Source organism: Nocardiopsis sp. NRRL B-16309 (genome assembly GCF_001279585.1).
In the GTDB taxonomy this organism is placed as follows: Bacteria; Actinomycetota; Actinomycetes; order Streptosporangiales; family Streptosporangiaceae; genus Nocardiopsis.
This window is the reverse complement of the sequence record NZ_LGEC01000070.1, coordinates 1-86,629: the sequence shown is the minus strand read 5'-3', so window position 1 is coordinate 86,629 and position 86,629 is coordinate 1. Positions and strand designations below refer to the sequence as shown.

79 protein-coding genes, 2 tRNA genes and 1 pseudogene are annotated in these 86,629 nt (G+C 72.5%); 36 read left to right on the top strand and 46 right to left on the bottom strand.

What is annotated here, in order from left to right; all coding sequences use genetic code 11:
- Positions 1-196, top strand: a pseudogene (locus ADL05_RS13565) (succinate--CoA ligase subunit alpha); the annotation flags it as partial.
- Entirely contained in the window at positions 193-1,740 is a 1,548-nt protein-coding gene (locus ADL05_RS13560; protein ID WP_053617299.1) for an aldehyde dehydrogenase family protein, read from the top strand. The pseudogene ADL05_RS13565 and the gene ADL05_RS13560, both read left to right, overlap by 4 nt.
- A 168-nt stretch (positions 1,741-1,908) precedes the next feature.
- On the opposite strand, the gene ADL05_RS13555 is transcribed toward ADL05_RS13560, so the two are convergent.
- The 6 genes from ADL05_RS13555 to ADL05_RS13530 form a co-directional block, all read right to left on the bottom strand.
- On the bottom strand, positions 1,909-2,343 hold the full coding sequence (locus tag ADL05_RS13555; protein ID WP_053617298.1) for a gamma-glutamylcyclotransferase family protein: 435 nt from the start codon (positions 2,341-2,343) through the stop codon (positions 1,909-1,911).
- 71 nt (positions 2,344-2,414) lie between these two features.
- Positions 2,415-3,296, bottom strand: coding sequence for a formate dehydrogenase accessory sulfurtransferase FdhD (gene fdhD, locus ADL05_RS13550; RefSeq protein ID WP_053617309.1), 882 nt, complete (start codon positions 3,294-3,296; stop codon positions 2,415-2,417).
- A gap of 125 nt (positions 3,297-3,421) precedes the next feature.
- On the bottom strand, positions 3,422-4,393 hold the full coding sequence (locus ADL05_RS13545) for a 2Fe-2S iron-sulfur cluster-binding protein (protein ID WP_053617297.1): 972 nt from the start codon (positions 4,391-4,393) through the stop codon (positions 3,422-3,424).
- A 61-nt stretch (positions 4,394-4,454) separates the two neighbouring features.
- Positions 4,455-6,446 (bottom strand): NAD(P)H-dependent oxidoreductase subunit E, encoded by a 1,992-nt coding sequence (locus tag ADL05_RS13540; RefSeq protein WP_053617296.1) that lies wholly within the window; start codon positions 6,444-6,446, stop codon positions 4,455-4,457.
- Positions 6,447-6,836: 390 nt separating this feature from the next.
- Entirely contained in the window at positions 6,837-8,771 is a 1,935-nt protein-coding gene (locus ADL05_RS13535; protein ID WP_053617295.1) for a molybdopterin oxidoreductase family protein, read from the bottom strand.
- Between the two features lie 85 nt (positions 8,772-8,856).
- Positions 8,857-9,834 (bottom strand): 2-dehydropantoate 2-reductase, encoded by a 978-nt coding sequence (locus ADL05_RS13530; RefSeq protein WP_053617294.1) that lies wholly within the window; start codon positions 9,832-9,834, stop codon positions 8,857-8,859.
- Positions 9,835-9,914: 80 nt separating this feature from the next.
- Between ADL05_RS13530 and ADL05_RS13525 the strand changes: the two genes are divergently transcribed.
- Together ADL05_RS13525 and ADL05_RS13520 are read left to right on the top strand one after the other, a co-directional pair.
- Positions 9,915-11,144 (top strand): molybdopterin-binding protein, encoded by a 1,230-nt coding sequence (locus ADL05_RS13525; RefSeq protein WP_082376366.1) that lies wholly within the window; start codon positions 9,915-9,917, stop codon positions 11,142-11,144.
- 65 nt (positions 11,145-11,209) lie between these two features.
- Positions 11,210-11,887 carry a GntR family transcriptional regulator gene (locus ADL05_RS13520; RefSeq protein ID WP_197285791.1) on the top strand — a complete coding sequence of 226 codons (678 nt, stop codon included), beginning with the start codon at positions 11,210-11,212 and terminating at the stop codon, positions 11,885-11,887.
- A gap of 94 nt (positions 11,888-11,981) precedes the next feature.
- Here the strand turns inward: ADL05_RS13520 and ADL05_RS13515 are convergent, their stop codons facing one another.
- A complete protein-coding gene (locus tag ADL05_RS13515) occupies positions 11,982-12,788 on the bottom strand; it encodes an HAD family hydrolase (protein ID WP_053617292.1) in 807 nt (268 codons plus the stop codon).
- Positions 12,789-12,847: 59 nt separating this feature from the next.
- On the opposite strand from ADL05_RS13515, the gene ADL05_RS13510 reads away from it, so the two are divergent.
- On the top strand, positions 12,848-13,753 hold the full coding sequence (locus ADL05_RS13510) for a phosphorothioated DNA-binding restriction endonuclease (RefSeq protein WP_053617291.1): 906 nt from the start codon (positions 12,848-12,850) through the stop codon (positions 13,751-13,753).
- A 105-nt stretch (positions 13,754-13,858) separates the two neighbouring features.
- Complete coding sequence (locus tag ADL05_RS13505; RefSeq protein ID WP_053617290.1) at positions 13,859-15,577, top strand: hypothetical protein; 1,719 nt, start codon at positions 13,859-13,861, stop codon at positions 15,575-15,577.
- A gap of 39 nt (positions 15,578-15,616) precedes the next feature.
- Here the strand turns inward: ADL05_RS13505 and ADL05_RS13500 are convergent, their stop codons facing one another.
- The 7 genes from ADL05_RS13500 to ADL05_RS13470 form a co-directional block, all read right to left on the bottom strand.
- Positions 15,617-16,558, bottom strand: coding sequence for an STM4011 family radical SAM protein (locus tag ADL05_RS13500; RefSeq protein ID WP_053617289.1), 942 nt, complete (start codon positions 16,556-16,558; stop codon positions 15,617-15,619).
- Between the two features lie 149 nt (positions 16,559-16,707).
- On the bottom strand, positions 16,708-18,108 hold the full coding sequence (locus tag ADL05_RS13495) for an STM4012 family radical SAM protein (protein ID WP_053617288.1): 1,401 nt from the start codon (positions 18,106-18,108) through the stop codon (positions 16,708-16,710).
- On the bottom strand, positions 18,105-18,932 hold the full coding sequence (locus ADL05_RS13490; protein ID WP_082376370.1) for an STM4013/SEN3800 family hydrolase: 828 nt from the start codon (positions 18,930-18,932) through the stop codon (positions 18,105-18,107). The genes ADL05_RS13495 and ADL05_RS13490 overlap by 4 nt, the downstream gene beginning before the upstream one ends.
- A 47-nt stretch (positions 18,933-18,979) precedes the next feature.
- A complete protein-coding gene (locus ADL05_RS13485; protein WP_053617286.1) occupies positions 18,980-20,101 on the bottom strand; it encodes an STM4014 family protein in 1,122 nt (373 codons plus the stop codon).
- Complete coding sequence (locus tag ADL05_RS13480) at positions 20,098-21,111, bottom strand: STM4015 family protein (RefSeq protein WP_053617285.1); 1,014 nt, start codon at positions 21,109-21,111, stop codon at positions 20,098-20,100. Before ADL05_RS13480 ends, ADL05_RS13485 begins: the two co-directional genes overlap by 4 nt.
- Before the next feature lie 122 nt (positions 21,112-21,233).
- Entirely contained in the window at positions 21,234-21,590 is a 357-nt protein-coding gene (locus ADL05_RS13475) for a hypothetical protein (RefSeq protein WP_053617284.1), read from the bottom strand.
- Positions 21,591-21,625: 35 nt separating this feature from the next.
- Positions 21,626-22,099: a MerR family transcriptional regulator gene (locus tag ADL05_RS13470; RefSeq protein ID WP_082376364.1), complete on the bottom strand. Its 474-nt coding sequence runs from the start codon at positions 22,097-22,099 to the stop codon at positions 21,626-21,628.
- A 66-nt stretch (positions 22,100-22,165) separates the two neighbouring features.
- On the opposite strand from ADL05_RS13470, the gene ADL05_RS13465 reads away from it, so the two are divergent.
- From ADL05_RS13465 to ADL05_RS13455, 3 genes are all read left to right on the top strand, one after another.
- Complete coding sequence (locus ADL05_RS13465) at positions 22,166-22,756, top strand: class I SAM-dependent methyltransferase (RefSeq protein ID WP_053617283.1); 591 nt, start codon at positions 22,166-22,168, stop codon at positions 22,754-22,756.
- A 71-nt stretch (positions 22,757-22,827) separates the two neighbouring features.
- Positions 22,828-23,613, top strand: a complete 786-nt coding sequence (locus ADL05_RS13460; RefSeq protein WP_053617282.1) for a bifunctional 2-polyprenyl-6-hydroxyphenol methylase/3-demethylubiquinol 3-O-methyltransferase UbiG — start codon at positions 22,828-22,830, stop codon at positions 23,611-23,613.
- Positions 23,614-23,848: 235 nt separating this feature from the next.
- Positions 23,849-25,087, top strand: a complete 1,239-nt coding sequence (locus ADL05_RS13455) for a phosphatidylserine/phosphatidylglycerophosphate/cardiolipin synthase family protein (protein WP_053617307.1) — start codon at positions 23,849-23,851, stop codon at positions 25,085-25,087.
- Between the two features lie 278 nt (positions 25,088-25,365).
- Here ADL05_RS13455 and ADL05_RS29695 read toward each other — a convergent pair whose 3' ends face one another.
- The 3 genes from ADL05_RS29695 to ADL05_RS13445 all read right to left on the bottom strand — a co-directional run bounded on the left by ADL05_RS29695 (position 25,366) and on the right by ADL05_RS13445 (position 26,734).
- Positions 25,366-25,578: a calcium-binding protein gene (locus ADL05_RS29695; RefSeq protein ID WP_082376362.1), complete on the bottom strand. Its 213-nt coding sequence runs from the start codon at positions 25,576-25,578 to the stop codon at positions 25,366-25,368.
- A 125-nt stretch (positions 25,579-25,703) separates the two neighbouring features.
- Positions 25,704-26,141, bottom strand: coding sequence for a hypothetical protein (locus ADL05_RS13450; RefSeq protein ID WP_156365836.1), 438 nt, complete (start codon positions 26,139-26,141; stop codon positions 25,704-25,706).
- 520 nt (positions 26,142-26,661) lie between these two features.
- Positions 26,662-26,734, bottom strand: a tRNA-Arg gene (locus ADL05_RS13445).
- A gap of 416 nt (positions 26,735-27,150) precedes the next feature.
- Here ADL05_RS13445 and ADL05_RS13440 point away from each other — a divergent pair.
- The gene (locus ADL05_RS13440; protein WP_053617280.1) at positions 27,151-28,266 is read left to right on the top strand and encodes a D-alanyl-D-alanine carboxypeptidase family protein; all 1,116 of its coding nucleotides are present in this window, start codon (positions 27,151-27,153) and stop codon (positions 28,264-28,266) included.
- A gap of 69 nt (positions 28,267-28,335) precedes the next feature.
- Here the strand turns inward: ADL05_RS13440 and ADL05_RS13435 are convergent, their stop codons facing one another.
- The 4 genes from ADL05_RS13435 to ADL05_RS13420 all read right to left on the bottom strand — a co-directional run bounded on the left by ADL05_RS13435 (position 28,336) and on the right by ADL05_RS13420 (position 30,984).
- A complete protein-coding gene (locus ADL05_RS13435; RefSeq protein WP_053617279.1) occupies positions 28,336-28,740 on the bottom strand; it encodes an MscL family protein in 405 nt (134 codons plus the stop codon).
- Positions 28,741-28,876: 136 nt separating this feature from the next.
- Entirely contained in the window at positions 28,877-29,524 is a 648-nt protein-coding gene (locus ADL05_RS13430; RefSeq protein WP_053617278.1) for an SAF domain-containing protein, read from the bottom strand.
- A gap of 200 nt (positions 29,525-29,724) precedes the next feature.
- Complete coding sequence (locus tag ADL05_RS13425; protein ID WP_053617277.1) at positions 29,725-30,111, bottom strand: FmdB family zinc ribbon protein; 387 nt, start codon at positions 30,109-30,111, stop codon at positions 29,725-29,727.
- A gap of 231 nt (positions 30,112-30,342) precedes the next feature.
- On the bottom strand, positions 30,343-30,984 hold the full coding sequence (locus ADL05_RS13420) for a 5-formyltetrahydrofolate cyclo-ligase (protein ID WP_053617276.1): 642 nt from the start codon (positions 30,982-30,984) through the stop codon (positions 30,343-30,345).
- 159 nt (positions 30,985-31,143) lie between these two features.
- Between ADL05_RS13420 and galU the strand changes: the two genes are divergently transcribed.
- The 9 genes from galU (at position 31,144) to ADL05_RS13375 (ending at position 39,459) form a co-directional block, all read left to right on the top strand.
- Positions 31,144-32,085, top strand: a complete 942-nt coding sequence (gene galU, locus ADL05_RS13415) for a UTP--glucose-1-phosphate uridylyltransferase GalU (RefSeq protein ID WP_053617275.1) — start codon at positions 31,144-31,146, stop codon at positions 32,083-32,085.
- A 125-nt stretch (positions 32,086-32,210) separates the two neighbouring features.
- Positions 32,211-33,443, top strand: coding sequence for a gephyrin-like molybdotransferase Glp (gene glp, locus ADL05_RS13410; RefSeq protein WP_053617274.1), 1,233 nt, complete (start codon positions 32,211-32,213; stop codon positions 33,441-33,443).
- Positions 33,444-33,768: 325 nt separating this feature from the next.
- Positions 33,769-34,278: a cyclic pyranopterin monophosphate synthase MoaC gene (moaC, locus tag ADL05_RS13405; RefSeq protein WP_053617273.1), complete on the top strand. Its 510-nt coding sequence runs from the start codon at positions 33,769-33,771 to the stop codon at positions 34,276-34,278.
- Positions 34,271-34,804, top strand: a complete 534-nt coding sequence (locus tag ADL05_RS13400; RefSeq protein WP_231640735.1) for a molybdenum cofactor biosynthesis protein B — start codon at positions 34,271-34,273, stop codon at positions 34,802-34,804. The genes moaC and ADL05_RS13400 overlap by 8 nt, the downstream gene beginning before the upstream one ends.
- A 237-nt stretch (positions 34,805-35,041) precedes the next feature.
- A complete protein-coding gene (locus ADL05_RS13395; protein WP_053617272.1) occupies positions 35,042-35,782 on the top strand; it encodes a GNAT family N-acetyltransferase in 741 nt (246 codons plus the stop codon).
- 395 nt (positions 35,783-36,177) lie between these two features.
- On the top strand, positions 36,178-36,879 hold the full coding sequence (locus tag ADL05_RS13390; protein ID WP_053617271.1) for a hypothetical protein: 702 nt from the start codon (positions 36,178-36,180) through the stop codon (positions 36,877-36,879).
- A gap of 145 nt (positions 36,880-37,024) precedes the next feature.
- Positions 37,025-37,098: transfer RNA gene (locus tag ADL05_RS13385), tRNA-Ala, on the top strand.
- Positions 37,099-37,438: 340 nt separating this feature from the next.
- On the top strand, positions 37,439-38,050 hold the full coding sequence (locus ADL05_RS13380) for a TetR/AcrR family transcriptional regulator (RefSeq protein WP_053617270.1): 612 nt from the start codon (positions 37,439-37,441) through the stop codon (positions 38,048-38,050).
- An 875-nt stretch (positions 38,051-38,925) separates the two neighbouring features.
- Positions 38,926-39,459, top strand: a complete 534-nt coding sequence (locus ADL05_RS13375) for a hypothetical protein (RefSeq protein WP_053617269.1) — start codon at positions 38,926-38,928, stop codon at positions 39,457-39,459.
- Positions 39,460-39,472: 13 nt separating this feature from the next.
- On the opposite strand, the gene ADL05_RS13370 is transcribed toward ADL05_RS13375, so the two are convergent.
- From ADL05_RS13370 to ADL05_RS13360, 3 genes are all read right to left on the bottom strand, one after another.
- Positions 39,473-39,781: a sec-independent translocase gene (locus tag ADL05_RS13370; RefSeq protein ID WP_053617268.1), complete on the bottom strand. Its 309-nt coding sequence runs from the start codon at positions 39,779-39,781 to the stop codon at positions 39,473-39,475.
- Between the two features lie 167 nt (positions 39,782-39,948).
- Positions 39,949-40,152 (bottom strand): cold-shock protein, encoded by a 204-nt coding sequence (locus tag ADL05_RS13365; protein ID WP_053617267.1) that lies wholly within the window; start codon positions 40,150-40,152, stop codon positions 39,949-39,951.
- Positions 40,153-40,547: 395 nt separating this feature from the next.
- Positions 40,548-42,182: a dolichyl-phosphate-mannose--protein mannosyltransferase gene (locus tag ADL05_RS13360; RefSeq protein WP_053617266.1), complete on the bottom strand. Its 1,635-nt coding sequence runs from the start codon at positions 42,180-42,182 to the stop codon at positions 40,548-40,550.
- Positions 42,183-42,331: 149 nt separating this feature from the next.
- Here ADL05_RS13360 and rsmI point away from each other — a divergent pair, with 149 nt between their 5' ends.
- Positions 42,332-43,165, top strand: coding sequence for a 16S rRNA (cytidine(1402)-2'-O)-methyltransferase (rsmI, locus tag ADL05_RS13355; RefSeq protein ID WP_197285790.1), 834 nt, complete (start codon positions 42,332-42,334; stop codon positions 43,163-43,165).
- A gap of 285 nt (positions 43,166-43,450) precedes the next feature.
- Here the strand turns inward: rsmI and secD are convergent, their stop codons facing one another.
- The gene (gene secD / locus ADL05_RS13350; protein WP_053617264.1) at positions 43,451-46,111 is read right to left on the bottom strand and encodes a protein translocase subunit SecD; all 2,661 of its coding nucleotides are present in this window, start codon (positions 46,109-46,111) and stop codon (positions 43,451-43,453) included.
- Between the two features lie 79 nt (positions 46,112-46,190).
- Entirely contained in the window at positions 46,191-46,592 is a 402-nt protein-coding gene (locus tag ADL05_RS13345; protein ID WP_082376369.1) for a hypothetical protein, read from the bottom strand.
- Between the two features lie 270 nt (positions 46,593-46,862).
- Here ADL05_RS13345 and metG point away from each other — a divergent pair, with 270 nt between their 5' ends.
- Together metG and ADL05_RS13335 are read left to right on the top strand one after the other, a co-directional pair.
- A complete protein-coding gene (gene metG, locus ADL05_RS13340; protein WP_053617262.1) occupies positions 46,863-48,680 on the top strand; it encodes a methionine--tRNA ligase in 1,818 nt (605 codons plus the stop codon).
- A 142-nt stretch (positions 48,681-48,822) separates the two neighbouring features.
- Complete coding sequence (locus ADL05_RS13335) at positions 48,823-49,746, top strand: TatD family hydrolase (RefSeq protein ID WP_053617261.1); 924 nt, start codon at positions 48,823-48,825, stop codon at positions 49,744-49,746.
- Between the two features lie 78 nt (positions 49,747-49,824).
- Here the strand turns inward: ADL05_RS13335 and rsgA are convergent, their stop codons facing one another.
- From rsgA to ADL05_RS13315, 4 genes are all read right to left on the bottom strand, one after another.
- On the bottom strand, positions 49,825-50,940 hold the full coding sequence (rsgA, locus tag ADL05_RS13330; protein ID WP_053617260.1) for a ribosome small subunit-dependent GTPase A: 1,116 nt from the start codon (positions 50,938-50,940) through the stop codon (positions 49,825-49,827).
- A 266-nt stretch (positions 50,941-51,206) separates the two neighbouring features.
- A complete protein-coding gene (locus ADL05_RS13325) occupies positions 51,207-52,631 on the bottom strand; it encodes a sugar porter family MFS transporter (RefSeq protein WP_053617259.1) in 1,425 nt (474 codons plus the stop codon).
- 302 nt (positions 52,632-52,933) lie between these two features.
- The gene (locus ADL05_RS13320) at positions 52,934-53,800 is read right to left on the bottom strand and encodes an MHYT domain-containing protein (protein WP_053617258.1); all 867 of its coding nucleotides are present in this window, start codon (positions 53,798-53,800) and stop codon (positions 52,934-52,936) included.
- Between the two features lie 144 nt (positions 53,801-53,944).
- Positions 53,945-54,478, bottom strand: coding sequence for a TetR/AcrR family transcriptional regulator (locus tag ADL05_RS13315; protein ID WP_053617305.1), 534 nt, complete (start codon positions 54,476-54,478; stop codon positions 53,945-53,947).
- Positions 54,479-54,834: 356 nt separating this feature from the next.
- Here ADL05_RS13315 and ADL05_RS13310 point away from each other — a divergent pair, with 356 nt between their 5' ends.
- The 4 genes from ADL05_RS13310 (at position 54,835) to ADL05_RS13295 (ending at position 57,215) form a co-directional block, all read left to right on the top strand.
- Positions 54,835-55,572 carry a carbonic anhydrase gene (locus ADL05_RS13310; RefSeq protein ID WP_053617257.1) on the top strand — a complete coding sequence of 246 codons (738 nt, stop codon included), beginning with the start codon at positions 54,835-54,837 and terminating at the stop codon, positions 55,570-55,572.
- Between the two features lie 301 nt (positions 55,573-55,873).
- Complete coding sequence (locus ADL05_RS13305; RefSeq protein WP_053617256.1) at positions 55,874-56,371, top strand: hypothetical protein; 498 nt, start codon at positions 55,874-55,876, stop codon at positions 56,369-56,371.
- Between the two features lie 92 nt (positions 56,372-56,463).
- The gene (locus ADL05_RS13300) at positions 56,464-56,835 is read left to right on the top strand and encodes a hypothetical protein (RefSeq protein WP_053617255.1); all 372 of its coding nucleotides are present in this window, start codon (positions 56,464-56,466) and stop codon (positions 56,833-56,835) included.
- Between the two features lie 134 nt (positions 56,836-56,969).
- Entirely contained in the window at positions 56,970-57,215 is a 246-nt protein-coding gene (locus ADL05_RS13295) for a hypothetical protein (RefSeq protein WP_053617254.1), read from the top strand.
- A 224-nt stretch (positions 57,216-57,439) separates the two neighbouring features.
- Here the strand turns inward: ADL05_RS13295 and ADL05_RS13290 are convergent, their stop codons facing one another.
- From ADL05_RS13290 to ADL05_RS13260, 7 genes are read right to left on the bottom strand one after another with little or no spacing between them, the layout of a single operon-like run.
- The gene (locus ADL05_RS13290) at positions 57,440-58,447 is read right to left on the bottom strand and encodes a sugar phosphate isomerase/epimerase (protein ID WP_053617253.1); all 1,008 of its coding nucleotides are present in this window, start codon (positions 58,445-58,447) and stop codon (positions 57,440-57,442) included.
- A gap of 5 nt (positions 58,448-58,452) precedes the next feature.
- Positions 58,453-59,346, bottom strand: coding sequence for a sugar phosphate isomerase/epimerase (locus ADL05_RS13285; protein WP_053617252.1), 894 nt, complete (start codon positions 59,344-59,346; stop codon positions 58,453-58,455).
- A complete protein-coding gene (locus tag ADL05_RS13280) occupies positions 59,347-60,543 on the bottom strand; it encodes a substrate-binding domain-containing protein (protein WP_053617251.1) in 1,197 nt (398 codons plus the stop codon).
- A 6-nt stretch (positions 60,544-60,549) separates the two neighbouring features.
- Positions 60,550-61,647, bottom strand: a complete 1,098-nt coding sequence (locus tag ADL05_RS13275) for an ABC transporter permease (protein ID WP_053617250.1) — start codon at positions 61,645-61,647, stop codon at positions 60,550-60,552.
- Entirely contained in the window at positions 61,644-62,714 is a 1,071-nt protein-coding gene (locus ADL05_RS13270) for an ABC transporter permease (RefSeq protein WP_053617249.1), read from the bottom strand. Before ADL05_RS13270 ends, ADL05_RS13275 begins: the two co-directional genes overlap by 4 nt.
- Positions 62,711-64,222 (bottom strand): sugar ABC transporter ATP-binding protein, encoded by a 1,512-nt coding sequence (locus ADL05_RS13265; protein WP_053617248.1) that lies wholly within the window; start codon positions 64,220-64,222, stop codon positions 62,711-62,713. Before ADL05_RS13265 ends, ADL05_RS13270 begins: the two co-directional genes overlap by 4 nt.
- On the bottom strand, positions 64,219-65,367 hold the full coding sequence (locus ADL05_RS13260) for a Gfo/Idh/MocA family protein (RefSeq protein WP_053617304.1): 1,149 nt from the start codon (positions 65,365-65,367) through the stop codon (positions 64,219-64,221). Before ADL05_RS13260 ends, ADL05_RS13265 begins: the two co-directional genes overlap by 4 nt.
- 114 nt (positions 65,368-65,481) lie before the next feature.
- Here ADL05_RS13260 and ADL05_RS13255 point away from each other — a divergent pair, with 114 nt between their 5' ends.
- On the top strand, positions 65,482-66,699 hold the full coding sequence (locus ADL05_RS13255; RefSeq protein WP_053617247.1) for an ROK family transcriptional regulator: 1,218 nt from the start codon (positions 65,482-65,484) through the stop codon (positions 66,697-66,699).
- 152 nt (positions 66,700-66,851) lie between these two features.
- Here ADL05_RS13255 and ADL05_RS13250 read toward each other — a convergent pair whose 3' ends face one another.
- The 6 genes from ADL05_RS13250 to ADL05_RS13225 all read right to left on the bottom strand — a co-directional run bounded on the left by ADL05_RS13250 (position 66,852) and on the right by ADL05_RS13225 (position 73,924).
- Positions 66,852-68,270 (bottom strand): DUF6177 family protein, encoded by a 1,419-nt coding sequence (locus tag ADL05_RS13250; protein WP_053617246.1) that lies wholly within the window; start codon positions 68,268-68,270, stop codon positions 66,852-66,854.
- Positions 68,271-68,335: 65 nt separating this feature from the next.
- Positions 68,336-68,995: a hypothetical protein gene (locus ADL05_RS13245; protein ID WP_156365835.1), complete on the bottom strand. Its 660-nt coding sequence runs from the start codon at positions 68,993-68,995 to the stop codon at positions 68,336-68,338.
- 37 nt (positions 68,996-69,032) lie between these two features.
- Entirely contained in the window at positions 69,033-69,785 is a 753-nt protein-coding gene (locus ADL05_RS13240; RefSeq protein ID WP_082376361.1) for an immunity 49 family protein, read from the bottom strand.
- Positions 69,786-69,934: 149 nt separating this feature from the next.
- Positions 69,935-73,030 (bottom strand): hypothetical protein, encoded by a 3,096-nt coding sequence (locus ADL05_RS13235; protein ID WP_156365834.1) that lies wholly within the window; start codon positions 73,028-73,030, stop codon positions 69,935-69,937.
- A gap of 169 nt (positions 73,031-73,199) precedes the next feature.
- Complete coding sequence (locus ADL05_RS13230) at positions 73,200-73,571, bottom strand: DUF6507 family protein (RefSeq protein WP_053617243.1); 372 nt, start codon at positions 73,569-73,571, stop codon at positions 73,200-73,202.
- Positions 73,572-73,606: 35 nt separating this feature from the next.
- Positions 73,607-73,924 carry a hypothetical protein gene (locus ADL05_RS13225; RefSeq protein ID WP_053617242.1) on the bottom strand — a complete coding sequence of 106 codons (318 nt, stop codon included), beginning with the start codon at positions 73,922-73,924 and terminating at the stop codon, positions 73,607-73,609.
- 234 nt (positions 73,925-74,158) lie between these two features.
- Between ADL05_RS13225 and ADL05_RS13220 the strand changes: the two genes are divergently transcribed.
- Complete coding sequence (locus tag ADL05_RS13220; protein ID WP_053617241.1) at positions 74,159-74,380, top strand: hypothetical protein; 222 nt, start codon at positions 74,159-74,161, stop codon at positions 74,378-74,380.
- 119 nt (positions 74,381-74,499) lie between these two features.
- On the opposite strand, the gene ADL05_RS13215 is transcribed toward ADL05_RS13220, so the two are convergent.
- Positions 74,500-75,036 carry a DUF6069 family protein gene (locus tag ADL05_RS13215; RefSeq protein ID WP_053617240.1) on the bottom strand — a complete coding sequence of 179 codons (537 nt, stop codon included), beginning with the start codon at positions 75,034-75,036 and terminating at the stop codon, positions 74,500-74,502.
- A gap of 89 nt (positions 75,037-75,125) precedes the next feature.
- Here ADL05_RS13215 and alr point away from each other — a divergent pair, with 89 nt between their 5' ends.
- From alr to ADL05_RS13175, 8 genes are all read left to right on the top strand, one after another.
- A complete protein-coding gene (gene alr, locus ADL05_RS13210) occupies positions 75,126-76,253 on the top strand; it encodes an alanine racemase (protein ID WP_053617239.1) in 1,128 nt (375 codons plus the stop codon).
- A 192-nt stretch (positions 76,254-76,445) separates the two neighbouring features.
- Positions 76,446-76,997, top strand: coding sequence for a tRNA (adenosine(37)-N6)-threonylcarbamoyltransferase complex ATPase subunit type 1 TsaE (gene tsaE / locus ADL05_RS13205; RefSeq protein ID WP_053617238.1), 552 nt, complete (start codon positions 76,446-76,448; stop codon positions 76,995-76,997).
- A 9-nt stretch (positions 76,998-77,006) separates the two neighbouring features.
- Positions 77,007-77,684 (top strand): tRNA (adenosine(37)-N6)-threonylcarbamoyltransferase complex dimerization subunit type 1 TsaB, encoded by a 678-nt coding sequence (tsaB, locus tag ADL05_RS13200; RefSeq protein ID WP_053617237.1) that lies wholly within the window; start codon positions 77,007-77,009, stop codon positions 77,682-77,684.
- Positions 77,685-77,740: 56 nt separating this feature from the next.
- Complete coding sequence (gene rimI / locus ADL05_RS13195; protein WP_053617302.1) at positions 77,741-78,196, top strand: ribosomal protein S18-alanine N-acetyltransferase; 456 nt, start codon at positions 77,741-77,743, stop codon at positions 78,194-78,196.
- On the top strand, positions 78,193-79,227 hold the full coding sequence (gene tsaD / locus ADL05_RS13190) for a tRNA (adenosine(37)-N6)-threonylcarbamoyltransferase complex transferase subunit TsaD (protein WP_053617236.1): 1,035 nt from the start codon (positions 78,193-78,195) through the stop codon (positions 79,225-79,227). The genes rimI and tsaD overlap by 4 nt, the downstream gene beginning before the upstream one ends.
- A 272-nt stretch (positions 79,228-79,499) precedes the next feature.
- Positions 79,500-81,206, top strand: coding sequence for a glycosyltransferase family 4 protein (locus ADL05_RS13185; RefSeq protein ID WP_053617235.1), 1,707 nt, complete (start codon positions 79,500-79,502; stop codon positions 81,204-81,206).
- Between the two features lie 166 nt (positions 81,207-81,372).
- The gene (locus ADL05_RS13180) at positions 81,373-81,732 is read left to right on the top strand and encodes a hypothetical protein (RefSeq protein WP_053617234.1); all 360 of its coding nucleotides are present in this window, start codon (positions 81,373-81,375) and stop codon (positions 81,730-81,732) included.
- A 171-nt stretch (positions 81,733-81,903) separates the two neighbouring features.
- On the top strand, positions 81,904-82,872 hold the full coding sequence (locus ADL05_RS13175; protein ID WP_053617233.1) for a zinc-binding dehydrogenase: 969 nt from the start codon (positions 81,904-81,906) through the stop codon (positions 82,870-82,872).
- Between the two features lie 258 nt (positions 82,873-83,130).
- On the opposite strand, the gene ADL05_RS13170 is transcribed toward ADL05_RS13175, so the two are convergent.
- Together ADL05_RS13170 and ADL05_RS13165 are read right to left on the bottom strand one after the other, a co-directional pair.
- Entirely contained in the window at positions 83,131-83,700 is a 570-nt protein-coding gene (locus ADL05_RS13170; protein ID WP_231640733.1) for an HAD family phosphatase, read from the bottom strand.
- 323 nt (positions 83,701-84,023) lie between these two features.
- Complete coding sequence (locus ADL05_RS13165; protein ID WP_053617232.1) at positions 84,024-86,087, bottom strand: hypothetical protein; 2,064 nt, start codon at positions 86,085-86,087, stop codon at positions 84,024-84,026.
- Positions 86,088-86,629 lie beyond the last annotated feature (542 nt).

Sequence of the window (86,629 nt, the reverse complement as noted above, 5' to 3'; positions counted from 1 at the left end):
GATGGGGCACGCGGGCGCGATCGTGTCGGGTTCCTCGGGCACGGCCGCGGCGAAGAAGGAGGCCCTGGAGGCCGCCGGAGTCAAGGTCGGCAAGACCCCCACCGAGACCGCGCGGCTCGCCCGCGCCGTCCTGAACGGCTCCGGCCACCGAGAGGAGGCGGGCGCCGGATCCACCATGGCGCCCACGGCCCCATGACAGCGATCCTCAAGCCCGGCACCGACTGGGCCACGCTCTACGAGCGCTGCCGCGCCATCGCCCCCGAGGCCTTCGCGGCCGACCGCGTCCTCAACCGCTGGGGCGGTGAGTGGCGCGCCGACGGCGAGCCACGGACCGCCCACTCGCCGGTGGACGGCTCGGAGATCGCGGGCCCGCCCATGCTCGACGGCCCCACGGCCGCGCGCGCCGTCGCGGCGGCCGCCACCGAGCACCGGGCCTGGACCACGGTCCCCCTCGACGAGCGCCGGGAACGGGTGCGCGCGACCGTCCGTGCCTGGGGCGAGCACCGCGACACCCTCGCGCTGGCACTCGTGTGGGAGATCGGCAAGCCCTGGCGCCTGGCCCGCCAGGACGTGGACCGGGCGATCTCCGGCGTGGAGTGGTACCTGGAGGAGATCGACCGGATGCTGGACGGCCGGGTCGCCCTCGACGGGCCGGTCAGCAACATCGCCAGCTGGAACTACCCCATGAGCGTCCTGGCGCACGCGATGTGCGTGCAGGCGCTGGCCGGGAACGGCGTCATCGCCAAGACGCCCACGGACGGCGGCCTGGTCTGCCTGACCCTGGCCGTGGCCCTGGGCGTGCGCGAGGGGCTGCCGTTCACGCTGGTCGGCGGCGGCGGGCGCGACCTGTCCCCGTCCCTGGTGCGCGGTCCGGAGGTCGGGTGCGTGTCCTTCGTGGGCGGGCGCGACGCCGGCGGGCGCGTGGCGGCGGACCTGGCCGACCTGGACCGGCCGCACGTGCTGGAGCAGGAGGGCCTCAACTGCTGGGGCGTGTGGGAGTTCGACGACTGGGACACGCTGTCGGCGCAGATCCGCAAGACCTTCGACTACGCCAAGCAGCGCTGCACGGCCTACCCCCGGTTCGTCGTGCAGCGGTCCCGGTTCGACGCCTTTCTCCAGGCCTACCTCGCGGCCGTGGGCACGGTCCGCTTCGGCCACCCCCTCGCCGTCGCCGACCCCGGCGACGACCTGCCCGAACTCGACTTCGGTCCGGTGATCAACGCGGCCAAGGCCAAGGAGCTCCACGACGCCGTCGCCGAGGCGGTGGCGGGCGGCGCGGTGCCGCTGTACCGGGGCTCACTGGACGACGCCCTCCTGCTGCCGGGCCAGAACACCGACGCCTACGTGGCGCCGGTGGCCCTGCTGGAGCCGCCGCGGCCCTCGCCGCTGTTCCATGCCGAGCCCTTCGGGCCGGTGGACTCCATCGTCCTGGTGGACACCGAGGCCGAACTGCTGGCCGCCATGAACGCCAGCAACGGCGCTCTGGTGGCCACGATCTCCTGCGACGACGCCGACACCGCCGCGCAGCTGGCGTCGGGCGTGCGGGCCTTCAAGGTCGGCGTCAACCGCCCCCGCTCCCGCGGGGACCGCGACGAGCTGTTCGGCGGCCTGGGCGACTCCTGGCGGGGCGCCTTCGTCGGCGGTGAACTCCTGGTGCACGCGGTCACCCGGGGTCCGGCGGCCGAGCGCCTGCCCGGCAACTTCCCGCACTACACACTGCGCCCGGAGGCACGCGCCTGACGAGCACGTCGGGAAGGGCCTGAGAAACCATCCAGGAAGGACGGCCGTCCGGGGGACCACGGGAGGGTCCTCCGGACGGCCTCGTCCGTGCCCCGCCGACCCGCCGGGCCGCCGCTGATCTGGGACGTCAAATGGGGACCGGCCGCACGGCCGGTCCCCGGCGCGTTCTCAGGCGGGCGGGGACGGCAGGAGGCGGGCGCGCAGGGCCGTACAGGCCTCGACGTAGGCGTCCAGGTGCTCGGCGGCGAAGGCGTCGGGGTCCCAGTCGCCCGGGGCCGCGTCGACGGGTCCGTCCGCCACGAACCCCCACCCCTCCTCACCGCCGACGAGGGACAGTCGGCGCACGTCGTAGCCGTCGCCCTCGTAGGTGTCGATGACGCGGCACTCGGCCTCCGTCAGTTCCGACAACAGCCGGCCGGAGGCGGTTCCCGAGGCCGGGACCAGGGCCGGGTACGGGTGTGCCGCCAGGGGCGCGGCCCGCCAACCGGGTGCCGCGGCGGGCGCGGAATCCGGCACCCGGCCGAGCAGCGCGCGCAGGATCTGGGGGAAGAGGAGCGTGCCGTAGACGAAAAGCGGCTGCCGCCGCTCTGACAGTCGGTCCATAGCCGAACACACTACGCCGGGGGGTCGGGTCCGGTCGGCGCAGGGGGCTAGCGCGCCGGCCGGACCCGCGTCTACCGACCCGGAACGCGGATTCCCTCGGTGGCCGCAGGGGGCGCGCTGGGCGCCCCCTCCAAAAGGATCCGTTGCCGTCCGGCGTAGACGTTCATGGAGCTGCCGCGCAGGAAGCCGACGAGGGTCATCCCCGCCTCCGCGGCCAGCTCGACGGCGAGGGACGAAGGAGCCGAGACCGCCGCCATCATGGGGATCCCGGCCATCCAGGCCTTCTGCACCAGCTCGAACGAGGCGCGCCCGGACACCATCAGCACCGTGTCGGCCAGCGGTACCCGGTCCGAGCGCAGCGCCCATCCGACCAGCTTGTCCACCGCGTTGTGGCGGCCCACGTCCTCCCGCAGCGCCAGCAGTTCGCCCTCGGAGGTGAAGAGCCCGGCCGCGTGCAGCCCGCCCGTGCGGTCGAACACCCGCTGGGCGGCGCGCAGGCGGTCCGGCAGCGCCGTGAGCGTGTCGACCCCGACGCGCAGCCCGTCCCGGCCCACGTCCCACGGCGCCTGCGTGCGCACGGCGTCCAGGCTGGCCTTGCCGCACAGCCCGCACGAGGAGGAGGTGTAGAAGTTGCGCTCCAGCGAGGTGTCGGGCGGCGGGACGCCCGCGGCCAGGGTCACGTCGAGCACGTTGTAGGTGTTCGAGCCGTCCTCGGTGGCTCCGGCGCAGTAGCGGATGGCGACCAGGTCGCTCTCGCGGGCGATGACGCCCTCGCCCACCAGGAAGCCCGCCGCCAGGTCGAAGTCGTGACCGGGGGTGCGCATGGTGATGGTGAGCGGCGAGCCGTCCAGCCGGATCTCCAGCGGCTCCTCCACGACCATCGTGTCCACGCGCTCGGACGCCGATCCGTCCCTGATCCTGAGCACCTTGTCGCGAACCGTGACCCGACCCATGACCGCCACCGCCTTCCGGTGCATCCGCCTCTACTGTGACCGAACCAGTGCCCTGCGCGGAACCCTTCGCCAGGACCCTTCGCGGAGCCCGGCGGGCTCCCGCGCGTCCGTCCCCTCCAGGGGCCCTACAGGGGGCCCCTCTCCGCTCCCCGCTCGCCACCCCCGCCCCGGCGCTGCACGTGCTGGAAACCGAACCGGCCCTTGATGCACAGGTTTCCATGGGTGACCGGGTTGTCGTGCGGGGAGGTGACCTTGACGATCTCGTTCTCCTGGACGTGCAGCGTCAGGTTGCAGCCCACGCCACAGTAGGTGCAGATCGTGGTCGTCTCGGTCTGGGCCTCCTCGTCCCAGGTACCGGCCTGGCGCATGTCGAACTCGGTCGCGAACGAGAGCGCCCCGGTCGGGCACACCTCGATGCAGTTGCCGCAGTACACACAGGCCGAGTCGGTGAGCGGGGCGTCGTGCTCGGTCGAGATACGGGCGTCGAAACCGCGTCCCGCCACCCCGATGGCGAACGAGTTCTGCCACTGGTCGCCGCAGGCGTCGACGCACTTGTAGCACATGATGCACTTGGAGTAGTCGCGCACGTACAGGTCGTTGTCGATCTTGGGCGGCTGCTCGACCGTGGCCGCCACCGACCCGTCCCCGGCCTCGTGCTCGCCCGCCCGGCGGGCGTCGCGCTCACCGAGCGGCGCGGGCTCCGAACGCGGGCCGAACCGGTCCGGCTCGGCCTCGTAGCGCTCCATCCACTCCGGGACCTTCGGCGTCGTGGACAGGTCGACCGAGGAGCCGAGCAGCTCCAGGACGAGCTTGCGGCTGTGCCGCACGCGCTCGGAGTCGGTGTTCACGGACATGCCGGGCTCCAGCTTGCGCGAGCAGGCGGGGGCGAGCGTGCGCGCGCCCTCCACCTCCACCACGCACACCCGGCAGGCGTTGCGCGGGGTGAGGGTGTCGCCGTAGCACAGGGTGGGGATCTCCGTCCCGGAGGCCGCGCAGGCGTCCAGGACCGTGGTGCCCTCGGGGACGCGCACCTCCTCGCCGTCGATCGTCGCGTCGATCAGGCGCTTGGGCGGTGCGAGGTGAACGAGGACGGTCATGTGTACTCCTTCGTCGCCGCCCGCGTGCCCGGGGCGGTGTGTGCTCTGGTGGTCGTCGGCATCAGGGCGTCCGCTCCCGTGCGGGCGCGCCCGGCGCGTCGAACAGCCCGAGCCGGTCCACGGCCGACTCCACGGCGTTCCACGCGGTCTGGCCCAGGCCGCAGATCGAGGCGTCGCGCATCGCCTGGCCGACCTCGCGCAGCAGCGCGACCTCGCTCGCGGGGTCGCCGCCCCGGCTGATCCGCAGCAGCGACTCCTCCTGGCGGACGGTGCCGACCCGGCAGGGGACGCATTGCCCGCAGGACTCGTCGCGGAAGAAGGCGGCCACGCGCACGAGCGTGGCGACCAGGTCGGCGGTGTCGTCCAGGACCAGGACCACGCCCGACCCCAGGGTGGTGCCCGCCGCGCGGGCCCCCTCGAAGGTGAGGGGGATGTCCAGCTCGTCGCCGCGGACGAAAGCCCCGGCCGCCCCGCCCAGCAGGACCGCCTGGATGCTGCGGCCCTCCGGCATGCCGCCCGCCGCCTCGATGAGGTCGCGCAGCGTGGCGCCGAACGGCAGCTCGTACAGGCCGGGGCGGCGGACGCCGCCCGACAGGCAGAACAGCTTCGGCCCGGTGGAGCCCTCGGTGCCGACCGCGGCGTAGGCGGGCCCGCCCATGAGGAGGATCGGCAGGACGTTGACCAGCGTCTCGACGTTGTTGACCGCGGTCGGCTTGCCGAAGAGCCCCTTCTCGACGGGGAAGGGCGGCTTGGTGCGCGGCTCGCCGCGCTCGCCCTCGATCGACCCGAAGATCGCGGTCTCCTCGCCGCAGATGTAGGCGCCCGCGCCCCGCCGGATCTCGATGTCGAACGAGAACCCCGAGCCCAGGACGTCGTCGCCGAGCAGGTCGCGCTCGCGGGCCACGGTGATCGCGTTCTCCAGGTGGCGCAGGGCCCGCGGGTACTCGCCGCGGATGTAGAGGTAGCCGGTGTGGGCGCCGATCGCGTACCCGGCGATGGTCATCGCCTCGATGAGGGAGAAGGGGTCGCCCTCCATGATGACGCGGTCCTTGAAGGTGCCCGGTTCGCTCTCGTCGGCGTTGCACACCAGGTAGTGCGGTCCGTCGGGCTGGCTCGCGGTCGCCTGCCACTTGCGCCCGGTGGGGAAGGCCGCGCCGCCCCGCCCCACCAGGCCGGAGTCGGAGACCTCGCGGATCACCCCGGCCGGGCCCAGGCGCAGGGCCTCGCGCAGCGCCAGGTAGCCGCCCTCGGCCCGGTAGTCGTCCAGGCTGAGCGGGTCCACCCGGCCGATCCTGCGGAGCAGCACGTGGTCGGGGGACCCGGCGTCGGGGACGGCGTCGGCGGGAGCGGGCTCGGGGTCGGTCCCGGGCAGCGGAACGTCGTCGAAGGTGGTCGGGGCGGCCGGGAGGTCCCGGTCGGCGGTGCCGGGGCCGTGGGCCGGGACGCCGTTGGCCCGGCCGTTGGAGTGTCCGTTCGCGGCCGGTTCGGGGGAGGCCGCGGCCAGGGTGTCGATCGCCCCGGGGGTGGCGGGCGCGGCGACGGCGGACCGGGGGCGGGGCCCGGCCTCGATGGCCAGGGCGGCGGGTGCGCGCTCGCACATCCCCAGGCAGGGGCTCTCGTGCCAGGTCACGTCGCCGTCGTGACCGCCGGGCGGGCCGTGGCGCTCGGCGAGCCGGTCGCGCAGCGGCCCCGACCCCTTGGCCGCGCAGGCGATGTCGGTGCACAGGTGCACGACCCGCCGGGGCCGCTCCTGGAGCGCGAACATCGCGTAGAAGGAGGCGACGGCGTAGGCCTCGGCCGGGGGGACGGTGAGCCGGCGGCAGACGTGGTCGAGTGCGCCGGGGCTGATCCAGCCGACACGGTCGTTGACCGCGTGCAGCGCGGGCAGGAGCAGGTCGCGCCGGTCGCGCGCCGTGTGGCCGCCCCGGGCGTAGCGCAGGTCGGTGTCCAGCCGGGTGCCGCCGTCCCAACCGGACTCGGGCGGTCCCAGGACGGAGTCGACGGCCTCGCGTTCGGTGTCAGTGGGCGTCTCGTCCAGGAATCTCAGGTCCACGCCTGGGTCACCTCTTCATCGCGTGTAAGCCAGATCACAGGATTCTGTATGCAGTGGACAGTATGATGAGTGCGGCCGGATGACAACCCCCCAGTGTGAAGTGGGTGGGATCCGGTGCGGGGTGGGTGGCCTCGTGGCCGCGGCCGCCCACCCCGAGGGGCCGGTCGGCGAGGTCGCGTCCGGCGGGTGTCGCCCGTCGTGGCCGCCCACGGCCCGCCGCCGGGCAGCCCGGAGGCGGCCCGACACCGGCTCGCGCGAGCCGGTGTCGGACGCGCGCGGGGCGGGGTCCGGCCCCCGCGGCCCGTCGTTCGACCGGCCGCGGGCGGCCTTCCGCCGCCGGGGCCCTGAGCGGGACCCGGCGGGCGGCGGCCCCGACCGCTGAGTGGCGCCTCAACGGACGGAGACCGGCTCCTCGGCGCCCTCGGTGACCCGTTCGATGCTCACCGCGGCGGCCTTGTACTCGGCCGTCCCGGCGATGGGGTCGGTGGCGTCGATGGTCAGCAGCTGGGTGTCCACCTGGTGCGGGAAGTGGAACGTCATGAACACCAGCCCCGGGCGCATGGCGTCGCTGATCGAGACCGGGACCAGCACCGAGCCCCGGCGCGAGGAGACCCGGACGACCTCCCCGTCCGCCACGCCGAGCTTGTCCGCGTCCTCCGGGGACAGGTCCAGCAGCTCGCCGCGGCGCAGGGGGGACGAGAACCCGCCGGTCTGGACGCCCGTGTTGTAGTCGTCCAGCCGCCGGCCGGTCGTCAGCCGGAAGGGGAAGTCCTCGTCCAGCAGGTCCACCGGGGGCGAGTGGCCGACGATGCCGAACGGCGCGGGCTCGCCGCGCTCGGCCGGATCCTGGGCCCACAGCCGCCGGTGCAGGAAGCTGGGCTCCAGCTCGTCCTCGGAGAAGCACGGCCACTGGATGCCCTGGTGCTCCTCCAGGCGCGCGTAGCTCATGCCCCGGTGCATGGGCGAGAGCGAGCGGACCTCGTTCCAGATGTCCTCGGCCGCCGGGCGCTCCCAGTCGTGGCCGAGCCGGGTGGCCAGGTCGCACATGATCTCGATGTCGTCGCGGGCGCCCTCGGGCGGGTCCAGGGCCTTGCGGACGAGCTGCACCCGGCGCTCGCTGTTGGTGAAGGTCCCGTCCGACTCGCACCAGGAGGCGCTGGCGGGGAGCACCACGTCGGCCAGTTCGGCCGTGCGGGTGAGGAAGATGTCCTGCACGACCAGGTGGTCGAGGCTGCGCAGGCGGCTCGTGGTCTTGTGGGTCTCGGGCTCGGACTGGACCGGGTTCTCCCCGATGACGTAGAGCGTCCTGATCTCGGACTCCTCCATCGCCTCGAACATCTGGGTCAGGGTCTTGCCCTTGGCCCCCTGGATCGGGCGCCCCCACACGTCCTCGAAGCGCGAGCGCACCCGCGCGTCGAGGATGTCCTGGAAGCCGGCGAGGCGGTCGGGGATGGCGCCCATGTCGCCGCCGCCCTGCACGTTGTTCTGGCCGCGCAGCGGGTTGAGCCCCGAGCCGTACCGGCCGACGTGGCCGGTGAGCAGGGCGAGGTTGATGAGGGCGCGGACGTTGTCGGTGGCGTTGTGGTGCTCGGTGATGCCCAGCGTCCAGCACATCTGGGCGCGCTCGGCACGGGCGTAGGCGTGCGCCAGTTCGCGGATGGCCTCCGCGGGCACGCCGGTCTCGGCCTCCGCGGCGCTGAGCGTCCACGGTTCGACCAGGGCGCGGTACTCCTCGAACCCGCTGGTGGCGCGCTGGACGAAGGTCTCGTTGGCCAGCCCCGCGTGCAGGATCTCGCGGGCGATGGCGTGCGCCAGCGGGATGTCGGTGCCCACGTTGAGGCCGAGCCAGCGGTCCGCCCACTCGGCCGTGGACGTGCGGCGCGGATCGACCACGAACAGCCGGGCGCCGTTGCGCACGCCCTTGAGCACGTGCTGGAAGAAGATCGGGTGGGCGAAGCGGGGGTTGCCGCCCCAGATGACGATGAGGTCGGTGTCCTCGACCTCGGCGTAGGAGGAGGTCCCCCCGCCCGAGCCGAAGGCGGCCGAGAGCCCGGCGACGCTGGGGGCGTGGCAGGTGCGGTTGCAGGAGTCGACGTTGTTGGTGCCGATCACGACGCGGGTGAACTTCTGCGCCATGAAGTTCATCTCGTTGGTCGCGCGGGCGCAGGAGAGCATCCCGAAGGAGTCGGGTCCGTGCTCCTGGACGCCGCGGCGGAATCCGGCGGCGGCGCGGTCCAGCGCCTCCTCCCAGGAGGCGGGGCGCAGTTCGCCGCCGTCGCGGACGAGGGGTCGGGTGAGTCGGTCGTAGGGGGCGGAGAAGTCCATGAGGGCCCTCGCTTGGTGGTCGTGGCCTTTGGATACTGGATACAGCATGGATCCGAGGCGGACAAGGGTAGGGGACGGCCGGGCGTCAGGACGCCGCGGCGATCCGCTGGTTCAGCAGCCCCGCGACGGCGTCGACCGCGCGCAGGGTCGGAACGGGGGCGCCGGTGAGGTCGGCCAGTTCGACGACGGCGGACAGGATCACGTCGAGTTCCATCGTGCGCCCGCGTTCGAGGTCGTGCAGGGTGGAGGTGCGGTGGTCGCCGGTGCGCTCGGCGCCGGCCAGCCGCCGGTCGATCGACACGCTCGGGCGCACTCCCACCCGTGCGGCGACCTCCAGGGTCTCGTTCATCATCGTGCGGGCCAGGTCGCGGGTGGAGCGGTTGCGGCAGATCTGGGCCATGGTCGACCGGGTCAGCGCGCTCAGGGGGTTGAAGACGATGTTGCCCATGAGCTTGACCCAGATGTCCTCCCGCAGGTCGCGCTCGACGGGGCACTTGAGTCCGCCGGCCTCCATCGCGGCCTGGAGGTCGCGGCAGCGCGCGGAGTCCGAGCGGTCCGGCTCGCCGATGGAGAACCGGGTGCCCTCGATGTGCCGGATCACCCCCGGGCCCGCGATCTCGGTGGCCGCGTAGACCACGCAGCCGACCGCGCGTTCGACGGGGATGACCCGGCTGACCGCGCCGCCGGGGTCCACGCTCTCGATCCGGTGCCCGGCCAGCGGCCCCTCGACGCCGTGGAAGTACCACCAGGGGACGCCGTTCTGCGCGGCCACGACCGCCGTGTCCGGGCCGAGCAGGGGGCGCAGCAGGGGGCCGCAGTCCGCGTAGTACTGGGCCTTGAGCCCGAGGAAGACGATGTCGACCGGGCCGATCTCCGAGGGGTCGTCGGTCGCGTGCGGGTGCGCGGTGAAGTCGCCGCGCGGGCTGAGGACCCGGACGCCGTTCTCGCGCATGGCCTTCAGGTGTTCGTTGCGGGCGACGAGGTGGACGTCGGCGCCGCCTCGGTGCAGGGCGGCGCCCGCGTAGGCTCCGATGGCTCCGGCGCCCAGGACTGCGATTCGCATGAGCGACTCCTTCCCATTCACATACTGTATACAGTATTCTCCAAGAATCGCCATACCCCTCTGCGGCAGGGAGAGAAGGAATGCTCGACGCGGACGGTCCGGAAACTTCTCCGCTTCTTCACGTCCGAGCCCGTCCTCACGGCTCCCTGTCCTGGGGCGCGGCGCGTGACACCGCGCGGGCGACCGGCGCCGAGGGCGCGTCGCCCACGGCCGAGGTGCCGCTGTCGGCGGCCCTCGGTGCCGTCCTCGGCGCCGACCTGGTGTCGGCGATCGACGTGCCCGCGCTCGACACCGCCGCCATGGACGGGTACGCGGTGGCGGGGGAGGGCCCCTGGTCCGTCCTGGGCCGCTCACTGGCCGGGCGCGGCACGCCGGTCGCCCGCCTGCGCCGGGGCGAGGCCGTGGAGATCGCCACCGGAGCCGTCGTCCCCGACGGCACGCTCGCCGTCCTGCCGCACGAGGAGGCGCGGGCGTCCGGCGACGTCGTCCACGGGACGTGCGCGCCCGGGCGGCACATCCGCCGCCGCGGGGAGACCGTCCCGGCCGGGGCGCTGGCGGCCCGGCGCGGCGCCCCGGTGACCCCGGCCCTGCTCGGACTCGCGGCCGGGCTGGGCCTGGACGGCCTGCCCGTCACCCGTCCCGCCGTCCGGGTGTTCATCACGGGGGACGAGATCGTGCACTCCGGCCGTCCCCGCCCCGGATCCGTGCGCGACGCCATCGGTCCGGTCCTGCCCGGGCTCGTCGCCTGGGCCGGCGGCCGGTGCGAGGGGCGGAAGGCGCTGCCCGACGGCCGCGCCGCCCTCGTCTCGGCGCTGGACGGCCTGCCCGGGGACCGCGTCGCCGCGGTGGGCGGGTCGTCCTCGGCGGGGCCGGCCGACCACCTGCGCGCGGCGCTCGCCGAACTCGGTGCCAGGACCGTGGTCGACGGGGTGGCCTGCCGTCCGGGCCACCCGCAGCTGCTCGCGGTCCTGCCCTCGGGCGCCGTCGTCGCCGGCCTGCCGGGCAATCCCGGTGCCGCTCTGGCCGCAGCGCTCACCCTGCTCGTCCCCGTGCTCTGCGGGCGCACCGGGAGGCGGGACCCCGCGCACGGCGGACGGCGGGCCCGGCTGTCGGCGACGACCGGTTCCCATCCCACCGACACGCGACTCGTGCCCGTCCGCCTCCACGGCGGCCTCGCGGTCGAGATCGAATCCCGCGGCCCGGCCGACCTGCGCGGGGCCGCCTCCGCCGACGCCCTGGCGGTCCTGCCGCCCGAGGCCGAAGGGGGCGCGGCCGACGGCACGGTCGAACTCGTGGTGGTCCCGACGTGACGCGCACGAGCATTGTTCTTCGTACACTGTCTGCAATGACCACGCACGGATCCGGGAGCCGTCCTATGTCCCCGCAGGGATTGAACGCCGCCACGAGTCGGGTGCAGCGCCCGGTACCGCTTCGGGAGGCCGTGTACGAGGCCATCCTCGACCTCATCACCACCCGCACGCTCTCCCCGGGCCAGCACCTGGTCGAGACCGAGCTGGCCCAGACGCTGGGCGTGTCCCGGCAGCCGGTGCGCGAGGCCATGCAGCGCCTCAGCAACGAGGGGTGGGTGGACCTGCGGCCCGGCTACGGGGCGTTCGTGCACACCCCCACCGAGAGCGAGGCCGACCAGCTGCTGGCGGTGCGCTCCCTGCTGGAGACCGACTCCGCCCGCCTGGCGGCCGAGCACGCCACCCCCGAACAGATCGCCCGGCTGCGCGAGCTGGTGGCGGTGGGGCGCGCCGCCGCCGAGCGGGCCGACACCGACGCCGTGGTCGAGGCCAACGCCGACTTCCACCGCGCCGTCACCGAGGCCTCGGGCAACCGGGTGCTCGCCGAGCTGGCCGGCCAGGTCGACCGCCGGGTCCGCTGGTACTACGCGCCCGTCGCCCGGATCCGGGGCTCGGCCTCGTGGGACGAGCACGAGAGCCTCGTGGACGCGATCGAGGCCCGCGACGCCGACACCGCGCTGCGGCTGATGGGCGAGCACACCGAGCGGACCCGCCGGACCTACCACGAAGAGGTCGACCGCGCCTGACGGCGTCCTCGCAGGCTCGGACGCGTGCTCGGGGCGCCGAGAGGCCGGTGTTCCGCGCCACCCCCAGGTGGTCCCGCAGGCTGAACGGCCGGGTTCAGAGGTCGGCGAGGAGGCGTTCGACGATCTGGGCCACGCCGTCGTCCTGGTTGGAGGGCGCCCGGTGGAGGCCGAGCGCGGGGTCGAGCAGGCCGGGGTGGCCGCCGGCCATCGCGTAGCCGCGACCGGCCCAGGTGAGGGCGGGCAGGTCGTTGGGCATGTCGCCGAAGGCCACGACCTCCTCGGCCGCCACACCCCACTCCTCGCAGAGCAGCGCCAGCGTGCTCCCCTTGGTCACCCCGGGGGCGCTCAGCTCCAGCAGGCTGTGCGCGCCGGAGTAGGTGACCTCCACCAGGGGGCCGACCGCCGTGACGGCGGCCTCGTGCATGAGGTGGACGGGTTCGTCGGGGGAGCGGACCACCAGCTTGGCGACCGGTGTGGCCCGGTCGACCAGCTCCTCGGTGGAGTAGACGATCTCGCGGTCCCAGGCCAGGGACATCGGCCCGGGCAGGTAGGCGGGCTCGTGGAAGAACGCCGCGCCCGTCTCCACGCCGAACCCCGGCATGGGCAGCGCCTGGCCGAGCTTCTCGATGACCGTGCGGGCGGTCGTGGCGCCGATCGCGCGGAAGCGGTCGCTTCCGTCGCCGGTGCGGTAGTGGGAACCGTTGCTCCAGACCACGGCGCCGCAGTCGAGCTGGTCGGAGACGATGTCGGTGGCGCGTCGCGGGCGGGCGGTGGCGACCACCACGCGGGCCCCGGCCTGGACGGCGAGGCCGAGGGCGTGGCGGGAACGGGCGGAGAGGGAGCCGTCGGAGCGGAGGAGGGTACCGTCGAGATCGGTCGCGATGACCCGGGGAAAGACCATGTCTCGGATTATGGCCGCCGCCGGGGACAGTGAGGGCGGCGGGTCGTAGGCTCCCGGTCATGGACTGGCTCGACCGGATCGCCTCCGTCAGGCGCTGGGAGCAGAACGGCTACCGTGCGCCCCACAAACCCCTCCTGTTGCTGTACGCGCTCGGCCACCACCAGCGGTACGGGCCGCGGCCGATCGAGTACGGCGAGGCGGAACAGCACCTGTCCCGGCTCCTCAGGGAGTTCGGTCCGCCCCGGCGGACCACGCCCGCCTACCCCTTCCACCACCTGGCCACGGACGGGTTCTGGACGGTCACGACCGCCGAGGGCGAGGGCTCTCCCGCCGCGAGCCCGACGGCGCTGCGCCGGACGCGGGCGCGCGGCGGCCTGAGTCCGGACCTGCTCCGGGCGCTGGACACCGAACCCGGTCTGCTCGACCGCATCGCCCGCCACCTGCTCGACGCCAACTTCGCGCCGTCCCTGCACGCCGACATCCGGCTGCTGGCCGGGCTGACCCTGGACACCGGCGCGGACCGGGGGTTCGACGCCCGTCCGGATGGCGTGCGGCGCGACCCCGGGTTCCGGGACGAGGTGCTGACCGCCTACGAGCACCGCTGCGCCTTCTGCGGTTTCGAGGGGTGGATCGACGGCCTCACGGTCGGACTGGAGGCGGCGCACGTGCGGTGGTGGGCCCTCGGCGGGCCCGACGACACGGGCAACGGGCTGTGCCTGTGCTCGATCCACCACCGGCTCTTCGACCGGGGCGTGCTGGGCCTGACCGAGGACCGCGCCGTCACCGTCTCCACCCGGTTCGTGGGCCGCTCGGCCGGTGCCGAGCAGGTGGTGCACGCCCTGGCGGGCCGCCGCGCGCACGACCCCCAGCCGGGGTTCGCGCCGGTCGGAGCCGACCACATCGCCTGGCACCGGCGCGAGGTCTTCCGGGGACGGCCGCGCCAACGCGCGGCGGCCGGAGCCTGAGCCGGGGCGGGCCCGGCGCGGCCTGCGCGGAACCGGCGCCCGGTTCGCCGCGTCCTACGGGGCGCACCGCCGCGACGCCCCCCTCCACCGGAATGAGAAGCCGACGTGATCCCCGTACCCGCGCCCGTGACCGTCCGAACCGACCGCCAGGAGGTGCTGGGCGGCCTCGTCGGCCCCCGCCTCGTCCTCGCCGCGGGGGACTCCTTCCCTGACACCGGCGGGATCGTCGGAGTCGGGGCCCCTGGAAACGGGTGTGCGGGCCGGGTGGTGTGGCACGGCGCCGACGGTGCCGCGCTCATCACCGTGGACGGCGACCTCCCCCGGCCCGGGCCGACTCGTTGGGGTGTGCTCCCCGAGGGACGGCGCACCCCCTGCACGGTCCTGACCGGGGACGGCGCCGTCCGCACCACCGTCGAGCCCGCGCAGGACGTACCGGACCGGTTCTCCGTGGACGCCCGCGACACCGGCGCTGACATCACGGGCGCCCCCGTGGTCTGCGGTGACATGGTCCTCGGCGTGGTCCTTTCCGGACCGTCGCACCGGGTGCTCCCCCTGACGGCCCTGCCGGCCGTCCCGGCGGCACGAGCCGTGCTCGACCACCACGGGGTGTCCGGCCGGGCGGAGCCGATCGGGACCGCGATCCCAGCGGAGTCCGGCCTCCCCCGCGATCTGGCCGTCCAGCGGCTGCACGGCATCGCGACGAGCCCACCGCCGTCCGGACCTGCTGAGTTCGCCCGGCTCACCGACACGTGCCTGGGTCTGGCGACCGCCCTCACGACGGACGTCGTGGAGGCCGCGGATTCCGTCGCGTCTCCCGGGCCCCTCCACGCGGCGCTCGACCGGTTGGCCGCTGATCCGGAGACCCCGGTGGAGGTCTTCGTTCACCTCTTCACCGCCGAGGTCCGCGGCCTGCGGGCATGGAAGGCCGCCTTCTGCGCGATCGCCGCCCGGCGGTTCGCGGACGAGGCCGGACGGCCGCGCGCCCGCCTGCGCGCGGGGGCCGTCGTGAACGCACATCGCCTCGCCGCCCGCGCCCTGGCAGGCGAGGAGCGCTTCGCGGCCGTGTCCGACACCCTGGCCGAGCTGCGGGTCTTCCTCGAAGGACTGCCGGACGACGAGCACGACGCACACCGCTCGGCGGAGATCGCCGCACTCGGCCATCACGCCCTGACTCTGATGCGGAAGGACAGGTCCCTGGAGGCCGCCGAGACCTATGGCGTCCTGGCCATGGCCTGCAAGGCGGCCGTCGAACGCGGGGTGGGAGACCACCGCTCGGAGTTCGTCGGGGCCCTGTCCGCTCGGGCGGCCATGCTGATGTTGCTCGGACTGCCCGCCGAAGCCCTCAAGTGCGTGTCCTCCGCCGTGCGCGTGGGCGAGAAGCTGCGCGAGATCGACCCGGGCTCCGTCTCCGAGGCTCTCGGGGACGCGCACGGGCAACGGGCGATCCTGCTCCGCTCCCTGGGGCGCACGGCCGAAGCGGAAGCGTCCGAAGCCCTCGCGGCCGAGGTGGCGGGGCCACGGCCGGAAGGCCCTGCCGACCCGACCGAGATGGTCATGCTCCTGGGCTCGCGTGCCAAGGAGCACACCGTCGCCGGGCGGCACGCGGAAGCGGCCGAGACGCTCGCGGAGGCGGTCCGGTACGTCCCCGCCGGAGACCAGGCGGACGAGATCGATCGGAGGACGTTGGGGATCCTGCTCAGCGCCCGGGCCGAGGCCCTGGTCCGGGCCGGACGCCCGCAGGAGGCGCGGGAGGTCGCCGCCCGGGCCGCCGAGGCGGGCCGACGTCCAGGAGCGCCCGGCGCAGGGCCCGCCGCGGGCCGATGACCCTCTGACCCGCTATGACAGCGCCCGCGGTCTTCTGGCCTACCGTTGGGAGGGGGACGGCTCGGTCGACGGATGAGTCCGTGCCCACTCGACGGGCACCCGCTCGACCACGCCGCCCCGGAAGACGTCGTACAGGTCCAGCGACTCCAGGTGCACGTAGCCGATGTGGCAGTCGCAGCTGGTCAGCGGGCACGCGCGCGGTCCGGTCCGGCGCAGGAACGACCCGTCGTACAGGTTCCCGAGCGGCGTGTCCACGAAGTGGCAGCGGCGCACGTTCCCGTCCCCGTCCACCGACAGCACGCTGTCCCCGGTCCGGCAGGGCAGGCCCCGGCTGGCGTGCGGGTGGCGGCTGTAGTGGAAGTGCGGGTCGAGTTCCTGCCAGGCGGCGGCCTCGTCGTCGGTGTAGGTCCGGCCCTCGGCGGCGTTGACCCACAGGTACACCTCCCCGGGCAGTGCGGCGCGCATCCGCCGGGCCGCCGCCAGGTGGTCCGGCTCGCCCACCACGCCGACGCTGAACCGCACGCCCAGCTCGGCCAGGCGCCGGGCCTTGGCCAGAAAGCGCTCGTGGGCCACCTGCCCGGGGTGGTAGGTGGTCCACAGGGCGGCGCTGCCGAGGTCGCAGTCGGCGAGCCACTCCACGCGCCCGCTCAGGTTGGTCTGGACCGCCACCCGCTCCACGTGCGGCAGGCGGCTGAGCCGGACCATCGCCGCGCGGTACCAGGACCGGACCAGTCCCTCGCCCCACGGCGTGAAGAGCACCGAGATCCGGGTGCCGGGGTGCTCCCGTTCCCCGTCCGCGACCCAGTCCGTGAAGCGTTCCAGGGCCGCCCGGTCCGCGCGCAGGGTCTCCGGCCGGTCCCGCCGCTTGGCGAAGGGGCAGTACGGGCAGTCGTAGTCGCAGCTGGCCAGCGGCCCCCGGTACAGCAGGGTGAGGTGCGGCGGGAGCGCGCGAGCGGGCCCCACCGGCCCCGTCGCGCCCACCGCATCCTTCCCGCGACCCGGATCCATCGGTCCCGAGGGCCCCGCCCCCGCCATCGTGCTGACCGGTTCCGCTGATGCAGTGGCGCGCTCGGCGTTCGACGTGCTCACCAGCCCCAATCGCACCACCGGCCCCATCCCCTCCACCGCGCTCACCGGGCCTCGTAGTCGGCCATGAGGGCGACCACGTCGGGGGAGAAGAACATGGGGCCGATCGCGTCGGAGTGCGCGATCCCCTCCTCGGTCAGCCGTACCCGCGCGGCCCCCTCCTCCCGCACCAGCCAGCCGCGTCCGGCCAGCGCGGCGAACTCGTCGGGGAAGTCGGACTCGGGTCGGGCGGCGAACCGTTCGGCGTAGGCGGCGGCGTCGAGCCCCTCCGTCCGCAGCAGCGACTGGAGCACGTGGCGGCGGCGCCGTTCGCCCCCGTCGAGGCGGAATCCCACCTCGGCGCGGGAGAGCCCGGCGCCGTCGCGGCTCACGAAGTCGGCGATGATCGACCGCACCTGGCCCACGCCCACGGCGTAGTCGAACGAGTAGTGCGTGGTCGAGGTGTAGGAGCGCGCCCCGCAGCCCAGGCCGACCATCCCGTCGGTCTGGCAGCAGTAGTCGGGGCCGACCGCCTCCGGAGCGTCGGCGCGGCGGAACATCCGCATGGACACCTGCTCGTAGCCGCGCTCGCGCAGGTGGTCGCGGCCCTGGCGGTACAGGCCCAGGCGGTGGTCGTCCCAGTCGCGGGCCCTGCGCCCCAGACCGGTGAGCGGGCGGACGTAGAGCGGGTACAGGTAGACCTCCTCCGGCTCCCACTCCAGCGCGGTGTCCAGCGAGTACGCCCAGGTGCGCGCGTCCTGCCGGTCGATGCCGTAGATGAGGTCGACGTTCAGGCCGGCCCGGGTGTGCTCGCGGATCGCGGCCAGCGCGCGGTCGACCTCGGCGCGTTTTTGCGGACGGCCCGCCGCGTGCGCCTCGGAGTCGAGGAAGCTCTGCACGCCGATGCTCAGCCGGGTGGCGCCGCGCTCGGCCAGGACCGCCAGCCGTTCGGGGGTGGCGGTGGCGGGCGAGGTCTCCACCGACACCGGGATGGCCGCCAGGTCCACGCCCAGGGCGCGTTCGGTGAGGTCGTAGACCCGCGTCAGCTCGTCGGCGGTGAGGTAGGTGGGCGTACCCCCGCCCAGAGCGGCACGGGCGAACGCCGCCCCCTCAGGCAGGGAGGCGGCCACCGTGTCGGCCTGCCGCTCCAGGGCGTCCAGGTAGGCGCTCACCTGCTCGGCCGGGGGCGTGGACCGGGTGAAGAGGTTGCAGAACCCGCAGCGCATCTCGCAGAAGGGGATGTGCGTGTACAGCGACAGCGCGCCCACGTCCTCGCCCCGCCACAGGTCGGACAGCAGCGGGCCGGAGCGGGGCACCGGAGCCGGAGGCTCTCCGTCGCGGGTGGTGGAGGGCGACGGGTGGGAGAAGGGCCGGTAGGCGCTCTTGTGCGGATACGCGTACACGTACGACCGGTAGGGCGAGTCGGGTCGTACCGGCTCCGGGCGCGGGGTGATCACGGCCGTCACGGGGTCTCCTTTCGGACGGTGTGGCCCTGGGGCAGCACCGTGTGGGTGTAGGGGACCGTCCAGACCGTCTCGTGGCCGATCCGGTGGCCGGTGTAGCCGTCCTCGCCGTAGGCGGTGCCGTGGTCCGAGCAGGCGATCACCAGGCACGGGCGGCGGGCGGCCATCGCCTCCAGCAGCGGTGGCAGGTTGCGGTCGACGTACTCCAGGGCGGCGGCGTGGGTGGCGGGGGTGTCGCCGTCCCCGGGGCGGGCCCCGGGCAGGTGGAACCAGTTGGGCTGGTGCAGGGCCGCCACGTTGAGCAGCAGGAACAGGGGCCGGTCCGCGGGTCGGCCGGTGGCGATCCGGACCGCGCGCTCCACCTGGTTCTCGAACGAGTGCGGGTCGGTGACGCCGAACGCCTCCTCCCAGTGGCTCTCCAGGAACAGGTCCGGCAGCACCGACCCCAGCGCCGACCGGCGGTTGAAGAAGCCCGTGCCCCCGACGCACGCCGTGTGGTATCCGGCCTCGGCCAGCCCGGTGGCGAGGTCCGGGGCGTCGAAGGTCCAGGTGGTCGGCGCCGTGGAGGCGCTGCCGGGGAAGTCGGCCGCGAACAGGCGCGGGCGCGGCCCCGGCGCCGCGGGCGTGGGCAGGAACCCGGCGAGCATCGCCAGGTGGGAGGCGTAGGTGAAGCTGGCCGGGGCGTGCCTGCGCTCCCACCGCCCGCCGGGCAGCAGCCCGGCCAGGTGCGGGGTGCGCCCGGCCGCGGCCAGCGCGTCGGCGGTGTCGAAGCGCAGGGTGTCCAGGGTGAGCAGCAGGATGTCGTGCGTGCCCACCACGGCGTTCATGTCGAGTTCGGCTGCGGTGGCGGTGTCCATCGGTTCTCTCGTCGGAATCAGGCGGGAAGGGCGGGGGAGGGAAGGGGGAAGCGGCCGTCGGCGAGGGCGCGCAGCTGTTCGGCGTAGGTGTCGCGCCCCTCGTGCAGCACGCGGGGGAGCAGGTCGCCGAAGGCGTTGACCTCGCACACGGTGAACGCGGACCAGCCGGGGGAGACGAGCAGGTCCACGCCCGCGTGCAGGGTCCGGGGGAAGCACGCCCCGGCGGCCTCGGCGACCGCCATCGCCGCGCTCCAGGCGTGCGGCCCCATGGCGTCGCGCAGGCCGTCCAGGTCACCGCGGGCGTTGCCCAGGTGCAGGTTGGTCAGCGGCGAGCGCGAGGACCGCACCACGGTGTGGGTGGCGCGGCCCGCGACCACCAGCACCCGCAGGTCCACCACCGCGCCGTCGAACCCGGCCTTGGGCACCCACCGCTCCACGTGCAGGCCGTCGGGGGCCAGCGCGTCCACGACCGCCGCCACGTCCTCCTCGTCGGTGTAGGTGCGCAGCCGCAGGTCGTTGTACAGCGCGACCGAGCCGTCGCCGGAGCGCACGAGGTCGGCCGGGGTGACCGCCCGGATCCGCCCGCCGGGCGCGGTCGCCAGGGCGATCACCCCGGAGGCGGACGAGCCGTGCGCGGGCTTGACGAAGACCCGGGGCCAGCCGTGCCCGGCCATAGCCGCGCGCAGCGACGCGTACCCGGTCACGGGTTCCCGCACGGCGGGGGCGACCGGGACCCCGGCCGCCGCCAGCCGCGCGTGGCAGCGGCGCTTGTCGCACATGTCGATCAGGTCCGCGGGCTCCTGGAGCAGGTGGGCGCCGGGGGTGGCGGCGACCGCGTCGGCCAGTCGCGCCAGGGCCGCCCGGAACCCCGCGTGCTGGGGCCCGCTGCCCTCCGCCCGGTAGAGGTCGGGTGCCCGCGGCAGGCCGCGGAGCAGCCGCGCGGTCTCGGCGTCCTCCCCCGGGGAGTCCACCCGGACCAGGGCGTTCTCCGGCAGGTCCACGGGCCCGGTCGCCAGGGCGCGCCAGGGGACGACGACCGGGTCGGGCAGCCCGGCTCCGCGGGCGGCGGCGGTGAACAGTTCCAGACGGCGGTGCCCGGGGATCCCCACGACGGCCAGCGGTCGTGTCGACGCGCTCACTCGCCGACCGCCGGGAAGCGGCTGACGACGACACCTCCCGACCCCTCGAACACGTGCGGCTCCCGTCGGTCGGAGACGTCGGTCTCCACCCCGGCCTTGGTGAACTCGGTGCGCAGGCGCTCGGCCGTCTCCTCCGACAGGTAGTGGTGGTGCAGGTCGAGCCGCTGGAGTCCGTGCAGGGCCGGGGCCGCGAGCAGGAGTTCGGCGCCCTCGTCGGTCAGGGAGCCCAGGGACAGGTCCAGGACGTCCAGGCGGAAGACCACCGGCGCCTCGGCCACGACCCGGGCCCAGTCGTCGGCGTTCTCGGCGTTGCGCAGCCCCAGGTGGCGCAGGCGGGGGAAGGCGTCGCCGGACAGGACGGCGGCCAGGTCCTCGGGCGTGGTGTCGTTGCCGTACTCCTCCTGGCCCAGCCACAGTTCCAGGCGCTCCAGGGCGGGCAGGTCGGCGGCGGCCACGTCGCGGGCGACCTGGCCGGGGAGCCCGCCGGTCTGGACGGTGAGGCGCCGCAGGTGCTCGTGGCGTCCGACGCCCAGGCCGAGGCCGTCGGTCCCGCGCACGGTGAAGCCGGTCAGCCGGGGGTACGCGGCGAGCAGGGGCGTCAGGTCGCCGTGTTCGATCCAGGAGATCTCGCTCTCCTCCGACACGACCTCGGCGAAGAAGAGCGAGCGCAGGTTCGTCAGCCGGGAGGCGAGTCCGGCCACCTGGTCGCGGGCCTCGTCGGACATGAACTGGTAGTCGTCGGGGACGTGGCCGACGATGAGCGCCCGCACCGTGTGGGGCGGCACCTCCCTGACGAACCGTTCAAGGTACGCGGGCAGGTCCTCCCGCGGTTCCTCGTCCGGCTCCTCCATGCGCAGCCGCCAGGCCACCGAACCGGGATCTTCGAGGGCGGCCGCCAGTACGGCGTGCGGCTGGACCGGGTTCGGCGGGGCGTGGTCCAGGGTGTCGAGACCGGGGAACTCCACGACGGGGAGTCCGGCGAACTCGGAGATGTGCTGGTGGTGGAGCATGCGGCTCTCCTGGCTTGGTGGGGAGGGTCGGGTGTGGGGGACGCGGGTGGGCGGGCGGTGGCCCAGGCGGGCCAGGGGTGTGTGCGGGTCGCGCGGATCTGGCGCGGGGCGGCGGGGGACGGTTACTCGTGGAAGGCGACGTAGGTGTGGCCCTCCTCGATCGCGACGTCGCTCGCGGAATCGGAGAGGTCGACCTCGGCTTCGGGGAAGGCGGCCCGGATCCGGGCGCGCATCCCGGGACTGACGAAGAGGTCGAAATGCTCCTCCCACGACTCACCCTCCTCCCTGTCCTCGCCGCGCTCGCACACGGCGTCCAGCTTCTGGGGGTGGGACAGGTCGATCCGCAGCCGCCAGGCGACCGAGGCGGGGTCGGCCAGCGCCTCGGGGGGTACGGGCGGGGGCCCGTCGGCCGTCCGCCGGGAGGGGAACTCGACGACGTGCAGGCCCGCGAACTCGGTCAGGTGGTCATGGGTCAGCACGCGGGCTCCTCGACAGGGGGCGGATGACCATTGTTCTACCGGTCGGGGGCGACAGGACCGCCGCCGACCGGCTCACGCACACAGACGTGGGCGTCCGCCGCGCCGTTCCCCGGTGTCGCGCACGCGTGCAGGATCTCCCGCATCCGGGAGCAGGCGAGGAAGTCCTCGTGTGGGCAGTCCACGGCGTGCGCCACGAGTTCACGGGCCGACCGCAGCCGTTCGATCCGCTCGTCCAGCTCCGTCAGGAAGGCCGTGAGCCGGTCGCGGCGGGCTGCGCCGTCGGGGGCCTCGACCACCTCGCGGATCTGGTCCAGGCTGAGCCCCGCCGCCTTGGCCTGCAGGATCAGGGCCACCCGGAAGCGGTGTCCGTCGTTGTACCGCCGCCGGTCGCCCACGCGCCGGGCCGGGTGGAGCAGCCCCGCCGACTCCCAGTGCCGCAGGACATGGGTGGCCAGACCGAAGATGCCCGCGAGTTCGCCGATCGTCAGTTCACCATCGTTTGACTTCATGTCGACATTAACTTCCAGACTGGTCGCGAGGTCAAGGAGACCGGCGGAACCACCACGGAGGCGGACATGGACGAACGGACCACGCGTGTGCGGAGCGACTGGGACCGGATGGCGGCCGGCTACGACCGGGGCGCAGGCCCCGACCGCTGGGTGCTGGGCCGCACCCGCGCGGTGCTGTGCGGCGGTGCGCGGGGCCGGGTCCTGGAGGTCGCGGTCGGCACCGGGCACGACCTGGCCTACTACCCGCCCGGCACCGACCTGACGGGTGTGGACCTGAGCCCGGGCATGCTCTCCCGCGCCCGTGCCCGGGCGGAGGCGGTCGGGATCGAGGCCGCGTTCGTGGAGGGGGACGCCCAGGACCTGCCCTTCGGCGACGGTGAGTTCGATTCGGTGGTGTGCGCGCTCGCCCTGTGCACCATCCCCGACCAGCGCGCGGCCGTCTCCGAGATGTGGCGGGTGCTCCGCCCCGGCGGACGGCTGGCGCTGGTCGACCACATCGAGTACACGCGTTGGCCGCTGCGCGGGCGCGAACGGCGCAAGGCGCGCCCCCGGCGCAGGCCGCTGGACATCGTGTCCGAGATCGGGTTCCAGATCGACCGTCACGACCGCCTGGCCCTGGGGTTCTTCGATCGGATCGTCGCCCGCCGGCCCGTCTGACCGGCGCGATGGTCGGCGAAACACCGAGCGGGTGACGGGATTCGCGGCCCCGGTGGTGTGAAAGTGGGCCCATGGCTACGCACAGTGAACTCCGCGACTTCTGGGAGCGCCGCCTCGAACGGGACTGGACCGAGAGCGGCGTCGGCTACCGGGCCCTGGGGCGCCCCTTCAACACGTGGATGTACCGGGTCCGGGAGGAGGTGTTCCTCCGCGAGGTCGGCCGTATGGGCGCGTCCGGATCCAGCGTCCTGGACGTGGGCAGCGGCACCGGTTTCTACGTGCGCCTGTGGGAGCGGCTCGGGGCCGCCGACATCACGGGCTGCGACATGACCGACGCCGCCGTCGCGCGGCTGCGCGAGCGCTACCCCGACCACCGGTTCGTCCGCCAGGACGCGGCCGACCTCGACGCCTTCGACGACGCCTCCTACGACGCCCTGTCCTGCATGGACATGCTCTTCCACATCACCGACGACGACCGCTACGCGAACGCGCTGCGCGAGTTCTCCCGGGTCCTGCGCCCCGGCGGGACGCTGGTCCTGTCCGAGAACTGCCTCCAGCGCCCGGAACAGCGCGGCGAGCACCAGGTGAACCGCACTCTGGAGTGGATCGCGGGCACCGCCAACAAGGCCGGGTTCGACCTGGTCCGCCGCGTCCCCATGCTCGTGCTGATGAACGCCCAGGTGGACGCCTCCCTCCCGTGGCGCAAGACCTGGGGCGGCGTGCTGCGGCTGGCCGCTTTGACCGGGGCCACCGGATGGCTGGCGGGCGCGGCCCTGTACCCGCTGGAGCGCCGGCTGGTGCGGACCCGCCGGGAGAGCCCCACCACGGAGCTCCTCGTGTGCCGGCGCCGCGACTAGTGGCGGAGATCCGGCCCGCTGGGCGCCGCCGTGGCGGCACGCTCGTCTCGTGCCGGCCAGTCGACGGCCACGTGTGTGTCGGCGCCGTGACCAGGGATGACACGGAACACGTCGCGGGTGTGCGGGAGGTCGAGGGGGCCGCCGGGATACGGTGGGAGTCCATCGTGTGCCGGTACGCGGCGGCCCTTCGGCGTCGGGTGTGCCCCGACTCTTCGGGCGCCCACCTCGGGAGGCCATCTTGCGACGTTCCACCCTCGTGTCAGCGATCAAATGGGCCATCGCGGGGTTGGCGGCCGGGCAGGTCGCGGTGGCCGCCGTCATCCTGGCGATCGGCCACTGGCGCAAGCGGGTGCGCCAGCACCGCGTGGACTTCCCGCGCACCCTGCCGGCCGAACTCCCGATCGGCGGCAGCACCGCCACCGTGTACACGTACGGCGAGGACGTGTACACCGACATGCTGGCGGCGATCAGGGGCGCGCGGCGCAGGGTCCTGTTCGAGTCCTTCATCGTCAAGGGCGACCGGGTGGGCCGCGAGTTCAAGCAGGCGCTCGTGGACGCCGCGGCGCGCGGTGTGGACGTCTACGTGGTCTACGACGGCTTCGCCAACCTGGTCGTGCCCCGCCGCTTCTTCGACTTCCCGCCGAGCGTGCACGTCCTGCGCTACCCGGCGTTCCGGCCCGGCGTGCTCCTGCTGAACGTCCGCAAGTCCGGCCGCGACCACCGCAAGATCCTGTGCGTGGACGGCGAGACCGGGTTCGTCGGCGGGTACAACGTGGGCTCGCTCTACGCCACGGAGTGGCGCGACACCCACCTGCGCGTCACCGGCCCGGCCGTGTGGGAGCTGGAGAACGCCTTCTCCGACTTCTGGAACATGCACCGCGCGCCCGGACAGCCCGAGCTGTCCGGATTCGGCCGCACCGAGTGGGACTCCCGCCTGCGCGTGCACCGCAACGTCCCCGAACAGCTCATCTACCCCATCCGGGCGATGTACCTGGAGGCGATCGACCGGGCCCGGGACCGGGTGCTGTTCACCATGGCCTACTTCATCCCCGACCGCGAACTGCTGCGCGCGCTCACCGACGCCGCCGCCCGGGGGGTGGACGTCAACGTCCTCGTTCCGGAGGAGTCCAACCACGTCATGGCCGACTGGATGGCGCGGGGACAGTACACCGCGCTGCTGCGGGGCGGTGTGCGGCTGTGGCTGTACGAGGACGCCATGGTCCACGCCAAGACCGCCACGGTGGACGGCCACTGGAGCACCATCGGCACGGCCAACGTGGACCGGCTGAGCCTGACCGGCAACTACGAGATCAACGTGGAGCTGTTCGACGAGGGCGTGGCCAAGCACCTGGAGGAGGTCTTCCGCAACGACCTCGGCAACGCGCGCGAGCTCACCCTGGAGGAGTGGGGCGCGCGCCCGTTCGCGGCCAAGTTCAGCGAGATCGTGCTGGCCCCGTGGCGCCCGTTCCTGTAACCGGCGGCCCGTGAGGCCTGTGCGGCACCCGCGCCGGGTGCCTCGCGTGCGTCCGGGAAGCGCCTGCGTGTCTTGTGAGAGGTCCGTGCCGGTTGTTTCGCGTGCATCCTGTGCGCCCTATGGGGCGTCCGCGCCGCGTGTGCCCCGGGGAGAGGTGTTCGGCGCGCTGGTGTCCCTCGTGGCCACGGGCGCGTCTCTGATGCCGCGTGAGCCGCGTGGAGGCCCGCCGACGCGCGAGGGGCGGCGGTGGGGTTCACCCACCGCCGCCCCCGGCGTGCTCAGCGGTCACGGCGCGGCGGGGACGGGGGCGGCACCGGTCCGGCGGTGAACAGCGGCTCCGGGGGTTTGCGCCGGGGACGCGGTCCGCCCCAGTGCTGTGGCCCGGGATGCGGCGTACGCCGCAGCGCCCCGGCGATGGCCGAGGTGGAGGCGCCGCGCTGGCGCGGCTGGTCGTGCGACTGACCGTCCCTGGGCTGGTCCGCGTGCGTCATGGATGGAAGGGCCCTCCGATGGTGTTCCGGCCGGTCCCCGGACCGGCGACGAGTCTCCCGGTCACCATGGTCGGGGTCCGGGGGCCGCGCTGTCATGACGACACGGCGGTCGGCACCCGCCGGTGTCACGGCGCGGTGTCGCGGACGAAGGTGAGGTCGAAGTCCTTGCGCCACGTGCGCCCCTGGTCGTCCGAGGCCTCCCATCGGCCCTTGATGGTGTCCTCCCCAACCTCGGAGAGGAAGCGCTGGTGGAAGTCGGGGTCCTCGCGGTTCATCGTCCAGCCCGCTTCGTCGAAGGTCATCGCGAAGCGCCGGGAGACGCCGCGCTCGTCGTGGTAGAGCGCCGTGTACTCCGCGCGGGCGTCGCTGTACCCGATCACGAGCTCGAACCCGGGCTGCCCGCCGAGCTCGCAGGCCATGACGACGAACGCGTCGGCGAGCCACTCGAAGGTCGCCCGGCCGGTCACCTCGGTGCCCGCCGGTTCGAGGAACCAGGCGTCCGACAGGGTGAGCTTCCAGTTACCGATGAGACCGTCCAGCCTGTCCAGGCTCGGGTTGCGCATGGTGACCTCCACAGTCGCGGTTGACTCGAAGTATGGACCGCCGAGCGCCGCGAAACCGATCGGCGCGGCGGCCGACACGGTCGGGTTCGTGCGGCCGCGCGGAGCCGTCGCCGCCGAGGACGGGTCGTCGCGCACCGCTGGTCCGCCGCCTTCGTCACGAACTGTCCGCTCTGTGCAGACGAAGCCCCGGTCCCCTTGCCGCCCGACGGCCTCCGCGCGTGTCGGTTCGCTCGGCAGGCTCGGTCACGGGCGTGTCGCGTCCTGGTCGTGTCGGGTCGAGAGCGCACGGCAGGCTCGGTCACGAGGGCCCCGGGCCGACGCCGCCACCGCCGGAACCCAGGGGCGGCCGGGGCCGTTCTGTCCGAGGGATGAACGGTCGCACGCGGCGCCATTGACCGGATGGGGCGCGCTCCCAGATGAGCAGTAGAGACGAGCAGAGCCCCGCAGACTGCAACCCGAATTGCAACCTACGGGGCTCACCCGCTGCTGACTCTGCGACGTATTCGGAGGTCAACCTATGCGGCCCCAGCAGGATTCGAACCTGCGACACCCGCTTTAGGAGAGCGGTGCTCTATCCCCTGAGCTATGGAGCCTCGTGGACGAGGGCCAGAGGTCGCCCATCGCCAGGCCAAGACTAACCCAGGATGCGGGTGGATGGGGAGCCGTTCCGTGTCCCCCGGGCGCTGCGCGGGGACGCTGGGGGCCGGGCGGAGTACGCTGGCCTACGATTGGTTGTCCTTGCGGCGGTGTGATGTTGTTCATAGTGTGTGTGGCTGTCAGGTCGCGCACGAATCAGGGGCACCCGTGGTGGGAGTCCGGGGATCGCAGTTGAGGCCGCTGTGACCTGGCCTGATATCAGGTGTCAGAGGGTGCGTCCGTCGAAGGGCGCGAAATTATACCGATCAGTGACCCTCTGGCGGTTCGGCTCCGTGTGACCGCATGTGGACATGTAGTACGTTGCGTTGCGGCCACGGTAGGTGTTCGAGGAAAAGCAGCCGGAGGATCATTCGTGCCGTTCACTTCTGATTCGGCGCGGCGGGGGTCCCGCGTACCGGGTACTAGCGGGGTGCCGACCACGTTCGCGGCGTTTTCCCACGGGCGGATGAGGGTCGCGCAGGCGCTGGCACTCGTCGTCGCCATTACCCTGCTCGTCGTCCCCCCGTTTCCGGGGGCGATGCCCTCGGCCTCGGCACAGGACCTGGAGGAGCTGCGCGAGCAGGCGGAAGCCGCCGCGGAGGAGCTGGAACAGGCGACCGAGGAGCAGGAAGAGCGCGCCGAGGCCCTGGAGAACGCTCAGGAGGAGCTGGTGGAGACCATCCACGAGCTCCAGCAGACCGAGGCCGAGCTCAGCGACATGCGCGAGCCGCTCGCCCGGCTGGCCAGCACGCTCTACCAGCAGCCCAGCGGCGGCGTCCTGGCGGTCCTTGCCTCCGGATCGCTCGACGAGGACCTGCAGACGCAGTCGTACGCGGCCAAGATCTCCGAGGACAACCAGGCCTTCATCCAGGACGCCACGGACCTGCGCGAGGAGCAGGTGGAGCTCGCCGGCGAAGCGCAGCGGCTGCAGACCGCCACGCAGCTGGAACAGGCCGAACTGGCCGCCGACGTGGCCGAGCTGCGGGAGGAGTCGGAGGCCCGTACCGAGGAGCTGGTCGGCGAACTCGACGCCCGCGGCCTGGACCTGGAGACCTACATGGCGGCCGGCAACTGCGACGCTGACGCCGCCTCCAACGCCAACGGCTACCCCAACGGCCTGCTGCCGCAGGACGCCCTCTGCGAGCTCTACGACGACAAGTTCCTGCGTGCCGACGCCGCGGTGGACTTCCTCATGCTCAACCAGAAGTACGTGGAGGAGTACGGCGAGAACATCTGCATCACCAGCGCCTACCGCGACCTGCCCAACCAGCAGCGGGTGTACGGCGAGGTCGCGCCCGGCTTCGCCGCCGTCCCCGGTACGAGCAACCACGGCCTCGGCCAGGCGATCGACCTCGGCTGCGGGATCCAGAACTTCCGGTCCGAGCGCTGGAACTGGATGGAGGCCAACGGCGGGGAGTACGGGTGGCACCACCCCGCCTGGGCCAAGTCCAGCCCGTTCGAGCCGTGGCACTGGGAGTACAGCGGCTGACGACCGTGACGAGCTGACGACGGTGACGATGCACGGGGGCGGTCCGTACGGGGCCGCCCCCGCCGTGTCTCAGACGGTCTCCGCCTGGACCTCACTCGTGCAGGAGGAGCACCTGGTGGCCTTCCTGTCGATGCCGGTGAGGCAGAACGGGCAGGACCGCGTACTGGCCTCCTCCGCCTTCTGGAACCTCTCCAGCAGCTTGCCGACCGGCATCACCACGAAGAAGTAGAGGATCGCGGCGGTGAGCAGGAACGAGATGAGCGCGTCGACGAACGCGCCGTACAGGAACCTGCTGCCGTTGATCTCGAAGTAGAGGTCGGTGAAGGTGGGGATGCCGCCGAAGATCCCGATGAGCGGGGTGATGAACCCTTCGGTGAACGCCGTGATGAGGTTGGCGAAGACCGCGCCGATGACGACAGCGACCGCCAGCTGCACCAGGTTGCCCTGGAGCAGGAACTTCTTGAAGCCTTCCATGGGAACTGTCCTACGTTCTCGTGTTGTGTGTGCGGGGTGCCCGGTCCCGCCGACTCGAACCCGGGGGGCCGGGGCGGACATGTCCGGAGTACTCGGGACAAGAGCCTGACCAGCTTTCACCACGATTCGTCGTCGGTCAACCGCGGATGGTGATGGACAGGCGGGAGAGGGCCGCGTGCCCCGCCAGCTCCCGGGCCTCCGCCGGGGTGGCGGCGATGAGGATGAGGGCGTCGCCCTCCCCGCCCTCCGCGGCCGCGGGCAGGGCCAGAACGGGCCGGTCGCGCACCACCTCCGCGGCCGGTCCGGCGCGGGCCGGCGGGAGGTCGCCGACTCCGGTCGCGGCGAGCACGTCCACCCGGCTGCCGGGCGCGAGCAGCGCCACCGCGCCGGGGTCGGCGACGCGTACCGGGACCGCGATCAGGTCCGGGCCGTGGGCCCGCGCGGGCGGGTTCGTCAGGCGTGCGTCGGTGATCACCTCGCCTCGGCGGACCGGGGCGTTGAGCGTACGCCCCTCGGTCTCCGTCGTGGGTCTCAGGGCGCCCTCGGGGACCGCGGCGGCGGGCAGGGCGCGGGCGGCGAGGTCACCGCGGGCCACGGGGGAGGAGGCGTCCAGGTCGCGGGCGGCGACGAGCACCTCGGCGGCAGGGGCGGAGAAGGGGCGAACGGCGAGCACGGCGCCGAGGAGCGCCGCGGCGGCCAGGAGGGTGGCGATGACGCGCCGGTGCCGGTCCACCAGGCGCGTCAGGGCGCCCCGGTGCCGGTAGGGAGGTGAGACGTCGGCCATACGCCAACGTTAGGCCGGGAATCGGCCTCCGGGCGGTTGTCCACAGGCGTGATCGTGTGGAGGGGCACCGAGGGCGCGCGGGGTGGAACGGCCGGGCTCCGGTGCGGGCGCGAGGGGCGGCGGAGAGGCCGGGAGCGGGGAACAGCAGTGCGCCGCCGTGGGCACGGCGGCGCGGTCACGCGGTCAACGGCCCCGGCGGCTCAGCTCGCCGCGGCGGCGCTGCTGGTGCTGCTACTGCTGCTTGTGGTGGTGCCGGAGGACGAGGCGCTCGACGAGGCGGCCGAGTCCGAGGAGGACGGCTTCGCGGAGTCCGTGGAGGCGCTCGCGGCGGCCGGGGCGTCGGTCTTGGTGCTGTCCGCGCCGCCGTCCTTGCCCTCACCGGAGCCGGTCACGACGGAGCTGTTGGAGGACTTGCCGCTGTCGGTGCGGTAGAAGCCCGAACCCTTGAACACGATGCCGACGGCGGAGTACACCTTGCGCAGGCGTCCCTCGCACTCGGGGCAGACGGTCAGGGACTCGTCGCTGAAGCTCTGCACGACCTCCATCTGGGCGCCGCACTCTGTGCACGCGTACTGATACGTAGGCACTGTTCGGGTCCTCCTATGCTGGCACTCTCGCCCGTTGACTGCTAAATAGTACGCGCTCGCCGACCGAGGCGGTGACAGCACCTCACCCGAAGGACGCACGTGGAGGCCGCGGTGCCGGGCCATCGGCGTCGTCGGGCGCGACCGTCAGCGTCAACGCGGGGCACGCGTCGCTTAATCCCCACCCGCGACCGTCGCGCCGAACGGCGGTCCGTTCCCGCGGGGACCCCGGTCTCAGTGGCCGGGTCGCCGGCCGCGGTCGGGCCACACCGGTGAGGCCGGATCGAACACGTGCAGGCCGCCGCCCGGGGTGAGCACCGCGTCCACGGGGCGGTCGTGCGGCTCCGCCGGGACCCGCTCCACCCACTCCTCGTCGTGCACGACCGCGATCGCCGGGGTGTGCGGCCCCTTGGCGGCCAGCGCGCGGTCGTAGCAGCCCGCGCCCCGGCCCAGCCGCATGCCGGACCGGTCCACCGCCAGGGCCGGGCACACGACCGCGTCCGCCCGGGCCAGGGCTCCGGGGCCGTACCGGGGTCCGGTCGGCTCCAGCAGGCCGTGCCCGGCCTCCGCGAGGCTCTCGGGGCCGTCGAAGGACGCCCAGTCCAGGTAGCCCCCCGGTAGGAAGACCGGCAGCAGCACGTACGTTCCGCGCTTCCACAGCGCGGTCACCAGTCCCCGCGTGTCCGGCTCGCCGCCGACGGAGTAGTAGCACGCCACCGTCCCCGCCATCGAGAGCCACGGCACGGCCATGAGCGCGTCCCGGACCGCCGCCCCGGCCCTCGCCCGCTCCGACGCGTCCCTGGCGCGCCGTTCGGACAGGACGCGGCGGCGCAGTTCCCGCTTGGCGGACCGGTCGCGGTCCCCTTGGTCACTCATGGGCTCAGTGTGTCATCCGCGCCTCACGACGCGTTCGTTCGCTCCTGGTGAACATTCGGTAGCGGAATCCGGTCCTTCGCCCGAAACCGCCGGGACTTCTTGTCATCACCGCCGGTGTGGAGGCCACGACGCGATGACCGACTGTCCTAAAGTGCCGACATGAGTGCCGACACCGAGCAGACACGACCCCGTTCCTCGTCCCTTCCCGTCACCAAGGCGGTCGTGCCCGCGGCCGGGCTGGGCACGCGATTCCTCCCCGCGACCAAGGCCACTCCCAAGGAGATGCTGCCCATCGTGGACAAGCCCGCGATCCAGTACGTCGTGGAGGAGGCCGTCGCGGCCACCCTCCGCGACGTCCTGATGATCACGGGCCGCAACAAGCGTTCCATCGAGGACCACTTCGACCGCGCCTACGAGCTGGAGGAGGCGCTGGCGATCAAGGGCGACGATGAGCGCCTGCGCTCCGTACGCGAGTCCGACGGCCTCGCCCAGATGCACTACGTCCGCCAGGGGGACCCGCGCGGCCTGGGGCACGCCGTGCTGTGCGCCGCGGCGCACGTCGGCGACAACCCCTTCGCGGTCCTGCTCGGTGACGACCTCATCGAGTCCGCCGACCTGCTGCGCCGCATGATCGAGGTGCGCGAGGAGTACGGCGGCAGCGTGGTCGCCCTCATGGAGGTCGAACCGGAGCAGGTCTCCCTGTACGGCTGCGCCGGGATCGAGCCCACCGACGAGCCCGACGTCGTCACCGTCACCGACCTCGTGGAGAAGCCCGCCCCCGAGCAGGCGCCGAGCCGGTGGGCGATCATCGGCCGCTACGTGTGCGACCCGGCCGTCTTCCCCGTGCTCCAAGAGACCCCGCCCGGCCGGGGCGGCGAGATCCAGCTCACCGACGCCCTGCGCGAGCTGGCCCGCCGCAAGCCCGAGGACGGCGGGACGGTGCGCGGCGTGCTCTTCCGCGGCCGCCGCTACGACACCGGCAACAAGGCCGACTACATCCGGACCGTCGTGGACTTCGCGTGCCGCCGGCCGGACCTCGCCGCCGAACTGCTGCCGTGGCTGCGGGAGTTCGTCGACCGGCAGGGGGCCCAGCAGGGCTGAACCACCGCGGGCCCGCCTCGACCGGCCGGGCCCGCGTGTCCCGGATACGGGGACAATGGGACGCCGGTCACCTCCAGAGGGCGGGGAGGCGGCCCCACGGATCCACGACCCGGGAGGACCATCCAGTGAAGACCGTCGAACAGCACATCACGGACATCCTGGCGCTGATCGCGGCACCCGAACCCACCGAACTCGACCTGCTGCGGGCGCACGGCACCGTGCTCGCCGCCGACGTCGTGTCCCCCGTGGACCTGCCGGGCTTCGACAACTCCTCCATGGACGGCTACGCGGTGTGCGCCGCCGACCTGGACCAGGCCGCCCCTGACGCCCCCGTCCGGCTGCCCGTGGTCGCCGACATCCCCGCCGGGGACGCCACGCCCACGGCGGTGCGGCCGGGGCTGTGCGCCCGCATCATGACCGGCGCGCCCCTGCCCGAGGGCGCCGACGCCGTCGTCCCCGTCGAGTGGACCGACGGCGGCACCGCGACCGTCGCCGTGGACCGCCCCGTACGCGTCGGCAACGCCATCCGGCGCGCGGGGGACGACGTCCGCGAGGGCACCACCGTGCTGCGTTCCGGCGTGCGCCTGGGACCGGGGGAGATGGGCGTCCTGGCGGCGGTCGGCCGCAGGACCGTGCCGGTCTACCCCCGCCCCCGTGTCGTGGTGCTCTCCACCGGGGAGGAGCTCGTCGAACCCGGGCGCCCCCTCGGGCACGGCCAGATCTGGGAGTCCAACAGCTTCATGATCGCGGCGGCCGCCCGGGAGGCCGGGTGCGACGTCCACCGGCACGGCTTCGTCGGCGACGACCCGGCCACCGTGATGGAGACCCTGGAGGGCCTGCTGGGCCGGGCCGACGTCGTCGTCACCACCGGGGGCGTGAGCATGGGCGCCTACGACGTCGTCAAGGAGGTCCTGGGCCGACTGGGCACCGTCGAGTTCACGCAGGTGGCCGTGCAGCCCGGCAAGCCGCAGGGATTCGGCACCGTGGGGCCGGAGGGGACGCCGATCATCACCCTGCCCGGCAACCCCGTCAGCGCCTACGTGTCCTTCCAGGTGTTCGTGCTGCCCGCGCTGCGCAGGCTGCGGGGCCTGGCGCCCCGGTCGCTGCCCACGACGCGCGCGGTCCTGACCGCACCGGTGGCCTCGCCGCCCGGCCGCCGCTCCTACCTGCGCGCCGTCCTGTCCGAGGACACCGACGGGGCGACCGCGGGCCGCACCGTCGCCCCGGCCTCGCGCCAGGGCTCCCACCAGCTCTCCGCCCTGGCGGGTGCCAACGCCCTGGTCGTGGTGCCCGAGGACACCACCGAACTGCCCGAGGGCGCGGTCGTCGAGGTCGTCCGGCTGCCCGAACTCCCCTGAACGGGGTTCCCCGGAGCGGGTTCCCAGGCGAGGTCGTGCGACTGCCCGGTCTTCCCTGAGCGGCGTTCTTCGGATCGGGGCCGTGCGACCGTCCGAACTCCCCTGAGCGGGGCTCTTCGGAGCCGGTCCCCCTCCAACCGCCCCGCGGCTCCCGTCGCCGCGCCCGCCTCGCGGACTTTCGGCGGCCCTCGAACCCCGTTCCCGGTTCGCCCAGGCCGACACGCGGGCGCCCGGTGCCGTACCTTCGTGGTGGGCGCGGCACGGCGCCCACGCGGCCGACCCCACCGGTGGGCCGTGTTCGGCGTTCGAGCGGAAACTGGCCACGATGAGCGACACCCCACGGCCGGAGGGGGCCGACCACCCCTCCGGATTCACCCACCTGAACGAGTCCGGCGCGGCACGCATGGTCGACGTCTCGGCCAAGACGGTCAGCGCGCGGACCGCGACGGCCACCGGCCGGGTCCTGCTCACCCCCGAGACCGTCGCCGCGCTGCGGGGCGGCGAGGTGCCCAAGGGCGACGCCCTGGCGGTCGCCCGGATCGCCGGGATCCAGGGCGCCAAGCGCACACCCGACCTCGTGCCCCTGTGCCACCCCATCGCGGTGCACGGCGTGGACGTCGAGCTCACCGTGGCGGACGACGGCGTGGACATCAGCGCCACGGTGCGCACGGCCGACCGGACCGGCGTGGAGATGGAGGCCCTGACCTGTGTCATGACCGCGGCCCTGGGCCTGGTGGACATGGTCAAGGCGCTCGACCCCGAGGCCGAGGTCACCCGCGTCCGGGTCGAGGAGAAGACGGGCGGCAAGAAGGGCCACTGGAGGCGCGGTGAGTGAGCGCGAGGAGTCCGACGCGCCGCGTGTCGCCGTGGTCACGGCCTCCAACCGGGCGGCCGCGGGCGTCTACCCCGACCGGTCCGGCCCGGTCCTCGTCGAGCGGCTGCGGGCGCTCGGCTGCTCGGTCCTGGGCCCCTGGGTGGTGCCCGACGGCGCCCCCGTGGCCGAGGCGATCGGCCGGGCCCTGGACACGCGCGCGGACGCCGTGATCACGAGCGGGGGGACCGGCCTGACGCCGCAGGACCACACGCCCGAGGCGACCAGGCCGCTGCTGGCCTACGAGATCCCCGGGATCGCCGAGGCGCTGCGCTCTGCCGGACGGGACAAGGGCGTCCCCACCGCGATCCTGTCGCGGGGCCTGGCCGGTGTGGCCGAGCGCGACGGGCACCGCATGCTGGTGGTCAACCTGCCCGGCTCCACCGGAGGCGTGAAGGACGGCATGACCGTGCTGGAGCCGGTTCTGCTGCACGCCCTCGACCAGATCCGAGGCGGCGACCACGCGCCCGCTAATGACGCCGGACAATGACCGGAATCACACCTCGGGCATTCCGTACGCGGGCAATTCCTTGACCAAGGCTTCAGTTTTGGTGGGCGACTAGTCGAGTTTTGAATCGACCGATTCGCAGTCGGCGGGGGTGACGCGCGCCACGTCACACCCATGGAGTGGAATACTGGAAGGCGTCACCGTCAGCAGAGGTCCCGGGGCGCCGGGGCCGGTGTCGAACCCCGGGACGGCGGCGCCGGAGGCATCGGAGGGACGGTCGTGAATCGCAGGCAAGGGTGGCCCGTCACCCTGAGGGAAGGGCCGGTCGTGCTGCGTCCGCTGCGGCTCCGCGACGCCGTCGCACTGCGCGACACCCGCGCCCGCAACGAGGAATGGCTGCGGCCCTGGGAGCCGACCTATCCCGAGATGCCGCTCCGCACCACCGGCCTGTCCCCCTACATCGGCATGCTGCAGGCGATCCGCCGGGAGGCGCGCCACGGGCTGTCCATGCCCTGGGCCATCACCTACGACGGCCGGTTCGTCGGCCAGCTGACCGTGGGCGCCATCGTGTGGGGGTCGGCCAGGTCGGCTCAGGTCGGCTACTGGGTGGACAGCGGCCACGCGGGCCGCGGGATCACGCCGACGGCGGTCGCGCTCGCCGTCGACCACGCGTTCTTCCACGTCGGACTGCACCGGATCGAGGCCAACATCCGCCCGGAGAACCGGGCGAGCCGGCGTGTGGTGGCCAAACTGGGCTTTCGGGACGAGGGGGTGCGAAGGCGCCAGTTGCACATCGACGGCGCCTGGCGCGACCACATCTGCTACGCCGTCACCGCGGAGGAGGTGCCCCACGGACTGCTGCGCAGATGGCGCGACGGGACTCCCTCCGGTCCGGGCGGCACGCAGGGGGAGCCTCCGGGCACGCCCGGTTCCGACCCTGGTTCCGCTTTGGGGTCCGAGGGCCCGAACGGTGGCGGTGATCCGCGTGATCCGGCGCGTCCACGGCCGGGGTCGAACTGAACATGGCCCGTTCTCCGGTGCATCCGGATCCTAAACCTCTCTTTAGTCACATTGACTCATTACTTTGCGTTGAATTGGTGTCGCGCTCCGAAGTCACAGTCTGACCTGGGTTTTCCCGATCCCAGGACGACCGACCGAAACTAAGGGTCCACAATCTTGCGACACTCCGGTCAGAATGTGGCGCATTTATGGACACGGGGTCGTACCGTGCGGAACATAGACGCATTGACGATGCGGCCAACGCGTGGATATGGCTCACGGGATTCGGGTCCGATCCGAGGGGGATCGGGAACGAAGTCCGGTCGGGGGGCATCCAACCCCGAAGGCGTTCCACGCGACGCGGTGTCGGCGAGGCGTCGACCAATGTTCAGTGGCCGTCATCGTGAGGAGGGGTGATGAGCAGCTCCCCTCTGTACCTCGCCATCGTGGTGGTGTGGCTCATCGTGCTCGTGCCGATGCTCCTGCGCAAGGACTCGGCGGACGCCTATGAGCACCGCCGGGAGGACGAGGACACCGAGGACGCCGGGGCCCGGGCCGACGACGTCGACCGCGAGGCCGCCGACGCCACGGACGGGTCCGACGACCTCGACCGGGACGACGGCGTCCGCGACACCGAGCCGTACGGCGCGCGCGCGGAGGACATGCGGGACGGAGCGGACGAGGGAGTCGAAGGGTCCGTGCCCGACCGGCCGGTCCGGACGGCGGACCCGCGCCGGGGCCGCCACCGTGTGGGACGCGAGTCGCGGGGCCGGGTCATCGCCCGGCGGCGCCGACGCACCAGCGGCCTGCTCCTGGTGAGCCTCGCCACGGTCGTCGCGGTCGCGTTCGGGCTCGGGCCGTGGTGGGTCATCGCTCCGCCGGTGCTCCTGCTCGCGGGTCACCTGGCGCTCCTGCGCGAGGCGGCCAAGGCCGACGCCGAACGCCGCGAGGCGCTCCTTCGGGCTCGCCGCCGTGCGGCCGTCATGGCCCGCCGGGCGGAGGAGGAAGAGGAGCGCCGCGACGCCGAGCGCCTGGCCCAGGTCATCGCGCTCCAGGAACGGCGCAGCCAGGTGTACGACCAGTACGCGGACGCCCGCCTCCGCGCCGCCGGCGACTGACCGGCACGGGGCCGCGGCCGGGGGCCGTCCGCCAAGGGTGGTGGACCGTCCCTCGCCGGGCGCGCTCGGGCGGTGGCGGGCGACGGCTGGTCGGAGCGCGTTCGGACCATCCGAGAATTCCTGCTAGGCTGTGTCTCGTCTTCAAGGGGCTATGGCGCAGTCCGGTAGCGCACCTCGTTCGCATCGAGGGGGTCTGGGGTTCAAATCCCCATAGCTCCACCGCAGACAGTGAGGCCCTGTTCCCTTCGGGGGGCAGGGCCTCACGCGTGCCGTACTCCGGCAGAGTACGGCAACGCCGCACATGGGCGAGGGCCCGTCCCTGCTGGGGCGGGCCCTCGCGCGGTTCCGGTCCGGTGCGTAGTCGCTGTTCCCTGGGCGGGCGGTCTCCGGACCGGAGCCTCGAGTGTCACCGGCGAAGCTGCTATCCCCTGTGGCGGGGCGGCCGGACACGCCTCCCATCCTACATCCCCCGCGCCCGCGTGCCCCAGGGCCGCATCCCCGGGAGGGCAGGGCTCGCCGGGATCTTCGCGGTGGCAACTTTCCGGCGTAGAGTCCACCCATGGCAGCAGACGCGTACCACCACGGAAACCTGCGGGCCGCCGTCCTGGAGAGGGCGGCCGAGGTCATCGAGAGCGAAGGCCCCTACGCGTTCAGCCTGCGTTCCCTCGCCGCCGATCTCGGCGTCAGCCACACGGCCCCCCGGCACCACTTCGGCGGCCGTGAGGGCGTCCTCAACGCCCTGGCGGTCGAGGGCTTCCGGTGCCTGGCCGAGCGCCTGCGCCACGCGCGAGCGGAGGGCGGCGGCCTGCTGGACGCCGGTGTGGCCTACGTGCGCTTCGCCGTGGACCGCCCCGGGCACTTCCAGGTGATGTTCGCGCCCCGGCTGCTGGACGAGGGCGACGCCGAACTCGCCGCGGCCCGCGGCGCGGCCTTCGCCGAGCTCACCGGCGGGGTCGACACCCTCGGGGACCGGGGTGTCGCCGTCGAGGACTCCGCCGCGGCCGTGGTGGCCGGATGGGCGATCGTGCACGGCATCGCCACGCTGGCCCTCAACGGGAACCTCGACACCTCCGGGGTCAGGGCCCTGTTCGCCGACACCGACCTGCTCACCATCACCAGGCGCAGTGCCGGACTGCTCTTCGACGCGTCCGCCGACCGGGAGCCGTCCTGATTCCGCGCGCCGCATCGCCTCCGGCGTGATCCTCTCCGCCGTCGACTCGGCCGGGGTTCCAGGCGCACCTCTGGCTTGGTCATGCGCTAAATGCCTTTACCGCAAGACCGAAACCAGGGGCCGAGGCGCGCACGCCCGCGCCCGCAAGGCTTCGGGGCCCGGATTCCTGTGACAGACGGTGCAGGCCTGGTGAACGCGGTGCGTATGTGAGCATAGTCCGGGAGGTCTGTTTTATCCGCGAGTGTCCGGGTACTCCTGCCTGCCGTGACCCCGTTCGTCCTTTCGATGCGCGCGGGCCGATGCGGGCCGGCATTAGGGGAACTCGGCCGATGTCGCATTGGCGGAACGTTGCTGTGCGTAATCAAAGAATGAATGTTTTTGCCGAACTCAGGAGTTGTCTTTGCAGGTCAGCGGGGAGGACACTTCTCGCGTTCTCGAATCCGAACCCGCCTGAGCTGCACAAATGCCTGTCCGGGCCGTGAATTCGGCCCTCGGATCCTGCCTTTGGTCGTCACTCGGCCATGGTGGGATGAATGTTCGGCCTCGGGTCTTGTGGAACACACGCCCATGGTCCATCTTGGTTCCGGGATGGGCTGGGAGCCACGAGAAAGGTAGATGCCATGACTACGCATGCACCGAACGCCAGAATCGGCGCTGGTTGGAGTTGGCAGTAACCAGTCCACGCGGGTCCGGGCGGATCCGTGCGCTGTGGGCCCGGCCGATCCGCCGATCGGCCGGGCTTCTTCCGCGGCGGCGGCCCTCCGGCGGCCCGGGGAAAGAGCCGGATTTGGGCCGTGAGCGTCGCGGGTAGGTCTCCACTGACGAACACGGTCCCTCCCGGACCGCGCCGACCGTGAAGGGACGGCGGATCACCCGTGTCCGACCCCCGCCAGGAACCCGGCGGCCCCCAGTACCCCGACGAGCCCGAGGCGGTCGGCGGCTACGAGCCGCCCGCTCCGGAGCCGCCCTCGCCCCCGCCCCGCCCCACCGTGGAACCCGTGCCGGAGGAGGACGGGCCGCCGGTGGCCGCGGAGCGCTTCCGTCGGACCACCCCCGCCCGCCGCAAGGTCATCCCCGCGCGCCGCGGCGGCGGGCACTGGCGGCTCCTGGCGGGCACGCTGACCTACGTGATGGTGGTCGGGGGAATGGCCGACTACGTCGATCCCGGCACCCGCGCCGTCGCCCACCTGGTGTTCTGGGTGCTCATCGGCGCGGCGTTCCTCATCTCGACCGAACGCGAGCGCAGGCACGACTGGCCCGCGGCTCCGCGCTGGCCGTGGCCGGCGGCGGCCCTGGGCGGGGCGCTGGCGGTCGAGGTCCTGGTGCTGCTGGTGGGGTCGCCGGCCATCATCGTCGGATCACTGATCCTGATGGGCCTGGGGCTGTTCGTCCTGATGCTCTTCGGCTGAGGCCGGAGCGGGCTCAGGTGGCCTCGTCGTCGAACGGGGGGCGCTTGCCGTTGAGCCGCGCGGCGGGCCTGCGCTCCGACTCCTCGTCCTCCCAGAAGTGCTTCTGCACGAAGCGCTTGGGGTTGAGGTCCTTGACGTCCAGGTCCTTGAACTCCGGGCCCAGCCCCTCCTTGAGGTCGCTGGTGGCGGAGTTGGCCATGGTCCGCAACTGGCGCAGGACGCGGCCGATCTGCTGCGCGGCCTTGGGGAGCTGATCGGGCCCGAAGATCAGCAAGGCGAGGATGAGCAGGACGACGAACTCTCCGCCACCGATGTTGAACATGCCTGACCCCGCCCCTCGCGTACCGACCGGCTACAACGAGGTTACCGGTATCGGTGCCGATGGGTAACCATGTCCAGATCACATGCGCACCACGACCGCGGACCGGCCCCGGACGCGGACCAGCCCCCCGCACGGTGGGCGGAGGGCTGGGAAACGCCTGTGTCAGGTCAGGCCGTCCGAACGTCGGCCGCCTGCGGGCCCTTGGGGCCCTGGATGATGTCGAACTCGACCTTCTGGTCCTCTTCCAGGTTCCGGAAGCCGGTTCCCGCGATCGCCGAGTAGTGGACGAACACGTCGGGCTGACCACCCTCGACGGCGATGAACCCGAAACCCTTCTCAGAGTTGAACCACTTCACGGTGCCCTGAGCCATGTGCTCTCCCTTGGGGACTACTGCGGGGCCGCACCCTGCTGGCCCCGGGTCGCCGGGCGCCGCACTGACGGGACCGGCCCGACCAGCGCCCACGTGCAGTTCCGCGAGGCGCCTCGGGCATCCATGGAAACAACAACAGCAACCAGTTGCAGACAGTACCAGGGAGCACCCCGCCCTGCCGAGCCTTTTCCGCGAGGAATCCACACTTCCCACGTGTCCTGTTTCGGCTACTCGAAAGTGTTGATTTCCGAGCCCCGGGCGACTAATGGAGATCGTCCGGGGCTCGCCGGGAAAGAACCGGTGCCGGAGGGGTCGGGGGCGGAGGCACTCCCTTTCGCGTGGCGTCTCGGGGCGATGGAGGGCGGACGGGTGGGAAAGGTCGCGGCGAAGGGCGCTCAGGAAGAGCCGTTGCCGTAGATCCACACGTCGAACCAGAGCCGCTGCCGCCAGGACTGCTCATCGATCGGATAGGCGGCCAGTACCGGGTAGAGATAGGCGAAATGGGCGATGATCAGGAGCAACAACACGCCGAAGACGACTCCGCCCATCGCGCGCAGGTACGGGCCGAAGCGGGCGTTGTTCTCTCCGGCGTCCATCACCAGCCCGAGCATCAGCACGATGGCCAGGACCAGGAACGGCAGGACGGGCAGGGCGTAGAAGAGGAACATCGGACGGTCCGGGAAGGCGAACCAGGGCAGCCACCCCGCCGCCACCGCGAGCAGGACCGCGCCGGCCCGCCAGTCGCGGAAGGTCGCCCACCAGCCGAGCATCACGCAGACCGCCAGGATGCTGATCCACCACAGGACCGGGGTGCCGATGGAGACCACCGAGGCCACGCAGTCGCCCGACGGGCACCCCACGGCCTCGCCCTCGTAGGCGAACATCACCGGGGTGCGCATGACCAGCCACTCCCACGGCGCCGAGATGTAGGAGTGGTCGCTGGTCAGGCCGCTGTGGAAGTTCATCATCCGGTCGTGGTAGTCCGCCAGTCCGATGAACGCCTCCAGCGGCCCCGCCACCGGCGCGGGCAGCCAGTCCGGCGCCATGCCGTCGGCGAAACCGCGGTTGTAGCCGCCCCGGGTGACCAGCCACCCGGTCCACGACACCACGTAGACGATCCCGGCCACCACCACCGTCTGGAGGAACGCCGGGATCGCGTCGACCAGCAGCCACCGCCCCATCGGCCTCCGCTGTCCCACGCTGCGCCGCGCGCCGTAGTCCCACGCCACCGTCAGCAGGCCGAAGGCCGCCACGAAGAACAGGGCCGACCACTTCGTACCGACCGCGAGCCCGAAGCACAGGCCGGCCGCGAGCCGCCACCAGCGCGCGCCCAGCCACCACCGGGTCGTGACGTCGACCCCCGCCTCGCTCAGCCGCGCCAGCCGCTCCCGGGTGGCGTCGCGGTCGACCACCAGGCACGCGAACCCCGCCACCACCCACAGGGTGAGGAAGACGTCCACCATCGCGATCCGGCTCAGCGTGAAGTGCAGTCCGTCCAGGGCCAGGATCAGACCCGCGGTGCAGCCCAGCAGCACCGAGCGGGTCATGCGGGTCGCCAGCCGCACCAGGATGAACACGGTCGCCACGCCCGCCAGCGCGGAGGCGAACCGCCAGGCCTCGGGGGTCATGGACTCACCGAACGGCAGGAGCGCCCACAGCCAGTCGCCGAGGGCGATCATCCACTTGCCGACCGGCGGGTGGACGACGAAGTCGCCGCTACCGTCGAAGAAGTCGACGGGCCCCTGGCCGAGCAGCTGGTCGGCGTTCTCCAGGGAGTCGTGCTCGTAGCCGTATGCCTGGAGCCCGTAGGCGTCCTTGGCGTAGTAGGTCTCGTCGAAGTAGATCCGGTCGGGCTCGCCGAGGCGGTAGAAGCGCAGCGCGCCGGCGAAGGCGGTGACCAGGAAGGCCCCGAGCCAGCCCACCCACCAGGTCGTGGTGGGTGGGGACAGGCGGGCGCGGAGGGCGGCCGCGCGGGACCGTGCGGGTGGGGTCGGCGGGTCGACCTCGGAGGAAAGTGCGGTGGTGGTCATCTCGGCTCGTAGGTTGGGGTCGGAGATGGTTGTCCATTGCGGACGGACCGCGAAACCAGGTTTCGGGTGGCGTAATGAGCCAACCGTAGCGTGACAGGACGGGGATCACAGTGGTTGAGGGTGCAGGCCGTGGGGAGGGGTTCGGGACGTTGACGCTCGCCGGGCTTCCCATCGGAAACGCGGGCGACGCGCCGCCCAGACTGCTGCGCGCGCTGGAGACCGCTCGCGTCATCGCCGCGGAGGACACCCGCAGGCTACGCCAGTTCGCCTCCCGCGCGGGAGTGCGCCTGGGCGGGGAGGAGGGCGCCCGGGTGGTGTCCTACTACGACGCCAACGAGTCCAGGCGCACGGACGACCTGATGGCCGATCTGCGCGGCGGTACGGACGTCCTGGTGGTGACCGACGCGGGCATGCCCGGCGTCTCCGACCCGGGCTACCGGCTGACCGCGGCCTGCGCCGAGGAGGACATCCCGGTCACGTCGATCCCGGGTCCGTCCGCCGTGACCACCGCGCTGGTCGTCTCCGGCCTGCCCACGGACCGCTTCTGCTTCGAGGGCTTCCCGCCCCGCAAGGGGCTGGCGGGCTACCTGGAGGAGCTGGCCGGCGAGCGCCGCACCATGGTGTTCTTCGAGAGCCCGCACCGGATCGCCGCCACCCTGGAGGCGATGGCCCGGGCCTTCGGCGCCGACCGGCGCGCGGCGGTGTGCCGGGAGCTGACCAAGACCTACGAGCAGGTGCGCCGGGGCGGGCTGGGCGAACTCGCCGCCTGGGCCGCCGAGGGCGTGCGCGGGGAGATCTCCGTGGTGGTGGAGGGCGTGCGCGTCCGCCCGGAGCAGGTCGGCCCGGCGGACCTGGTCGCCGCGGTCGCCGCACTGGAGGACGAGGGCGTGCGCCGCAAGGAGGCCATCGTCCGGGTGGCCAAGGAGTCGGGCGTGCCCAAGCGCCGGGTCTACGACCTCGTGCACGGGGTCACCGCCGACTGACCGGAGCGCGGGCGGTGGCCTGCGCCCGGCAGGGTCGCCACGGTGCGCCCCGGAGACGGGCCGCCACGCGAGGCGAAGTGTGGCGACGGGCAGGGCGTTCCGCCGGAGCGGCCGTCCCGCTGCGGGCCCGGGTCACAGCGGACACGGGACCGCCCCTCTGCGCCGACCGGCGGCCGGGACGGCATTACCGCCGCGGTGCCCGACCGGCGCACCGCGTCAAAGCGGACGGGGCCGCCCGGAACGGCGTACAACCGTTCCGGGCGGCCCCGTGCGGGGTCGGGCAGGTCAGACGACCGCGCCGTCGCCCTCCTCGCGGCTGGCCTTGGCGGCCACCCGCGCCCGGTTCTTGCGCTCCTTGATCACGTGCGGCGCCGCCGTCCGGTCCCACCTCTGCAGCCAGATGGCTAGCGGAACCGCGACGAACACCGTCGAGACCACACCCGTGGACAGACCGACCAGCATGGCGATGGAGAAGTCCTGGAGCGAGGTCCCACCGAAGAAGGTGAGGAAGCCCAGGATGATCAGCGCGCCGACGCTGGTGTTGACCGTACGCGGCAGGGTGTTGAGCACCGCGCGGTTGGCGATCTCGACGAACGAGGACTTGTCGTCCTTCGCCCATTCGTCGCGCACCCGGTCGAGCACCACCACCGTGTCGTTGACGGTGAAACCGATGACGCTCAGCAGGGCGGCGAGGAACACGCCGTCGATCGGCTTGCCCAGCCAGACGAACAGCCCGATCACCAGGACCAGGTTGAACGCCAGCGACAGCATCGTGGCCACACCGAAGGACCAGCGGAACCGCCAGGCCAGGTAGACCAGCTGCAGGGCGAGCGCCGCGGCGAGCGCGATGAACGCCCGGTTGCGCAGCTCGTCGCCCATGCTCGGACCGATCAGCTCGTCGCTGACCATCTCCGCGCCACCGGTCGCCGAGTCCAGCGCCTCGGTGACGCTCGCCGCCTCGGGATCGGAGATGTTGCCGGTACGGACGGAGATGTCGCTGTCCCCGGCCTCCTGCACGACCGCGGTGTCCGCGCCGGAGAAGTCCAGCCCGGCGACGATCTCGCGCGCCTCGTCCACCGACAGGTCCTCGTCGCCGGTGATCTCGTACTCCAGGACGCGTCCGCCCGTGAACTCCACGCCCAGGTTGGGCGACTGCACGAACGGGGCGGCGATGGAGACCAGGACGACCGCCGCGGCGGCGACCAGCGCGTGCTTGCGGTACTTCATCAGGTCCGGGTTCTTCCGGACCAGCCACGCGCGCACGGCGCCGATCCTGCTCAGACCGCTGACCGCCGGGTGCTTGCGGACGACGGCGCGGCGCACCGCCCACTCCACGAGCACGCGGGCCACGACCAGTGCCGAGAACATCGACACCAGGGTGCCGATGCTCAGCGTGACGCCGAAGCCCTGGACCGTGCCGGAGGCGAAGAAGAACAGCAGCGCCGCGGCGATCAGCGTGGTGATGTTGGTGTCGATCACCGCGCTCCACGCCTTGTGCGAGCCCTCGACGAAGGCCTTCTCCAGGCTGGCCGGGATGGCCCGGCGGCGACGGCGGGTCGCGATACCGGACTCGGCCCGCCTGACCTCGGCGTCGGTGGCGTCCTGCATGCCCGCCGACTTGTTCGCGTCGTAGGTCTGCTGTTGCCGCTGGTACTCCTCACGCGCCCGTTCGAAGATGAGCACGTTCGCGTCGATGGCCATACCGATCGCCAGCACGAAGCCCGCCAGGCCCGGCAGGGTGAGGGTGGCCCCCAGCGCTACGAGCACTCCGTAGGCGATGAGCGCGTAGAAGGCCAGGGCGACCGAGGCCAGGAAGCCGACCAGGCGGTACACCAGCGTGATGTACAGCGCGGTGAACGCGATGCCCAGCAGGGCGGCGATGGCGCTGGCCTGGATGGCGGCGGCACCGAGGGTCGGGCCGACCGTCTGTCGCTGCACCTCGGTGACCGGCAGCGGCAGCGAGCCGCCCTCGATCAGTACGGCCAGCTCGTTGGCCGACTCGGAGGTGAAGCTTCCGCTGATGGTCGTGCTGCCCTCGCGCTGGCCGACCTCGCACGCCGCGTCGTTGACGCTGGGCGAGGAGATGACCTGGTTGTCCAGCACGATCGCCACGCGGCGGCGCGGGTCGCCCTCCTGGAAGCAGGCGGCCTGCCCGGTGAGCTCGGCCCACTGGTCACGGCCCTCACCGCGGAAGCTGACGTTGACGACCCACTCGGCGCGGTTGACCGGGTCCAGACCGGCCTCCGCGCTGGCGACGCTGTCACCCGGGACCGCCGTCTCGCCGAGCTGCAGGTAGTTGCCCTGCTCGTCCGGGAGGGTCATCGCGACCTGGCTGGGGTCCTCGGCCTCCTGGCCGGTCTGCCCGGTCCCCGTGCCGCCGTTCCCCATGCCGCCGAGGAGTTCCTGCATCTCCTCCTCGGTCATCTGCGGGGCGTCGCCGGAGCCCTCGGCGGACTCCGCGTCCCCGTCGGCGGGCGCCTCCTCGCCGCCCTCGGCGTCCGAGGGCGCGCGGGCCTCGTCGGCGGGCGCGTTCGCGGAGTCGCCGGGCGCCTGGACGCCCTGGCCGCCCCCGGCCGTGACGCCGAGGACCGGGTGGAAGGACAGCTGTGCGGTCTGGCCGACGATCTGCGCCGCCTCGGTGGGGTCCTGGACCCCGGGCAGCTCGACGATGATCCGGTTCTCACCGGAGCGCGAGAGCGTCGACTCGGCCACGCCGAGCCGGTCGATGCGCTGGCGCAGGACCTCGACGACCTGGTCGGTGTTCTCGGAGTTGGCCTCCGTGCCGTCGGCGCCGTCCTGGGTCTCCAGGACGATCTGTGTGCCGCCGCTGAGGTCGAGCCCCAGACGCGGGGGGATGATCCACGCCGCGCCGAACGCGACGAGGATGACGAGAAGGGAGATGAGGGCGCGTGTCCAGCGCCCCCCTGCTCCCGATTGACTGGGCAAGGTGAACCTCTCACTGCGAATGGTGGGTACCGGTCGGCGCGCCCGGACGGTCCGGGGCGGGGGAGTGACCGGAAGAAGGTCAGATGAGCGTGCTCGCGGTGGGAGGCGGCGCCCGTGTGGGCGGCAGTTCGCCGGTGTCGTCCTGTTCGGGAACGGGATCGGGGTGCGGGAGCGGAAGCGGCCACCAGGGCTGGTCCCACGCGGTCAGCCGCAGGGCGCACGACGGCACGGCGTCGGGCAGGTCGCGCAGGACGCCGCGGTCGCACGTGGTGGTGGGCGGCCCCACCGACACCTTGGCCTGCGCGACCAGGTCCGCGTGCTGCTCGGCACGCTCCTCCGGGGCCTCACCGCCGGTGGCGCCCTCGGCGGGCGCCTCCTCCAGCGGTGCGCTCACCGGACCGGGCACGGGACCGGCTTCGGACTCACCGGGGATGGAGCTGACCGGGAACGACAGGATCACCAGCAGCACCACACTCGTCACGAACGCGGCGGTGTGGTGGGCAGGACGGGGTAGGGCACGGGTAACCGTGGCGACCACCGCCTCAGGTGAAGGACCGGGGTGAGCGTGGTACTTCGGCGCGCGCCCCGGCGGCGCGCGGCCTCGTCCCGCAGAGCATACGTGTACAGCACGCCCGGGGGGAATCCGTCCGCCGCCCCTGTGGACACGGCGGCGGTGTCCCGGCGCCCCGAGCACCGCGTCGAGCCCGCGAGGTCGTGTGAAAGCGCGGGCGCGCACCTTTAGTCTTGTGTCATGTCGTCGAATCGCCACATCCTGACCGCGGTCGCCTGGCCCTACGCCAACGGCCCGCGCCACATCGGCCACGTCTCCGGCTTCGGGGTCCCCTCCGACGTCTTCTCGCGCTACCAGCGAATGTCGGGGAACCACGTGCTGATGGTCAGCGGCACCGACGAGCACGGCACCCCGGTCCAGGTGCTGGCCGACCAGGAGGGCGTGACGCCCCGCGAACTGGCCGACCGCTACAACCGGATCATCGCCGAGGACCTGGTCGCCCTCGGCCTGTCCTACGACCTCTTCACGCGCACCACCACCGGCAACCACTACGCGGTCGCCCAGCAGCTGTTCACCACGCTGTACGAGAACGGCTACGTCTTCACCCGCACCACCCAGGGCGCGGTCTCCCCGTCCAACGGCCGCACGCTGCCCGACCGCTACATCGAGGGTATCTGCCCCATCTGCGGTTACGACGGCGCGCGCGGCGACCAGTGCGACAACTGCGGGAACCAGCTCGACCCGATCGACCTCGTCTCGCCCCGTTCGCGCATCAACGGCGAGACGCCGGAGTTCGTGGACACCGAGCACTTCATGCTGGACCTGCCGGCGTTCGCCGAGGTCCTCACGGGGTGGCTCAAGGGCAAGGAGGGGGAGTGGCGCCCCAACGTCCTCAAGTTCTCCCTGAACCTGGTGGAGGACCTCCAGCCGCGCGCGGTCACCCGCGACCTCAACTGGGGTGTGCCCATCCCCCTGGAGGGCTGGAGCGACAACGGCAACAAGCGCCTGTACGTGTGGTTCGACGCGGTGATCGGCTACCTGTCGTCGTCCATCGAGTGGGCCAAGCGCGTCGGTGAGCCGGAGGCCTGGCGCCGCTGGTGGCAGGACGACGACGCCCGGTCGTACTACTTCATGGGCAAGGACAACATCGTCTTCCACTCGGTGATCTGGCCCGCGATCCTGCTGGGTGCGAGCGGCGAGGGCGACCGGGGCGGCGAGGCGGGTCCGCTGGGCGCCCTCAACGTGCCCACCGAGGTGGTCTCCAGCGAGTTCCTCACCATGGAGGGCCGCAAGTTCTCCTCGTCGCGCCGCGTCGTCATCTACGTGCGCGACTTCCTGGAGCGCTACTCCGCCGACGCGCTGCGCTACTTCATCATGGCCGCCGGGCCCGAGACGCAGGACACCGACTTCACCTGGGCCGAGTTCGTGCGCCGCAACAACGACGAGCTCGTGGCGGCCTGGGGCAACCTGGTCAACCGCTCCATCTCCATGGCGGCGAAGAACCTCGGGGAGATCCCCGCCGCGGGCGAGCTGAACGAGGAGGACCGGCGGGTGCTGGCCGCCTCCCGGGCGGCCTTCGAGACCGTGGGCGCGCGGCTGGAGCGGTCGCAGTTCAAGGCCGGCCTCCAGGAGGCCATGCGCACGGTGGCCGAGGCCAACAAGTACATCTCCGACCAGGCGCCCTGGGCCCTGAAGAAGACCGACCCCGAGCGCATGGCCACCGTGCTGCACGTGGCCCTGCAGCTGGTCAGCGACGCCAACACGCTGCTCACGCCCTACCTGCCCGAGTCCGCGAACAAGGTGTACGCGATGCTCGGCGGCACCGGGACCTGGACCGGCATGCCCCGCATCGAGAGCGGCCACGACACCATCGGCGGCTCCGGCGAGGCGGTCGACTACCCGGTGATCACCGGTGAGTACGCCGACAACGAGGCCCGCTGGGAGTCGGTGCCGATCGTGCCGGGCACCCCGCTCGACCGCCCGCAGCCGCTGTTCACCAAGCTCGACCCGTCCGTGGTGGACGAGGAGCTGGCCCGCCTGGAGGGCGGCACGGAGTAGTTCGACCCCGCGCCACCGCTGTGGGCCCCGGCCGCCGCCGGGGCCCACAGCCGTGTCAGCGGCTCCGCTCCCGGTCGGCCGCCCCACCCGGGCGCCCCTAAGATCGACAGCGTGACCAGACAGGACAGGACGGGAGCCATCCGTGGGTAAACGCAGTGGGAGAGCGGTCCGGGAGCGCAACCAGCAGACGCCCCCGCCGGTCCCCGAGCCCCTGCGCGTGCCGGTGGCCGACAGCCACACGCACATGGACATGCAGACGCCGGAGGTCGAGGAGATCATCGCGGCCGCCCGCGGCGCCGGTGTGACCCCGCTCGTCCAGGTGGGCGTGGACCTGGCGTCCTCGCGCTGGGCCGCCGAGACCGCCGCGGCCCACCCGGGCGACGTCTGGGCCGCCGTGGCCCTGCACCCCAACGAGGCGCCCCGGATCGTGCACGGCGACGGCGCCGAGGGCGTCGAGGTCGACGACACCGACTGGGCGGGCAAGGTGCGCGCCCCGGGCGGCACCGCGGCGCTGGACGAGGCGCTGGAGGGCATCGACGCGCTCGTCGGGCTGCCGCACGTGGTGGCGGTCGGCGAGACCGGCATGGACACCTTCCGGACCGGTCCCGAGGGCGCGCGGGCGCAGGAGGAGTCCTTCCGCCGGCACATCGACATCGCCAAGCGCCACGGCAAGGCCGTGATGATCCACGACCGCGAGGCGCACGACGACGTGTTCCGGATCCTGGCCGACGAGGGCGCGCCGGAGCGGGTGGTCTTCCACTGCTTCTCCGGGGACGCCGACATGGCCAAGGTCTGCGCCGAGCACGGCTACTTCATGAGCTTCGCGGGCAACGTCACCTTCGCCAGCGCCGAACCGCTGCGCGAGGCCGCGGCCGTCGCCCCACCCGAACTGCTGCTGGTGGAGACCGACGCCCCGTTCCTCACGCCCAAGCCCTACCGCGGCCGCCCCAACGCCCCCTACCTCGTGCCGTACACGCTGCGCGCGCTGGCTGGGGCCAAGGGCATGGACGAGGACGAACTCGCCGGGGTGGTCGCGGGCAACGCCCGCCGAGCCTTCGGGTTCTGAGCCCGGCCCCGGGGCCGCCGCGGTGGCTCACGGCAGGGTCGGCGGCGACCCCTGAGGCCACGGGCACGGCGTGCCCGGTCAGTGGTGGTGGCCGCGCTTGCGCCGACCGGCGTCCCTGGCCGCCTTGTCCAGGGCCTTCCACTGGCGAGTGCGCTCCTCCCGGGCCCTGCGGTCGCCCCGGGACCGGTTCCACTCGGACTCGCGGCGCAGCCGGTTCCACCGGGCCAGGCGGCGGGCGTCCAGCTCGCCCTCGTCGATGGCGGCCTGGACCGCGCAGCCGGGCTCGGTCTCGTGCGCGCAGTCCCGGAAGCGGCACCGCTCGGCGTGGTCCAGGACGTCGGCGAAGGTCCGGTCGACGCCCGAGCCGTCGCCGGGGACGTCGATCCGGCGTACCCCGGGGATGTCCAGGACCAGGGCGCCGCCCGGCAGAGCGAGCAGCTGCCGGTGCGTGGTGGTGTGCCGTCCCCGCTTGTCCTGGCGGATCTCCCCGGTGTCCATCAGGGAGCGTCCGGCGACCGCGTTGACCAGGCTCGACTTGCCCGCGCCCGAGGTCCCCAGCAGGACCCAGGTCGCACCGGGCCGCAGGCGGGCGGACAGGGCGTCCAGCCCTTGGCCGGTGTGGGCGCTCACGGTGTACACGTCGGCGCCGGAGCTGACCGACTCGACGAGTTCGACGACCTCGGGGAGGCGGTCCCCGGCCAGTTCGGCCTTGGTGACGGCGACCACCGGGACGGCACCGCCGGACCGGACCAGGCTGAGGAAGCGTTCCAGGCGTCCGACGTTGGGGCCCTGGTCGGCGGCCTCGCAGATGAGGACGTAGTCGACGTTGGCCGCCAGGACCTGGTCGTGGGAGTCCTTGGCCACGCCCTGGCGGACGAGCGTGCCGGCGCGTTCGAGGACGGCCTCGACGAGCCAGTCGTCGCCGGAGCGGCGGACGGCGACCCAGTCACCGCTGCACGGCGCGGCGGCGGGGTCGGTGTGCGCGGCCCTGCGGACCGCGGGGGCGAAGGCGGCGTCGCGGGCGCCCGGCAGCCGGATCTCGGCGCCGCCCCGGCGCGACGCGGAGACGCGGGCGGGGAGCAGGACGTGTTCGCTGGACAGCGCGACGGCGTCGAAGGCGGCTTCGACCCGGGGGTTCCAGCCGAGGGCGTCCAGTGGGTGGGAAGGGGTGGACGAAGTGCTGTGTGTACTCACGACAGGCTCTCTGGAAGGCGAGCCGTGGGACCGCGCGAAGGGGTCCGTCAGGGCTCGCGGACGATCGGGAAGACTGGGGCTGGGCCACTCGTGAAGTCCGTCATGGCGTGTTCCTCTCCGTCGTCGTCGGCCGTCGTGCGGTGCACGGGGCGTCCGGGCGGGTCGATCCTAGGGCCGGCCGCGTCCCGCGCGCCACGGGTTTTCCACGCCGGAGGCGGGCCACCGTGCCACGGCGGCCCGCCTCGTCGGGGATCGGGGGTCGGCGGTCAGCCCATCTCCTCCAGGGCCCGGCCCTTGGTCTCGGGCACCCACTTGAGGATGAACGGGATCGAGAGCAGGGCGAAGGCCGCGTAGATGACGTACGAGCCGGCCAGGTTCCAGTCGGACAGCGACGGGAAGCTGACGGTGATGAGCCAGTTGGCGATCCACTGCGCGGAGGCGGCGACGCCCAGCGCGGCGGCGCGGATCCGGTTGGGGAAGATCTCGCCGAGCATCACCCACACGACCACGCCCCAGGACAGGGCGAAGAACATCACGAAGGCGTGCGCCGCGAACAGGGCGACTGCGCCCTGTGGGTCGGGCAGGCTCATCACCCCGTCGACCTCGGTGGTGAACGAGAACGCCCACGCGGCCAGGCCGAGGGAGACGGCCATGCCGGCCGAGCCGATCAGGGCCAGCGGCTTGCGGCCGATCCGGTCGACCAGCAGCATCGCGATCACGGTGCCGAGGATGTTGATGATCGAGGTGGTGAACGAGTAGAGGAACGAGCTGCTCGGGTCGATGCCGACGGACTGCCACAGCGAGGAGCTGTAGTAGAAGATCACGTTGATGCCGACGAGCTGCTGGAAGACGGACAGGCCGATACCGACCCAGACGATGGGCAGCAGGCCGGCGCGGCCGCCGAAGAGGTCGCGCAGGACGGGCTTGTGCTCACCGCGCATCCGGGCGTCGATCCGGGCGACCTCGGCGTCCAGGTCGCCGCCGTCGCCCTCCACCGCGGCCAGCACCCGCTTGGCCTCGTCGGTCCGGCCGGTGGCGACCAGGTGGCGCGGGGACTCGGGGATGCGCAGCGCGAGCAGTCCGTAGACCACCGCGGGGACGATCTCGACGCCCAGCATGACCTGCCAGGACTCCAGGCCGAACAGGGTGCCGCGCTGGTCGCCGTCGGCCAGGGTCAGCAGGCCCCAGTTGACCAGCTGGGAGACGGCGATGCCCAGCACGATCGCGGCCTGCTGGAAGGACGCGAGCCGGCCGCGGTAGGCGGCGGGGGCGACCTCGGCGATGTAGGCGGGCGCGATGACCGACGCCATACCGATGGCGATGCCGCCGAGGGCGCGCCAGACCGCCAGGTCCCATACGGTGAAGGGGAGCATCGAGCCGATGGCGCTGACCGCGAACAGCACTGCGGCCAGCTGCATGACGCGGGGGCGCCCGACGCGGTCGGCCAGGCGTCCGGCGATCACGGCACCGGCGGCGGCACCGAGCAGGGGGATGGCGATGACCGCGCCCAGGGCCGCCGAGCCGACGCCGAACCGGCCGCGGATCCCTTCGACCGCTCCGTTGATGACCGCGCTGTCGTAGCCGAACAGGAATCCGCCCAGCGCGGCGGCCGCGGCGATGAAGACGACGTAGCGCAGGTTCGGTGGGCGGACCGCGGGCGGGTGCGGTCCGGCGGGTGCGGTGGTGCTCACGGGATCTCCAGACGATGCTCGGTGACGGCAACCGGGGGTACGGGAACGCGGCGCACGCTCAGCTCGTTGAGTTCACCAACGAGAGGTAAAGAGTGCCCCCAGGCGTCGTTGCCTTCAAGAACCATAAACAAGGGAGTGACCCAGGCCGCAACACGGGCTCAACTTTGCACCTTGAGTTCAAGCTGTGAAGTCAAGGTGGGTGTGCTGGGTCTCCCGCGTGGAGGGCGGTCCAGGGTTGGGGGCTCGCGTGAAGTGACATGCGTCACTCTTGTGGCCCTGTGGTGCCGCACGCGGCCGTGCCGTCAGCGGCGGGGGCGCCGCCAGACGTCGTCCGCCGCCGGCGGGGGCGTGGCCCGCACGCCGTGCCGGGGGGTGTAGTCCGCGGCCGCCTGTGGCGCGCTCGTACGCGGTCGCGGGGTGTCGGCGCCGGAGCGCGAGTAGTCCACCCGCTCCTCGTCCTCGCCGAGCATCAGGAAGAGGCTGCACACGAGCAGGAGGACGAACAGCCCGACGATCACCGGCAGGAGCAGGTCGGCTGCGGTGGAGCCCTCCGGCGGGCCCGCCCGCTCCGCATCCGGGTCCATGACGTGGACGCCCATCATCGCGGTGTAGTGCACGCTGGTGACGGCGACCGCCATCACGAGGGAGGCGGCGACGATCGCGGGCGCGCCGCGCAGCCGGGCGGAGAACCACATCGCGACCGTGGACGCGATGAGCGCGATGACACAGGCGGCGGTGATGTAGAACGGCTCGTGGTGCATCGCGCCGTGCATGTTCATCGAGGCCATGCCCGTGTAGTGCATGGAGACGACCCCGGCGGCGGCGAGGGCGCCCGAGGCGAGGATCCAGGGCAGGGTGCGCTTGCGGATCGTCATCGTCAGCGCCGCGCCCATGACCACGACGGCGGTGACCCCGCTGACCAGGGTGAGAAAGGCGTCGTAGCGGATCGAGACGCCGGGGACCCTGAAGCCCATCATCGCGATGAAGTGCATCGACCACACGGCCATGCCGCCGAGGGACAGCGCGGCCAGGATCAGCCACTGCCACCGGGCGACGCCGCGGGCCCGCCGTGCGCGGGCGGCGAAGGCCAGGCCGAGGAGTGATCCGCACACCGAGACGGAGAAGGCGATGGCAGGGGTCAGCCAGTCCTGGGACAGGTGGTCGGTCACGAGCGCCGCTTTCCATGGACCGTTGGGGGAGACGGTGTAGGGATTGTAGGAAGGCGCGGGGGTCGTTGGCCAGGTTTGTCCGGGTGTGCCCGCTGGCCTGATGTGGCCACCTCGTGGGGCGCGCGGCCATGCTCAGGGGACGCGCTACGCGCGTAGTCCCTCGAAGGCCATGCGGGAGAGGGAGTCGGCGAGTTCGTCGGCGTCCAGTCCGCGGTCGGGGCGGTACCACTCCACGATCGAGTTGACCATCCCGAACAGCAGGCGCGCGGCGATCGCGGGGTCCACGTCGTCCCGGACCTCCCCGGCGGCGATGCCCTCGCGCACGAGCCCGGCGACGAGGTGGTCGAACTCGCGGCGGCGGGCCAGGGCGTGCTGTTCGACCTCCGTGTTGCCGCGCACGCGCAGCAGCAGGGTGACGTGGGGCAGCTCCTCGACCAGGACCCGCACGCTGCCCCGCAGGACGTTCTCCAGGCGCTCGATGGCCGGGCCGGTGGTGGAGGCGTCCTCGCGCGTGACCGCGAACAGGGCGTCCAGGGCCAGGTCCAGGGAGCGCCGCAGCAGTTCGGTCTTGCCGGTGACGTGGTGGTAGATCGCGGACTTGGTGACGCCCAGGGCGCGGGCCAGGTCCTCCATGCTCGTGCCGTCGTACCCGCGCTCGTTGAACACGCGTGCGGCCACGCGCAGCACGGAGTCGGCGTCGTGGCCGGGGCGGCCGGAACGGCGCCGGCCCGGCTCCCGGCGGGAGGGCGGTGGTTCGAGAGAGGAAGATCGAGGCACGGTAGGTGAATCTACCTCCTGGTCGTCCCTGGTGAAGGGGTGCGGACCCGATGTCGCCGGGATCACGCGCAATTTCTGAACGAACGGACGGTCAGTATTTCAGCATAAGGGATTCCGCGTTGTTCGGAACCACGTCCCACCTGGCGTTAGAGATGCGTCAAGGAGCTCGGCGCCCCTCGCGGCGAGGAGTAGCTTTGCCTCGTTTTGAGGGACAGGGACCCGCTTTGTCCCATCTAGCGAAGATCCGAGTCGTCTCCATGGCCTTTTCACGCCGAACCGCACTACGTACATCCCTGATCGGTGGAGCCGGCGTCGCGGTAGCCGCCGCGGTACCCGCCTGTGCCTCGGAGGGGAGTTCCGCGGCACCCGCCGCCGCTTCCTCGGCGAGTCCGTCGGCGGCGCCCGCGCCGGAGGACGCCGCGGCCGCCATGCGCCTGCTCGAAGAGGGCAACGCGCGCTGGCGGGACAACAACTCCGTCCACCCCCGCCAGGGGGCCGACCGCCGGGCGGAGCTCCTGGAGGGCCAGAGCCCCTTCGTCACCGTCCTCAGTTGCGCCGACTCCCGGGTTCCGCCGGAGCTGATCTTCGACCAGGGTCTCGGTGACGTGTTCACCATCCGCTCGGCCGGACAGGTCCTGGACGAGTCGGTCCTGGGCAGCCTGAGCTACGCGGGCCTGCACATCGACAGCACCCGCCTCATCGTCGTCCTGGGCCACCAGTCGTGCGGTGCGGTCACCGCGGCCGTCGAGGCGCACGAGAGCGGTGAGGTGCCCGAGGGCCACGTCGGCTACCTGGTGGAGGAGATCCTCCCCGTCGTCGAGGCCACTCCCGAGGAGGGCGACGACTTCCTCGACGACTGCGTGCGGGCCAACGCCGTCGACATCGCCGGAAGGCTGCAGGAGGACGAGGACCTGCGCGGCCTGGTCGAGGCCGGGACCCTGGAGATCGTCCCGGCGCGCTACGACCTGGAGACCGGAGCGGTCACCTGGCTGTGAGCCTCCTCCTCCGGGAGGAAGCACGGCCGACGCCCAGAACATGAGGGAAGCGGCCGCCCGGTGTGCTCCGGGCGGCCACAGTTCTGTAGTGCCCAAAGTTGAACAAAGCTCCTGTGTCGCTTCTTTCGGGATCGTGATGGTTTGCCACTTTTCTGGACGAAAGTCAGGGAATTCGGCGAACGCCTGCGGAGCGCGCCGACGCGTCCTATCGTCAGGGAATCCGTAGGGGCCGCCGAGGGCCTCAACCGCTCCCCCCGGGGCCGACGTGCGTCGTCCCCCTGCTCTCCCCGAAGGAGCCGCCGTGCCCTCCATCGACCAGCAGTTGCGGGAGATGCTCACGACACCCGGAGTCCGCAGCGTCTCGCTGGTCGACTGGCGTGAGGGCGCGACGGTCTCCCTCGCCGGTGTCGACGACCGGCCGACGGAGGCGGTGGAGATCGTCCGGGCCATCGGAGCAAACCCCCCGTACGCCGCCGACGCGGTGGAGGACGTGGTCGTGACCGACGCCGACCACCACCTGCTGATCGCCGTCCTGAAGGGCTCCGACCTGTGTGTACAGGTGCGGATGGAACGGGACCGGGGCCACCTCGGCTTCGCCCTGCGGCGACTGCGGGGCCTGTCGGGCTCGGCGCACCTGCCGCCGTCCCGCCGGGACCAGGGTCCGCCTCCCCGACGTCAGCGCGGACGGCCCGCTCCCCGAGCCGCGTCCACGGTGGACCGCGCGGTGCTCGACCGCGTTCTGACCGGGCTCCGCTCACTGTCGGTCGACCGCCCGTGGAAGGGGTCCGTGATCGCGTGACCGGTCGCCGGTTCGAACCGCGCGTTCGCCTTCGCCGTTGGATGGCCCAACGGCCGTTTCTGCGCCACACGACCACAAGGAGAGAGAAGGACATGCCGAACATCGAAGCCGGGCTGAAGGACATGATGGCGATCGAGGGCGCCCTCGGTGCCGCCGTCGTGGACTACAACAGCGGAATGTCGCTGGGGTCGCTCAATTCGACCAGCGGGCTCGACCTGGACGTCGCCGCCGCGGGCAACACCGAGGTCGTCCGGGCCAAGATGAGGACGATGGACCAGCTCGGACTCAAGCAGGGACTGGAGGACATCCTCATCTCGCTCTCCAGCCAGTACCACCTCATCCGGCCCCTCACGAACCGCAAGGGGCAGGGCCTGTTCCTCTACCTCGCGCTGGACCGGGCACGTGCCAACCTGGCCCTGGCCAGGCACCGCCTCAAGGGCATCGAGGAGGATCTGGAGGTCTGACCGGGTCGCTCGGACCGGATCCGGGTGCGGGCGGAGGGCGCCGCCGTCCACACCCGGCCGGACCGCTCTTCCGCGGCCGTGGGCGATGGGGGAGAATGGCGCTCCAGCCCCCCGACACCGCAGGGAGAACCGGGATGTTCCGGATCGCGATCAGCCGCCTGTCCGATGACGGCTGGAGTGTCACGCCGGAGCGAAGAGCGACCGCGCTGTCCGTCGACGAGGCGATCTCGTCCGTCCGGGAGCACCTGCCCGCCGCCGACACCAGTGCCGTGCGCAGCGACACCGTCCAGCGCTCCGTGAACCGGGTCAACGACTTCCGCACGGACGTGGCCACCGCCGACGGGGGCCGCTACCGGGTGGTCATCGCCCCCATGATGTGACCGGACGGGCCGCGGCGCGGCCCCGGAAGCACGACGGGGTCGACGCCGGGGGTCCGGAGGTGCCGTCGGCGCGTTCCCAGGCGGGGAGCGCGCCGCGGGTGCCCGCCGAGGTCGGCGGACACCGGTCGCCCGGGTCGGCCATGCCAGGGGCGTCCGCCAAGGTCGGCGGGCACCGGTCGGGCACCGGGCGCCGGGCACCCGCATCGGCCAGGGCCGACGGCCCCCTACCCGCGCGTCTGGAAGGCGGAGTCGAAGCCCGCCTCCGGCGGGTCGTAGGCGTGCGCGCGTACGAAGTCCACCGCCTCGGCGGCGCCGACCAGCCGGTCCATCCCGGCGTCCTCCCACTCCACCGACACCGGGCCCTCGTAGCCGATCGCGTTCAGCGTGCGGAAGCAGTCCTCCCACGGCACGTCGCCGTGCCCGGTCGAGACGAAGTCCCAGCCCCGTCGCGGGTCGCCCCACGGCAGGTGCGAACCCAGCCGCCCGTTGCGTCCGTTGCCCGTCCGCCTGCGCGTGTCCTTGCAGTCCACGTGGTAGATCCGGTCCCGGAAGTCCCACAGGAAGCCCGCCGGGTCGATGTCCTGCCACATCATGTGGCTGGGGTCCCAGTTGAGGCCGAAGGCGGGGCGGCGCCCCACCGCCTCCAGCGCCCGCTCGGTGGACCAGTAGTCGTAGGCGATCTCCGAGGGGTGCACCTCGTGGGCGAAGCGCACGCCCACCTCGTCGAACACGTCCAGGATCGGGTTCCAGCGGTCGGCGAAGTCCTGGTAGCCCGCCTCGATCACGTCCTCGCCCACCGGCGGGAACATCGCCACGTACTTCCAGATCGCGCTGCCGGTGAACCCCACCACCGTGGACACGCCCATCCGGGCCGCCGCCCGGGCGGTCGTGCGCATCTCCTCGGCCGCCCTCCGGCGCACGCCCTCGGGGTCGCCGTCGCCCCACACCCGGTCGGGCAGGATGTCGCGGTGGCGGTGGTCGATGGGGTCGTCGCACACCGCCTGGCCGAGCAGGTGGTTGGAGATCGCCCACACGCCCAGGCCGTGGCGTTCCAGGATCTCCCGCCTCTCCCGCACGTAGGCGTCGTCCACGGCGGCGCGGGTGACGTCGAGGTGGTCGCCCCAGCAGGCGATCTCCAGGCCGTCGTACCCCCAGGAGGAGGCGAGGGAGCACAGCTCCTCGAACGGCAGGTCGGCCCACTGGCCGGTGAACAGGGTGACTGGTCGCGGCATTCTCACTACCTCCGTGTGGGGGCGGGTCGGGGGAGGGGCGGCACCGCCGGGTCCGGCAGCGAGCGCAGGAACGCCAGGCCGTCCACGGCGATGGCGTCCTGCGTCTCCGCCAGGGGCCGCCACACGGAGGCGGCCGTGGCGATGCTCGCGTTGTCGGCGGTGAACGACTCGATGACCAGGGGTCCCGTGTACCCGGCCCGGTCCAGCGCGGCCGTGATCCCGGGCCAGTCCAGGTGGTCGGCGCCGGGCGCGCCCCGGTCGTTGGCGCACACCTGCACGTGGTGCAGGCGCGGGGCGGCCCGGTCGACGGCGGCGGCCACGTCCCGCTCCTCGATGTTGAGGTGGTACACGTCCAGGGCCAGCCCGCAGTGGCGCGCGGGCAGGTCGGCCAGGGCCGTCATGGCCTGGTCGACCGTGTTGAGGACACTGGTCTCGTACCGGTTGAGGGGTTCGACGGCCACCCGCACGCCCGCGGCCGCGGCGTGGTCGACCACGGGGGCCAGCGCGTCGGTCAGCTCGGCGTAGACCCCGGCCCGTTCGGACTCGGACATCCGCCAGGTCCGGCCGACCGAGGCGTAGGCGGGACCGGCGATGACGGGCGAGCCGACCCCGGCCGCCGCGTCCACCACCCGGCGCAGGTAGTCCTGGGTGTTCGCGCGGGTCCCGGGCCCGGTCGCCACCAGCTCGCGACCGGGCCCCATGACCAGCACGACGGTGGCCGTCAGGCCCAGCCCGTCCAGCAGGTCGCGGGCGCGCCGGGGGTCCCAGTCGCCGGCGTTCTCCACCGGCAGCTCGATCGCGTCGAACCCCCACTCCGCCACGCGGGGCGCGAGGCGCTCCAGCGCGGCGTCGGTCAGCGGCGACGTCCACACCCAGGTGTTGACCCCCAGCGCGCGCATCTACCGGTCCGTCCAGGCCTCGGGGAAGCCCGGCAGGTCCTCGCCGCCGAACTTCGCGTAGTGCAGGGACGGCATGTCCGCGTTGCGCTCCAGGTAGTCCTGCAGCTCCTCCTCGCGGATCGGCTCCTGCGGCAGGACCCACTCCGAGGGGACCTCCTCGCCCGCCAGGATCATGCTCGCGGCCAGGACCGGGGTCCGCCACTGGAAGTTGGAGTAGACCGGGGCGATCGCCGTGATGTCCTCCTCGTCCCACTTGCGCATGAAGCTCAGCTCGTCCTCGCCGGCGATGACCGGGTACGGCTGTCCGGCGTCCTCGAAGGCCTCCAGGCCCGCGACCGCGCCGTCACCGGCGTCCATCCAGATGCCGTCGACCGACCCGCGCTGGAGGTGCTGGGACACCAGGTCCTTGATCTGGGCGCCGTCGCCGCCGGTGAACTCGAAGCCGAGGACCTCCAGCTCACTGTCGTCGAAGATGGTCTGGGCCGCCGCCCAACGGTGTTCGAGCACGTCGACCCCGGGCAGGATGCGCAGTGCCAGCACGGTGGAACCCGGCTCCAGCTCGTCCACGAGGAACTCGGCGGCGTCGGCGCCGTAGGCGTAGCCGCCGATGGGGTGGATGAAGGTGACCATGCAGTCGGTGTTGACCCCGCGGTCGAAGACGATGACCGGGACACCGCTCTCGCAGGCGGTCTCCACGGCGGGCGTGAGGGTGGCGGTGGTGGACGGCGAGATGATGATGGCCTCGCAGTCGCCGGCGTCCACGAACGCCTGGATGTCGGAGATCTGCTGGTTGTCGTCGTCGGCGGCGTCGGAGACCCGGAACTCGCCGATGCGGCCCTCGTCCTGGAGCGCCTCCACCTGCTGCTCCATGGTGATGAAGCCGGTGACGCGCCACGGGTTGGACACCGAGGCGTTGGAGAAGCACACGGTGGCCTCCCCCGGGTCGTCGGAGGCGAACTCGCCCGTGTCGGTCCACTCGGGCTCGATCGCCTGCAGCCAGGGCTGCTCCGGGTCGCCCTCGGGCGTGATGTCGCGCTGGGCGAGCTGGGTGTCGAACTCCTCCTGGTCGAACCACTCCTCGTCCGGGGACAGGCCGGCGCCCTCGGCCGCCTCGTCGTCGGGAGCGTCGGTCGTACAGGCACTGAGGACCAGGGCCAGGCCGGCGGCGCCGGCCAGCAGCGCAGGGGGAACGCGCATGGTGTGTTACCTCCTCGAAGAGCCGAGCGTGTGCTCGGTCGGGTGGTCCGGTCGCCGCCGTGGGCGCCCGGGCAGTCGGAGCTCGCCGCGGCGCGACGCGTAGGCCACCGCGGCGATGATGATGAGTCCCTGCGCCGCCGGCTGGATCGTCGAGGGCAGGTAGAGCTGGTTGAAGAGGGTGAAGAGCGCCTCCACGGTGAGGGCGCCCAGCGCGGCGGCGAGCACGGTGCCGCGTCCGCCGCCCAGGACCACGCCGCCCAGGACCACCGCGGTGATGGCGGTGAACTCCAGGCCCTGGCCGACCTGGGCGGTGACCCCGGCGTAGCCGCCGATGAGCACCGCCGCGAGCGTGGCCAGCAGGGACGACGCCATGAAGGCCAGCGTGCGCACCGACCACACCCGCACGCCGGAGAAGGCGGCGGCGGTGTCGTTGTCACCGGTCGCCATCAGCGTGCGCCCGTACGGGGAGCGCATCACCAGCACGCCGCCCACCACGACGGCGGCCGCGATCAGCAGGGCCCACGGGATCTGGTGGAGGAACGGCACGTTCTCGATCCCGTCGCGGCCGGGGACGCGGAAGGCCTCGGAGAGCGCGCCCGTGGGCGCGCCGCCGGTCCAGAAGCGCACGGCGCCGAAGAGGACGAGCATGGTGCCGAGCGTGGTGATGATCGACGGCACCCTCAGCAGCGTGGTGACCAGCCCGTTCACCAGGCCCACGACCAGCCCGAAGGCCACCATGAGCGCCAGCACGGGCCAGGTCATCGCCTCGTCGCCGTCGATGAGCCGGGCCGCGATGACGACCTGGGCGCCCACGAGCGAGCCGACCGACAGGTCGAACTCGCCGGAGACGATCACCAGGTACTGGCCGACCGCGAGGATCACCAGCGGGGCGGCCTTCTTGGCGAACCCCATCAGCGGTGGCCCCTCGAAGAACGACGGGTTCTGCGTGGCGATGACGACGAAGATCAGCAGCAGGATCAGCGCGACCGTCGCCGTGCCGCCCCTGGGCATCGAGGACAGCGCGCCCAGGGGCGGGCGGCGCCGTCCGTCCGCCCCGGGTGCGGGCGGCGGGGCGGACGGTGTCGGGGAGGCGGGGGCGGTCATCGGCGGCCTCCCAGGGGAGCGGTCTTCGGGGACGGGGGCTGGGAGGGCGGCGGCGCCGGCGGGCCCGTGGACGGGAACCGCACGCGCGTCGCGGCGCGGGATTGCTGTCCGCGGGCGTAGACGGCCACCGCGGCGACCAGGACCGCGCCGCGCAGGACGTCCTTGACGAACGGGTCGACCGCGAGCACGTTGAACACGGTGTCGAGGGTGGCCAGCACGAACACGCCCGCGATGGTTCCGGCCACGCCGCCGCGTCCGCCGAGCAGGTAGGTCCCGCCCAGCACGACCGCGGCGATCGCCTCCAGCTCGTACCCGTTGGCGTACACCTGCGGGTTGCCGGTCCCGAACCGTGCCGCCAGCAGCAGCCCGGCCACTCCGGCGGTGATCGAGCACAGGACGTGCGCGGTGACCACGGGCACGCCCGCCCGCACGCCCGACAGGCGGGCGACGTCGGCGTCGCCGCCGACGGCGTACATGTGGTAGCCCATGCGGGTGCGGTGCAGGAACACGACGGCCGCCACCGCCAGGCCGAGCATGACCAGGGTGGAGACCGGCAGCGGGCCGATCCGGGTGTAGCCGAAGGCCTGGAAGGCTTCGGGCACCGACCCGGCCGGCCCCTGGAAGGTCGTGTCCAGGTAGCCCTGGACGATCAGGGCCGTGCCCAGGGTCGCGATGAAGGGGTTGACCCGCAGGCCGGTGACGATGAGCCCGTTGGCCAGGCCGATCAGTCCCGCCACGACCAGCGCGGCGGTGGCCCCGAGGACGATCCGCGACGGGTCGCCGTCCATCGTGGTGGCGGCGACCAGCGCGGACAGCGCGGCGACGTGGCCCACCGACAGGTCCAGCGAGCGGCAGAGGATGACCAGTGTCTGGCCGATGGCCAGGAAGCCCAGCAGGCTGCTGCGGGTGAACAGGTCGACGGTGTTGGCCGTGGTGAACAGGGTGGCGCCGCGCGCGGCCAGGAAGGCGGCGCTGACCGCCAGCAGGACGACCAGGGCCGCGTAGACCAGGCCGGTCGTGCCGAGCCGCGAACCCAGGCTCGCCGCGGTGGTCCGCAGGGGTGTCACGAGGCCGCCTCCTCGCGCGGGGCGGAACCGGTGGCCAGGGCCATGACGGCCTCCTCGTCGGCGTCGCCGGGCAGTTCGCCCGCGATGCGCCCGTCTTCGAGCACGACCAGGCGGTCGGCCATACCGATGAGCTCGGGCAGCTCCGACGTGATCAGCACGATGGCCACACCGTCGGCGGCCAGTTCGCGCATCAGCCGGTAGACGGCCTGCTTGGCGCCCACGTCGATGCCGCGGGTGGGCTCGTCCATCACCATGACGCCGGGTTCGGCGGCCAGCCACTTGGCCAGCACCACCTTCTGCTGGTTGCCGCCGGACAGGTACTGGACCTCCTGGCCGTGGCCGCCCCGGGCGACCAGTTCCAGCGACGACAGCACACCGGGCAGCCGCCGGGCGCGCCGCCCGGAGCCGAAGGGGAACACGGCGTCCAGGACCAGGCGCCCGTTGTCCAGCACCGACTGGTGCAGGGCCAGGCCCTGTGACTTGCGGTCCTCGGTGACCAGCACCAGTCCCGCGCGCACGGCCTGGCGCGGTGAGCGCGGGTTCACGACCCGCCCGTCCACGCGCACCTCGCCGCGGGTGAACCGGGCGATCCCGAACAGGGCGTGCGCGACCTCGGTGCGGCCGCTGCCCTGGAGCCCGCCCAGACCGAGGATCTCACCGCCGCGGACCTCGAACCCGATGCCGTCGACCTGGGCGTTGCCGCCCCCGGTGACCGACAACCGGACGCGTCCGACGTGCTCGCCGCGCGGTTCGAGGGGCTCGGGGAAGACCGCCGAGACGGGGCGGCCGACCATCTGGCGCACCAGCTCGGCCGGTTCCAGCTCCTGGGCGGGCCAGGTGCCGACCAGGTCACCGTCCTTGAGCACGGTGATGGTCGCGGCCAGGTCGAAGATCTCCTTGAGCCGGTGCGAGACGTAGAGGACGGCGACGCCCCGCTCGCGCAGTCGGCCGATGATCCGGTAGAGCACCTCCACCTCGTGGTCGGCCAGCGCGGCGGTCGGCTCGTCCATGGAGATGACGCGGGCGTCCTGCGAGAGCGCCTTGACGATCTCCACGATCTGCTGCTCCGCCACCGACAGAGACCGCACCTTCTGCCACGGGGCGATCCCCTCCAGGCCGAGGTCGGCCAGGAGCGCGGCGGTGGCGCGCTCCATCGCGCGGCCGTCCACGAGGCCGCGGCGCAGGGGTTCGCGGCCCAGGAAGACGTTCTCGGCGACGGTGCGCTCGGGAAGGAGGTTGAACTCCTGGAAGACCGTGGCGACCCCGGCGCGCTGGGCCCGCACGGGGTGTTCGAAGGCGACCTCCTCACCGTCGAGTTCGATGGTGCCCCCGTCCGGGCGGTGCACCCCGGCCAGCACCTTCATCAGGGTCGACTTCCCGGCCCCGTTCTCGCCGACCAGGGCGTGCACCTCACCGGCGCGCAGGTCCAGGTCGACGCCGTGCAGGACGCGCACGCCGAGGAAGGACTTGGTGATGGCGCGCATGCTCAGGAGGGGTTCGCCGGTCATGCCTCCTCCACCTCCGGGACGTCGACCCAGCGGCGCTCGCGGGCCGACTCCAGCACGGCCTCGGCCAGGACGGCGGCGCGCAGGCCGTCGGTGAAGCGCGGCAGGCCCTCGGGCTCGTGCCCGGCGATGGCCGCGGCTGTGTCGGCGACCAGGGCGTTGAAGCAGTCCTGGTAGCCCTGCGGGTGGCCGACGGGCACCGTGACCAGCCGCGCGGCGTCGGCGCTGAGGTCGGGGTCGTCGCGCGAGATGAGCGCGGTGCGCCCGCGGGAGGCGGACCACAGGGTCTCGGGGCGCTCCTGGTCGAAGACGAGCGAGCCCTCGCTCCCGGCCACCTCCAGGAGCAGCTGGTTCTTGCGGCCGGGGGAGACCTGGCTGATCACGGCGCTGCCGATCGCGCCGCCGCGGGTGGAGAACTGGAAGGCGACCAGGTCCTCGGTGGTGACCGGCCGGGACGCGCTGCCGCGGGTGTCGTTGACGCGGGAGGTCTGGGCGCTGACCGCGGTGATGCGGTCGCCGGTGACGAACTCCAGCATGTCGCACCAGTGCGAGCCGATGTCGCCGAAGGCCCGGGTGGGCCCGCCCAGCTCGGCGTCCACCCGCCAGTTGTCGTCCTCGGGGGAGAGCAGCCAGTCCTGGAGGTAGCCGCCGTGCGCCAGGCTGACGCGTCCGATGGCGCCCGCCGCCACGCGCGCCCGCGCCTCGCGGGCCATGGGGTGGAACCGGTAGGCGAAGGGCACGACCGCGACGCGGCCGGCCTCCTCGGCGGCCGTCACCAGGCTCCGGGCCGTGGCGGCGTCCGTGGCCAGGGGCTTCTCGCACACGACGTGCTTGCCGGCCGACAGCGCGGCCAGGCTCAGCGGGGCGTGCAGGTGGTTGGGGGTACACACGTGGACGACGTCCACGTCGGGGTCGTGGATGAGATCGAGGGCGTGGCCGACGGCGCGGTCCAGGCCGTGGGTGGTGCGGAAGCGCTCGGCCTTGTCCTGGGAGGAGCCCGCCACGCCCACGACCCGGCCGCCGTGGGCCCGGACGGCGTGGGTGTGGACGCGTCCCATGAAGCCGGTACCGATCACCGCCGCGCGGTAGACCTGGGGGGCGAGGGGGCCGGGGTCGTCCGCTTCACCCAGGCTTGTGACCTTACTCACTGACATGACGGCACCGTACGCCGGACTTATGTCGATAGTCAAGCAGAAGTTGTCGGATGAGAACACTTTAGGCTCGCTCGAACCTCGCCACGGAACCTGTGCTTGACTGGATTCATGACGGAAGAGGTGCTGACGGGGGGCAGGGGTTTGACGGAGTTGCGCGCGACGGCCGCCGTACCAGGGGCGGGGACACTGCTGCGGATACTGCGCGACGGCAGACCGCGCACCCGGTCCGAGCTGGCGTCGGTGACCGGACTGGCCCGATCCACGGTCACCCAGCGCGTGGACGCCCTCCTGGCCAGCGGGCTCATCGGCCCCGCGGGCGAGGCCGCCTCGACCGGCGGGCGACCGCCCACGACGTTCTCGTTCCGCCCCGACGCCCGCGTCGTCGTGGCCGCCGACCTGGGCGCCACCCACGCGCGGCTGGCGCTCACCGACATGACCGGGACGGTGCTGGCCGAGGAGCGCGCCGACCTCGACATCGCGCTGGGGCCCGAACCGGTCCTGGACTGGGTGGTCGACCGCGGGCGGGCGCTGCTCGACGGCGCCGGCCGCGAGGTGACCGACCTGCTCGGGGTGGGCATCGGCCTGCCCGGACCGGTCGAGTACTCCACCGGCCGCGCGGTCAACCCGCCGATCATGCCCGGGTGGGACAACTTCGACGTGCCCGGCTACGTCGGCGCGCGCCTGCCCGTGCCCGTCCTGGTGGACAACGACGTCAACATCATGGCCGTCGGCGAGCACCACGTCGCCTGGCCCACCGCCAGCCACCTGATGTTCGTCAAGGTCGCCACCGGTATCGGCTGCGGCATCGTGAGCGAGGGCCGGGTCTACCGGGGCGCCCAGGGGGCGGCCGGGGACATGGGGCACATCCACGTGCCCAGCGGGGCGGGCCGCCAGTGCCGCTGCGGCAACACCGGGTGCCTGGAGGCCGTGGCCAGCGGCGCGGCCCTCGCCGAGGCGCTGACCGCGGAGGGCGTCCCGGCGCGGGGCGCCCGCGACGTCGTGGAGCTCTCACGCAACGGATCGGTCCCGGCGCTGCGCGCCCTGCGCCAGGCCGGGCGCGACGTCGGCGAGGTGCTGGCCGCCTCGGTCAACATGTTCAACCCGTCGGTCATCGTCATCGGCGGCGCGCTGGCCCTGGCCGGCGACCACCTGCTCGCCGGGGTCCGGGAGATCATCTACCAGCGCTCGTTGCCGCTGGCCACCGAGCACCTGAGCATCGTGTCCTCCACCGCGGGGGAGAGCGCGGGCGTCATCGGCGCCGCCGTGACGGTCATCGAGCACTGCCTGAGCCCCGAGCACGCCGACACCCTGGTCAACCGGGCCTGACGGGACTCAACGGGCGCCGGCGGGGCCTCGGCGAGGCTTGGCGGGGCTCAGCGGGCCGAACAGGGATGGGCGGGCGCGGGCCAGGCTCGATGGGGCTTGGCGGGGGTCAACGGCGCTCGGCGGGTCCTGATGTGGAGGGGCCCGACGAAGCCTCACGAGGCTTCACGGGGCCTGAGGTGCTCCATGAGGGCGCGGAACCGGTCCCAGGAGTCCGGTTCCGTGCCGTCGCCGATCCGGTACCAGACCACCGGGGTCAGGCGCGGTCCGTACGCGACACCCTCCACCGGCGCCTTCAACGCCCTGTCCCGGCCCGTCTCCAGCACCCCTTCGGCGCCCACGGCCAGCCCCACGGGCACGGGCACCCCGGCCCAGCGCGGGGGCGTGGTGAGGTCGGCGCGGCCGAGCGCGCGGAGCACGGTCATGGTGCGCAGACCGCCCTGGGCGGCCAGTTCGCGCAGCAGCGGGATGAGGGCGTCAAGGTCCGGCTCCCCGCCGGGCCGGTGGGCCACCGTGAGCAGGACGTGCTCGCGCACTCCCGCGGACGTGCGTGAGACCCGGAGAGTGCCGGCGAAGGGAAGCGCGTCCTCGTCAGGGCCGCCGGGCTGGCCGGAGAAGGCCAGCCAGGTGCGGCCGGGGGCGCGGCCCCGCGCGGTCCTGGTGATCCGGGCGCGGTCCCAGGGGCGCGTGAGGGGCTCGGCGGTACCCCAGACGGACGGGGGCACGCCGGCCAGGCTCGCGGTCAGCTCCTCCACGGTGCCGCCGAGTTCCAGGTCGCCGCGGACCGCGTGGTCGATCTGGAGGTCGACGTGCAGCAGTACGACCGGTTCGTCGTCGGGCGACACGCGGAAGGCCTCGTTCGGGCCGTCCTCGGGATCGAGCCCGGGGTCGGGGACGAAGCCGGTGCCGTCCGCCCACACGAGCGGCAGGCCGTTGAAGCCGTCGTAGTAGCGGCCGTCGGGCGCGCGCACGACCCAGGTCGCGGCGCGCTTGCCCAGGAAGGAGCGCAGCGCGTGCGTGAGGACGCTCGTGGACGGGGTGACCACCTGCAGGCCGAGCCCGTCGCGCCCGTGCACGGCGAGGGCGTCCACGAGCCAGTTCGACAGGGACACCACCGGGCGGTCCTGCACCACGACGGCGTTCTTCCCGGTCACGGCGGTCACCGCGGGGTGGTCGGTGACTCCCACGAGGTGTGCGTCGTCGCGGGGCAGCCGGGACTCGGGCTCCCAGAGCGTGCCGCCGTGCCGTTCGACCAGGTGTCGGGCGAAGCGGCGGGCCATGCCGGTGGTGTCGGTGTCGTCGAGTTCGGCGCCCCGGGCCTCCACCCAGTAGGGCTGGGCGGGAAGGTCGTCGCTCACCCCGTCCGCCAGCAGCCGGTCGGCCTCGGAGGAGACCGCCAGCCGTTGCGCGGCCTGCACGGCGAGCACGAGGCGGCCGGAGCCGTCACGCAGCTGGACCACGGCCCCCTCTGCCACGAGCCGCACCCGCAGCTTCGGCCCTGCCTGGGCCAGCGCGTCCAGGAGCGAACGCCGGTCGGGACTCTCGGCCAACAGGGCGATCACGTCATGGCTCAACGGGGGTGCTCCTTCACGGGAAGCGGGAGGATTCGTACGCTACTCGGCCTCGTTCGGCCGAGTGGTCAGGGGTGCTGGACCATGGCCCGGTCCGAGCGCGCCCGCTTCCTCGCCACGCCGCGGCGTACCGCCGTGACCACCGCGAGCAGCACGGCCGCACCCAGCCCGGCCAGGGCGGTGATGATGACGATGGTCGGCACGGTGTTGCGCTGAGCGTTCACGGAGTGGATCACGTCCGCGCCGCCCACCACGTAGTCGACCCCTTCACGGACCTCCCCGGAGTGCCCTGCGCCTGAGCAGTGCACCTCGTAGGTCCCCGGTTCGGGTGTGTCCAGCACGCCCAGGAAGATCCACTCGCCGTGGCTCTCACCATCGTGCCGCTGGTCCGGGGACAACAGCCTGTATTCCCCGGCGGGCGAGATGAACTCGCAGTCGGCGGGCCTTCCGCCGGGCGTGGAGTAGACAGCCCAGGCCTCCGCCTCACCCTCGCCGACCTCGAGCTCCACGGTCTCGCGCGGTCGTATCTCGGCGACCACCTCAGGGGTGGCGCGGATCGGGTTGTTGGCGAGGAAGACCGCCAGCCCGATGGCGAGCACGCACGCGAGCGCCAGCGCCGCGGAGATCCCGTACCAGAGGGCCTTGGGACGCACTCCGGACGGGGCGGAGGCAGGCGTGGGAGCACCGGAAGCGGACATCGCGGACGGCTGCGGAGGGAGATCGTTCATGCGCGAAGTGTTGCAGTTTCATGTGTTGTATGGCGAATCAGATGTCGAATTCGCCGTACCAGGAGCGTTCGACGATGTGTTTGGGAAGGTAGTCGGATTCGACTTCGAGTCGGAACCCGGCTTCGTGGAAGCTGCGGTCATAGCCCATGCAGGCCAGGGCGAGGAGGCCCAGCGGCGTGACGTTCTTGACGTCCTGTGCGCGTTCCTCGTTAGCGGTGTTGTAGTCGCGCCAGAGGGTGAGGCCGTTGGCGAGGGCTTCGTTGAATCCGTCGGAGTCGCCCTGGGCGAATGTGAGGAAGGTGTTCATCTGGGGGAAGACGACTTTGTTGAGGTAGTCGGGGTCGCCGAACTCGGCCCGTGCGGGGTCGGAGAGTTCCATGGCGGCAGTGAGTTCCTCGACGAGGTTGGGCCGGTGGAGGATGTAGGCCTGCCGTGCGGCGATCCAGTGGTAGGTGAAGGGGTTGTACTCGCGGCCCTGGCCCTGTTGCGCACGTCGTAGGAGTTCGACGTCGATGTGGCACAGCTTCGTCCACCGGTCCTGGTCGCGGCAGGTGATGGCGAGGTAGAACGCCATGTCCCAGACCCCGGCGTCGGCGAAGTACCGGGGGCCGGTCGCGGTGGTGTGCCGGACCTTGTGGTCGAACATGAACTCGACCGGGGTGCCCGGTTCGGGGATGGTGATGTCGAAGACGGCGTTGTAGATCTGCATGGCGGCTGTCCATGCTTCCCAGGTCTCCAGATTCGCGGCTCGACGATCCACCGCCAATGTGGTGCACGCGTCCGACCACATGGAGTTCAGCCTGAGGTCGATGGAGCTAGGGCGTTCCTCGGCTGTCCTGCCAACCCGAGCCCGCTTGTCGGGCATGCGTGGAAGCAGGTTCACGAGGCCAGGGGAACCGAAGTCAGGGGCCGGGACAGAGAAGGTCATGCTGTGGGTCCTTACTGGTTCGTGTTGTCGCGGATATCGAACAGCTTGAACTGGCCCCCACCGTACTGCGACCCACGTGGATCGCCCTTGGCCTCCACATAGATCACACGGCCGCTCTCCATGGCTTCACGGAGCTCGTCGGCGAGCCTCGCTTCGTTGTTCGGAGTTTCGAAGGTCTCCGAACCCTTCGCAATGGCCTTCTCTCCGCGCTCCTCCATGGCATCGAGGATGTCGTTGAAGTAGGGCCTGGTGCCCTGTGAGACGCGAGTGGGGATTCCATTCGAGCCAGCGGCCGGCTGGATCGTGCGTTCGCCGAGCTCAGTTCCCAGGCTGCTTTTGGCCTCCATCACCACGAACATCGGTTTGCCGTCTGGACCCTCGGCACGGTGGATCTGGTCGAACTGGCTGTTGCCGTGCCCGGGGTAGGTGTTCGGCTTGATCTCCTCGGTGATTCTCGGCAGTTCCAGCGGGGAGCCGTCGTCCAGGGTGATGGTGGTGTTGCCGTCGAACTTCTCCGCGGCGATCTGCCTGGCCACCGCCTCACCGAAGTCCTCGCTCGCGCGCGAGGACACACCGATGAGATCGTTCTTCTCGTCGCTCAGCCGCTGGACCTTCGGGTCCAGGTCTCCCTGCGTGTTGCGCAGGGTCTCGTAGGCCTCCTTGGCCTGCTTCACGTCGGCATGCGACTCGTTGCTATCGTGCCGCGCCAGCGCGTCCTCGTACTCCTGCCGCAACCGCTGTACCTCGGGGTGCCGATCACCGACCTTGTTGCGTTCCTTCACGTACTCGGAGGTGGCGTCCATGACATTGTCGATAGCGGTCTGCCGGGCTGCCGCAACGCCGTTCAGACGAACCACGTCCGGGTGGTTCGGGTCTCCGTTGACCTCGATACGGTTCGGTTCATTGGTGAGATAGGTGGGGTCGTCCGGCTCGGGGAGGCTACTCTTGGGCATCAACACGCCGTCCCCGGAGCGGGTCAGGATCGGCAGCTTGATCCCCAGGATCTTGAAGTCGGCTCTGCGTCGGTAGTCGCGGCTGTCATAGAACTCGTTGAGCAGGTCCGGGCGCTCACTGATGAGATCGACGAAGCGCTGGTTGAAGTCAGGCGGCCTTACGCCGGGGCGAAGTCCCAGCTCGTCGATGACTTCCTGCGTGCGGACAGCACGCGTGTGCGTGTCCCGCCGATTCGGGTCCAAGGGCTCGCTGTCGCCGTCGCCCGGCAGGCCGGAGTCCGGTCCGCCCGTCGGACCGTGTCCGCCGTTCGAGCCGCCGCCGGTGGTGACCGTGGTCGAGCCGTCGCCCTGATCCACGTGGGAGTTGTTCTGCCCGTCGTTGCCGTTGGTGGGTGAGTCGCCCGGGCGGGTGTCGTTGTCGACACTGTTGGTGACGGTCGGGGACCGGTCCATCATCTCCGGGCCGTCGGGGCGGAAGTCGTCCGGGACGTCGAAGTCGGGGTCCGAGCCGGAGAGGTCGGCCCGCTGGTTCCGCGGCGTGTCCGGGGTCGCGGAGCCCTCTAGGTGGTTCGGACCCGGGCGGAGGCCGGCGTACTCCAACTCGCCGTCGCCCGAACCCTCCCAGTCGTCGCGGTCGCCGCCCTGCTCCGCGTCGGCCCGGCGGAAGTCCGCGCCGTACTGGTCCCGGAGCGCGGTGGCCTGTGGGGAGGCCGGGTTGAGCACGTCCTCGACGGTCATGCCGTCCTGGAGGTCCTCGACCGTGTAGTCGGGGTGCGGAGAGGCGCGCCGGTTCTCGTCCGTAGTGGAGTCGTCACCGGTGCGGGGGCGCGTGCCTGAGGGGGAACCCGAGTCGCCGGTGCCGTCCGCGCCCTCGTGCCGTTCCGCGAATCGGGCCAGGGCGTCCTGCATGTCCTGGATGCGCCTGGGGTCGGTGCCGCCGAACCCGGACAGGTCGAACTCGAACAGGGTCCTGTTGCCGCCGGCGAAGTTCGGGAGGTTGAGCTGGATCGAGATGGGGGTGGGGGAGTCGCCGGAGGGCATGTCCATGTCCGGAAGGCGGCTGCCGCTCATCTTGTTGAGGATGGACGCGCCGCGCCAGGCCAGGAGGGGAACGCCGACGACGGCGCCGACACCGGTCGCCGACAGCGCGACACCGGCCGCGGCCACACCGATGTTGAGCAGCGCGGTACCGATGACGTAGCCGGGCCGTTCGCCCCACTCCTCCCACGGCACCACCGCGTGGGCGGCCTCCTTCCAGGCATCGCCGACGGTGTCCCAGCCGGCCCAGCCGTAACTGTCGGACTCGGCGTCGTACATGCCCACCAGGGACGACACCGACTGGAGGGTGCCCTCCCAGTTCTCCAGCATCGCGTCGTCCCACGACATGGAGAACCAGCCCTCGGAGCTGTGGGCACCGACCATGGCACCGAGGCCCTCGACCGCGCCGACCCCGAAGTCCCACGCGGCCGCTCCGGCGTCGACCCACCAGTGCTCGTTGGTGGTGGCCCCTTCGATCCCCCACTCGGTGGCCAGTTCCGTCAGGTCCTGTTCGAAGCCGTGGTAGAAGACGTTCGGATCCAGGCTGTCCGAGTCGGCGTCGGCCTTCTCGAACCTGGTGCGGCGCGGCACGAAGAGGTTGATGGCGTTCGCGCAGGTGAGCTCGGCCTCCGCGTAGTCCTCGATGATGCGGATGCCCTTGTCGATCAGGTTCTGGTTCTCTTCCACCAGAGGGCTCTCACCGACCCCGAAGAACCCCTTGAGCCCCTCGGCGTCCCGCCATTCGTCGCCCTTTTCGGCGATGCGGGCGCGCAGGTCCCAGGCCTCGGTGCGCAGGCTCGACCAGCGGGACTTGATGCCGGTGAGGTCCTCGGCGAAGTTGTCCAGGGCGGTGGCGGCGCGGTTCATCGCCCGTTGGACGGTGTCGCCGTCGGTGGCCACCGGATCCAGGACCGAGTAGAGCTCTCCGGCCTCGGGGGCCTGGTAGCAGGAGGTCAAGCCGCCCCACGCGGACTTGATGTCGTCGCCGAGGCCGCTGACCTGTTCCCCCGCCGTCCGAAGGTTCGACGCGTAGATCTCGATGGAGCCGGGATAGGCGCTGGGCTCCGGGAACGTGGCCGGGCTGATCTTGCCCTCGCTGTCGGTCAGCATCCCCATCTGCTCGTCGAGGCTGAGTGGTGGGGCGCTGGAAACTGACGGTTCGGGTGGGAACACGGGAATCCCTCCGTGTGGGGGTGGGCAGGGGTGACGAGCACGGGGCGCGGCGCGGGGGCGCCGGATGGGACGGGCCGTGGGGGAGACGGAGCGGTCGGAACAGGCGGAGGGGTCAGACCGGCACGTTGGGACCGTAGGTGGGCGGTGGAGGCGGCGGGGGCACCACGCCGGCGTTGCGCTGGGACTCCAGGGCCATCTCGTTGTTGCCCTCGACGTAGGCCGTGGTCGCCTCGCTCGTGCGCTCCAGGGCGTTGGCGGTCAGGCTGAGCATGTCGCCCATGAGACCGAAGTAGTGCTCGGCGAACTCGCCCAGGGAGACGGAGATGGGGGCGCTGTTCACGTAGCTGTTCAGGTTGGTGATGGTGCTTTCCAGGCTGGTCATCTCACCGAGCAGACCGTCGGAGCCGCCCTCCTCGCCGATGTAGCCGGCGGTGGTGGACAGGACGGATCCGACTTCCTGGGGCGTGATATCCCACGCGGACATACGAACTCCTCGGGGGCCGGAGGTACGGAGGACGGTCAGGGGGAGACGCGGGCCTGGAAGGCCTCGGGGCGGAAGACGTCGCTGGGGAGCGGGTCCGTGGGGGCGGTGCCGGTGTGCGGGGTTTCCCGGGCGTGGGCGACCTCGATGGTGTGGTGCATCCGGTTCAGGGCTCCGTGCACCCGTGTGAGGTCGACGCCGGCGCGCACGTGCGCGTACTCGAAGGCCCGCCGCAGCCGTAGGCCGGGCGGAGGGGAGCCGGGGAGGTCGTCGGGCTCGCCGGCGGCCGTACCGGGGGCCGCGGAAGGTGAGGGGACGAGTTCGTCCTCCTCCACGGGCACGGCGTCGAACTTCACGGTCGGTCCTCCTTCTTCCCGCGTGGTGTGTCCGGGGCCGCGGCGGCTGGAATCCCCACCCGCGTGGAGAACCCGTCGCCCATGGTGTCTGACGCACCGAGAGTGAGGGGGGTTCTCAGTATCCCGTCGAGAACGACAAAACGGATGTGTGGCGGCGGTCACACCGGGAGGGCGGGACCGACCGGGGCGGGCACCGGCGTGGGTGCGCGCACGCAGGCGGGGAAGGAGGAGCGTATGAGTACGGAGATCATTCTGCACATGCGGTCGGGCCGCAGGCACGTGTTCCACCCCGGTGACCTGGGTGGATCGGAGGGCCGGACCGATGCCCAGACCCTGGACACGGTCAAGCGCCTGATGCACGACGAGTTCGGGTTGCTCGACTTCCGGGACACGGAGGGCCACCACTGGATCGTCCGCTCGGCGATGGTCGAGGGCGTGCTGGTCAACAACGGCTAGGGAACGCCCTTCGAGCGCGGTGCCCGCCGCCCCGTCACCCCCGCACACGCGAGGGGGCGGGACCCGTGCGGGCCCCGCCCCCTCCTGCGCTTCACGTCCACTCCGCGCGAGCGGGTGCGTCACAGTCCCCGGGGCTGCCCCCGGTACTCGGCCTGCTCCACGTCCGGCAGGATCCCTTCGTGGTGCAGGGCCGGACGCTCCCTCGGCCCGCCGCGGCGCGGACTCCGAACGACCGCAGTGTTCGCCACACTGCTCAGCAGCGTCGCGATGGCGATCCCGGCGACCAGGTTGATGACGGCCGTGGCGATCTGACTCGACAGTTCGGCTCCCTGGGTGAAGGGGGTGACCGCGGCGACCGCCGTGACCAGCCCGATGATCCACCCGAAGAAGGCGCGTGCCCGTGGTGCCGCCACCAGCAGCAGGTGCAGCAGACCCGTGGCCAGGAGTGCCGCGACGGCTGCCATCAGCGCGTACACGACGGTCCCGACATCGCCCAGATAACCGGCCTCCTCCGGGGCGAGCACTGGAATCCCCATGACCCCACGGATCACGAGAGTGCCCACCAAGATCACCAGTGCGGCCACCACCGCGGTGGCGAGGCCTCCCGACCACAGCCGAACCGCGTTGACGGATCGCTCACTTCCGAACTCGCTCATGCCGATACCCCCAGATACGGCGCCGAACTCGGTCGAACACCACATACCCGCAGCTCCTTCGCGGTAACCACACGTGGAAGACTGGGGCCATGGCTCACTTCGCGCACGCTCGCGTCGACCTGGACGCGATCGCCGACAACGCCCGGCTGCTCCGTGAGCGCGCGGGCGGCACCCCGCTGATGGGCGTGGTCAAGGCCGACGGTTACGGCCACGGCATGCTTCCGGCCGCGCGGGCCGTGCTCGCGGGCGGTGCCACCTGGCTCGGCACCGCCTTCATCCACGAGGCCCTGGCCCTGCGCGAAGCCGGGATCACCGCGCCCGTCCTGGCCTGGATCGTTCCGCCCGGCGAGCCCGTGGCCGCGGCGGTCGGGGCCGACATCGACCTCGGCGTCAGCGACCGCGCGATCCTGGACGAGGTCGTCGAGGCGGCACGCCGCCTCGGGCGCACCGCGCGCGTCCAGCTCAAGGCCGACACCGGCCTCAACCGCGGCGGCGTGGGCCCGGCGGACTGGCCGCACCTGGTGGAGGCCGCCGCGCGCGCCGAGGACGCCGGACACGTGCGGGTCAGCGGCGTCTGGTCGCACTTCGCGTGCGCCGACGAGCCAGGCCACCCCTCGATCGGGCGCCAGCTCTCCGCCTTCCACGAGGCGTTGGAGGCGGCGGACAAGGTGGGTCTGACCCCCGACGTTCGCCACATCGCCAACTCCGCGGCGCTCCTGACCCTCCCCGAAGCGAGGTTCGATCTCGTGCGCGGGGGCATCGCGAGTTATGGGCTCATCCCGATTCCCGGTTACACGGTGTCCGGAATTCGCCCCGCCATGACCCTGCACTCCCGCGTCGCCCTCGCCAAGCGGGTGCCCTCCGACAGCGGCGTCTCCTACGGGCACCGCTACGTGACCGAGCGCGAGACGACCCTGGCCCTGGTGCCCCTCGGCTACGGCGACGGCGTGCCCCGGGCCGCGACCAACAAGGGCCCGGTGCTGCTCGGCGGACGCAGGCGTACGATCGCGGGAACAGTCTGCATGGACCAGTTCGTTGTCGATGTGGGCGACGACCCCGTCCGGGCGGGGGACGACGCGATCCTGTTCGGGGACCCGAGCACGGATCCGGGCGTTCCCACCGCCGAGGACTGGGCCGAGATCCTGGACACCATCCCGTACGAGATCGTCACGCGGGTGGGCGCCCGGGTCCCGCGCGAGTACGTCGGCGGAGCCTGAACCGGGGCGCGGGCCCGCCCCGCGCGGGCACGGCCGGGGCCCGGTGCGTCGAGCACCGGACCGGGCCGAGTGCCGCGAACCGGCCACGGACGCCCTTCACCCGTCCTAACCTGGGTGAAGAGGTCACCTTCGGCGCGCCCTGACCACTGTGCCCAGCCACCTCCCGATCCATCACCGACCACTGCGAGCCCGATGACAGACGCAACCGCGACCACCCCAGGTGTGTCCACCGACGTAGTGCCCGACAGCGCCGCGCCCGCCGCACCCGCCGTGCGCGCGGTGACCGCCGCCACCGACGACGCCATGCGCGCGCTCGGACGCGACCTCGCCGCCCTGGCCAGGGCCGGCGACGTGCTCATCCTGTCCGGGCCGCTCGGCGCGGGCAAGACCACGCTGACCCAGGGCCTGGGCGAGGGCCTGCGCGTGCGCGGATCGGTCACCTCCCCGACCTTCGTCATCTCCCGCATCCACCCCTCCCTGGTGGGCGGCCCCGACCTCGTCCACGTGGACGCCTACCGGCTCGGCGGGCCCGCGGAGATCGACGACATCGACCTCGACATGACCCAGCCCGACTCGGTCACCGTGGTCGAGTGGGGCGAGGGCGTCGCCGAGGGCCTCGCGGACGACCGCCTGGAGATCCGCATCGAGCGCCACCACGACGACACCCGAACCGTCCACCTGCGCGCCGTCGGCGCGCGCTGGAACGACATCGACCTGCCCGGCACCCGGCCCGGGCTCGGATAGGCGGTCTCCGTGCTGCTGCTGGCCTTCGACACCGCCACCCCCGCGGTGACCGCCGCGATCGGTGAGAGCGGCCCCGACGGGGCCTTCCGCCTGCGCGCGAGCGCCGCGTCCGTGGACGCGCGCCGCCACGGCGAACTCCTCAGTCCCACCATCCACCGGCTGGTCGGGGAGGCCGGGATCACCCTGGCCGACCTCGACCACGTGGCCGTCGGCATCGGCCCCGGCCCCTACACGGGCCTGCGGGTCGGCCTGGCCACCGCCCACGCCCTGGCCGACGCCCTCGGCGTCCCCTGCCACGGCGTCACCACGCTCGACGCCCTGGCCTTCGCCACCGGCCGGACCGGCCCGTTCGTCGCCATGACCGACGCCCGCCGCAAGGAGGTGTTCTGGGCGCGCTACGACGACCGCCTGCACCGCGTGGGCGAGGTGGCCGTCGACCGGCCCGCCGAACTCGACACCGGCGGCCTGCCCCTGGTCGGCCACGGGGCCCACATGTACGCGGAGGTCCTCGGGTCCGGTGCGGCCGAACCCGACCCGCTGTACCCGGACGCCGCCGCCATGGCCGAACTGGCCCTGCTGCGCCTGCACCAGGGCACGGCGCTGCCCGCCCCCGAACCGCTCTACCTGCGTCGCCCCGACGCCGTGGAGCCCGGTAGCCCGAAGAAGGTGCGCCAGTGGGTGAAGTGACCGTCTCGGCCTCGGGCTCCTACGCCGAGCCCGGCGAGCCCGTACGACTGCGCACCATGACCGGCGACGACGTGCCCGCGGTCATGGAGCTGGAACGCGCCCTCTTCCCGGAGGACGCCTGGAGCGAGAACATGCTCCGCGAGGAACTCGGTGCGCGGGGCCGCAGCTACGTGGTGGCCGAGACCGGCGACGCCCTCGTCGGCTACGCCGGGCTGCGCTCGGTGCCGCCCGAGGGCGACGTGCAGACCATGGCCGTCGCCCGGCCCGTGTGGGGGCGCGGTATCGGCCGGGCGCTGCTGGCCGAACTCCTCGACCGGGCCGACCGGGACGGCGTCACCCACATGTTCCTCGAAGTGCGGGACGACAACCCGCGCGCCCAGGACCTCTACGCCCGGTTCGGGTTCCGGCAGATCGGCGTGCGGCGCGGATACTACAAGGGGGCCGACGCGATCGTCATGCGGCGCGTGGCCACGGCCGGACCGGAGTCCGGCGAGGCGGAGGAGCGAGCATGAGCGGCCAACCGTTGATCCTCGGGATCGAGACGTCCTGCGACGAGACCGGTGTCGGACTGGTGCGCGGCTGTGAACTGCTCGGGGACGAGGTCGCCTCCAGCGTCGACCAGCACGCCCGCTTCGGCGGCGTGGTCCCCGAGGTCGCCAGCCGCGCGCACCTGGAGGCGATGACGCCCACGGTCCGGCGCGCGCTCGACGGCGCGGGGGTGAAGCTCTCCGACGTCGACGCCATCGCGGTCACGGCGGGGCCCGGCCTGGCGGGCGCCCTGCTCGTGGGCGTGTCGGCGGCCAAGGCCTACGCGATGGCCCTGGGCAAGCCCCTCTACGGGGTGAACCACCTGGTCGGCCACGTGGCCGTGGACCAGCTGGAGCACGGTCCGCTGCCCAAGCCCGCCATCGCGCTGCTGGTCTCTGGCGGCCACACGTCCCTGCTGCTGGTCAACGACCTGGCCACGGACGTGGTCTCGCTGGGCGACACCGTGGACGACGCCGCCGGCGAGGCCTACGACAAGGTCGCCCGCCTGCTGGAACTGCCCTACCCGGGCGGCCCGCCCATCGACAAGGCGGCCCAGCGCGGGAACCCGAAGGCGATCCGGTTCCCGCGCGGCAAGTGGGGCGACGGCACCTACGACTTCTCCTTCTCCGGCCTCAAGACCGCGGTGGCGCGGCACGTGGAGGACGCCGACCGCGGCGGCGAGCCGCTCGTGGTCGCCGACATCGCGGCGGCCTTCCAGGAGTCGGTGGTCGACGTGCTCACCCGCAAGGCAGTGGACGCCTGCGTCGAGCACGGGGTCAGCACCCTGGTGATCAGCGGCGGCGTGGCGGCCAACTCGTCCCTGCGCGAACTCGCCCTGCAGCGCTGCCAGGAGGCGGGGATCGAGCTGCGCGTGCCCCGGCCGCGCCTGTGCACGGACAACGGCGCGATGATCGCCGCGCTGGGCGCCGAGGTCGTGGCCGCGGGTCTGCCGCCGTCCACGCTGGACCTGGCCACGGACACCTCGCTCCCGGTGGAGCACCCGCTGGCCGTCTGAGCCCGCGGAGGACGAGGGGCGGGGCGCGTGGGCGCCCCGCCCCTTCGTGGCGGTGCCGGTTTCCGAACCGATTCCGGGTGGGAGCCTTTGCGCTTCGGTGGATGACCAACTCCTCGCCATGCCGTTCACGGGCCTTCGTTGGAGTGGGAGATGAACGGTGATAATGTCCGCCTCTCCATCCTTGTTGCCCAATGGGAAACGCGTGTCAATGGAATTCTGAAACGTGTTCCCCGGGTCTTCCTGCTGATGGATGCCATGGAAACGGGGGGCATATGGGATATGCGCGAAAAAACAAGAAGGTTTCGGCCGCCGCGGCGACGGTGACCGGAGCGTGTGCGATCGGTGTGATGTACTCGTCGGGCGTCCTGTCGCTGGTCGCGGCTGCTCAGCTCATGGCCCTGGGCGTGATCGGGATGGGGACCGCGGCGGTCATGGTCTGGGGCCGGAGGGTCGACCGGCGCGTTCGGGACATCTACCTGTCAATGGCGGGCGGCAGCGACATCTCGACTGGGGCGCGCCAAGGGGCTGGGCTCAAGTCGGGAATGGAGTGGCGTATCGCTGCCCGCGCCAAGGAGGCGAGGGGGCGCGCCCAGGGGCTTTATGTCGAGGGGCGGATTCAAGAGGCTATCGAGGAACTCGCCCCCTATGTCGTTTTCGACGACCAATCCGATCGGAAGCGCCGTCGCCTGCTCAGTCACCGGAGGGCGATCGGTCCGCTGCCCGCACTGCCCGAACGGGCGCCCGGAGTCCTACCCCCGGTGCCCGGACGTGTCCTGCACTTCGTGACGAACGCGTTGCCCAACACGCAGGCGGGCTACACCGTCCGCACGCACCGGATCGTTCTGGCCCAGCGCGAAGCCGGATTGCAGCCCCACGTCGTGACCTTTCCGGGCTGGCCGGCTCCCGAGGAGGGCGACACGGAGGCGCTACGCGAGGTCGACGGCATTCCCTACCACCGGATGCGCCCCGGTGAACGCTTCGAGCAAGGACTACAGGAACGGATCGATGTCGCGGTCTCCGAGGGCACGGCCTTGGCCCGGTGGCTTCGGCCCGCGGTGCTGCACGCGGCCAGTGACCACAAGAACGCCACTGTCGCCCTGCACGTCGGGCGCGCACTCGGCATCCCCGTCGTGTATGAAATGCGTGGCTTCCTGGAGGAGACCTGGCTCTCGCATGAGGGTGCGCCGTCCCGGCGCGGGAGTGAGCGCCACCGGCTTCTCGTTGAGCGGGAGGCCTCCGTGCTCAGGGCGGCCGACGCCGTGGTCACCCTGGCGGACACCATGAAGGCAGAGATCGTCGAACGCGGTGTGGCGCCGGAAAGGATCGTGCTCGCGCCCAACGCAGTGGACGAGCACCTCCTGGACAAGCGTCCCGACGGCTCGGCCTTCCGGGAGTCGTTCGGTATCGCCGAGGCGGAGTATGTGGTGGGGTCGGTGTCCAGTCTCACCCACTACGAGGGGTTCCAGACCCTGATCGAGGCCGCGGCCTTGCTACGGGACACCGGCCGGGAGATACGGGTTCTGCTCGTCGGCGACGGGCCGGCACGGCCTGACCTGCTGGATCTCGTCGAGCGCCATGGTCTCGGCGATCTGTGCCTGCTCCCGGGGCGGGTTGATCCCGACGACGCGCTGCGTGCCCAAGCCGCTCTGGACGCCATGGTGGTGCCCCGCATCGATGCGCGCGTCACCCGTCTGGTCACACCGCTCAAACCGGTCGAGGCGATGGCGCTGGGCGTGCCCGTCATCGCGAGCGACCTGCCCGCGCTGCGCGAACTGGTCGTTGACGGTCGGGCCGGAAGTCTGGTCCCCCCGGGCGATCCCGCTGCTCTGGCCGACGCCATCATGTCGCTGGACAAGAACGAGGAGTCGCGCGAGGAGCGCGTACGGGCCGGACGCGAGGAGGTCGCGTCCCGCCGGACCTGGGGTCACAACGCGGAGATCTACCGCACGTTGTACGGCCGTCTGGGCGCGCTGTCCTGAGAGGGGCGGGCGGGGCGCGTGGGCGCCCCGCCCCTTTTCGTGGCGGTGCCGTTCCTCGCCGCGGTGCCGTCCACCCGGTCCGAACCGTCACCGGGATGCGCTGCTACTTTGACCGTGCCCGACCCCCCTGGCGTCCCGTCGCCGTCCCCCGAAGAACGGAATCAGGATGAAGGTCCACCAGCTCGCCCTGCCCTGCCTGGGCGCCCTCCTCGTACTCGCCTCCGTGACCGCCTGTGAGGGCGTCAACCACAAGAGCTGCCGCAACGGTGACTGCACGGTCGTCGTCGTCGACGAGCAGTGGTCCGGTGACCTGCGGGACGCCGGGAACACCGAGTACGAGTTCGAGGTGTACATGGCCGAGGACCAGAGCGCCGAGGTGATCGTGGTCCGGGAGGAGGGCAGCGAGGAGGAGCAGCAGAGCGCCACGCTCCAGCCCGGCGGCACGGCCGAGCTCTTCTTCTACTCCGTCGAGTACGTCTCCCACACCGACGAGGAAGGCGCGACCTTCCAGTTCACCCCCTCATAGGCGGCCGACCGGCCCCCGCCCCCGGGCGCACCGGTCGGCGCATCCGCTCAGCGGAACCGTCATCGGACACCAGCGGCTCACCCACGGACGGGAACTCCCATGAGAGCGTTCGGGTGACAGACCGGCCCCCCGACTGGAATCCGGTTCGGTCCTCGTGGTTGGCTTCGTTCCATGTTCGCTATCACCGCAGCACGCATCAGTTTCGACGATCCCGTCTCCGGTCTGGAGGCGGGCGAGCGCCCCGAACCCGAGCCGCGCGACGGATGGGCGGTGGTCGACGTCCGCGCCGCCTCCCTCAACCACCACGACGTCTGGAGCCTGAGGGGCATCGGCCTCCGTGAATCGACCCTGCCCCGCATCCTCGGCAGCGACGCCGCCGGCGTGGACGAGGACGGCAACGAGGTCATCGTGCACGGTGTCGTCGGTGACCCGGCCGCCGGGGACGGTGACGAGACCAGGGACCCGGGCCGGTCGCTGCTGTCGGAGGTGCACGAGGGCACCTTCGCGGAGAAGCTCCTCGTGCCTCGGCGCAACCTGCTGCCCAAGCCGCCCGAGCTCTCCTTCGAGGAGGCCGCGTGCCTGCCCACGGCCTGGCTCACCGCCTACAGCATGCTCTTCGGCAAGGCCGACCTGCGACCCGGTTCGACGATCCTCGTGCAGGGCGCGGGCGGCGGTGTGGCGGCGGCGCTGATCCGCATGGCGGCGCAGGCCGGACACCGCGTCTACGCGACCAGCCGGAGCGAGGCCAAGCGCGAGCGCGCCCTGACGCTGGGCGCCCACGCGACGGTGCCCACGGGGGAGCGGCTGCCGGAGAAGGTGGACGCCGTCTTCGACTCGGTCGGCCAGGCCACGTGGGCGCACTCCCTGCGCGTGCTCAAGCCGGGCGGGGCGATCATCACCTGTGGCGCGACCAGCGGTGACGCGCCCCCGGCCGAGCTGTCACGGGTGTTCTTCCTCCAGCTGCGCGTCCTCGGCTCCACGATGGGCACGCGGGCGGAGCTGGCCACGCTCATCGAGATGTGCGCGCGCACCGGACTGCGCCCCGACATCGACCGGGTCCTGCCGCTCGACCGGGCGCGGGAGGGCTTCCAGGCCATGGCCGACGGTGAGCTGTTCGGCAAGGTCGTGTTCACCGTCTGACGACGTCCGGCGCGCATCGGCCCGGTCGCGGCCGGACGCTCCGCGCTGGAGCGGACGGCCGCGACCGGGGCGGCCACCGGGGGTCTGCGTCATGCCTACCGGGCGCCTGCGCGGTGAGCCCACCAGGGGCGGCCTGCATGGTGCCTATCGGGGCGCCTGCGCGGTGAGCTCTCAGCCGCCCTGCGAAGTGCCTACCGGGCGTCTGCATGGTGAGCCCTCAGCCGCCTGCGAAGTGCCTACCGGGCGCCTGCGCGGTGCCTACGCGGTCCCGCCGAGGGAGGCGCGGGCGAGGGCGTAGGCGTCCACCAGGCTCGCGCCGGTGTAGTGGACGGCGGCCAGACCGGTGATCCGCTCGTCGCCGTTCACCGCCACGGTCGCGGCCAGGTGCTCGAAGAGCGGGGCGTCCGACATGGAGTCGCCGTAGGCCACACAGGCGTCGGGCGCCAGGCCCCGGCTGAGCCGGGCGCGCTCGACGATGTCCACCTTGTCGCGCGGTGTGAGGATGTCGTCGGCCACCACGGGGGAGGCGAAGGGGAGCGGCGGGAAGCGCGACGCGACCACCTCGTCGAAGCCGAACCGCAGCAGCAGGCGCGCGTAGAAGTCCGGGGACATGCTCACGACCATCGAGTGCTCCCCGCGGGACCGGATGTCGTCGCACACCTGGCGGATGCCGGTGAGGAAGGGGCTCCGGTCGAAGGCCGTGGCGACGTGCTCCTCGGTGAGCGCGCTCCAGAGCCGGTGGATGCCGCGCGCGAAGCCGCGGGTGTCCACCTCCTGTCGCCGGAAGCGCCCCTCCAGTTCCACGAGCTGTTCCTCGCAGCGCAGCACGCGCGCGATCTCCAGGCTCGCGGTCGTCCCCCTCAGCAGGGTTCCGGCCCAACCGGCGGGCGCGGCGGGGAGAAGGGCCCCGCCTCGCCGCCGGGGCCCCGCCCGCCCCCCCCGACCTTGCCCTCGCCGCTGCCGCGGATTCTTATCCCCCGGCCCCCCCCGCCCCGGGGCCCCCGGCGGGGGGGTGGCCGGGCGGGGGGGGGGGGGGGGGGCCGCCCGCCCCCCCCCCCCCCCGCCGTGTCGATCGCCGAGTGCCGCGCCGGAGGCGTCGGCCGAGGGCGCCCGGCCGCGCGGGGAGCGCACGGCCGGGGGCGACGGGCGGGCTACTCGTCGTCCTCGTCGTCGTCGCGGCGCTTCTTCTTCTTGCCGTCGCGGCCCGGGCGCAGCAGGGCCTCGGCGAGCGCGAGCACCGTCTCCTCCAGCGACGTGAACCGCTTGGTGACGTCGTCGTGCGAGTTCTCGACCGCCTCGGTGACGGTCTCCTCGAACTCCTGCCGGTCCGGCCGCTGCTTGAGCTCGCGCAGGACGGGCTCGATGGCCGAGGTCACGTGCTGGTCGATCTCGTCGAGCTTGCCGGAGTGGTCCAGCTGCGGGCGCTCGACCAGCTCGGTCAGGCGGCGGTGCAGCTCGGTGATCTCCATCGTCTGCGGCAGCTGGTTGAGCCGCTGGTTGAGCGCCTCCAGCCGGTCGTCGATGGCCTCCATCCGGCCGTCCACGCCCTCGAAGTGCCCGCTGACCCCCTCGAACTGGCCCTCGACCCCGTTGACGCGACCGTCGAGGCCGTCCAGGCGGCCGTTGAGCCCGTCGATACGGCCGTCGACACCGTCGATCTTGCCCTCGATCCCCTCGAAGCTGCCCTCGAAGTGGCCCTCGAAGGTGTCGAAGCGGTCGGTCAGGCGGCCCAGCTCGTGGTCGACCTTGCCGGTGATCTGCGACAGGTGGTTGTCCACCTTGGCGGTGAGGGACTCGCGCTGGCGCTCCAGCCGCTCGTCCAGCGCGCTCTGGTGGGAGCGGACCTGCTCGCCCAGGGTCTCGGTGAGCTCCTGGTGGCGCTCGGCCGCCTCCGTGGCGAGGCGGGTGTCGTTCTCCTCGACGAAGGCGCGCAGCTCCCCGAGGTCGCCGGAGACCTTCTCCGCGTCCTCGGCGATCCGGGCGCTCAGGGCGTCGGTGCGTTCGAGGACGGCCTCGCGCAGCCGCTCGGCGGTGGCCTCGTCCTGCTCGCGGGCCTCGGTGCGGCCCAGCTCCATCTGCTCGCTCAGCTCGGACAGGCGCTGGCGCAGGTGGGAGCGGAGCTCGGTGAGGGAGGACTCGTGGTTCTCGCGCAGCTTGGCCAGCGAGCCCGTGACGTCGGCGACGGCGGCCGTGGCCTCGGCGTGGTTCTCCTCGCCCTGCGTGCTCAGGTAGCCGACGCTCTCGGTGAGCTTCGCGGCCAGGGCGTCGTGGCGCTCCCCGGAGGCGGTGGACAGGGCGGCGAGCTCCTCGGCCAGGGCGCTGGTCCGCTCACCCAGCTCGCCGGTGTTCTCCTGCAGCCTGGCGAGCAGGCTCTCGTGCTGCTCCGCGGTGTGCTCGGACACGAACGAGCGCAGTTCGGCCACCCGCTCGTCGGTGTGGGTCCGCAGCTCGCCAGCGCTCTCGGCGACCTTGGCGGTGACGGTCTCGCCGAGCCGCTCGTCGGCGGCGGCCAGTGCCTCGCGGGCCTCGCCCACAGCGGCGGTGACGGCCTCCCGGCTCGCCTGGACCGCCTCGCCGAGCTCGGCCCGGCCGGCGGCCAGGGTCTCCGTGACCGTGGTGGTGAGGGCCTCGTGCCGCTCGCCCGCGGACTCGGACAGCGAGGCGAGGGAGGCCTCCAGCCCCTCGGTCCGCTCGGCCAGGGCCGCCAGGGCGCCGTCGAGCGCGTCCAGGCGGGCGTCGACCTTCTCGCTCAGGCCGGTCAGCCGCTCGCCGACCTCCGCGATCTGCTCGGACGTCCGGTTGCCCGTCTCGGCCATGCGCTGGAGCCGGGTCAGGGCGGTGTCCAGGTGGCCGGCGATGCGGTGGGTGTCGGCGCGCAGGGACGGCATGTCCGAGAGGGGCTTGACCTGCTGGCCGACGATCTCGATGTGCTCCGCGAGGGTCTCCGCCCATTCCGGGGGGCGGGAGAGCAGGTCGTCGATCCGGCCGTCGACCTTGGTGATCGACTCGCCGAGGGCGGTGAGCTCACGCTCGCGCAGTTCGCGCAGCAGCCACTCCATGCCCTCCAGTCGCTGGCGCATCTCCTCGCTGACGGCACCCTGCGACTTCTGTTCGGAGTCGTGCTCGTGGGCGGCCTGGGAGAGCAGGTCACGCATCCGGTCGGAGATCCCGGCCTGACCTCCTCCGGTGAGGAAGTTGTGATTGGTCTGTTCCACCGAGGTGCTCCTTGATCTTCTGGCGCTCCCGAACCGGCCCGGGGGAGTGGACGGTGGTTCCGGGCGGTCGGGTTCTCGATGGTCCCCGGGTGGGAGGCGCCCGTGCCCCGTTAATGTCTCACTGTGACTGAAGTGTGACGCTGTGTATACACGGGGGGCGGGTTCCCGTGGTCGTGCGACCGTGCGACGGATCGTTCGACCCCGGCCTTCCGGATGGATCCATGAGAGGGGAAAGCATGCGGCGCCGTTAGTTTAACGACACGTCCGCGCCCCACCCCAGGGGAAGCCGAAAGAATGTGGTGTGTGAGGTAACGATGTCATTGCGTCGGGTGACCGTATCGCGGACTTCGTGCAGGTGAGGGCGTCCGGACGGCGGCGGCCCCGCCCCGTGGGCCGTTCCGTGGCCGGGAGACGCCGGCCGGGGCGATGAGGGCGGGACCGTGCCGCGTCCGCGTGACGGGGCCAGGCGACGGAGCCGGGGGCAGCGGCGGGGGCGGGGCCGCCGGAGAGGGGCGGGGGGTCAGGCGGGTCGCGCGGCTCCG

Bases quoted from the DNA above. Each gene is read 5' to 3' on its own strand.
- ADL05_RS13560 (WP_053617299.1), top strand. From the start codon at position 193: ATGACAGCGATCCTCAAGCCCGGCACCGACTGGGCCACGCTCTACGAG.
- ADL05_RS13555 (WP_053617298.1), bottom strand. From the start codon at position 2,343: ATGGACCGACTGTCAGAGCGGCGGCAGCCGCTTTTCGTCTACGGCACG.
- fdhD (WP_053617309.1), bottom strand. From the start codon at position 3,296: ATGGGTCGGGTCACGGTTCGCGACAAGGTGCTCAGGATCAGGGACGGA.
- ADL05_RS13545 (WP_053617297.1), bottom strand. From the start codon at position 4,393: ATGACCGTCCTCGTTCACCTCGCACCGCCCAAGCGCCTGATCGACGCG.
- ADL05_RS13535 (WP_053617295.1), bottom strand. From the start codon at position 8,771: ATGGACTTCTCCGCCCCCTACGACCGACTCACCCGACCCCTCGTCCGC.
- ADL05_RS13530 (WP_053617294.1), bottom strand. From the start codon at position 9,834: ATGCGAATCGCAGTCCTGGGCGCCGGAGCCATCGGAGCCTACGCGGGC.
- ADL05_RS13525 (WP_082376366.1), top strand. From the start codon at position 9,915: ATGCTCGACGCGGACGGTCCGGAAACTTCTCCGCTTCTTCACGTCCGA.
- ADL05_RS13520 (WP_197285791.1), top strand. From the start codon at position 11,210: ATGTCCCCGCAGGGATTGAACGCCGCCACGAGTCGGGTGCAGCGCCCG.
- ADL05_RS13515 (WP_053617292.1), bottom strand. From the start codon at position 12,788: ATGGTCTTTCCCCGGGTCATCGCGACCGATCTCGACGGTACCCTCCTC.
- ADL05_RS13510 (WP_053617291.1), top strand. From the start codon at position 12,848: ATGGACTGGCTCGACCGGATCGCCTCCGTCAGGCGCTGGGAGCAGAAC.
- ADL05_RS13490 (WP_082376370.1), bottom strand. From the start codon at position 18,932: ATGAACGCCGTGGTGGGCACGCACGACATCCTGCTGCTCACCCTGGAC.
- ADL05_RS13480 (WP_053617285.1), bottom strand. From the start codon at position 21,111: ATGCTCCACCACCAGCACATCTCCGAGTTCGCCGGACTCCCCGTCGTG.
- ADL05_RS13470 (WP_082376364.1), bottom strand. From the start codon at position 22,099: ATGAAGTCAAACGATGGTGAACTGACGATCGGCGAACTCGCGGGCATC.
- ADL05_RS13465 (WP_053617283.1), top strand. From the start codon at position 22,166: ATGGACGAACGGACCACGCGTGTGCGGAGCGACTGGGACCGGATGGCG.
- ADL05_RS13460 (WP_053617282.1), top strand. From the start codon at position 22,828: ATGGCTACGCACAGTGAACTCCGCGACTTCTGGGAGCGCCGCCTCGAA.
- ADL05_RS29695 (WP_082376362.1), bottom strand. From the start codon at position 25,578: ATGACGCACGCGGACCAGCCCAGGGACGGTCAGTCGCACGACCAGCCG.
- ADL05_RS13450 (WP_156365836.1), bottom strand. From the start codon at position 26,141: ATGCGCAACCCGAGCCTGGACAGGCTGGACGGTCTCATCGGTAACTGG.
- ADL05_RS13435 (WP_053617279.1), bottom strand. From the start codon at position 28,740: ATGGAAGGCTTCAAGAAGTTCCTGCTCCAGGGCAACCTGGTGCAGCTG.
- ADL05_RS13430 (WP_053617278.1), bottom strand. From the start codon at position 29,524: ATGGCCGACGTCTCACCTCCCTACCGGCACCGGGGCGCCCTGACGCGC.
- ADL05_RS13420 (WP_053617276.1), bottom strand. From the start codon at position 30,984: ATGAGTGACCAAGGGGACCGCGACCGGTCCGCCAAGCGGGAACTGCGC.
- galU (WP_053617275.1), top strand. From the start codon at position 31,144: ATGAGTGCCGACACCGAGCAGACACGACCCCGTTCCTCGTCCCTTCCC.
- moaC (WP_053617273.1), top strand. From the start codon at position 33,769: ATGAGCGACACCCCACGGCCGGAGGGGGCCGACCACCCCTCCGGATTC.
- ADL05_RS13390 (WP_053617271.1), top strand. From the start codon at position 36,178: ATGAGCAGCTCCCCTCTGTACCTCGCCATCGTGGTGGTGTGGCTCATC.
- ADL05_RS13380 (WP_053617270.1), top strand. From the start codon at position 37,439: ATGGCAGCAGACGCGTACCACCACGGAAACCTGCGGGCCGCCGTCCTG.
- ADL05_RS13370 (WP_053617268.1), bottom strand. From the start codon at position 39,781: ATGTTCAACATCGGTGGCGGAGAGTTCGTCGTCCTGCTCATCCTCGCC.
- ADL05_RS13365 (WP_053617267.1), bottom strand. From the start codon at position 40,152: ATGGCTCAGGGCACCGTGAAGTGGTTCAACTCTGAGAAGGGTTTCGGG.
- ADL05_RS13360 (WP_053617266.1), bottom strand. From the start codon at position 42,182: ATGACCACCACCGCACTTTCCTCCGAGGTCGACCCGCCGACCCCACCC.
- metG (WP_053617262.1), top strand. From the start codon at position 46,863: ATGTCGTCGAATCGCCACATCCTGACCGCGGTCGCCTGGCCCTACGCC.
- ADL05_RS13310 (WP_053617257.1), top strand. From the start codon at position 54,835: ATGGCCTTTTCACGCCGAACCGCACTACGTACATCCCTGATCGGTGGA.
- ADL05_RS13300 (WP_053617255.1), top strand. From the start codon at position 56,464: ATGCCGAACATCGAAGCCGGGCTGAAGGACATGATGGCGATCGAGGGC.
- ADL05_RS13295 (WP_053617254.1), top strand. From the start codon at position 56,970: ATGTTCCGGATCGCGATCAGCCGCCTGTCCGATGACGGCTGGAGTGTC.
- ADL05_RS13290 (WP_053617253.1), bottom strand. From the start codon at position 58,447: ATGCCGCGACCAGTCACCCTGTTCACCGGCCAGTGGGCCGACCTGCCG.
- ADL05_RS13285 (WP_053617252.1), bottom strand. From the start codon at position 59,346: ATGCGCGCGCTGGGGGTCAACACCTGGGTGTGGACGTCGCCGCTGACC.
- ADL05_RS13280 (WP_053617251.1), bottom strand. From the start codon at position 60,543: ATGCGCGTTCCCCCTGCGCTGCTGGCCGGCGCCGCCGGCCTGGCCCTG.
- ADL05_RS13275 (WP_053617250.1), bottom strand. From the start codon at position 61,647: ATGACCGCCCCCGCCTCCCCGACACCGTCCGCCCCGCCGCCCGCACCC.
- ADL05_RS13265 (WP_053617248.1), bottom strand. From the start codon at position 64,222: ATGACCGGCGAACCCCTCCTGAGCATGCGCGCCATCACCAAGTCCTTC.
- ADL05_RS13255 (WP_053617247.1), top strand. From the start codon at position 65,482: ATGACGGAAGAGGTGCTGACGGGGGGCAGGGGTTTGACGGAGTTGCGC.
- ADL05_RS13245 (WP_156365835.1), bottom strand. From the start codon at position 68,995: ATGAACGATCTCCCTCCGCAGCCGTCCGCGATGTCCGCTTCCGGTGCT.
- ADL05_RS13240 (WP_082376361.1), bottom strand. From the start codon at position 69,785: ATGTGGTCGGACGCGTGCACCACATTGGCGGTGGATCGTCGAGCCGCG.
- ADL05_RS13235 (WP_156365834.1), bottom strand. From the start codon at position 73,030: ATGGGGATGCTGACCGACAGCGAGGGCAAGATCAGCCCGGCCACGTTC.
- ADL05_RS13230 (WP_053617243.1), bottom strand. From the start codon at position 73,571: ATGTCCGCGTGGGATATCACGCCCCAGGAAGTCGGATCCGTCCTGTCC.
- ADL05_RS13220 (WP_053617241.1), top strand. From the start codon at position 74,159: ATGAGTACGGAGATCATTCTGCACATGCGGTCGGGCCGCAGGCACGTG.
- ADL05_RS13215 (WP_053617240.1), bottom strand. From the start codon at position 75,036: ATGAGCGAGTTCGGAAGTGAGCGATCCGTCAACGCGGTTCGGCTGTGG.
- alr (WP_053617239.1), top strand. From the start codon at position 75,126: ATGGCTCACTTCGCGCACGCTCGCGTCGACCTGGACGCGATCGCCGAC.
- tsaE (WP_053617238.1), top strand. From the start codon at position 76,446: ATGACAGACGCAACCGCGACCACCCCAGGTGTGTCCACCGACGTAGTG.
- rimI (WP_053617302.1), top strand. From the start codon at position 77,741: ATGACCGGCGACGACGTGCCCGCGGTCATGGAGCTGGAACGCGCCCTC.
- tsaD (WP_053617236.1), top strand. From the start codon at position 78,193: ATGAGCGGCCAACCGTTGATCCTCGGGATCGAGACGTCCTGCGACGAG.
- ADL05_RS13185 (WP_053617235.1), top strand. From the start codon at position 79,500: ATGGGATATGCGCGAAAAAACAAGAAGGTTTCGGCCGCCGCGGCGACG.
- ADL05_RS13180 (WP_053617234.1), top strand. From the start codon at position 81,373: ATGAAGGTCCACCAGCTCGCCCTGCCCTGCCTGGGCGCCCTCCTCGTA.
- ADL05_RS13175 (WP_053617233.1), top strand. From the start codon at position 81,904: ATGTTCGCTATCACCGCAGCACGCATCAGTTTCGACGATCCCGTCTCC.